113 protein-coding genes, 1 pseudogene and 4 riboswitches (2 of these 118 only partly in view) are annotated in these 115,343 nt (G+C 37.5%); of the genes and pseudogenes, 26 read left to right on the top strand and 88 right to left on the bottom strand.

Features of this window, described 5'->3' with window-relative positions; all coding sequences use genetic code 11:
- From rpsA to prsW, 8 genes are all read right to left on the bottom strand, one after another.
- Positions 1 to 684, bottom strand: partial view of a 30S ribosomal protein S1 gene (gene rpsA, locus LGQ02_RS08425; protein WP_226517738.1) — the 5' portion only. The gene continues 474 nt to the left of window position 1, outside the view; 684 of the gene's 1,158 nt are visible here — the first part of the coding sequence; it begins with the start codon at positions 682 to 684; its stop codon lies off the left edge, out of view.
- Between the two features lie 143 nt (positions 685 to 827).
- A complete protein-coding gene (locus tag LGQ02_RS08420; RefSeq protein WP_226518262.1) occupies positions 828 to 1,370 on the bottom strand; it encodes a lysophospholipid acyltransferase family protein in 543 nt (180 codons plus the stop codon).
- A gap of 58 nt (positions 1,371 to 1,428) precedes the next feature.
- A complete protein-coding gene (gene cmk / locus LGQ02_RS08415) occupies positions 1,429 to 2,100 on the bottom strand; it encodes a (d)CMP kinase (RefSeq protein WP_226517737.1) in 672 nt (223 codons plus the stop codon).
- 138 nt (positions 2,101 to 2,238) lie between these two features.
- Positions 2,239 to 2,895, bottom strand: coding sequence for a flagellar brake protein (locus LGQ02_RS08410; protein WP_226517736.1), 657 nt, complete (start codon positions 2,893 to 2,895; stop codon positions 2,239 to 2,241).
- A 506-nt stretch (positions 2,896 to 3,401) separates the two neighbouring features.
- Complete coding sequence (ypeB, locus tag LGQ02_RS08405; RefSeq protein WP_226517735.1) at positions 3,402 to 4,745, bottom strand: germination protein YpeB; 1,344 nt, start codon at positions 4,743 to 4,745, stop codon at positions 3,402 to 3,404.
- A gap of 18 nt (positions 4,746 to 4,763) precedes the next feature.
- A complete protein-coding gene (locus tag LGQ02_RS08400; RefSeq protein WP_226517734.1) occupies positions 4,764 to 5,885 on the bottom strand; it encodes a cell wall hydrolase in 1,122 nt (373 codons plus the stop codon).
- Positions 5,886 to 6,164: 279 nt separating this feature from the next.
- On the bottom strand, positions 6,165 to 6,332 hold the full coding sequence (locus LGQ02_RS08395; protein ID WP_226517733.1) for a hypothetical protein: 168 nt from the start codon (positions 6,330 to 6,332) through the stop codon (positions 6,165 to 6,167).
- 242 nt (positions 6,333 to 6,574) lie between these two features.
- Positions 6,575 to 7,246, bottom strand: a complete 672-nt coding sequence (gene prsW, locus LGQ02_RS08390; protein ID WP_226517732.1) for a glutamic-type intramembrane protease PrsW — start codon at positions 7,244 to 7,246, stop codon at positions 6,575 to 6,577.
- Positions 7,247 to 7,350: 104 nt separating this feature from the next.
- Between prsW and LGQ02_RS08385 the strand changes: the two genes are divergently transcribed.
- The gene (locus LGQ02_RS08385) at positions 7,351 to 8,319 is read left to right on the top strand and encodes an asparaginase (RefSeq protein ID WP_226517731.1); all 969 of its coding nucleotides are present in this window, start codon (positions 7,351 to 7,353) and stop codon (positions 8,317 to 8,319) included.
- Positions 8,320 to 8,387: 68 nt separating this feature from the next.
- On the opposite strand, the gene LGQ02_RS08380 is transcribed toward LGQ02_RS08385, so the two are convergent.
- From LGQ02_RS08380 to LGQ02_RS08350, 7 genes are all read right to left on the bottom strand, one after another.
- Positions 8,388 to 9,374: a YpdA family putative bacillithiol disulfide reductase gene (locus LGQ02_RS08380; protein WP_226517730.1), complete on the bottom strand. Its 987-nt coding sequence runs from the start codon at positions 9,372 to 9,374 to the stop codon at positions 8,388 to 8,390.
- 568 nt (positions 9,375 to 9,942) lie between these two features.
- Positions 9,943 to 11,058 carry an IS4 family transposase gene (locus LGQ02_RS08375; protein ID WP_226514820.1) on the bottom strand — a complete coding sequence of 372 codons (1,116 nt, stop codon included), beginning with the start codon at positions 11,056 to 11,058 and terminating at the stop codon, positions 9,943 to 9,945.
- Positions 11,059 to 11,399: 341 nt separating this feature from the next.
- Positions 11,400 to 12,683 (bottom strand): Glu/Leu/Phe/Val family dehydrogenase, encoded by a 1,284-nt coding sequence (locus LGQ02_RS08370; protein WP_226517729.1) that lies wholly within the window; start codon positions 12,681 to 12,683, stop codon positions 11,400 to 11,402.
- Between the two features lie 403 nt (positions 12,684 to 13,086).
- The gene (locus LGQ02_RS08365) at positions 13,087 to 13,674 is read right to left on the bottom strand and encodes a genetic competence negative regulator (protein ID WP_226517728.1); all 588 of its coding nucleotides are present in this window, start codon (positions 13,672 to 13,674) and stop codon (positions 13,087 to 13,089) included.
- A 120-nt stretch (positions 13,675 to 13,794) separates the two neighbouring features.
- A complete protein-coding gene (locus tag LGQ02_RS08360) occupies positions 13,795 to 14,691 on the bottom strand; it encodes a MerR family transcriptional regulator (protein ID WP_226517727.1) in 897 nt (298 codons plus the stop codon).
- 232 nt (positions 14,692 to 14,923) lie between these two features.
- Positions 14,924 to 15,295 (bottom strand): hypothetical protein, encoded by a 372-nt coding sequence (locus tag LGQ02_RS08355; protein WP_226517726.1) that lies wholly within the window; start codon positions 15,293 to 15,295, stop codon positions 14,924 to 14,926.
- A gap of 242 nt (positions 15,296 to 15,537) precedes the next feature.
- Complete coding sequence (locus LGQ02_RS08350) at positions 15,538 to 17,172, bottom strand: formate--tetrahydrofolate ligase (RefSeq protein ID WP_264184025.1); 1,635 nt, start codon at positions 17,170 to 17,172, stop codon at positions 15,538 to 15,540.
- Positions 17,173 to 17,733: 561 nt separating this feature from the next.
- Here LGQ02_RS08350 and LGQ02_RS08345 point away from each other — a divergent pair.
- On the top strand, positions 17,734 to 17,937 hold the full coding sequence (locus tag LGQ02_RS08345) for a hypothetical protein (RefSeq protein ID WP_226517725.1): 204 nt from the start codon (positions 17,734 to 17,736) through the stop codon (positions 17,935 to 17,937).
- A gap of 546 nt (positions 17,938 to 18,483) precedes the next feature.
- Here LGQ02_RS08345 and LGQ02_RS08340 read toward each other — a convergent pair.
- The 5 genes from LGQ02_RS08340 to LGQ02_RS08320 form a co-directional block, all read right to left on the bottom strand.
- On the bottom strand, positions 18,484 to 18,921 hold the full coding sequence (locus tag LGQ02_RS08340) for a DUF2663 family protein (RefSeq protein WP_226517724.1): 438 nt from the start codon (positions 18,919 to 18,921) through the stop codon (positions 18,484 to 18,486).
- Positions 18,922 to 18,989: 68 nt separating this feature from the next.
- Positions 18,990 to 19,268, bottom strand: a complete 279-nt coding sequence (locus LGQ02_RS08335; protein WP_226517723.1) for a hypothetical protein — start codon at positions 19,266 to 19,268, stop codon at positions 18,990 to 18,992.
- A 50-nt stretch (positions 19,269 to 19,318) separates the two neighbouring features.
- Positions 19,319 to 19,909: a CPBP family intramembrane glutamic endopeptidase gene (locus LGQ02_RS08330; RefSeq protein WP_226517722.1), complete on the bottom strand. Its 591-nt coding sequence runs from the start codon at positions 19,907 to 19,909 to the stop codon at positions 19,319 to 19,321.
- Between the two features lie 541 nt (positions 19,910 to 20,450).
- Complete coding sequence (locus LGQ02_RS08325; RefSeq protein ID WP_226517721.1) at positions 20,451 to 21,983, bottom strand: RecQ family ATP-dependent DNA helicase; 1,533 nt, start codon at positions 21,981 to 21,983, stop codon at positions 20,451 to 20,453.
- 5 nt (positions 21,984 to 21,988) lie between these two features.
- Entirely contained in the window at positions 21,989 to 23,044 is a 1,056-nt protein-coding gene (locus tag LGQ02_RS08320; RefSeq protein ID WP_226517720.1) for a YpbB family protein, read from the bottom strand.
- A 250-nt stretch (positions 23,045 to 23,294) separates the two neighbouring features.
- Here LGQ02_RS08320 and LGQ02_RS08315 point away from each other — a divergent pair, with 250 nt between their 5' ends.
- Positions 23,295 to 23,543, top strand: coding sequence for a ferredoxin (locus LGQ02_RS08315; RefSeq protein ID WP_226517719.1), 249 nt, complete (start codon positions 23,295 to 23,297; stop codon positions 23,541 to 23,543).
- A 159-nt stretch (positions 23,544 to 23,702) separates the two neighbouring features.
- Here LGQ02_RS08315 and LGQ02_RS08310 read toward each other — a convergent pair whose 3' ends face one another.
- From LGQ02_RS08310 to LGQ02_RS08300, 3 genes are all read right to left on the bottom strand, one after another.
- On the bottom strand, positions 23,703 to 24,350 hold the full coding sequence (locus LGQ02_RS08310; RefSeq protein ID WP_226517718.1) for a Crp/Fnr family transcriptional regulator: 648 nt from the start codon (positions 24,348 to 24,350) through the stop codon (positions 23,703 to 23,705).
- A gap of 64 nt (positions 24,351 to 24,414) precedes the next feature.
- Positions 24,415 to 25,122 carry a FadR/GntR family transcriptional regulator gene (locus LGQ02_RS08305; RefSeq protein ID WP_226517717.1) on the bottom strand — a complete coding sequence of 236 codons (708 nt, stop codon included), beginning with the start codon at positions 25,120 to 25,122 and terminating at the stop codon, positions 24,415 to 24,417.
- Between the two features lie 282 nt (positions 25,123 to 25,404).
- Positions 25,405 to 26,466, bottom strand: a complete 1,062-nt coding sequence (locus LGQ02_RS08300) for a M14 family metallopeptidase (protein WP_226518260.1) — start codon at positions 26,464 to 26,466, stop codon at positions 25,405 to 25,407.
- Positions 26,467 to 26,772: 306 nt separating this feature from the next.
- On the opposite strand from LGQ02_RS08300, the gene LGQ02_RS08295 reads away from it, so the two are divergent.
- On the top strand, positions 26,773 to 27,444 hold the full coding sequence (locus tag LGQ02_RS08295; protein ID WP_226517716.1) for a SurA N-terminal domain-containing protein: 672 nt from the start codon (positions 26,773 to 26,775) through the stop codon (positions 27,442 to 27,444).
- A gap of 88 nt (positions 27,445 to 27,532) precedes the next feature.
- Here the strand turns inward: LGQ02_RS08295 and LGQ02_RS08290 are convergent, their stop codons facing one another.
- The 4 genes from LGQ02_RS08290 to LGQ02_RS08275 all read right to left on the bottom strand — a co-directional run bounded on the left by LGQ02_RS08290 (position 27,533) and on the right by LGQ02_RS08275 (position 31,444).
- Entirely contained in the window at positions 27,533 to 28,093 is a 561-nt protein-coding gene (locus LGQ02_RS08290; RefSeq protein ID WP_226517715.1) for a cob(I)yrinic acid a,c-diamide adenosyltransferase, read from the bottom strand.
- Entirely contained in the window at positions 28,065 to 29,399 is a 1,335-nt protein-coding gene (locus LGQ02_RS08285; protein WP_226517714.1) for an ABC transporter ATP-binding protein, read from the bottom strand. The genes LGQ02_RS08290 and LGQ02_RS08285 overlap by 29 nt, the downstream gene beginning before the upstream one ends.
- Before the next feature lie 70 nt (positions 29,400 to 29,469).
- Positions 29,470 to 30,534, bottom strand: a complete 1,065-nt coding sequence (locus tag LGQ02_RS08280; RefSeq protein ID WP_404802387.1) for a FecCD family ABC transporter permease — start codon at positions 30,532 to 30,534, stop codon at positions 29,470 to 29,472.
- Entirely contained in the window at positions 30,497 to 31,444 is a 948-nt protein-coding gene (locus LGQ02_RS08275) for an ABC transporter substrate-binding protein (protein WP_226517713.1), read from the bottom strand. Before LGQ02_RS08275 ends, LGQ02_RS08280 begins: the two co-directional genes overlap by 38 nt.
- 178 nt (positions 31,445 to 31,622) lie before the next feature.
- A riboswitch (cobalamin riboswitch) is annotated at positions 31,623 to 31,809 on the bottom strand.
- A 137-nt stretch (positions 31,810 to 31,946) separates the two neighbouring features.
- Here LGQ02_RS08275 and LGQ02_RS08270 point away from each other — a divergent pair.
- Positions 31,947 to 32,465, top strand: coding sequence for a MogA/MoaB family molybdenum cofactor biosynthesis protein (locus LGQ02_RS08270; protein WP_226517712.1), 519 nt, complete (start codon positions 31,947 to 31,949; stop codon positions 32,463 to 32,465).
- 392 nt (positions 32,466 to 32,857) lie between these two features.
- Here LGQ02_RS08270 and LGQ02_RS08265 read toward each other — a convergent pair whose 3' ends face one another.
- The 9 genes from LGQ02_RS08265 to LGQ02_RS08225 all read right to left on the bottom strand — a co-directional run bounded on the left by LGQ02_RS08265 (position 32,858) and on the right by LGQ02_RS08225 (position 42,939).
- Positions 32,858 to 34,621, bottom strand: a complete 1,764-nt coding sequence (locus LGQ02_RS08265) for an ATP-binding protein (protein WP_226517711.1) — start codon at positions 34,619 to 34,621, stop codon at positions 32,858 to 32,860.
- Positions 34,618 to 35,337, bottom strand: coding sequence for a response regulator transcription factor (locus LGQ02_RS08260; protein WP_226517710.1), 720 nt, complete (start codon positions 35,335 to 35,337; stop codon positions 34,618 to 34,620). The genes LGQ02_RS08265 and LGQ02_RS08260 overlap by 4 nt, the downstream gene beginning before the upstream one ends.
- 773 nt (positions 35,338 to 36,110) lie before the next feature.
- Positions 36,111 to 37,295, bottom strand: a complete 1,185-nt coding sequence (ccsB, locus tag LGQ02_RS08255) for a c-type cytochrome biogenesis protein CcsB (protein ID WP_226517709.1) — start codon at positions 37,293 to 37,295, stop codon at positions 36,111 to 36,113.
- Positions 37,279 to 38,964 (bottom strand): cytochrome c biogenesis protein ResB, encoded by a 1,686-nt coding sequence (resB, locus tag LGQ02_RS08250; protein WP_226517708.1) that lies wholly within the window; start codon positions 38,962 to 38,964, stop codon positions 37,279 to 37,281. Before resB ends, ccsB begins: the two co-directional genes overlap by 17 nt.
- 12 nt (positions 38,965 to 38,976) lie before the next feature.
- On the bottom strand, positions 38,977 to 39,504 hold the full coding sequence (gene resA / locus LGQ02_RS08245) for a thiol-disulfide oxidoreductase ResA (RefSeq protein WP_226517707.1): 528 nt from the start codon (positions 39,502 to 39,504) through the stop codon (positions 38,977 to 38,979).
- A gap of 88 nt (positions 39,505 to 39,592) precedes the next feature.
- On the bottom strand, positions 39,593 to 40,312 hold the full coding sequence (locus LGQ02_RS08240) for a pseudouridine synthase (protein WP_226517706.1): 720 nt from the start codon (positions 40,310 to 40,312) through the stop codon (positions 39,593 to 39,595).
- Between the two features lie 359 nt (positions 40,313 to 40,671).
- Entirely contained in the window at positions 40,672 to 41,202 is a 531-nt protein-coding gene (locus LGQ02_RS08235) for a spore maturation protein (protein WP_226517705.1), read from the bottom strand.
- A gap of 5 nt (positions 41,203 to 41,207) precedes the next feature.
- Entirely contained in the window at positions 41,208 to 41,798 is a 591-nt protein-coding gene (locus LGQ02_RS08230; protein ID WP_226517704.1) for a nucleoside recognition domain-containing protein, read from the bottom strand.
- On the bottom strand, positions 41,791 to 42,939 hold the full coding sequence (locus LGQ02_RS08225) for a D-alanyl-D-alanine carboxypeptidase family protein (RefSeq protein ID WP_226517703.1): 1,149 nt from the start codon (positions 42,937 to 42,939) through the stop codon (positions 41,791 to 41,793). The genes LGQ02_RS08230 and LGQ02_RS08225 overlap by 8 nt, the downstream gene beginning before the upstream one ends.
- Before the next feature lie 212 nt (positions 42,940 to 43,151).
- Here LGQ02_RS08225 and LGQ02_RS08220 point away from each other — a divergent pair, with 212 nt between their 5' ends.
- Entirely contained in the window at positions 43,152 to 43,871 is a 720-nt protein-coding gene (locus LGQ02_RS08220) for a DUF421 domain-containing protein (protein ID WP_226517702.1), read from the top strand.
- 87 nt (positions 43,872 to 43,958) lie between these two features.
- Here LGQ02_RS08220 and spoVAE read toward each other — a convergent pair whose 3' ends face one another.
- Together spoVAE and LGQ02_RS08210 are read right to left on the bottom strand one after the other, a co-directional pair.
- The gene (gene spoVAE / locus LGQ02_RS08215) at positions 43,959 to 44,309 is read right to left on the bottom strand and encodes a stage V sporulation protein AE (RefSeq protein WP_226517701.1); all 351 of its coding nucleotides are present in this window, start codon (positions 44,307 to 44,309) and stop codon (positions 43,959 to 43,961) included.
- A gap of 12 nt (positions 44,310 to 44,321) precedes the next feature.
- Positions 44,322 to 44,774 (bottom strand): YhcN/YlaJ family sporulation lipoprotein, encoded by a 453-nt coding sequence (locus LGQ02_RS08210; RefSeq protein ID WP_226517700.1) that lies wholly within the window; start codon positions 44,772 to 44,774, stop codon positions 44,322 to 44,324.
- A gap of 127 nt (positions 44,775 to 44,901) precedes the next feature.
- Between LGQ02_RS08210 and LGQ02_RS08205 the strand changes: the two genes are divergently transcribed.
- A complete protein-coding gene (locus tag LGQ02_RS08205; RefSeq protein WP_226517699.1) occupies positions 44,902 to 45,420 on the top strand; it encodes a hypothetical protein in 519 nt (172 codons plus the stop codon).
- 575 nt (positions 45,421 to 45,995) lie between these two features.
- Complete coding sequence (locus tag LGQ02_RS08200) at positions 45,996 to 46,703, top strand: DUF421 domain-containing protein (RefSeq protein ID WP_226517698.1); 708 nt, start codon at positions 45,996 to 45,998, stop codon at positions 46,701 to 46,703.
- Between the two features lie 61 nt (positions 46,704 to 46,764).
- Here LGQ02_RS08200 and LGQ02_RS08195 read toward each other — a convergent pair whose 3' ends face one another.
- The 4 genes from LGQ02_RS08195 to LGQ02_RS08180 form a co-directional block, all read right to left on the bottom strand.
- Positions 46,765 to 47,646, bottom strand: coding sequence for a superoxide dismutase (locus LGQ02_RS08195; protein ID WP_226517697.1), 882 nt, complete (start codon positions 47,644 to 47,646; stop codon positions 46,765 to 46,767).
- Positions 47,647 to 48,380: 734 nt separating this feature from the next.
- A complete protein-coding gene (locus LGQ02_RS08190) occupies positions 48,381 to 48,902 on the bottom strand; it encodes a DUF3907 family protein (protein WP_226517696.1) in 522 nt (173 codons plus the stop codon).
- Positions 48,883 to 49,506, bottom strand: a complete 624-nt coding sequence (gene scpB / locus LGQ02_RS08185; RefSeq protein WP_226517695.1) for an SMC-Scp complex subunit ScpB — start codon at positions 49,504 to 49,506, stop codon at positions 48,883 to 48,885. The genes LGQ02_RS08190 and scpB overlap by 20 nt, the downstream gene beginning before the upstream one ends.
- Positions 49,493 to 50,263 carry a segregation/condensation protein A gene (locus LGQ02_RS08180; protein ID WP_226517694.1) on the bottom strand — a complete coding sequence of 257 codons (771 nt, stop codon included), beginning with the start codon at positions 50,261 to 50,263 and terminating at the stop codon, positions 49,493 to 49,495. Before LGQ02_RS08180 ends, scpB begins: the two co-directional genes overlap by 14 nt.
- 474 nt (positions 50,264 to 50,737) lie before the next feature.
- On the opposite strand from LGQ02_RS08180, the gene LGQ02_RS08175 reads away from it, so the two are divergent.
- Complete coding sequence (locus LGQ02_RS08175; protein WP_226517693.1) at positions 50,738 to 51,259, top strand: DUF309 domain-containing protein; 522 nt, start codon at positions 50,738 to 50,740, stop codon at positions 51,257 to 51,259.
- A gap of 12 nt (positions 51,260 to 51,271) precedes the next feature.
- Here the strand turns inward: LGQ02_RS08175 and LGQ02_RS08170 are convergent, their stop codons facing one another.
- The 25 genes from LGQ02_RS08170 to LGQ02_RS08050 all read right to left on the bottom strand — a co-directional run bounded on the left by LGQ02_RS08170 (position 51,272) and on the right by LGQ02_RS08050 (position 74,179).
- The gene (locus tag LGQ02_RS08170) at positions 51,272 to 51,613 is read right to left on the bottom strand and encodes a GNAT family N-acetyltransferase (protein ID WP_226517692.1); all 342 of its coding nucleotides are present in this window, start codon (positions 51,611 to 51,613) and stop codon (positions 51,272 to 51,274) included.
- A gap of 12 nt (positions 51,614 to 51,625) precedes the next feature.
- Positions 51,626 to 52,093 (bottom strand): 6,7-dimethyl-8-ribityllumazine synthase, encoded by a 468-nt coding sequence (gene ribH / locus LGQ02_RS08165; RefSeq protein ID WP_226517691.1) that lies wholly within the window; start codon positions 52,091 to 52,093, stop codon positions 51,626 to 51,628.
- 19 nt (positions 52,094 to 52,112) lie between these two features.
- Positions 52,113 to 53,306 (bottom strand): bifunctional 3,4-dihydroxy-2-butanone-4-phosphate synthase/GTP cyclohydrolase II, encoded by a 1,194-nt coding sequence (locus tag LGQ02_RS08160; RefSeq protein WP_226517690.1) that lies wholly within the window; start codon positions 53,304 to 53,306, stop codon positions 52,113 to 52,115.
- A gap of 21 nt (positions 53,307 to 53,327) precedes the next feature.
- Complete coding sequence (ribE, locus tag LGQ02_RS08155) at positions 53,328 to 53,981, bottom strand: riboflavin synthase (protein WP_226517689.1); 654 nt, start codon at positions 53,979 to 53,981, stop codon at positions 53,328 to 53,330.
- Positions 53,982 to 55,067, bottom strand: coding sequence for a bifunctional diaminohydroxyphosphoribosylaminopyrimidine deaminase/5-amino-6-(5-phosphoribosylamino)uracil reductase RibD (gene ribD, locus LGQ02_RS08150; protein WP_226517688.1), 1,086 nt, complete (start codon positions 55,065 to 55,067; stop codon positions 53,982 to 53,984).
- 260 nt (positions 55,068 to 55,327) lie between these two features.
- Positions 55,328 to 55,480, bottom strand: a riboswitch (FMN riboswitch).
- 200 nt (positions 55,481 to 55,680) lie between these two features.
- Complete coding sequence (locus LGQ02_RS08145; RefSeq protein WP_226517687.1) at positions 55,681 to 56,118, bottom strand: peptidylprolyl isomerase; 438 nt, start codon at positions 56,116 to 56,118, stop codon at positions 55,681 to 55,683.
- Between the two features lie 553 nt (positions 56,119 to 56,671).
- Complete coding sequence (gene lysA / locus LGQ02_RS08140; protein WP_226518258.1) at positions 56,672 to 58,012, bottom strand: diaminopimelate decarboxylase; 1,341 nt, start codon at positions 58,010 to 58,012, stop codon at positions 56,672 to 56,674.
- 113 nt (positions 58,013 to 58,125) lie between these two features.
- Positions 58,126 to 58,303, bottom strand: a riboswitch (Lysine riboswitch).
- Between the two features lie 123 nt (positions 58,304 to 58,426).
- Positions 58,427 to 59,917 carry a spore germination protein gene (locus tag LGQ02_RS08135; RefSeq protein ID WP_319003519.1) on the bottom strand — a complete coding sequence of 497 codons (1,491 nt, stop codon included), beginning with the start codon at positions 59,915 to 59,917 and terminating at the stop codon, positions 58,427 to 58,429.
- Positions 59,910 to 60,479: a stage V sporulation protein SpoVABEA gene (locus LGQ02_RS08130; protein ID WP_226517686.1), complete on the bottom strand. Its 570-nt coding sequence runs from the start codon at positions 60,477 to 60,479 to the stop codon at positions 59,910 to 59,912. The genes LGQ02_RS08135 and LGQ02_RS08130 overlap by 8 nt, the downstream gene beginning before the upstream one ends.
- 86 nt (positions 60,480 to 60,565) lie before the next feature.
- On the bottom strand, positions 60,566 to 60,982 hold the full coding sequence (locus tag LGQ02_RS08125) for a stage V sporulation protein AB (protein WP_226517685.1): 417 nt from the start codon (positions 60,980 to 60,982) through the stop codon (positions 60,566 to 60,568).
- Positions 60,975 to 61,592 (bottom strand): stage V sporulation protein AA, encoded by a 618-nt coding sequence (locus LGQ02_RS08120; RefSeq protein WP_226517684.1) that lies wholly within the window; start codon positions 61,590 to 61,592, stop codon positions 60,975 to 60,977. The genes LGQ02_RS08125 and LGQ02_RS08120 overlap by 8 nt, the downstream gene beginning before the upstream one ends.
- 439 nt (positions 61,593 to 62,031) lie before the next feature.
- Positions 62,032 to 62,784, bottom strand: a complete 753-nt coding sequence (gene sigF, locus LGQ02_RS08115) for an RNA polymerase sporulation sigma factor SigF (RefSeq protein ID WP_226517683.1) — start codon at positions 62,782 to 62,784, stop codon at positions 62,032 to 62,034.
- A gap of 13 nt (positions 62,785 to 62,797) precedes the next feature.
- Positions 62,798 to 63,238 (bottom strand): anti-sigma F factor, encoded by a 441-nt coding sequence (gene spoIIAB / locus LGQ02_RS08110; protein ID WP_226517682.1) that lies wholly within the window; start codon positions 63,236 to 63,238, stop codon positions 62,798 to 62,800.
- Positions 63,235 to 63,588: an anti-sigma F factor antagonist gene (gene spoIIAA, locus LGQ02_RS08105; RefSeq protein WP_226517681.1), complete on the bottom strand. Its 354-nt coding sequence runs from the start codon at positions 63,586 to 63,588 to the stop codon at positions 63,235 to 63,237. The genes spoIIAB and spoIIAA overlap by 4 nt, the downstream gene beginning before the upstream one ends.
- Before the next feature lie 165 nt (positions 63,589 to 63,753).
- A complete protein-coding gene (locus tag LGQ02_RS08100) occupies positions 63,754 to 64,872 on the bottom strand; it encodes a D-alanyl-D-alanine carboxypeptidase family protein (RefSeq protein ID WP_226518256.1) in 1,119 nt (372 codons plus the stop codon).
- 419 nt (positions 64,873 to 65,291) lie between these two features.
- On the bottom strand, positions 65,292 to 66,593 hold the full coding sequence (locus LGQ02_RS08095) for a pyrimidine-nucleoside phosphorylase (protein WP_226517680.1): 1,302 nt from the start codon (positions 66,591 to 66,593) through the stop codon (positions 65,292 to 65,294).
- A gap of 3 nt (positions 66,594 to 66,596) precedes the next feature.
- Positions 66,597 to 67,448: a purine-nucleoside phosphorylase gene (locus tag LGQ02_RS08090; protein ID WP_226517679.1), complete on the bottom strand. Its 852-nt coding sequence runs from the start codon at positions 67,446 to 67,448 to the stop codon at positions 66,597 to 66,599.
- A gap of 1 nt (position 67,449) precedes the next feature.
- Positions 67,450 to 68,271: a purine-nucleoside phosphorylase gene (locus LGQ02_RS08085; protein WP_404802415.1), complete on the bottom strand. Its 822-nt coding sequence runs from the start codon at positions 68,269 to 68,271 to the stop codon at positions 67,450 to 67,452.
- 21 nt (positions 68,272 to 68,292) lie between these two features.
- The gene (gene deoB, locus LGQ02_RS08080) at positions 68,293 to 69,480 is read right to left on the bottom strand and encodes a phosphopentomutase (protein ID WP_226517677.1); all 1,188 of its coding nucleotides are present in this window, start codon (positions 69,478 to 69,480) and stop codon (positions 68,293 to 68,295) included.
- 134 nt (positions 69,481 to 69,614) lie between these two features.
- On the bottom strand, positions 69,615 to 70,505 hold the full coding sequence (xerD, locus tag LGQ02_RS08075; RefSeq protein WP_226517676.1) for a site-specific tyrosine recombinase XerD: 891 nt from the start codon (positions 70,503 to 70,505) through the stop codon (positions 69,615 to 69,617).
- A 19-nt stretch (positions 70,506 to 70,524) separates the two neighbouring features.
- Entirely contained in the window at positions 70,525 to 70,755 is a 231-nt protein-coding gene (locus LGQ02_RS08070) for a YqzK family protein (RefSeq protein WP_226517675.1), read from the bottom strand.
- A 394-nt stretch (positions 70,756 to 71,149) separates the two neighbouring features.
- The gene (fur, locus tag LGQ02_RS08065) at positions 71,150 to 71,590 is read right to left on the bottom strand and encodes a ferric iron uptake transcriptional regulator (protein WP_226517674.1); all 441 of its coding nucleotides are present in this window, start codon (positions 71,588 to 71,590) and stop codon (positions 71,150 to 71,152) included.
- A 117-nt stretch (positions 71,591 to 71,707) separates the two neighbouring features.
- On the bottom strand, positions 71,708 to 72,346 hold the full coding sequence (spoIIM, locus tag LGQ02_RS08060; protein ID WP_404802414.1) for a stage II sporulation protein M: 639 nt from the start codon (positions 72,344 to 72,346) through the stop codon (positions 71,708 to 71,710).
- 91 nt (positions 72,347 to 72,437) lie between these two features.
- Positions 72,438 to 73,625, bottom strand: coding sequence for an endonuclease Q family protein (locus tag LGQ02_RS08055; protein WP_226517672.1), 1,188 nt, complete (start codon positions 73,623 to 73,625; stop codon positions 72,438 to 72,440).
- 11 nt (positions 73,626 to 73,636) lie between these two features.
- Complete coding sequence (locus tag LGQ02_RS08050) at positions 73,637 to 74,179, bottom strand: NUDIX hydrolase (RefSeq protein ID WP_226517671.1); 543 nt, start codon at positions 74,177 to 74,179, stop codon at positions 73,637 to 73,639.
- Positions 74,180 to 74,311: 132 nt separating this feature from the next.
- On the opposite strand from LGQ02_RS08050, the pseudogene mciZ reads away from it, so the two are divergent.
- Positions 74,312 to 74,384: pseudogene (gene mciZ, locus LGQ02_RS21460) on the top strand (Z-ring formation inhibitor MciZ); the annotation flags it as partial.
- A gap of 16 nt (positions 74,385 to 74,400) precedes the next feature.
- Here mciZ and LGQ02_RS08040 read toward each other — a convergent pair.
- Positions 74,401 to 75,498 carry a DUF3866 family protein gene (locus LGQ02_RS08040; protein ID WP_319003518.1) on the bottom strand — a complete coding sequence of 366 codons (1,098 nt, stop codon included), beginning with the start codon at positions 75,496 to 75,498 and terminating at the stop codon, positions 74,401 to 74,403.
- Positions 75,499 to 76,009: 511 nt separating this feature from the next.
- On the opposite strand from LGQ02_RS08040, the gene LGQ02_RS08035 reads away from it, so the two are divergent.
- Complete coding sequence (locus LGQ02_RS08035) at positions 76,010 to 76,924, top strand: aldo/keto reductase (RefSeq protein WP_226517670.1); 915 nt, start codon at positions 76,010 to 76,012, stop codon at positions 76,922 to 76,924.
- A 41-nt stretch (positions 76,925 to 76,965) separates the two neighbouring features.
- Here the strand turns inward: LGQ02_RS08035 and LGQ02_RS08030 are convergent, their stop codons facing one another.
- Positions 76,966 to 77,622: a TlpA disulfide reductase family protein gene (locus tag LGQ02_RS08030; protein ID WP_226517669.1), complete on the bottom strand. Its 657-nt coding sequence runs from the start codon at positions 77,620 to 77,622 to the stop codon at positions 76,966 to 76,968.
- Between the two features lie 212 nt (positions 77,623 to 77,834).
- Here LGQ02_RS08030 and LGQ02_RS08025 point away from each other — a divergent pair, with 212 nt between their 5' ends.
- The 4 genes from LGQ02_RS08025 (at position 77,835) to LGQ02_RS08010 (ending at position 83,080) form a co-directional block, all read left to right on the top strand.
- Complete coding sequence (locus LGQ02_RS08025; RefSeq protein WP_226517668.1) at positions 77,835 to 78,668, top strand: undecaprenyl-diphosphate phosphatase; 834 nt, start codon at positions 77,835 to 77,837, stop codon at positions 78,666 to 78,668.
- Between the two features lie 111 nt (positions 78,669 to 78,779).
- Complete coding sequence (locus tag LGQ02_RS08020; protein WP_226517667.1) at positions 78,780 to 79,817, top strand: permease; 1,038 nt, start codon at positions 78,780 to 78,782, stop codon at positions 79,815 to 79,817.
- A 15-nt stretch (positions 79,818 to 79,832) separates the two neighbouring features.
- A complete protein-coding gene (locus LGQ02_RS08015; protein WP_226517666.1) occupies positions 79,833 to 80,816 on the top strand; it encodes a TIGR03943 family putative permease subunit in 984 nt (327 codons plus the stop codon).
- Between the two features lie 566 nt (positions 80,817 to 81,382).
- Entirely contained in the window at positions 81,383 to 83,080 is a 1,698-nt protein-coding gene (locus LGQ02_RS08010) for a multicopper oxidase domain-containing protein (protein ID WP_226517665.1), read from the top strand.
- Between the two features lie 126 nt (positions 83,081 to 83,206).
- Here the strand turns inward: LGQ02_RS08010 and LGQ02_RS08005 are convergent, their stop codons facing one another.
- The gene (locus LGQ02_RS08005) at positions 83,207 to 83,734 is read right to left on the bottom strand and encodes a PTS sugar transporter subunit IIA (RefSeq protein WP_404802386.1); all 528 of its coding nucleotides are present in this window, start codon (positions 83,732 to 83,734) and stop codon (positions 83,207 to 83,209) included.
- A gap of 222 nt (positions 83,735 to 83,956) precedes the next feature.
- A riboswitch (purine riboswitch) is annotated at positions 83,957 to 84,058 on the top strand.
- A 163-nt stretch (positions 84,059 to 84,221) separates the two neighbouring features.
- Here LGQ02_RS08005 and LGQ02_RS08000 point away from each other — a divergent pair.
- Both LGQ02_RS08000 and LGQ02_RS07995 read left to right on the top strand, forming a co-directional pair.
- Positions 84,222 to 84,815, top strand: a complete 594-nt coding sequence (locus LGQ02_RS08000; RefSeq protein ID WP_226517664.1) for a xanthine phosphoribosyltransferase — start codon at positions 84,222 to 84,224, stop codon at positions 84,813 to 84,815.
- Positions 84,816 to 84,887: 72 nt separating this feature from the next.
- A complete protein-coding gene (locus LGQ02_RS07995) occupies positions 84,888 to 86,405 on the top strand; it encodes an NCS2 family permease (protein WP_226517663.1) in 1,518 nt (505 codons plus the stop codon).
- A gap of 612 nt (positions 86,406 to 87,017) precedes the next feature.
- Here LGQ02_RS07995 and LGQ02_RS07990 read toward each other — a convergent pair.
- From LGQ02_RS07990 to LGQ02_RS07970, 5 genes are all read right to left on the bottom strand, one after another.
- Positions 87,018 to 87,185 carry a hypothetical protein gene (locus LGQ02_RS07990; protein ID WP_226517662.1) on the bottom strand — a complete coding sequence of 56 codons (168 nt, stop codon included), beginning with the start codon at positions 87,183 to 87,185 and terminating at the stop codon, positions 87,018 to 87,020.
- A gap of 309 nt (positions 87,186 to 87,494) precedes the next feature.
- A complete protein-coding gene (locus LGQ02_RS07985) occupies positions 87,495 to 88,130 on the bottom strand; it encodes an FMN-dependent NADH-azoreductase (protein ID WP_226517661.1) in 636 nt (211 codons plus the stop codon).
- Positions 88,131 to 88,211: 81 nt separating this feature from the next.
- On the bottom strand, positions 88,212 to 88,361 hold the full coding sequence (locus tag LGQ02_RS07980; protein WP_226517660.1) for a hypothetical protein: 150 nt from the start codon (positions 88,359 to 88,361) through the stop codon (positions 88,212 to 88,214).
- A gap of 413 nt (positions 88,362 to 88,774) precedes the next feature.
- On the bottom strand, positions 88,775 to 89,404 hold the full coding sequence (locus LGQ02_RS07975; RefSeq protein WP_226517659.1) for a histidine phosphatase family protein: 630 nt from the start codon (positions 89,402 to 89,404) through the stop codon (positions 88,775 to 88,777).
- 449 nt (positions 89,405 to 89,853) lie between these two features.
- Complete coding sequence (locus tag LGQ02_RS07970) at positions 89,854 to 90,729, bottom strand: Cof-type HAD-IIB family hydrolase (protein WP_226517658.1); 876 nt, start codon at positions 90,727 to 90,729, stop codon at positions 89,854 to 89,856.
- Positions 90,730 to 90,882: 153 nt separating this feature from the next.
- Here LGQ02_RS07970 and LGQ02_RS07965 point away from each other — a divergent pair, with 153 nt between their 5' ends.
- The 3 genes from LGQ02_RS07965 (at position 90,883) to LGQ02_RS07955 (ending at position 94,189) form a co-directional block, all read left to right on the top strand.
- Positions 90,883 to 92,367, top strand: a complete 1,485-nt coding sequence (locus tag LGQ02_RS07965) for a phytoene desaturase family protein (protein ID WP_226517657.1) — start codon at positions 90,883 to 90,885, stop codon at positions 92,365 to 92,367.
- Between the two features lie 1,271 nt (positions 92,368 to 93,638).
- Positions 93,639 to 93,914: a ubiquitin-like small modifier protein 1 gene (locus tag LGQ02_RS07960; RefSeq protein WP_226517656.1), complete on the top strand. Its 276-nt coding sequence runs from the start codon at positions 93,639 to 93,641 to the stop codon at positions 93,912 to 93,914.
- Positions 93,915 to 93,916: 2 nt separating this feature from the next.
- A complete protein-coding gene (locus LGQ02_RS07955; RefSeq protein WP_226517655.1) occupies positions 93,917 to 94,189 on the top strand; it encodes a MoaD-like domain-containing protein in 273 nt (90 codons plus the stop codon).
- A 53-nt stretch (positions 94,190 to 94,242) separates the two neighbouring features.
- Here LGQ02_RS07955 and LGQ02_RS07950 read toward each other — a convergent pair whose 3' ends face one another.
- On the bottom strand, positions 94,243 to 94,770 hold the full coding sequence (locus tag LGQ02_RS07950) for a histidine phosphatase family protein (protein WP_226517654.1): 528 nt from the start codon (positions 94,768 to 94,770) through the stop codon (positions 94,243 to 94,245).
- An 87-nt stretch (positions 94,771 to 94,857) separates the two neighbouring features.
- Positions 94,858 to 95,376, bottom strand: a complete 519-nt coding sequence (locus tag LGQ02_RS07945) for a methyltransferase family protein (protein WP_226517653.1) — start codon at positions 95,374 to 95,376, stop codon at positions 94,858 to 94,860.
- A gap of 147 nt (positions 95,377 to 95,523) precedes the next feature.
- Between LGQ02_RS07945 and LGQ02_RS07940 the strand changes: the two genes are divergently transcribed.
- On the top strand, positions 95,524 to 96,132 hold the full coding sequence (locus LGQ02_RS07940) for a TetR/AcrR family transcriptional regulator (protein ID WP_404802413.1): 609 nt from the start codon (positions 95,524 to 95,526) through the stop codon (positions 96,130 to 96,132).
- Between the two features lie 192 nt (positions 96,133 to 96,324).
- Here the strand turns inward: LGQ02_RS07940 and LGQ02_RS07935 are convergent, their stop codons facing one another.
- The 7 genes from LGQ02_RS07935 to LGQ02_RS07905 all read right to left on the bottom strand — a co-directional run bounded on the left by LGQ02_RS07935 (position 96,325) and on the right by LGQ02_RS07905 (position 105,807).
- Positions 96,325 to 98,148, bottom strand: a complete 1,824-nt coding sequence (locus LGQ02_RS07935) for an aldehyde ferredoxin oxidoreductase family protein (RefSeq protein ID WP_226517651.1) — start codon at positions 98,146 to 98,148, stop codon at positions 96,325 to 96,327.
- Positions 98,149 to 98,387: 239 nt separating this feature from the next.
- On the bottom strand, positions 98,388 to 100,238 hold the full coding sequence (asnB, locus tag LGQ02_RS07930; RefSeq protein WP_226517650.1) for an asparagine synthase (glutamine-hydrolyzing): 1,851 nt from the start codon (positions 100,236 to 100,238) through the stop codon (positions 98,388 to 98,390).
- Positions 100,239 to 100,449: 211 nt separating this feature from the next.
- Positions 100,450 to 101,373, bottom strand: a complete 924-nt coding sequence (gene thrB, locus LGQ02_RS07925; RefSeq protein WP_226517649.1) for a homoserine kinase — start codon at positions 101,371 to 101,373, stop codon at positions 100,450 to 100,452.
- The gene (gene thrC / locus LGQ02_RS07920; protein WP_226517648.1) at positions 101,370 to 102,431 is read right to left on the bottom strand and encodes a threonine synthase; all 1,062 of its coding nucleotides are present in this window, start codon (positions 102,429 to 102,431) and stop codon (positions 101,370 to 101,372) included. The genes thrB and thrC overlap by 4 nt, the downstream gene beginning before the upstream one ends.
- Positions 102,428 to 103,729 (bottom strand): homoserine dehydrogenase, encoded by a 1,302-nt coding sequence (locus LGQ02_RS07915; RefSeq protein ID WP_226517647.1) that lies wholly within the window; start codon positions 103,727 to 103,729, stop codon positions 102,428 to 102,430. The genes thrC and LGQ02_RS07915 overlap by 4 nt, the downstream gene beginning before the upstream one ends.
- 884 nt (positions 103,730 to 104,613) lie before the next feature.
- Positions 104,614 to 105,084: a low molecular weight protein-tyrosine-phosphatase gene (locus tag LGQ02_RS07910; protein WP_226517646.1), complete on the bottom strand. Its 471-nt coding sequence runs from the start codon at positions 105,082 to 105,084 to the stop codon at positions 104,614 to 104,616.
- A 411-nt stretch (positions 105,085 to 105,495) separates the two neighbouring features.
- Entirely contained in the window at positions 105,496 to 105,807 is a 312-nt protein-coding gene (locus LGQ02_RS07905) for a hypothetical protein (RefSeq protein WP_226517645.1), read from the bottom strand.
- Between the two features lie 647 nt (positions 105,808 to 106,454).
- On the opposite strand from LGQ02_RS07905, the gene LGQ02_RS07900 reads away from it, so the two are divergent.
- Complete coding sequence (locus LGQ02_RS07900; RefSeq protein ID WP_226517644.1) at positions 106,455 to 106,784, top strand: YolD-like family protein; 330 nt, start codon at positions 106,455 to 106,457, stop codon at positions 106,782 to 106,784.
- A 36-nt stretch (positions 106,785 to 106,820) separates the two neighbouring features.
- Here LGQ02_RS07900 and LGQ02_RS07895 read toward each other — a convergent pair whose 3' ends face one another.
- The 4 genes from LGQ02_RS07895 to LGQ02_RS07880 form a co-directional block, all read right to left on the bottom strand.
- Positions 106,821 to 108,083, bottom strand: a complete 1,263-nt coding sequence (locus LGQ02_RS07895; RefSeq protein WP_226517643.1) for a Y-family DNA polymerase — start codon at positions 108,081 to 108,083, stop codon at positions 106,821 to 106,823.
- Positions 108,084 to 108,363: 280 nt separating this feature from the next.
- Positions 108,364 to 109,506: an ABC transporter permease gene (locus tag LGQ02_RS07890; RefSeq protein WP_226517642.1), complete on the bottom strand. Its 1,143-nt coding sequence runs from the start codon at positions 109,504 to 109,506 to the stop codon at positions 108,364 to 108,366.
- 13 nt (positions 109,507 to 109,519) lie between these two features.
- Positions 109,520 to 110,428, bottom strand: coding sequence for an ABC transporter ATP-binding protein (locus LGQ02_RS07885; RefSeq protein ID WP_226517641.1), 909 nt, complete (start codon positions 110,426 to 110,428; stop codon positions 109,520 to 109,522).
- Between the two features lie 165 nt (positions 110,429 to 110,593).
- Positions 110,594 to 111,385, bottom strand: coding sequence for an SDR family NAD(P)-dependent oxidoreductase (locus LGQ02_RS07880; RefSeq protein ID WP_226517640.1), 792 nt, complete (start codon positions 111,383 to 111,385; stop codon positions 110,594 to 110,596).
- A gap of 505 nt (positions 111,386 to 111,890) precedes the next feature.
- Between LGQ02_RS07880 and LGQ02_RS07875 the strand changes: the two genes are divergently transcribed.
- From LGQ02_RS07875 to LGQ02_RS07860, 4 genes are all read left to right on the top strand, one after another.
- Complete coding sequence (locus LGQ02_RS07875) at positions 111,891 to 113,204, top strand: phytoene desaturase family protein (protein ID WP_226517639.1); 1,314 nt, start codon at positions 111,891 to 111,893, stop codon at positions 113,202 to 113,204.
- A gap of 166 nt (positions 113,205 to 113,370) precedes the next feature.
- Entirely contained in the window at positions 113,371 to 114,225 is an 855-nt protein-coding gene (locus LGQ02_RS07870) for an ion transporter (protein WP_226517638.1), read from the top strand.
- A 340-nt stretch (positions 114,226 to 114,565) separates the two neighbouring features.
- Positions 114,566 to 114,859, top strand: coding sequence for a MerR family transcriptional regulator (locus LGQ02_RS07865; protein ID WP_226517637.1), 294 nt, complete (start codon positions 114,566 to 114,568; stop codon positions 114,857 to 114,859).
- Positions 114,860 to 115,005: 146 nt separating this feature from the next.
- Positions 115,006 to 115,343, top strand: the beginning of a protein-coding gene (locus LGQ02_RS07860) for a divergent polysaccharide deacetylase family protein (protein ID WP_226517636.1). Its footprint extends 601 nt past the window's final position; 338 of the gene's 939 nt are visible here — the first part of the coding sequence; its start codon is at positions 115,006 to 115,008; the stop codon falls past the right edge of the window.

Raw genomic sequence — 115,343 nt, 5'->3', positions numbered from 1 at the left:
TGGTTTAGCAACATGCTCATGAGCCATTTGTGAAATGTGAACTAAGCCGTCCACACCACCGATATCTACAAATACACCAAAGTCAGTCAAACGTTGTACAGTTCCTTCAATGACTTCACCTTCATGAACAGAAGAGAGTGTCTCACGTTTTTTCGCTGTAAACTCTTCATCAAGAACAGCACGTTGAGATAAAATTAATTTATTCTTCTCACGATCCATCTCAACCACTTTTAAACGTAATGATTTTCCTTTGTAATCTGAAAAGTCTTCTACAAAGTGACGCTCAACTAGCGAAGCAGGAATAAACCCTCTTACTCCTACATCAACTACTAATCCACCTTTAACAACTTCAGCAACCTCTGCCTCAAAAATTTCTCCAGAAGCTAGTTTTTGCTCCATTTCATCCCAAGCTTTTTCAGACGTTACCGCTCTTTTAGAAAGTACTAATTCTTCATCAGTGACTTTAATTACCTTCAGTTCAACCTCATCACCTTCAGAGAGAACATCACTGACTTTCTCCACGTGCAAACTGGACAATTCACTGATAGGGATCACCCCATCTAATTTATTTCCTACGTTTACAAACGCTTGCTTTTCCTCCACTTTTGTAATTGAACCTTTCACAATCTCTCCGACTGAAAGTGTTTTCACTTCAGCCATTTCACTGTTCATCTCTTCTACCATTGACATTACCTCCCTAAATCCCCGAAAAAGTGACGGGCACTTTTTTTACTTTTTATATCTATCATAACCTCTCACTATGAAAGTGAAAGAATAAATAACAAACAAAACAGTAATTTGCCAGGTCGATAGAATTGAAGTGGCATCTAGCTTTTTTTGTCGTGTTTATCTAATAGTGCTTTTATGCCATCCATGATCGCCTCTGTCGCCTCTTCTGCTGAAGCTTTATTTTCTCGCAACTCTTTCATGTTAACCGGTGGACCATAAACAACTTTTATTCGCTTAAATAACTTATATTCATCTACTATTGCACAAGGCACAACATATGAATTGGAGCGAAGTGCGAAAAATCCAACGCCTGTTAAGCCTTTACCTAGCTCACCTGACTTACTACGCGTACCTTCTGGGAAGATACCAACCATTTCCTCTTCTTTTAAAAGACTTAAGCCAGTCCTTAAGGCTTGGCGGTCACTACCACCTCTACGAATTGGGAAAGCCCCTAATTTCGGCAGTAAGCTCTTTAAAACAGGTAATTCAAACAATTCTGCTTTTGCCATGTACCTTACATTTCTCTTTAAAAATGCTCCTACTAATGGTGGATCTAATAAATGAATGTGGTTACTACATAATAGAACGCCACCTTCATTTGGTATATTTTCTCTTCCCACGATTTCAACTCTGTAAAACATTCTGAAGTATGTACGACAAATAAATTTGCCTAGTCGGAATACCGAAACATTCACAAGATCAAACCCTTTCCTTCACAAGCTGTAGAATATGCTCTACAACCTCTGGAATTGTCATTGATGTCGAATCGATTTCAATGGCATCAAGGGCTTTTCGTAAAGGAGCGGTTTCTCTTTCGGAGTCTATCTTATCTCGGTTACGGATTTCTTTGACTAATGTATCGTAATCCGAAGACTGACCTTTTGAAAGGTGTTCTTCATGCCTTCTTCTTGCTCTTTCCTCAACAGAAGCGGTCAAAAATACTTTCACTTCCGCACTTGGTAGTACAGCGGTACCAATATCACGCCCGTCCATTACCGTTCCACCATTTACGGCTAAGGCTTGTTGCTCTGTTACCATTTGTTCACGAATTTGCCGGTGCTTTGCAACATATGAGACACGATTTGTTACGTCTGTTGATCGAATTGCATCACTGATGTCTTTACCATTTAAGAAGATTCGTTGTACACCATCATTATTAGACAATTCAATATTACTTTTATGTAGAAGTTGTAAGACTTCCTCTTCATTATTAATATCCACTGAGGTGTTTAAAGCGGCATATGTTAATGCGCGATACATTGCACCCGTGTCAATATATATAAAATTGAGTTTTTCTGCGACCATTTTTGCTACAGTGCTTTTCCCAGCACCAGCTGGACCATCTATGGCAATATTTATTTGTTTTTCCATGGTGTTAATCCTTCCTATCCAAACTTTTCAATATTTATATTATTCATCGTAAATTAAACGAAACGCTAGGATGAACTTACATTTTATCTTATCATATTTGCTACAGGGTGGTCTATTTTAATAGGGGGAAATACTTATTTATTTTTGGTTACTTTTCCGTCTCATTTCCATTTGTTTTTCAAAACAATAGCGGACAATCATTTGCCTATCATGTTCACTAATATCTACAAATTCAAATGAGCCTCTTTCTCTACTATGCTCACTAATCACTCGCACAAGTCGAGCTTTTGTCTTCATGTAGCTTATTTCACCAGATTGATAAGCTAACGACAACCATGCATCTACTTTATCCTCTGGGTTTAAATTGTGATCATGTGGTAAATGAATAGCCATCCCTCCACCACTTATATCTAATGAGATCGATGTAAAAGTCTCTTTTGACTGTGGCAGTTGAATCGCTACATCGACTGAAGTATCAACCCTCACATATTGCCTACGCTGAATTCGAACATATTTCTTTTTTCCAGGATCATCAAGGATGAGCATTGGTAATTTTCCATCTACTTTTCCTAATACTTCTGTTTGAAAAACGTATATTGCACCATCTTCACCTAGAAACCAAGCGCGAAACTGTGTTCCCTGCAGAAAAAATTTTGGTTTTTTCGTCTGTTCATCAACTGGAAAATCTATATAAATACGTTCTTTCGCGTAGTCAAGAATCTTGCTACGATACCTTTTCTTATCTTCCTCAGAATTGTTCGTTTCTAAAAAAATCATACTCCCTACTTTAACCATAGGACTCTTCCTTCCTTAACTACAATTTAAAAGTACCTTTAATTTTACATTCGCTATGTAATAAAAAAAACCTTCTTTTATGTAAAAAAAATGTCCTTTCTCACTACATATTATATTCTATTTTCGATTAAAAGTCCTGACAATTATTGAGCTTTACATGATTGCCTTATTATTATGGTTTTTATTAAGATAAGCACTCGAATCCGTTTACAGGCGGACGCATTTAGCTCTAGTATCAAGTGCGGCATAAAACACACCATGTTCGTTCGATCAAATGAATAAGTCATTATATCCGTTCAAAAATTCCTTCGCTTTCACTCTTTTAGAACAGAGCCAAGATAAAAGAGATAATTCAGGCGTGAATCACCTCCAAAATGAACGGTTATTTTCGACCGGAACCACTTACAATTATATAACCATTCTTTTTGTTTAATGTACAAAACTTGGTTTATTCGCCAAGTCTCTATAAAAGAAGAGGCCGGTAAAAAATCCGGCCTCTTCTACCTTTAGTTATATGTCACTTCAGTGTTCGCCATTTTTTCGACCCGCTCTTCTCGTCCATTTTCTGCGTTAATAAAAATTCGGAACGTATCATTGTTAATTACACCGTAAAACTCATGGCATAACACTTCTTCTTCTAATTCATTTTCAATAATCGCTAAATGATGCTCCATTACATCTAAATGAGGATTCAAACGGTCTTCCGCTTCTTCCTTCGATAGCTCTGGTTCCTGCTTTTGGCGCTCTTTATTGTTTTCTAAGTAAGAAAACCCTTCATAACCAAGAACCTCTCCATCATCAAGGCCAACTTCTATAACCGTTGCGTCTGAATAAATTCTGACGTTATCGAGCATTTCTACAAAGTTGAAAACCCCGACATTATTGTACTGTTTACTATTGACCAATTGCATATTATCAAAGTCGTTCCGCTCTAAAAATTCCTTTGCATTTTCAGATGCTTCTCCTAGACTTACTTCAGTCTCATTGACATCACGGTCATTGAGCGTCCAAACAGGATTCCCACCTTTTTTGGTAATATCCATTGTAATGTATGAGTTGTGTTCAGGATCGGGAATTGTTAAGCTATATGCTTCATATGCTAAGCCATCACCTGTTTCGGTTATGTCTGCTCCTTCCACTGTATCTAAATCTAAAAACTCTTTTGCTTTTTGTAAAGCTTGTCTTTCGTTAATTTCTTCCCCTTCTAACCTTTCTGCAATTTCCTCATCATTTGGTGATAATGCTGCAGATTCAGCGCCAATATCTACTTCTGAAAAGCCTTCTACCTTTTCATCAATAATTTTAAACCCGTTAACGATAGAATTATCTAAAGGTTCATCTTGAGCAGCTAGCGCCATATCAACATCCATCCATTTTAAATCTTCGTTTAGTACTTTGCTTTGAATTTTCCTTAGTTCTTGCTGAATTTCACCGGATTGTTCATATAATGTTTGTAAAGATTCGTATTCTTCATCTGTAAGTGGATCTTGCTCCAAATCTCTAATGGCATTTTTATAAGAGAAGCTACCTACTTTATATAAAAATTCTTCTGTCTTACTGAATGGCGTAAGTGCCAAAGGTAATTGTCCTATATCATTTTGTGCTTCTGATGTAAGTCTCCAAACCTCTACAAGGGAAGGTGATAACCTTTCTCTTGAATTCATCGCTAAAGTTGAGCCGATCTCATCGTGTAATAAATCTACGTGATACGATAAATCATGAAACGCTCTTTGATAGTTATTTTCTGACTGGATGAGGATTGCATTCTTTTCTTGATGTTCCCGGTACCCCCAAAAACCTGTTGCAAACACTGCAACTGCTAATACACCTATGATGATCGAACGTATCATGCTTAACACCTCCATCCATTATTTCGCAAAAATATGTTTACCGATTTGTTTAATTGTTGGACGTCCAAAAACCCAAGGTGACGTCGATGTAACTGGGTTATAAAAATACAATGCTCCCCCTGAAGGATCTTGTCCATTTATTGCATCTAACGCAGCTCTTCTTGCGCTGTCATTCGGCTCAAGGTTAATTTGACCATCTGCAACTGCAGTAAATGCTCTCGGTTCATATATGACACCTGAAACTGTATTTGGAAATTCAGGGCTTTGTACACGACTAAGAATAACAGCTGCAACAGCTACTTGACCTTCATAAGGTTCACCTCTCGCTTCCCCCATGACAGCTGCAGCAAGCAGTTGAATATCATTATCTGTAAACCCTTCTGGTACATTTATTGCTTTTTCGACATTAGCCTCATTATCCTGTTGTTCAGGCTCTTCTTCTTCTGGCGTTGGCTCAGCTGGAGGCTCCTCGACCGGCTCCTCAGCATCTGGCGTTGGCTGATCAGGAGTCGGAGCTGGCTCTTCAGCTTCTGGTGCTGGATCTTCTGCTTCTGGTGTTGGGGTCGGTTCTTCTCCAGGTGTTGGTTCTTCAGGAGTTTCAGGAGTTTCACCTGGTTGTTCTGGTTGTGGTTCAGCTGGTGCCTCAGGTGTTTCTTGTGCTTCACCAGGTCGTCTCTGTTGACCACCTTTAGGTTTTTCTTCTTGAGCCGGAGCTTTTGAATCGCGGCTTCCTATCGGCCCTTTCTGTATATCTTTCGAAACTCCCCCATAATACGTAAACTCTCTTCCTTCCCGTAGCATTCTATGAACAAATTCTTTATCATATTTCGTAGATCTCTCCAGCATCGCTTTCGTTTTATCACCAACATAACCGTCAACGGTTAATCCAAACTCCTCTTGGTAATTTCGAAGTGCCCAATATGTTCCCCAATCAAACACACCATCAATTTTACCGTCATAAAAACCAATGTACTGTAAACGCGATTGTAACTCTACGACATCATCTCCAGTCGCCCCTTTAATAATGACTTGATCAGAAAAAGCTTCTGAATATTGAGGCGAGACGATAACCGTTGCATACATAAACATAATAAGGATTATGCACAATCGCTTGAATGCTTTCTTGCTGTGGTTTTCCATGTGTCATCCTCCTCTGAGAGCATTTGCTCAATGTTACTCCTTAAAGTTTCGTATGGTTAGTTTTATCAATCATGTTTTTTTTATACAAATTCTCTATAAGACGAGAGAATTTTTAAAGAAAGTCTTGTACGAAACATAGGAATATAGCACGTCAATAATACGGCTTTCCGGCGCTAAAAAGCTAGGTACTGTATCTCGGTGGCCAGATTTGCACAAGAGTAAAGGAAAAACAAAAAAGCCTTACCCTTTTAAGAGTAAGACTTTACAGTACATTGAAAATTATTCAGGTGTTACTTCTATATCTAGTTTCGTTTCATTTCCGCAAACACAACGCTTAAACCCAGTGTCATAACCACCTTGTTCGTTTTGACGTCCGCGCAAAATATATTTTTCACCACATTCCCCACATCGAATGATCACCTTATAACGTGGCTTTGTATCAGGCAACAAAGATCACTCCTTTTTTCACTATCAGAATTTAGATTAGATAATTACTGTAGAAAGTATAAAAGCTCCTGCGATTACTCGTCGCAGTTACTCTGCAACATAGGCTTTCGCAATTTAGTCTTGGCGAAAAGCAAAGTATTGTTTATCTTACATTTATCTTTCCCTAAACCGCCCAAATACATTAATCTTATTTTCCTACTATAAATGAAGTTTACATAGGATTCAACTAACTTACTTTAAGATTAACTAACTTTGCAACGGTTCATTGATTCAAATTGTTTCTTATTTGCTTTTTTTACTTTTCTCAACGCAAAGAACCATAAAAATATCATAAATGGAACTAAATAAACAATCCAAACTTCTTGTCGCAACAAAATCAAATTATATAAGCTATGAAGGGCATAAGGCAAGAAAAATGAATAAAATAAATAACGATATTTCTTTATTGGATAAAACTTTGCCATTCCTAAGTAGTATCCCATAACTACCCCGAAAAGAGCGTGACTGCTCACTGGAAAAACCGCTCGCAAAAATGCTGTCTCAACACCATTTGAAATTAAATATAATACATTTTCTATTGAAGCAAACCCAAGCGCGACTGCTGTTGCATAGACAATCCCATCATACCGTTCATTGAATTGAACATGATGGTATATTGTAATAACAACAATAAACCATTTTAAAAATTCTTCGATTAATGATGAGTAAATAAACGCTTGTTGCCACGTCTGTTGTCCATACCCTTCTTCTATTAATGCATACTGAATAAACAATACAGGGAACACTAGTAAGGCACCAAATATAAAAGAACGAATAACCATCAGAATTGGTTCTTGTTCAAATTCATCTTTCAAATAAAAAAAGCATAACAAGGCCAAAGCTGGTGCTATTCCTACTGCAATTAAAGAAATCATAGGCCCAAGCCTTTCTGTTCTTTTTTTTTAATCCATGATACTTTAATGTTAGGAAATGATAGAGTAAAGTTCAATATGTATTTTTTAAAATGGGGGTATTATTTATGAAAAATATCTTAGTGATTCATACAGGTGGTACAATCGCAATGAGCGAAGATCGAAATACAGGGGCCGTTAAACCAAATTTAGAAAATCCATTACATGAAACTATCATGAATATAGAAGGTGTACAAGTTGACGTGGAAGACTTTCTAAATGTTCCATCACCACACATCACACCATCACATATGATCACACTTTCAAAACGAATCAATTATTGTTTAAATGATGAAGATTATGATGGAGTTGTTGTGACCCACGGAACTGATACTCTAGAGGAAACTGCCTATTTTCTTGATTTAACTGTCAGATCAAATAAACCTATCGTCGTAACTGGTGCAATGCGTTCTAGTAATGAATTAGGGTCAGACGGTCCTCATAACCTTATTTCATCTATACATACAGCAATGAGTGATTCTGCATTAGATAAAGGGGTCTTAGTCGTTTTAAATGACGAAATACATACCGCAAAAAACGTGACGAAAACTCACACAAGTAATATTGCAACTTTCCAAAGTCCGCAATATGGTCCGATTGGAATCGTGACAAAACGTGGTGTACTTTTTCACCACTCCCCAAGCCATCGTGATCAATACAATATTGAGGAAGTTGACCATCAAGTTCTCTTAATAAAGGTAGTTGCAGGAATGGAGAATAGCATTTTTGAAGCGTTATGCTCCATTAAAGTAGATGGTATCGTTATTGAAGCTTTAGGGCAAGGAAACCTTCCTCCAGAGACGATTGAGCCTTTAGTCAAATTAATCGATAAAGGCATACCTGTTGTATTAGTATCTAGATGCTTTAACGGCATTGTCCAAGATATATATGGATACGATGGTGGAGGGAAACAACTAAAAGATTTGGGAGTCATATTCACTAACGGTTTAAACGGACAAAAGGCAAGAATTAAACTAATGGTTGCTTTAGAACAAACTCATGATCCTAAAAAAATACAAGGATTTTTTCAGCAATAATATTCCTTTTATAAATAAACGATCGAGTGAAAATAGTCACTCGATCGTTCCTTCATATATCCAACCTATCATCGATTCTTTTTCTTCTCTATCGATTGCGCAATGAGTTGCCCATGCCATCTACCATTTTCAATAAAAATTTCATTAGCATTATTACCAGCTGCAATAACTCCTGCAATATAGATATTCTCTACATTTGTCTCCATCGTATCTTTGCTAAAATAAGGTCTTCCTGTCGTATAATCAATTTCAACACCCATACTTTCAATAAATGAGTGATCTGGACGGTAACCTGTCATCGCAAACACAAAGTCCACTTCTTTCTCAAACGATTTACCCTTTTGTTCTATTAACATTTTATCCTTTTTGATTTCGATGACATTCGTATCAAAATACATGTTAATGTGTCCCTTTCTAACTAACCCGTCAAATTCAGGAAGGATCCACGGTTTGATACTTTTAGAATATTCACTTCCTCGATAAAAGACTGAAACGTTTGCTCCTACTTTCTCTAACTCTAATGCTGCATCTACAGCTGAATTTTTTCCACCTATAATTGCGACTTCTTGGTTATAAAACGGATGGGCTTCTTTAAAGTAATGAAATACATGTGGAAGCTCTTCACCTTTTATCCCCATCATGTTTGGAGAGTCATAATAGCCAGTAGCAACAATGATATGAGAAGCTTTATACTCTCTCTTTTCTTTCCCCGCTTTTTCCGAAGAAACGACCATAGTACCATCTTCCTGTTTCTTTACACTCGTCACTTTTTCATAAGCATGAATGTTTAAACCTTTTTCTTTTGCTACTTCTCGATAATACACGAGAGCTTCGTTTCTTTTAGGTTTACGCTCAGTACTGTAAAAAGGGACATTGCCAATAGCTAACTTTTCGCTCGTACTAAAAAATTGTTGGTGAGTCGGGTAATGGTAAATAGCATTTACGATATTTCCTTTTTCAATAATTAAAGGGTTTATTCCGTGTTCTTGCAGAAAAATTGCTGCAGATAACCCACAAGGGCCTCCTCCAATAATAATTACTTCTTCCTGTTGCATATTTAACACCTCAATTGTTATATCTGTGAATCAATTTCATAACTCAAAATATGATGCGAAATTCAAAATGTGGGCGTGAACTTCACTTCAGACGGACGCTTTCCCGAGGGCTTGTCTTTAGCTAACTTAGGCTCGGCAACTCTTCGCCTAAGTGGATTTTCAGCTCGTTGCTCCTGCGCCACTACGCTTGCTCGTCGCAGGTAAAGAGTGCTCCTGCGGTTACTCGTCGCAGATAAACAGTGCTCCTGCGGTTACTCGTCGCAGCTCGAAGCAGTTCGAAGAAGTATTGCTCGTCGCTGATCCTCCGGGAGTCGCCGTCTTTTGTTACGTTCACTTTCAAATAAAACGTACATTTAATGAAGTATTTATAATATCATTCGTTTCACTGCGCAAAAAACGTAATTATGAAATTGATTCCTGTCACTAGTGTTGCATAAATAGTGTCGTAATTTTCAGTTTAATTGTATAACCTTCTCAGAGCCAAAAAGGTAAATACCCAATTAAAGGTGGCTCCATCCATTTGGAAATTAATTTACAATTAGACTAGTGCGACAATGACAAAACTCTGTTAAGGGATGGCTTTCCCTTCAATCTTTCGAAGCCAAATATGCGCTGATTTCCACAATGCAGCCCTTAAATAACGGCTAATTTGCAAGGTTTTTATCCTACTATTTGTCTCAATTTGAGCGAGTACATGCAGACAATAAACAATCAGTGCAATAAATATTTGGTTTTGGATTGCCCATTCGCTTTGCCCATAGAACTTCTTGACTCTGAGATGTTGCTTTATCCACTTGAAAAACAATTCGATTGCCCAGCGTGATTTATACATCTCTGAAATTTCTTCGGCGCTTAAATCAAATCGATTGGTGATCAGTTGCAGTTCATTCCCTTTAGAATCAATCACTTTTAAAAGACGAAAGTAATTTTCAGCACGATTTTGCGTTGTTCCAATCAAGACCATTTGATCGGATAAAACAGATGATTCTTTAGGTAGTATAAAGTCGTCAACTACCCGTATCACAGCGTTCTTCCTTAGCCTTGACAGGAAAAAGTAGCCATCGTCAGTCATACGATCGAAGCGTTCATAGTCGAGATAACCACGGTCAAACACGTACATGCACTCTTTGTCATCAACCATGACTTCCAGCTGATTACGATCGTGTTCCTTCGCTGTTGTAATCAAGGCTTTTTCAGGGTATGAAACTCCTTTTTCCATAAAAACTAGTCGCAAATGTAACTTCACACCAGCTTTTGTTTTGCGGAATTTTGCCCATCTATGATTCGTTAAATTCAACGGCATGGTGCTTGAATCAACGATCTTTAATGGCATAATGAGTTTCGTGTAATGTGTTTTGGCATGTATTTGCCCAACTAAATCCAAAAATAGCTGTTGAAATAAATCTGGATTCATGCCGTTCAATCGTCGTGAAAGCTGAGAAATACTGATGGAATCAAGATCAATCCCTTTTTGTAGTTGATCATCAAAGAGACAATCACTCAGTGCATGGAGACTTTCTACCTCTTCTAGCTGTGCGTATAGTAATAATTTCAAGAATGATTCTGTCGTAAGTTTCTTTGTATAAAAATCTAATTTCAATGTTTTCACCTGTTCATTAAATAATCGAAGATTTATTGGTGAAAACCATTGTCCAAATGAAGTTTTTCGTGTAATCTTATCCATGAGTTGGTCCTTTATTATTGGATTTGGACGGGATTACCACCTGACTTATCCATTATAAAGGACTTTTTCTTTGCACAAAATAACTTTATTGAACATTTTGAGTATTTTTAATAGTTAGCCTAAATTAATGCAACACTAGTGGATTCCTGTATGTAATTTTCCGCTCGTGCTGTTCCCGCTGGCGTCGTCACCTTTGCTCATCACAAATTATTGTATTTTAATAGTTGTCTCCACTTTTAAATATCAACACTCAATTTTAACAGAGCCTTAAAAAAAGATTCCCTTTCACCGATAAGGGAAAGGGAACTCTTCATAAAACCTATTTTAACGTTAATTAACTTTTAAATCCAGCCTCTAAATCGGCTAGCTTCTGACATCTTTCTAACACCAACCATATAGGCAGCTAACCTCATATCAACTCCACGTGTAGAGGAAATACGATAAACGTTTTCAAATGCTGTAACCATGACTTTTTCTAGACGTTCCGCGACTTCTTCTTCCGTCCAATAAAAGCCTTGGTTATTTTGTACCCACTCAAAGTAAGAAACCGTAACACCACCGGAACTTGCTAATACGTCTGGTACAAGAAGTACTCCTCGTTCACTTAGCATCTTTGTCGCTTCAATTGTTGTCGGGCCATTTGCCGCTTCAACAATAATTTTTGCTTTAATATCATCTGCATTCTTTTCGGTAATTTGGTTTTCAATCGCAGCTGGTACTAAAATATCACAATCAAGCTCTAATAATTGATCGTTAGAAATGGTATCTTTAAATAATTTCGTTACCGTGCCAAAACTATCTCGACGGTCAAGTAAATAATCAATGTCTAATCCATCTGGGTCATGAAGGCCTCCATAAACATCGGAGATACCAACTACTTTTGCCCCTGCATCATGCATAAATTTCGCTAAGAAGCTACCTGCATTACCGAAGCCTTGAATAACAATCCGTGCGCCTTCTAAGTTAATGCCTTTCTTCTTCGCAGCCTCTCTAATACTAATAGTAACCCCTTTTGCAGTAGCGGATTCCCTTCCATGTGAACCACCTAATACAATCGGTTTACCTGTAATAAAGCCAGGAGAGTCAAATTCTTTCATTCGACTATATTCGTCCATCATCCAAGCCATGATTTGTGAATTTGTGAAAACATCTGGAGCAGGAATATCTTTTGTCGGTCCTACAATTTGGCTAATTGCTCGCACGTATCCTCGACTTAACCTTTCAAGCTCGGGGAAAGACATCTCTCTTGGATCGCAAATGATTCCACCTTTTCCTCCACCATATGGTAAATCGACAATGCCAGCTTTCAAACTCATCCATATTGATAGCGCTTTCACTTCTGTTTCTGTAACATCTGGATGGAAACGAACCCCACCCTTTGTTGGACCTACAGCATCATTATGCTGTGCACGATAACCTGTAAAGATTTTTATAGAACCATCATCCATACGAACTGGAATACGAACGGTCATCATCCTTAATGGATCTTTCATTAATTCATATACTTCGTCGGGATACCCTAGCTTATCTAGAGCACGTTTGATAACTGTTCGCGTTGACGTAAGTACATCTTGTGATTTTGCATTTTCTCTTTGTTCTTGGTCTAACTTTTCATTATCATCCATCGATTTCACCTCAACGTCATGTGTCCATTATTACTTATGTGGAGTGACTATCACCATCTATCTATTACTATAAAGAATATATTGGGAATTTTCCACTATTGTTTTCGTTTTTCCAGAAATTTTTTAATTAATTATTTTTTAAAGGAGGATTATTGAATTTTTTTGAAATAAAAGGAGAGAATTACTCGAATTTCCTTTATTAATTGGCTTGTTAAAAATGAATGTTGATTTCATAAAATTCACCCGCTTGTGCTCTGGAGTGAAAGCGAAGAGTATTTCAACTGCGTCCTTCTGAAACTGGCATTAAATTTAAAGAGATGAATGATGAAATTGGCTCATATGGGTCGAGATTTATAAAGTTCATTTAGCTAAAAACGATAAAAAAACCCCAATATTTGGAGTTTTATAGAAAGTAATCATTTAGTTGTTTTATTGCTTCTCGGTCTATAATCACCTTTCCATACTCTTTTAATAACATTGGCGCAACTGTTGAACTGTTGCCATATTCTAAAATAATGGAAATAAAGTCTTCAAAATCAAGGAAACCTTCGTCATTTTCATTAAACTTTAAGTAATATTGTCCCTTGTAATAATACAATTCTCCACTTGTAATATCTAAACGATTAAAGGAGCCAGCTAGTTGGAGTACATCTTCAATGGATTCAAAGGAAAAAATCAGGTCCTCATTGAAGTCAACGGATACTTGTAGTTCCATAAATGAATCGTCGAACGATTCTTCGACATCATCATCATCGGATTTCGTTACAATAACCACCATTCCTTGAGATGGAAGTGAAAAGACTTCTACCACGACAGGGCCGTCTGCCTCAAAGCCAAGTTCTGTACTTGCTTCTGATATCATATCTCGGAATAAATCATGAACTTTTGGGACGTCCATCCAAATTTCTTCCTTTGAGATTCCTCTTTCCTGGAGGTCTTCAAACGTTAAAAATATTTTTATTTTATCATAAGACAAACGCTCCAAGCGCATAGTCGAACCTCCTCAATTATGTCACAAATTGTACTAATGCCTTTTATTGTGACGGTGTTTATTGTTAACGTATGAGAGAGATGCTTTTTTGGTTCGACCGTATGCCTACATTTCTATTTTTTATTTTTTCACCCACATAACCCAATCTTCCTCATTCTCTCCAACAATATTATGTTGGATGGTCTTTCGATCAGATATAGGCAAGTTCATTATGGCATGTCCTCCTAAGCCGACCTTTACTTTATGATCGCTATTTTCGATAGCTTTCACTAGGCGTAAAGTAGCCGCGAGGTTTTCACTCATCGTACATGACATAAAAAACATATCGGGAGCAAGCTCTTTAATAATTTCTAAATAATCCTTCTCTTCCATCCCGCTCCCTAAATAAATCGTTTCGTACCCTCTTCTTTTAAGAAATAAAGTAAAAGTCAATAAACCTACCTCATGTTGTTCATTGGGGGCACAAACAGTAATTACCTTTTGTAGTGATCCTTCTGATGGGAGGCTTTGAAAGACATTGGTAATTTTTGTTCGGATATATGAAGTGATGTAATGTTCATGAGCTGTGTTAATTTCACTTCTCTCCCACATGTCACCAGCCTCAATTAACGTGTTTTTTAAAACTTGATTGACCACAGTTTCGACAGAGAACATACCAAAAGCTTGATTAAGAATTTGATTACTTTCACTTTCTCTAAAATTTAATAATGATTCGATTAAATCATTTTGTAGCACTTCTAATTGTCCTTGATAAACTTGATCAGTATTTATTTGCCGACCTTTGAATTCAGTTTCCAATAGATCGACTGCTTGTCCAATTGTAAAACCCTGATTTACTTTTTTAATGAGCCACTTTAATATAGACACATGTTTATCAGTATATAATCGGTGACCAGCTTGATTTCTTATCGGTTCAATAATACGATATCTTCGTTCCCAAGCCCTTAGCGTTCCTGCTTGGATGCCTAACATATTAGTGACTGCTTTTATATTATACTTACCTTCACTCGCACTCAACTTCTTCACCTTCTTCTACCCGTTACTCATTCACTTGATTATAATTGAAAGAACTCCTTGTGTAAAAGTATTATATATTCATTATTAGGTGCCTTGAAAATACATTTATTGTTTATAATTCCTACTTATCGCCTTTTATTGCTCGTTTATTGTTTACGGGTCTGAAAGTGACGGAACTCGTCCACGGTAACCCTGCCCAGTTGAAGCAGCAAGGTTACACAAACATATCCCGTCACTTTAACCGTTTCACTTTATAATTGTACTCTTTAACATCTAAGAGGAAGTAAATCAATGAAATGAGTACAATCGCTAAAAATAACCATTGGAATTTTATCAACAAAAAAATAATACCCATAGTATAAAAGATTTGTTCTAGTTTAGAAACCGTTGAAAATGACAAAAGGAAACACAGTTTCGCTAAAGATATGATGCAAATAATATAAAGGAAAACTACGATAAATACTGAAAACGGTTCAAACACAAGTTCATGAAGCCACCTATTGGATGTCATCGATAATAATTCTTTTATTCTTGTATCTAATAAAAATGTACACACTAATGAAAGAAACGCAATGAGTGCCCTCTTTATGATGTCGAGTAACACTACTTCCCACCTATCTCTTTAAGAAGCTCCTTATTCAAATATCCATGTTTTGTTTTTAAATACTTTAAAAATTTGATGATTTCAGCGAAAACCTCTTTTTTTAAAGGAGCATCATATTTTAACAACAATATATGAAGAAGGGTGAGGTTTTGTTAAAACATAAAATAAAGACTGAATGTATTCATACAAAAAGAAGCACTCTATAGCAGATTTGCTATAAGAGTGCTTCTTTTGAATCAATATTAGAATAACCCAACAGCTTTTCCGTTTTCATCAACATCCATCTTCTCAGCGGCTGGTTGCTTAGGTAAGCCTGGCATTGTCATAACGTTACCTGTTAATGCAACAATAAACCCTGCTCCTACAGAAGGTTTAAGCTCACGAACAGTAATCGTAAAGTCAGTTGGCCTTCCTAACTTTGTAGGATCATCTGATAACGAATATTGGGACTTAGCCATACAAACTGGTAAGTTACCCCAACCGTTCTTTTCATACGTAGCAATTTGCTTTTTCGCTTGTGGTGACAATTCAATTCCTTTTGCACCATAAACTTTTGTCGCAATTGCTTCGATTTTTTCTTCAATCGTTGTATCGAGGTCATACATATGTGTAAAGTTTTTCTCAGCAGATTCAATTTCTTGCACAACACGGTTAGCTAAAGCTTCTCCGCCTTCTCCACCTTTTGCCCAAACATCTGCTAATTCAACGTTAATTCCTTGCTCTTCACACCAAGACTTTAATGTTGCAATTTCTTCATCTGAATCGTGGATAAATCGGTTAATTGCAACAACATGCGGTAAACCAAATTGGCGGATTGTTTCCACATGCTTTTCAAGGTTTGCAAGGCCCGCTTTTAATGCTTCTACGTTTTCTTCTTTTAACTGATCTTTCGGAACACCACCATGCATTTTCAGTGCGCGAATTGTTGCTACGATTACAACGAGGTCTGGGTCAATATCGCCCGCACGTGTTTTAATATCAAGGAACTTCTCTGCACCTAAGTCTGCACCGAAACCTGCTTCAGTAACAACGTAATCAGCAAGTTTTGAAGCCATTTTCGTTGCAATAACACTATTACACCCATGTGCAATATTAGCAAATGGACCTCCGTGAATTATGGCAGGAGTATTTTCTAACGTTTGTACGAGATTTGGCTTAATTGCATCTTTTAATAATAAAGTTAAAGCGCCTTCTGCTTTTAAGTCTTTTACAGTTACTGGTTCTTCTTCTGGTGTATATGCGACAACGATTTTAGCTAATCGCTCTTTTAAGTCTGATAGACTTGAAGCAAGGCATAGAATAGCCATGATTTCAGAAGCCACTGTAATATCAAAGCCATCTTGACGTGGAACTCCTTGAAGTGGCCCACCTAAACCTAAGACAACATTTCTTAAAGCGCGGTCGTTCATATCTAACACACGTTTCCAAGAAATACGGCGTACATCAATATTTAATTCATTTCCTCTATGGATATGATTATCTAGCATTGCAGCCAATGCATTATGTGCCGTTGTAATTGCATGAATATCTCCAGTGAAGTGAAGGTTAATGTCTTCCATAGGAACAACTTGCGAATAACCGCCACCTGCTGCTCCACCTTTTATTCCCATTGTTGGACCTAATGAAGGTTCTCTTAGAGCGATCATTGTCTTTTTATTAATTTTATTTAATGCTTGACCAAGTCCAACAGTCATCGTTGATTTTCCTTCACCAGCTGGGGTTGGATTAATAGCGGTTACAAGGACTACTTTTCCGTCTTTATTTTCTTCAAGGCGATCCATAACATCTAAAGAAAGCTTTGCTTTATAATGACCATATGGCTCCCATTCTTCTTGTTGTAACCCCATACTCTCAATGATTTCTTTAATTGGTACCATCTTTGCTTCTTGTGCAATTTCAATGTCTGATTTCACTTTAGCCACGTAGTATCCACTCCTTCAAAGACTATGTTTTCTTAGAGGACAAAAGGTTGCATCTTAAAACATTTCATCTCATAGTTTAAATGATTACAAAACTATGAGTCTTTTTCAAGTATATCAGCTTTTGCAAAGTATGTACGTAATGACATGCAAAGCCCTCAAAAAAGGTCGTTATTCCTAACATGAATACTTTTTTTACAGTAAAAATAGTCATGCTCAGTACGACTTTTTACTGCACCTCCCCTTTTCCTCATATCCTTTATTATATACGAATGTTGAAAACGCTTTCAATCCTTCATTACTATTTTCTTATAATTTTTGATCAAATCTTCACAAATTTTCTCACCGTTGATTCAACGAAATACAGTATATGTTCAAAAATGATTTTTGTTTATAAACGTTTCTCCCTCTTTTTAAACCAAGCCTAATTTATGAAATGTCATTGAAAAGACCATTTTTATCAGTTATAATTAATTCAGATTTTCTAAATTTTCAGTCTATTAGGAAGGGATGATTATTTTGACATTTAAGAAGTGGAAAAATCATTCTTTAGTAACTGATAAGGACATCACTTTTCACGCTAACATGGGATTGCCGATTGAAGTCTTTTGTATGAAGTGTTATAAAACCTTAGCCTTTGGAAAAGTGGAGTTTGTAAACCATAACAAAGTATCTGTAAATGGCCGTTCTTTTGACCGTCAATCCGTTGCATTTTTCGGTTAAAGCCTCTTAGTATTTGATCGTTTCTTCTTAAATAAATCAATCAGAAATAACAAATAAAAAAGGTTGACTCATTGGTGATTCTTCCAAGACTGGGAAGAAACGAACGTGAATCAACCTTTTTTCATTTGAATCAATTTCATAATTACGTTTTTTGCGCAGTGAAACGAATGATATTATAAATATTTCATTAAATGTACGTTTTATTTGAAAGTGAACGTAACAAAAGACGGCGACTCCCGGAGGATCAGCGACGAGCAATACTTCTTCGAACTGCTTCGAGCTGCGACGAGTAATCGCAGGAACACTGTTTATCTGCGACGAGCAACCGCAGGAGCACTGTTTATCTGTGACGAGTAATCGCAGGAACACTCTTTACCTGCGACGAGCAAGCGTAGTGGCGCAGGAGCAACGAGCTGAAGATCCACTTAGGCGAAGAGTGGTCGAGCCAAGTTAGCTGAAGACAAGCCCTCGGGAAAGCGTCCGTCTGAAGTGAAGTTCACACTCATCATTCGGAATTTCACATCATATTTGAGTTATGAAATTGATTCATTTATGAAATAAATTGACATCGTGTTTATCCTTCATTTCATGAAACCTTACTAAGACCTCCTCTTTTTCAGAAGTAGGCCAAATATCAGATAAACGATCAATTGTCTCTTCTAAAAGTTCTTCATAATCTTTCTCTGCTTTATCTAATTTGTCTTTTTTAGTCTTCATATAATAAAAGCTCACTGATAATATTAGAATTAAAAATAATAAGATCTGATCTGATAAAACATGAGTTAAATATGCTTGGACATTTTTTGTATAAATAATTGAATAAGCACCATACAAAATAACTGCAAATAATAAGCTAAAGAACACATACCCTGCTTTCGTTAAGCGGTCTTCAGCCTTTTGTTCTTTTTGCTTCGCTTCAATCAATGCTTGTTCAACAACTTCGTGATACTGGACTATACTTCGTGAATCGGAACTTCCTCGCATATACATACCACCTTTCATTTAAAGATTAGTACATTATATGCAAGGCTAGTATGTTATACGTATTTCTTTTAGAAGATTATTTTATCTGCCCAAAAAGGGTAAGTGAGTACAAATGTTACTATCAAAAAGAACAATACAACTAATACTCTGACTAATGGGTAGTTAACTCGTTTCTTTTTGTTTTTTCTATGCCTATTTTCTTTTTTGCTAACGCGTGATTGATGGACATCTTTACGTGAAGGTAAATTTAAAGCATCAATGGACTCATTGTCAATATGATTACTTTCAGATTGCTCTTTTATCGGTTCAGATGTTTGATGTTCAAAACGCGATGATTTTTTGACCATATTCGTTCACCTCGATATTTCAGTTGGATAACTCCTTAAATCCGAACTTGTTATCCGTTCTTTATAATTTTTTTATATACTCCTGTTCTTATGAATACGCCTAAAATAAAGTCAATGAGGAAATGAGCGATAATCACTGAGATTAAGTTATTCGTATAGTAATAAATTGCACCTAAAACAAAACTTAGGAAAATTGTAAACATAAATAGAAATAATTTGTTCATATAACGAAAATGAATGATTGCAAATATGAATGATGCAATGACGATCCCAAAGTTTGTTTGTAATACACCTCTAAAAAGTAATTCCTCAGAAAAAGCTACAGTAAATGACAGGAAAGCAATATGACCTACAGATATATTCTCAAAAATTCTTTGATTAATTCCCCCATCATCAAACCAGTCTGTAGGCAATATCTTTATACAGATCACCTCGATAATCACAATGACAATTCCTGCAATTACACCAATAGCAACATCTGTTACATTCCAATCAATAAAGTGAAGTGGGGCGAACCATTGACCAAAAAATATTCGGCTTAACCCTAAGCCGATAATAAGTATGATTACTTGTGTTAAATAGAGATTGATAATCAATTCACGATCTGAAAGTTTTTTTACAATTTCAGCTTGTTTATTCACATTTTCCCCCCCCGATATTCGTTAACAAGGTAATCAATTTCATAACTCAAATATGATGCGAAATTCCGAATGATGAGTGTGAACTTCACTTCAGACGGGCGCTTTCCCGAGGGCTTGTCTTCAGCTAACTTAGGCTTGACGACTCTTCGCCTAAGTGGATCTTCAGACTGCGCTGATCCTCCGGGAGTCGCCGCCTTTAGTTACGTTCACCTCTATACAAAACTTTGCTTTTCGCTAAAGAGATTCTTCGTAAGCGAAGTGTGCTTACATAGAAGCTCTTATGCTTTAGTGCAAGTCCTTATAATAAACTTCGGCTAATTTCGATCCACGTCCTGTGATCAACGCCGAAGTCACCAACGAGCGTTTCCCCCACGAGTATTCTTCAAGTTGTCTCGACGGATCATACCACGAAGCAATGCTAGCAGAGGAAGAGACAGGCCTAGTGGAAGTAAACCTTAGTTGACAAATAATACGTACATTTAATGAAAAAGTTATAATATTATTCGTTTCATTACGCATAAAACGTAATTATGAAATTGATTCAAGGTGTTAAAAATATATTTTCAAGTTCTTTTTCCCATATAGAATAATGGAAATCTTGCTTTTCTATTGGTACGTACACGTCACGATCGATGTTTTCATCATTTATAAGCTCTTTTTTTGTATTACAGTTCGAGCAACAAATCTTTTGCTCGGAAGTGCTTTCCCCAAAATAATGCAACAAATACTGCCTGAGACAGCCATCAGTGTTAGTGAAACGTTCATATTGCGCAAGCCGTTCTAGCTTCTCACTTGATCTTTTAGCAAACCTTTCGTTTAAATCAGATAGAACTTCAGTTGTTAAATTGTCAGTGTTAATCATATTGTCCTTCACAATTGATTCCTGTTCTAAATAATATTGTATCATTCGCCATAGCGTATCATCGATTTGAAAGACTTCTTTGATTTCTTCAACATTGACATACTCTCGATCAGCTAATAAGCTGCCATACCCTTTATAGAACCACGTGTTTAGTTCATTTTCAGTAGGAAATTCACGTTCAATAAAACTAATCGGCAAAAAACGGTCCTCGATCGACAAAATAGATACAGCTGTACTGTTTTGTCCCCCTCTTCCTGCACGGCCAATTTCTTGTACATATTGTTCAATCGAAGATGGCATGTACATGTGAATAACCGAACAGACATTGCTTTTATTAATTCCCATACCAAATGCGTTCGTCGCCACAATCCAATCTAATTCATCATTTAAAAACTGTCTTTGAACGAGTAGTCGATCTTCTTTCGTTAAACCTGCGTGATAATAAGCTATTTTTCTCCCATATGAATCCTTAAGTATGTTATTCATTCTTTCTGCTTCATTTCTCGTCCCTACATAGATGATCCCTGGTTTCTTTAAGACATTCACCCAATTCATTAACTTGTTATCTTTTTCTTTTACATTTTCTCCATGGTCCATAATTATGCTAATCTCAGGTCTGTTCACTGAATGTCGATGAATAGCAGGGTTGTTCATTCCTAAATGCTCAATAATATCTACTGCGACCTTTTTAGTGGCAGTTGCCGTTAAAGCAACACATTGCGGGCTGTTAAGCTTTTTTATGACTTCTCTTAGACGTAAATAGTCTGTTCTAAATTCATGCCCCCATTGTGAGATACAGTGTGCTTCATCAATTGCAATGAGACTTATCTTATACCTTGATAAAACTTGAAGGACATATTCATTTGATAACATTTCTGGTGAAATAAAAACTAATGCATCATCTTGTAAGTTATGTAATGTTTCTTTGCGTTCTGCAAAGGATAAAAGGCTGTTTAGTTGAACAACTCTTTTATCTCCAGATGCTCTTAATTGATGAACTTGATCTTCCATCAATGATAGTAATGGCGACACAACTACAGTCATCCCACTTAACAACAACGAAGGAAGTTGGTAACATAACGTTTTCCCTGTTCCTGTTGGTAAAATTCCTAAAACATCTTTTCCACGAAGAATTTCTTTAATTACTGCTTGTTGCCCTTTGCGAAATGACTTATAACCAAACTTTTTATAAAGAATCTCTTCAAGGTTCATTTTGTTCATTCCTTTTCTGCAACAGTGAGGGCTAAGCGAAGTTGAAAATAGGAGTATTGATTTCCAAAATATTCTTTTAACACCCTTAGCTTTTTTGTCTTTAATTTTTCCGCAGCATCATTAATTTGTTCGACTTGTTCGATCTTAATATATGTGTTCACCGGAAAATCAACATCATAAATAGCCAGTTCGATGATATGGTCTTCAATCGTACTTCTTTTTAAATGTCTTATCTTAGCTACTTCATCTATCGAATGTGACATAAGTAAATGATTCGTTATACTCGCAGTCTCCGTTATACTATTTAAACGCTGAGTTTTGGGCAATAATAATTTTAAGGCAGGGGATCGTTGTTCATTGGATTGGACCATTTGTATGATTTTGTGAATAACTCCGAAGAAGGTTAGTTTCGTATGTAATGAATCACCTTTAAAATGGTTAGACAACTGAGTAAATGTCTGGCCAGTTTTGTCCGTAGAAGTTAGACGTTGTACAAACAACCAAGCTTCAAGGTCGGAAACGTTTTTTAAAATTGACCGTAACTCTTTTAAAAGCTGCTCACTATAATCTTTTGGTGATCGTACTTCATTTAACAAGATCGACTTTACATGTAATTGCGTATCTTTGTTATAACTTACAGGTATAAACCGATTGTTTCCTTTTATAAAAAAAGCACATGTTTGTACCATTAAGGAGAGCCTGTCCCAATATTGGACGGCATAGTCATTCCATTCATATTTTGCTCCGTTGTAATCATCGGGTAATTTATATGTTTGACCGTATTCGTTAAGCTTTTTCTTACCATTGTCTGTAAGCCTTGCGTGGTTTGGCTTGTCAAAGTGAAACCAGCCATGTTTCTCGCCTTTAATAATCATTTCGTCAAAAGAAGCTTTTTCAATTAATTTCAAGGTTCCAACATAAGGTGAACAACGAAAAAGGTGGGCATCTTGTATTGTCTGAAAAGATTTTTTACCACTTAATAAATAGTACACTCCAGTAAGTGAGCGTTCACTTCCAATCCGGTCAATTACTTTCAAGCATAGCCATTGCATCATACTCATAAGGTTTCCCCTTTACTGCCAAGTTCTTATCTATATTATAAAAAGGTTTGAACGTGGAATCTAGTTTTATTTAAAAACACAAAGGGATAACTTTTCAACCATATTTTTATTGAAAAGTTATAAAGGAACATTTACAATAAAAGTAGTAAGAACTTTCTTCACAATAAAAATGAGTTCTTTACTGAGCCCTTTATGCATAAATAGAGAGAAGTAAAGGGAATCTATATTTATTATTGGGAGGTTATTTGTTATGGCAAAGTACACAATCGTAGACAAAGACACTTGTATTGCATGTGGCGCGTGTGGAGCTGCAGCACCAGACATTTATGATTATGATGATGATGGTATCGCGTGGGTAATTTTAGACGATAACCAAGGTACAGCAGAAGTTCCAGAAGAATTATATGAAGACATGGAAGATGCTCTTGATGGTTGTCCTACTGACTCCATTAAAATCGCTGATGAGCCATTTGATGGAGACGCACTTAAGTTTGAATAATATTCAAAACTCAGCTTAGCGCTAAGTACTTAATTACCGTTATACTATCGGTCATAAATATTATAAATTTTGATAGTATAAAACATTTAAACCACCGATGTTCTCGGTGGTTTTTCCTTTTTCCTCTAATTACAACTTGGAAAGGATTAACGTATGAACCTAAATCTCCATCATGTCTATATGAAGAATAATTCTATCTTTCTTTATTTCTACATACTCTTCCTTTTCCCATTTCTTCAATTGACGGCTTACTGTTTCCCTAGTCGCACCAATAATGTTCCCGATCTCTTGGTGAGTTAAACGTACTGTGTTGCCTTGCGTTTCTTGTAAATGAGCCATGGCCCCTTTCAACCTTGATTCAACATTTAAAGAAAGAATTTCATTTAATTTCTTTTGTAAATAATGAATCTTTTCGTTCATGACCTTTATGATCTTAATCGATAACTCGGGTTGATCTAGGATTAATTGTTCAAATGCACGCACAGGAATACAAAGCACTGTCACATCTTTCTTTGCAGTTGCAGTGCCAGGGTATGGTGCATTATCGAAAAAACCTGTATGAGGAAACATTTCTCCTTCTCCTAATACATTAATTAAACTTTCTTCACCCGTTTCCGTTAATTTACTGATTAGAATGGTTCCTTTACCAAGCAAATATATGTATTTTCTTGTTTCTCCTTCTAAAAACAACACTTCTTTATCTTTTAACTCTTTCTCGTGACAAAGGTCCATTAATTGTTCAATCTCACTTTGTGTGAAGCCTTCAAAAACCGTTGTTTCAGAAAGGTGCTTTTCCCATTGTCGCAAACTTTTCGCCCTCCTATAATTACGTATGAAAAGCCAGACCATAATGGAGTCTGGCTTTTGACCATTAAGTTTCTATAAATAATTCGTTTTCAACCCCAATAATATGTTCTAACATTTTCTCAGAAGCTAATGAAGAATTCTGCGCTTTAATTGCCATATATATCGCGAAATGTTCTTCATATAATTGGTCCATTTTTGTAGCATTGGAATAGATGAAGAGTTGACGAGCTTCCATCATTGACTCTTTCATTGTCCCTGAAATGGTAGCCATCAGTTTATAAAGCATGTCATTTTTTGTTGCCTTTACAACTGCCATATGAAAATCGATATCGTTTTTTTCTCCGTATTCTCCATGACCATTTGTTTTCTTCATTTCACTTAAAATATTCTCAAGTTGTTTCAAGTCCTCTTCACTGCGGTTTTTAGCGGCTAATGATGCTGCTCCAGATTCATTAAGCTTTCGAATCTCAAAGAGTTGCCTTAGATCATCTTTTTGGAGAACAGCTGGAATCATATCAGAGGTTAAATCAAAGTTCGTTTTTTTTACAAACGTTCCTTCACCTTGTCGTATTTCAATTAATCCCATGGCTTTTAACGCGCTTAGAGCTTCACGAATTGCAGAACGGCCTACATCAAAGTCCTCTGCTAGTTGTTGAACAGAAGAAAGGCGGTCACCTGGTTTATACTTTCCGCTTTTAATCATTTCAGTTAAACTTTCTGCGACGATTTCGTATATTTTTTTCGTTCGGACTTGCTTGATCACATCCGCCACTCCTTTGACCTCGACAAGTACGTATCAGCTACTCACATGCCTTTTCATTGCATCAACTTGTTACGCATTTTCATTGTATTATATATTTAGATTGTACCTTTTAATGATCCAAGTTTCAATTTAATCTTGGATCTTCTAATAAGAGGCATGCGCCACAGAAGATGGATAGGCCCAGTGGGGGGATAAACGACATTACACTATTAATAGAGAAGTTGCGTTCTATTTGTTTCTCCAAGACTATCAACAAAACTACAAAGTAAAAGTATAAGAAATTAAACCATTTTATAATAGTAAACCTTCTATTGCTAAGAGGGTGTTGTTAGACCAAATTTCTCCATAAGCATGAAATGGCAATGGATTTGTTCCTACACCGACTTCAATTGTAAATCCAGGTCGTCCTGTTTCTTGAATAAACCAATCTTTGTAGCCAGCATCACTATCAGCTGTACGAACTGGAAGGTATGAACTTTTTAATGAAAGGCGATGTGCCATTGTTTTACTAACTTCAGGTTCTAATTCTCGATAACCCCAATAGATCAGTTGACCTTGGGAATGAAAGGTTAATACATGTGTGAAGTCATGTTGTTTTGTTAATCGATAAATCGTTTTTGCTTCTGGTTCTGTTAACGGTTTTATCCCACTATAATGACGTGGCCAAGCCTGGCTTGGGCTTTCATCAGCTTCGATCTTCCATCCAGCAGGCCATTGGTGATTTAAGTCCACTCCTCGAATATTTGCAGACCAATGATCGAACGTATTACTTCCTTTATTTATTTCCTTAACCACCCCGTAATAAGGGTGAGCCTGATAATTTCCTTGCTGGACAAGTAATATACCATCAGGATTAACCATTGGAACAATATATAAAGTAATCTTTTCAAATAATTCTTTTACATTTAGGTGTTTATATTTTTTATTGAAAACAAGGGCTTCAATTATGTCATCCGCCCATTCTGTTAAAAACTTACTCGTCATCCATTCATTCGAATGCCATCCTCCTGAGTAGAATATTTCGTTTGCACCTGTTCCAATCTTCACCATTTGAAGTGGAAATTTCATCACACTATAGCCGATATTTTCGCAAACGACGCTGTTATGATTATATTTTTTCCATTTATTCATATACTTCTCTACATCAAGCGGCGAAAACTCTTTTAGGCATTCCCCACGTTTTTCTTTTATTTCCTCTAGCTTATTCGATGTTGGAATATAAAGCGTGTTACCTGGTTGTATATAACTTCTTTCATCAAAAAGTTGAGGGTTCAAATTTAAAAGTTCACGAACTCGTATATTGTGTTGATAGGCAAGGCGATGTAATGTGTCTCCAACTTTAACGTTATACATGTCCAAGCTTTAATCACACCTTTCATTTTTATCTACTATATGAAAAATGATCATCAAACATGTTTTTAGCTATGATAAATATGAAAATTCTCTCGAAAATCATATAGTTCATAATAGTTATTATGTTGTCCTATAAATTAGTGTAAAACATGTATGACATTGACATTTCGTTTTGTTCTCGCGCATTCGTCCATAATTTTTTACAATTACAAAATTGAAATTTAATCTTCTTCTATGTTAAAGTGGTAAGTAATGTTATAAAATTTACATCTTAACATTGGTATATAAGAAAGGTGGATGTTTTGAATGAAACATATCAAGCGGAATTTTCTGCTTGCGATCTCATTGATGACTGTCTTAGCATTAGCTGCATGTGGTGATGGTGAAGACAACGGTGAAGCAAGCAACGGGAGTGCTGATGGAGAAGCAGCAGCAACAGTTAACGGCGAAGATGTTCCAATGAGCGAAATCGACCATCAACTAAATCAACTTCAAGATTTATATGCTCAACAAGGGTTAGACTTTGAAGATGAAGAAAATCAAGAATTACTTAACCAAATGCGCCATGGGATTTTAGAAGAGTTAATTACTCAAAAAATCTTGCTACAAGAAGCTGAAAACCATGACATCGAAGCATCTGAAGAAGAAGTAGACCTTGAGTTCGAACAAATTAAAGGTAGTTTCTCAGAAGAAGAATTTGAACAAGCATTAGAAATGCAAAATTACACAGAAGAGTCTTTAAGAGCTGAAATTCGTGAAATGATGAAAGTACAAGAGCTTCTCTCTTTAGATCATTTAGACGAAACAGAAATTGAAGTTTCTGAAGATGAAATGAGAGATTACTACGACCAATTAGCAATGCAAAATGAAGAGCTCGGTGAATTTGAAGAAGTTCAAGATCAAATCGAAACACAACTTAAACAGTCTAAATATCTTGAAAAATTACGCGAATCAGCAGAAATTGAAATCCACATTTAAGGTTAAAAGCTGACTCTTGATGGATATATACTAAAAAACACGCACAGATGTGCGTGTTTTTATTTTCACCTTACTCTAGTTACTGTTTTTACGAGAAGACATCTTTTCCTCTCTCATATAAAACATCCTTCGTCCCCAAACGATAGTTAATAACTCTCGCTGCAGCAAAAAAATAGTCAGATAATCGATTTACATATTTTACTGCTACTGGAGGCAGTGTCTCATCTTCATCAATTTTTAAAAGGGTCCTTTCAGCTCTTCTAGTTACAGTACGACAAACATGAAGGTGTGCTGCTGCCTGTTGTCCACCTGGTAAAATGAATTTTGTAATATCAGGAGACTCTTGACAATAATGATCAATTTTCTCTTCAAGGTCATTCACATATTCTTCTTTTGTTGCCCAATCTACTTTGCCTGTTACATTTGCCAAATCTCCGCCTAAATCGAATAATTCATGTTGAATTTTTAGTAAATCATTTTTTACATCTTGTAAATCTTTGCGATCGGCGATTTCAGCTACTGCCACACCAATAAAGCTGTTTAATTCATCTATAGACCCATATGCTTCTACTCTTTCATGAGTTTTCTTCACTCGTTTTCCAATAAGCTGTGTTTCCCCTTTATCCCCTTTTTTCGTATAGATCTTCACGCACATTCCCCTTTCTTTCGTTCATATTACAGGTTGCTTTAATTAAGAGATTCTTCACATTCATTAGTAATTCCTCTTCATTGTTATTATCTTTTTTCTTTTGTTGACTAGAAACGATTAAAATGTCTGGCTCTATTTCGCTCTCACCTTGACTTCTTGACAATATTTTTGTAAAGCTCATCAATAAGCGAAAGAATACATAATCCTCAATATACGTGTCTAAAAAAGCAGCTACCATTTGCACACGCTTCTCTTCATCATATAAAACAACCATTTGCGTATCATTATGAAAAGAGATGTCACTATGAAGCGTTTGTTTATCATTATTTGGATAATAGGTATAATAGCCATTTTTCATATTCTTAATATTCAATTCGGTTTTTCTTTTATAAATGGAAAAAACTTTTTTCCACGTCATTCCAGATAAACGTTTATTCGTTGATAAAATTTTCGTATATGTTGAAGACTCGACTCGAATAAGATGATCTTCTTCAATCATTTGATAAATGCTATTTATCGATGGTTGATGATACGATTTGGGTTGAAATGTAATTAATGGCTTCGGAACTGTCGGATGGTCTTGTTTTTTCAATTCGATCCCGTACACTTCTGATAAAACTTCTTCATCTAAAACATGATTCGGGTCATTGACCGTTCTTTCTTCCCCGTCTTTTAAAAGTAAAATTTCATCACAAATCAAACTGGCCATATTTAAATCATGAAGAACTGCTATTACCGTTAACCCCTTCTTTTCAGCTAAATCTTTTATTGAATTCATTAACTCAATTTGATATGAAATGTCTAGATGGTTCGTAGGTTCATCGAGCAGTAAAATCGATGATTCTTGCACTAATGCTCTAGCAAGAAACACTCGTTGTTGTTCACCACCGCTTAAAGAAGGAAGTGGTGTATTCATGTCGCTTTTTAACCCTACTAATTCAATCATCTCTTCTACTTTTTTATTGTCATCTACATCATAGAAATGGAAAATCCCTTTCTTATGAGGGTATCGTCCCATTGCTACAACATCTTTTACAGAATAAGAAAAAGAACTCTCTGGCTGCTGTGGTAATAAGGTCATCTTCCTAGCTAATTCCTTACGCGAGTAATCACTGAGACTCTTCCCATCAATGTCGATCTCACCTTGATGTCTTTCTAGTACACCTGTGATTAACTTTAACAATGTTGTCTTCCCGCAACCATTAGGCCCTAAAATACCAAAAAATTGACCCTTGTTAACTTGAAAAGAGAGATCTTTAATGATTGGCTGGTTGTAACCTCCTGTTAAATTTTGAACCGTTAACATAACGAGTCTCCCTCCGTGACTTCGGGTTTCCCTATGGATTTAGCCGAAGTTCCTTACTTCTAGTGTATTTTTATCTCTGATTCCTTTTTTTATTTAATAAAAGAATACCAAAGACAGGCGCACCTATAATTGCAGTAATAACACCGATTGGTAGTTCAGCTGGTGCTATGACCGTTCTAGCAATAATATCTGTTAATATAAGAAATGAACCTCCAAAAATCGCAGAAAGCGGTAGCAAATGCTTATGATCTGCACCAAACAACAGCCGTACTAGATGTGGTATAACAAGGCCGACAAATCCAATTGTCCCTGATACAGCTACAGCAGATCCTGTTAATAATGAAGCCGCTAAGAGTAAAACAACTTTTTTTCTTTCTACATTAATTCCTAGATGGTGTGCGGATTGTTCACCAAATACAAAAGCATTTAACTCACGCCAGTGAACCATTAAGAGAATAAGTCCAAGTACAAAAAAAGGAAAAATGATATACACATAAGACCAACCACGCATACTTACTGAGCCTAATAACCAATGGATGATTTGTCGAAGCTCATCCCCACTTAATGCGATTAATAATGATAAGAGAGCACCTAAAAATGAGCTAAAGATAATTCCAGTTAAAATAATCGTCTCTACCGCTAATGTGTCTTGAACAGACCTTGCAAATAACAAAACTAACATTAATGTTATGAAACCTGCAATGATCGCTATTACTGGTAATGTTAAAGCTCCTAACAGTGGTAGTGATAATCCAAAATATAAAACAGATACAGCACCGAGAGCAGCCCCCGAAGAGGCACCGAGTGTATAAGGATCAGCAAGTGGGTTTCTTAAAAGGCCTTGAAAAGTAACTCCGGCTAGTGCTAGTGATGCTCCAACCAAAAACGCTAATAGAACTCTAGGTAGCCTTATTTGCAAGACAATATGTGTATTCATTGGAGTTTCTGCCTCTAAGACTCCTCCTAAAGGCAGAATACTTTTTATACTTACCCAAACATCGTAAAACGTAATTGTTGCACTTCCACTCAAAATGCCACCAATAAGGACCAAACATAAAAAGACAAGTGAAAAAACGTATGCGAATATAACTCTTGAATTATTGTTCATATACGTCTGGGTAAATAAGTGACGCAAGTTGTTCGACCCCTTCGATTAACCTCGGTCCTTGACGAGAAATGATATTACTATCAATATCCAAAATTCTTTCATTTTTTACCGCTTCGACCTCTTGCCAAGCAGACCTTTCAAGAATTTCCTCTTTACTATTTTCCATATAATAACCATATGTAGTGACAATCACATCTGGATTAAGCAACACTGCATCTTCTTCTGTATATTGAACCCAACCGTTTTCTTCTACGACATTTTCAGCCCCAATTATCGTCAATATTTCATCAAAAAATGTCCCTTGTCCTGTCGTATAAATTTCAGGCGCAGGTGAAATTTCAACCCAGACACGCTTTACATCATCTTCATTAATTGTTTCTGCTTTCGTTTTAACCGTATCTAGCCTATCCTGCATGTCTGCTACTACTTCTTGCGCGATATCGTGTTGTCCAATTACTTTACCAACATTTTCAATCGTCTCATAAACACCTTGAAAATCATTGGCATCATTTGCAACATAAACAACAATCCCGGCTTCTTCCATTCGGCTTACAGCTTCAAGATCATTAATGGCAGAAGCTAAAACAACATCCGGCTGTAGCGATAATACTTTTTCAATATCAATCGTCATATCACCAACAGTAGGTAAGTCAGTCACTTCAGGTGGGTAATCATCATTTCCTGTTACTGCAATTAACTGATCCCATCCGTCAATTCCATAAATAATTTCTGTATTACTTGGAATAATTGAAATGACTTTTTCTGGCTTTTCATCGATGACGACTAGCTCTCCTCTCGCATCTTCAATTTCAATAGGAAAACTCGTATCTTCTACATCGTTGGTTAATTGCTCATCTTCATTCAAATCCTCTGTTTGACAAGCTGTAAAAATAAGAATACATAATAAGAAACTCAATGGATAAACGTACTTTTTCATCTTTTTTCCCTCTCTTTTATTCATTAATTTCGTAAATCATTTCATAGAACACTTACCAATTGCTATTTACCTCTTAATATAAAGAAAACGCCCCCAATACCTTGGGGGCGCGAGAATCAAGTTAAAAGATACACAAAAACAGAAAAATGTACCTAATAACTGCTTCACCTTTTCCTCGAAGGTATTTCCAATTAAGGCAGGTCTCCTGACTTACGCATGACGATGCCCTCTTCCTTCCCATCAATTAAGACAGTGGCAAATAGAGACATCTAGCGCTTACAGTGGCGGGACCGTGCCGGAATTTCACCGACTTCCCTTTTAACATATCATTCTCAAATGATATGACCTTAATGTAGCAGATAGCTAAACAATATAAATGATTTACATATTCATTATACACAAAAATGGGTATTTGCAACACCATTTTTCTTTTTTCTACAAACCAACAAATATTTGTGAAAGCGCTCAAAGGGTTGTAATATATTATAAAGGAGGCGATCAAATGAGTGTACATGAACATAAGTCAGAAGCTCCAAAGAGTGTTGCGTGCAACGTTTTAACTGTTTCAGATACACGTACGAAAGAAACCGATAAAAGTGGATTATTAATGAAGCAATTTCTTGAAGATGGAGGGCATCAAGTCGTAAATCACACAATCGTAAAAGATGATTACATAGCCATTCAAGAAAAAATTCGTGAGGCAGATCTTGACGAAAATGTACAAGCGATTTTAATTAACGGTGGAACAGGAATTACGTTTAGAGATACAACGTTTGAAGCTACTTCAGCGATGTTAGATAAAGAATTACCTGGATTTGGTGAACTGTTTCGTTATTTAAGTTATGAAAAAGATATTGGATCAGCGGCGATGCTCACAAGAGCAATTGCAGGGGTAAGAGGTACAACAGCTGTCTTTTCAACACCTGGGTCATCTGGAGCTGTGAAATTAGCAATGAAAGAACTAATTATTCCAGAGTTAGCTCATGTCATCCGAGAAATTTATAAGGATATAAGAAAGTAGCAAGCGCCTATGCACACGAGTGACAAGCACTGGAGGCCCGGCAAGAAGAAGTCGCTCTATCAAGACTTCAATTGACGGGGCGAAGTGACCTCGAGCGAAGCTACGGCATTGAGTTTGCTTCCTTGCAGCTTTGCGACGAGTAAAACGAAGTGACGCAGGAGTCAAGTAGGCGCGTAGCTGTCTCTTCCTCTTCTAGCTTCACTTCGAAGCTTGATCCGTCGAGACAACTCGTAGCTTATTCGTGAGGTAGCGCTCGTCGCTGAGCTAGACATCTACCTAGAGCTGAAATGTAATACTTTCTTACTTTTTCAAATAAACAAAGGGGCATTGCCAATTGTGGCAAGCCCCTTTGTTCCTTATGAAACAAGATTATTCTTACTCATCCGTCATAATTATTCAGACTCATGCGGTATGAACACAGAAAATGTCGTACCTTCGTTCACTTTGCTGTGAGCTGACACCTTTCCGTTATGCGCTTCGACAATATTTTTCACTATTGCTAAACCAAGCCCAGTTCCCGATCTCCCTCTTGTTCTCGCTTTATCAGCTTTATAGAAACGTTCGAATACAAATGGTAGATCTTCTTCTGGAATGCCAGAACCGGTATCTTCGACATCAAATTTAATGCCATTATGATAAGGATCAAGCCTTAATGTAACTTTACCACCTTCAGGGGTATGACGAATTGCATTATCAATTAAATTCGTCAACACTTGTTCTAACCGGTCAGAATCTGCAGTGATTGGCTTTTCAATATCTTTAAGTTCTCCAGATAGCTCTATTCGATGTTCTTTAGCAACACCTTGGAACTTTCGTAAAATACGTTGACCAAATTCATTGATTTGTATTTCTTCTGTATTTAATGTAATATGACCTGCTTCCATTCTCGCAAGGTCAAGCAGTTCATTAACTAATCTTCCCATTCGTAACGATTCTTCATAAATAATTTGTGCGAGTTCGATTTTCTCTTCTTCTGAAGCTGCAATACCGTCAATAATTGCTTCACTATATCCTTGAAGCATAGAGATTGGGGTTCTTAATTCATGTGAGACATTTGCAATGAAATCTTTACGTAATTTATCATGCAATCTCTCTTCAGTCATATCTCTTAAAACAGCTACTGCCCCTCGAACATCAATTCGGCCATATAGTGGAGTCATTAGAACAACCCAACTTCGACCTTGAATATCAACTTCTGTCATTTGCTCTTTTTCTTCCTCTACAACCTTTTCGAACAAGTTTTGTAACTCCTCCGGCAAATGTCCAGATTCTTCAACTTCGTATCCTTGTTCATAAAGCCATGCACTAATAAATTCGTTAGCTGGTGGGTTTGTTACCATTACTGAACCACCACGATCTAAAGTAATAACGCCATCAGCCATTGAACTCAAAATACGAGAAAGTTGTTCTTTTTCTTGATTTAATGCTGTTAAGTTCGTATTTAAAGCTCTTGCCATGCGGTTAAAAGCAATCCCTAATAATCCAATTTCATCATTTGTTAAGATTGGCACTTTCGTATTAAAATTTCCTTTTGCGACTTCTAATGATGCTTTTCGCATCTTTCTTAAAGGAGCTGTAATTCTTGTTGTTAGAAAGAAAGCAAAGATTGTCGTTAATACAATCGCGATTCCCGCTGCTAAAAAGATAATATGTTTCGTTCGATTTGTCGCTTGTTCTACTTCATTAAGTGATTGATAAACAAAAATTGCACCCTCATTACCAACAGCAAATGTAACAGGTTCTCCTACGATTAATACATCTTCTGACATCGAGTAATTTCCTTGGGCCACAACCGATTCATTTTCAACGAAAACACGCGAAAGATCTCGATCTTCGAAAAAGACCGAGATTGGTAAGTCGTGGTCAGTTACGTCAGTTGTATTCCAATACTGTTCATCTTCCGTAATAATCACAGCTGTTGTCGAATAAGTTTCTGCAATATTTTCACTCATTGTTTTCGCTGCCTCAGTGGAATCGGCGTTTTCTAATAAAGATCCAATTAAAGTGGCATGATTTTTCAACTGGTCTTCTGCCTGAACGGTATGAAAATACTGGAAATATTGTAAAAGTAATATCATTAATACAGTTAGTACAACTGTTACTAGTAAGAGAATTGTAAGCCACAACTTACCGACCACACTACGCCATAACATCATTTTTCTTTCGCTACCTCAAATTTATAACCGACTCCCCATACGGTTGAAATCATATTCGCGGCCTCTGGTGAAACTTTACTTAACTTTTCTCTCAGTCGTTTTATATGTGTATCGACAGTTCTCAGATCTCCAAAGAACTCATAATTCCAAACATCTTTTAACAATTGCTCTCTTGAAAATACTTTGTCCGGAGCTTGAGCTAAGTAATGTAACAATTCATACTCTTTTGGTGTTAAATTAATAAATTGCTCATCCGCTGTAACACGGTGTGCATCATTGTCAATTGTTAAATGTGGGAACACTAAAACATCTTTCGTTGTTGTCTCTGTTTGTAAGAACTTTGTAGAAGACGAACGACGTAATAACGCTTTTACTCTTAGTACGACTTCTCTTGGGCTAAAAGGCTTTACGATATAGTCGTCAGTACCTGCCTCAAACCCTTGTACTCGGTTTGCTTCTTCCCCTTTAGCAGTAAGCATAATAACGGGTGTAGCTTTTTGCTTTCTCAATTCTTCACAAACTTCAATACCATCCATTCCTGGCATCATCAAATCTAATAAAATAAGATCATAGTCATTTTCAAGAGCTAGCTTTAATGCGATTTCCCCATTTTCAGCATCATCTACTTCATACTCTTCTCTTTCTAAATACATTTTTAAAAGGCGACGAATTCGATCTTCATCATCGACTACTAAAATTTTTGCGTCATTTGACATGTCATTTCCCCCTCAACTATTTTCACTATTAATCTTATCAATTATATTCATTTAATATTATTATTGTATCATGAATAATAAAATGATTGGTATATGAACCAATTTTATAATTCCTCTTATTAAAAATGATTAGAGTCTCAGAATTTATTTATCTTGATTTTTTAATTTGTACACTTTTGAATCAATTTCATATTTAAAAATAAGATGGGAAATTCCGAATGATGAGCGTGAACTTCACTTCAGACGGAAGCTTTCCCGAGGGCTTGCCTTCAGCTAACTTAGGCTCGACAACTCTTCGCCTAAGTGGATCTTCAGCTCGTTGTTCCTGCGATTACTCGTCACAGATAAACAGTGCTCCTGCGCCACTACGCTTGCTCGTCGCAGGTAAAGAGTGCTCCTGCGGTTACTCGTCGCAGATAAACAGTGTTCCTGCGGTTACTCGTCGCAGCTCGAAGCAGTTCGAAGAAGTATTGCTCGTCGCTGATCCTCCGGGAGTCGCCGTCTTTAGTTACGTTCACTTCGAAATAAAACGTACATTTAATGAAAAAATTTATCATATCATTCGTTTCATTGTGCAAAAAACGTAATTATGAAATTGATTTGTACACTTTTATTTGAACCTCAGTAGAGATACACTTCGCTTTCATCTTTAGGTACAAGCGCGACATCCATTCAAGCTTCATCGAGATTTATGAAATTCATTCATATGTTTCACATTTCAAAAAGAAAGCTGTATGACAAAGTATACAACTTTCTTTATTTACACTATTTACTTACGCATATGAATGTAAACCAGCAATAACGAGATTCACAAAAATTAAGTTGAACATAATTAAAGCAAATCCAATAACACATAGCCATGCACTTCTTTCTCCATGCCAACCTTTTGAAAGACGAAGGTGTAAGTAAGCGGCATAGAAAAGGAACGTAATTAATGCCCATACTTCTTTCGGGTCCCATCCCCAGAACCTCGTCCAAGCAATTTGCGCCCAAATCATTGCGAAGATTAGTCCACCGAGAGTGAAAATAGGGAAACCTATCGCAATCGCACGATAACTAATTTCATCAACTGTACGTGGATTAACACTTTTTACCAGTGGCTGCATAGCTCCACCTAGAGGCTTCCTTAATATTAGACGTAATCCATAATATAAGATAAGACCGCCAATGATTGACCAAACAACTGTATTTAAATCATTACTTCGAATGATTGCAGGTGTAGAAACTAAAGGAGAAAAGCGATCTTCTGTTAACAATTCCCCTTCATTTGGTCCAATCAATGCAGGCATAAAATATGTCATTTCAGCTTCAAAGTCATTTTCATTTATATAATGAAATTCCGCCTCATATCCTGCTGCATTAAAGCCAATGCCAATTAATATATACGCCACTGTACTTAAAACGCAAAACAAGATAAATTCGACGCCTTTTACTTTGTTCGATTTCTTCGAAAAATCGATTACGCGAATTAAATATAATAAACCACCCGCAAAACCTAGCGCTAGTATCCCTTGACCAATGGCGGTCGTGATAACATGAATCGTAAGCCAATTCGTTTGAAGTGCAGGGATAAGTGGCTGAACATCTCCTGGAAACATCGAAGCATAAGCAATAATTAACATAACAACAGGCATTGTAAACAATCCGAATAAATTAACTTTGTAAATCGGATATACAATGACAAACGCCAACGACAAGCAAATCCCTAAGAACGTTGTATATTCAAACATATTACTTACCGGAGCGTGTTCAACAGCAATCCACCTTACGATAAAGTATCCAGTTGCTGAGAGTAACCCTAGTACTGCTGTAATATATCCTAGAAGCGCAGCTTTATTTTTCTCTTCACCATGTTTATCTTTGAACTTCTTTCCAGTAATAGACACTGCAAAGAAAATTGTAGAAGCTAAGTAGAAGAAAAAAGCTACTAAAAGTAAGTTACTACTTGCTTGAACCATCCTTATTCACCTCATCTTTTTCACTCTTGCGGTTATCCTCTTCATCGGCTTGATCATCTGGCACTGGAATGAATGTTTCTTTCGAAATCGCTTCGAAGTCATTTTTCAACGCATGCCAGTTCTTATTCGCATGACCTGCTAGCCAAATTTCATTATCTCGATTTTGAAGCCAAATTCTACGGTGGTGCCAATAAGAACCTTGTACTAAACCAATCATAAAAATAACTCCACCAACAATGATAATTGGGATCGTACGGTCTCTACGAACAGTTAATGCTGTCACATTTAACATTTCTAAATCAACCATACGGATACGGTAATCATTGTCTCCATTGAGCTCCTCATTTACTTGAATTCCTATGAAACTAAGCTCACCACTATCTGTTTCTGGGTCGAGTTCAGGCGGGAATACTTCAAATATAAAACGCGGATTATCCGGGATACGATTTAATGTATCCGGCTCACGATCATCATTTATATAAAAATTTGGGAAGTACTCCATAATTTCAATTCGATAACCATTATCAAACTCATAAACATCTTGTGGATCATACAAATTGACATCAAATCGAACTTCTGATAAGTCTACATCTGTATTTCCATCAGTAGGTTCAATCGTAAATGTAAATTGTGATAACTCATTGAGCTTATAATCTACTTGATAGAGACCGAAGCCATCAAAAGTTAATGGGTCATTAACACGGATATCATAATCTTTAATTTCTTCAAGCTCCGTTTCAGCACCAACTGTGCCATTATCTTCCCTTTTTAGTAAAGTTGCCGATGTTTGGTACGTCTTTACAACAGGTTGACCTGTTCTCTCAAAAGCATCACGGTACCTTTCATCATCCTCATCATAATACTCAACGATAAATTCATTGTTTCGAAGAAAGTACTCTCCGTCTGTTCCTTTAACGACGACTTCTTCCCCTTCTCTCACCCAAATGTGCTCATCTATATACATTTCTGGGAAGAACCTTAACATTGCACCAATTAAAAAGATAATTAATCCGACATGGTTCACATACGGACCCCAACGGGAGAAACGCCCTTTTTCTGCAAGAATATTCCCGTTTTCTTCTCTTACTTTATACTTTTTACTTTTAAGTACTTGTACAGCTTTTTTAATTTCTTGATCTGCACCATCTACCTTAGCCGTTTTTTTGAAAAGTCGCTGCCTTTTCAAAAAACCAGTGTGGCGTGTAATTCTTTGTGTTTTTAATGCTCGGTATAATGGTACAACTCGATCAAGGCTACAAATGACTAATGAAACACCTAATGAAGCTATTAAGAGCATGTACCACCATGAGCTATATAAGTTATGAAACCCAAGTTGATAATATAATTTCCCTAAGGTTCCGTACTCTTGTTCGTAATAAATTGTCGCCCTTTCTCCAGGAGGGATATACATTTCTTGCGGGAATACTGTACCTAAGGCTGAAGCTATTAAAAGGATAACAATAATCCATATGCCTACTTTTACCGATGAGAAAAAGTTCCAAATTTTATCTACGATCGAGCGCTTATACGTCTGAGAGCGTCTTGCAACCCCTTCATAACGCATGTTAGCCAAATTACCTTCTTCTTCTATTAAAGGTTTACCACATGATTCACATAAATAAGTTCCATATGGGTTCACATGGCCACATTCACACTTCACATTATCCATCTCAATCCCCCACTAGCTGTTTGGAACAAGTGATTCAAGAGATTCTACAACTTGTTCTTCTGTTTTCGCACCAATTTGCCTTTTAATCACTTCTCCATTTTCATCAATTAAAAATGTCGCTGGCAAACTAACAACCCCATATGCATTACTTACTAGCATGTCGCGATCAATGACTATTGGGTAGTTTAATTCATGCCTATCGGTATGACTTTGAACTTGTAACGTTGCCTCATCGACATTTATTGCGATGATCTCAACACCTTTTTCTTTGAAGTCTTCGTAATGGTCTTTTAAATATTGCATTTTTGAACGGCAAAAAGAGCAATACGTCGCCCAAAAGTTTACATATACACCCTTACCTTGTAAATCAGCGAGCTCAATACGGTTTCCGTCAAGATCATTTAATACAAAGTTCGGTGCAATGTCACCTTGATCGACTAAACCACGTTCTTCTGAAAAATGACTATAAAATGTATAACCTATCGCAATGACCATCACTAATAAAATGACAGACCGGATGACTAACCTTCTTTGTTTCATTCTTCTCCCCCATTTATACATTTCAATAATACTATGTTAACACTATGCCGGTATAGTTTACATATGGATCAAATGGTAAATTTGAAAATTATGTGACACTTAGTTCACGTAATTGTTTCACTTCATGTGGCTTTAATACTCTGTACTCTCCCGCATTCAATCCGTGAAGATTTAAGAAGCCGTACCTTTCTCTTTTTAGCTTCATTACGGGAAATCCGATTGCATCAAACATTCTGCGAACTTGACGATTTCTCCCTTCATGAATCGTTAATTCAATGATAGAAGTCCCTTTCTTACGGTCAGATTTAATCATCTTTGCTTTTGCAGGAGCTGTTTTGCCATCATCTAATTTAATTCCCTTTTCTAACTTTTTAAGTGCTTGACGATCAGGAATTCCTTCAATTTTAGCAATATAGGTTTTCTGTATTTTAAACTTCGGATGCATAAGCAAGTTTGCAAACTCTCCATCATTCGTTAGTAATAGTAAACCAGACGTATCATAATCAAGACGGCCTATCGGATATATTCGTTGATCGGTTTCAATAAAGTCTGTAACCACTTTCCTCCCTTTATCATCATCCACACTAGAGATGACACCTTGTGGTTTATACAGCAAAAAATAAACAGGCTCTTCCTTTTCTAAAGGAACCCCGTTCACAACAACTTCATCATGGTTCGTATCTACTTTTGTCCCTAACTCTGTAACCGTCTTTCCGTTAACTTGTACTTTACCTTCAATGATCAATTGTTCTGCTTTTCTTCTTGATGTAATACCTGCTTGAGCAATAACTTTTTGCAATCGTTCCATGTGTACACCTCTTAAACATACTTTTTTTATACTTTCATTTGAACCCTAAATGGTCAAAATAAGCTGACAATAAATAAGACTTGATTAATACTTAACCTTAATAGCTACCCCTTCAATAGTGTCGACGAACATAATTTGCTTTCAAACGTTAATTTTATCTTTTTTTTTATAATTAAACAATACAAAACCCTCATTCCTTGTCGAAAAGGTGAGAACTGCATACAAAAACGGTCAGAAAACAAAAAAACCAATAAATGGTGGTTGCTGCACCATCTATTAGTTACATTTTTAATACCTATGATATTGTCTGTCATTTCTTCCGCTACAATAATTTTTAGCCTAACAAAACTTTATACTACTTACATAAACACTAAAGTTACAATGACAATTGAACTAATAACCCCAATGATATCAGCTAATAAACCGACCTTTAAAGCGTCTCCCATTTTCTTTATCCCAACAGCGCCAAAGTAAACAGTTAATACATAAAACGTTGTATCAGTGCTCCCTTGCATTGTAGACGCTAACCTTCCAATAAAAGAATCAGGTCCGTGAGTAGCAATTAAATCACTCGTCATTCCTAATGCCCCTGTACCAGATAGAGGCCGAATCATAGCAAGTGGGACGATTTCTGAAGGAACACCTAATGCATGTAAAGCTGGTTTAAATAATGAGATAAAAAATTCCATCGCACCAGATTCTCTAAAAACGGTAATTGCTACTAGCATCCCTACTAAATATGGAATGATAGAAAAAGACATTTGAATCCCTTCTTTTGCTCCATCGACAAACGTTTCATACGTAGGTACTTTTTTTAATGTACCTGCAACTAAGATTAGAGCAATCACTGAAGGGATGATCCATATGGAAATTGTCGTCACCCATTCCATTTATGTCACGTCCTTCTGCGCATTCGGCGGTAATAAAAGTAACGGTCTACAAGAAGAGCACCAATTGTTGAACATGTTGTTGCTAATATGGTTGTCCCAACAATTTCAGTCGGTGAGACAGAACCGTATTGCATTCTGATTGAAATGACAGTAGTAGGAATTAATGTAATACTAGCTGTGTTAATCGCAAGCAAAGTAATCATCGAACGGCTTGCTTCACTTCTCCCACCATTTAGCCGTTTTAACTCTTCCATAGCCTTAATCCCCATTGGTGTGGCAGCATTACCTAAGCCAAACAAATTTGCACTTATGTTCGATAATATATAACCCATTGCTGGATGATCTTTAGGAACCTCTGGAAAAAGCCTTGTAATGATCGGTTGCATCAGTCTACTTAATGCCCGTAATAAGCCTGCTTTTTCAGCAATACGCATTAAACCAAGCCAAAAGGTCAAAACACTGATGAGGCCGATACAAATCATAACGGCCTCTTTTGCTCCCTCAAATATCCCCTCATTCACCTTATCCATCGTTCCATTAATTGCTGCAAAAATAAACCCGATTAAAAATAAAGAAATCCATATAAGGTTAACCATTTGCTTTCACACCGGTTATCATAAATATTTTATCTTTCCACTTTTGAAAAAAAGACTTTTCTTCTGTTTTATCCTCAAGGTATTTTAACGGAACGACTCCTATAACCTCTCCGGAAATCTCAATTTGATATGTGCCTATAGGGTATGGGTGCCCCTCTCGTAACCAACGATCATCTGCAGGTGGTTTATATAGCAAGAGGCGAGTATCAATGTTATCAATTTCTGTTTCTGCAATGGGATATTCAAAACTGTATTCAGCGAGTAGTTTATCCTTATAATAAGCGTCTTTTACACGCTCAACTTTTCCTTCTTTCACGAGCTCGCGAACGTCAAATGTATTAAATCCCCATTCAAATAAATTCATGTGATCATGCCAGTCACTAGGCGCGTTAATTGTTACTGTAATTAAATCCATATCATCTTTCGTCGCAGTAGATACGAGCGTTCTTTTCGCTCTTTTCGTATAACCTGTCTTACCACCGGTTGAGTGTTTATATAGTTGAGTTAGTAATCGGTTTTTGTTATTAAAAACGCGATATCTTCCATCCGCTTCTGATCTATAAGTTTTAGTACCTGATATCTCGCGAAACTGAGGATTTTCCATCGCATACTTTGTTAAAACCGCCATATCATATGCCGTTGAATAATGCTCTTCATGATCATCTAGGCCATGCGGATTTGCAAAGGCTGAGTTTGTCATCCCAAGCTCTCTTCTTTTTTCCTCCATCATAAATACGAAACCTTCTAAGCTGCCTCCAACGTGTTCTGCAATTGCTACTGCTGCATCATTACCTGATCGAAGCATCAATCCGTAAACTAAATCCTCAAGTTTTATTTTTTCACCAGCAGTTAAATAGATCGATGAGCCTTCTGTACCTTCAGCATTTGCAGACACTTTCACCTTTTCATCCATTTCCCCTGATTCTATCGCTAAAATTGCTGTCATGATCTTAGTAATACTAGCTATTCTCATTGGCTGATGTGCGTCTTTTTCATACAACACCCTGCCACTTTCTTGTTCCATCAAAATTGCACCTACCGCAGACACATTACCTGGGTATTCTTCCGCATAAATATTTGTTGTTGTTAATTGGAATAACATAAAACATGTAATTATTATATAAATGCTCTTTCTTCTCATGTCTGCCTCCACTCTTTGTCTTTATTATCGTTTTCTCTGATTGCATTGAAAGCAACCATGTAGTACAAGTCTATGCTCGTCTAATCATGTTATGTCTATTTCATGATTGATAGACGATAGAACAATTAGTACCTTTCTGACAATATGGGATGAATAAGCTGTAAAACATTGTGAATTATAAAGACGAAGGAGTATGGAAAAGGGGATAGCAAATGGAGTTACCACAAGAAATTTTCATTGTAATCTTGCGAGTTGTAACAATACTGCCTTTATTACTTTTCGTTACATTATTCATGGGGAAACGAACGATCGGAGAAATACCTGTCTTTGATTTTTTAATCATTATTACACTGGCCTCTGTTACTGGTGCTGATATTGCAGACCCTAACGTTCAGCATTTTCATACGGTCGTTGCGATTATTGCAATTGCCGTTTTACAACGCCTCATTTCGTATTTAGCTACAAAATACCGAGCATTTGGTAGAAAAGTTACCTTTGAACCAACAGTCGTTATAAAAGATGGGAGTCTTATTTATCATAATCTCCAATCCATACGATTTACGATTGATAACATACTACAGATGCTCCGTGAAAAAGGGTTTTTTAATTTAAGTGAAGTAAAACTAGGGATCGTGGAGGCTAACGGAAAACTGTCCATCCATAAAAAAAATGAAAAGTCCGAAATAACAATTGAAGATTTAATCATTAAGAAAAAATCTTCAAGCTTAGCATATCCTATTATTATTGAAGGGAAAGTTCATTCTGACGTATTAAAGAGGCTTGGTAAAGATGTAAAGTGGCTACACTATGAACTATTAAACAGGAATATTTCAAAAACAGAAGAAGTATTATTCGCAAGCCTTAACGATGCAGGTGAGATTCACCTTTCTTTAAAAAATGAAAAAGAGAGTGGACCTTTGTTTTACCATTAAACGAAAAATCGTTCTCCTTTATTCAGCTAGTCGCCACTTATTTAAGGTAAAACTAATTGCATAAAGCCATCAATTTTATGATGGCTTTTACCCTTTAGGTTTAAATATAAGTGCAGCTAAAAAACTGAATATAATCGCTGCAGAAATACCCGCACTAGTTACTTCAAATATTCCAGTCATTATGCCAATAATACCATGCTGTTCAGCTTCAGCAATCGCACCATGAACTAACGCATTTCCGAAGCTTGTGATCGGTACAGTTGCGCCCGCACCAGCAAAGTCGATAAGTGGCTCATATAAACCGACACCATCTAAGACAGCACCTGACACGACAAGTGCGCTCATCGTATGAGCTGGCGTTAGTTTCATTCCATCCATTAATAGTTGTCCTATGACACAAATTAGTCCCCCTACGACAAATGCCCAAAAGAAACTCATGAGACACCACCTCTACCCTTTCATATCTTCTTCGACCTTATCAAGCTTTTTCCTTAATTGATCTTTACTCATATTCTTTGTATGCAGCTCACGTTCAATATCTTCTAATTCCATTTCAATTTTACGGTCTGTTGATACATGAACGTTCTCTTTTTTATACTTCTTTTTAACCTGATCTTGTGCACTTTTGCGAATATCTTTTAAGAAAAAACGGTCAAAACCACTTACAGCTAACCCGACATAAATATCATTATCAATTGCTACAGCACGAACTCTGTCAACTTGTTCCATCTGTCGTACTTCCCTTTTCGCTCCGTCTGCTTTATTTTTAAAATCTTGAAATTCCTTATTATGTAGAGCGATCATTCCACTACCTTCATATTGCTCTTCATCCACTGTTTGACAGCCTATGAACATCGGTACTATCATCAATAGAAGCAAACATATCTTTAATAAACGAAACATAAAAGTTCGCCTCCTTCTCGTTTAGAGTTAGTATTTAAATACACGGGTTTATTTATACTTAAGAGGCGATGAAAAAAACGAAAAGCAAGCACAAAGAGAATGACGTGCCTTAAAGGAGAATACATGTATGGAATTATACCTTTTACTAGGGATCATTTTTGTATTATTGTCTCAAACTGTCATCATTTTGTATTTGTTTCGTCTGAAAAAAGCGATCCTCTATATTAAAAAGAATCTAAAAGATGAACATCATGATGATAACCATAGCCCAACAGATACAACTAGTTGGCAAGAAGAGGTGCAAAGAACAGTTGAACTTCAATGTATGCAAGTAAGGAATGCCGTACAGAAACAAACTCATCAATTACATAAAAAAGAAATTGAACTATCTCCAAAGAGGTTGTCCGTAACAAACGATGAACTTTTTGTTGTGTACAACGAGAATCAAATACAAGCAATTGATGCGTTCTGGAGAGAGTATCAGTCTTATTTACAGAAATATTGGTTAACAAAGGATGAAAATGTCCGTACTGTTTTTCGTGGCAGTGAAGATGATCCTCAGTCAGAGTCAGCAAAAGTAATTTATGCATCTAAACAACTTACAAAAAGATTAAACGATCATTTACAACACATCTTTGATAATTGAATCAATTTGATAACTCAAAATAAGATGCGAAATACCAAATGATGAGCGTGAACTTCACTTCAGACGGACGCTTTCCTTAGGCTCGACAACTCTTCGCCTAAGTGGATCTTCAGCTCGTTGCTCCTGCGCCACTACGCTTGCTCGTCGCAGGTAAAGAGTGCTCCTGCGGTTACTCGTCGCAGATAAACAGTGTTCCTGCGATTACTCGTCACAGATAAACAGTGCTCCTGCGGTTACTCGTCGCAGCTCGAAGTAGTTCGAAGAAGTATTGCTCGTCGTTGCTCCTGCGGTTACTCGTCGCAGCTCGAAGTAGTTCGAAGAAGTATTGCTCGTCGTTGCTCCTGCGGTTACTCGTCGCAGCTCGAAGCAGTTCGAAGAAGTATTGCTCGTCGCTGATCCTCTGGGAGTCGCCGTCTTTTGTTACGTTCACTCCCAAATAAAACGTATATTGAAATATTTATAATATCATTCGTTTCACTCCGCAAAAAAGTAATTATGAAATTGATTCAATTCATAAACGTATCCAAAAATGTCCATCTTAATATAAGGAAATGTTAACAAAAGGTGGGTTACCTTTGAATACGAATTTTGCAGCCTTATCGATCGAACTTCTAATCGGATTTATTGCCTTACTTATATTGACGAAAATTTTAGGAAAAACACAAATTTCACAGCTAACACCTTTTGACTTTATCTCTGCGTTAGTATTAGGAGAACTTGTCGGTAATGCCATTTACGATAAAGAAATAGGTGTTCATTACGTTTTATACGCCGTTTCTTTATGGGGAACATTAATATCAGTTGTGGAGATCATTACACAAAAGTGGAAAAGAACGCGTAGTTTTTTAGAAGGGAAACCAGCTATTGTGATTCGCAAAGGAAAAATTGATAGGAGTGAGCTGAAAAAGAATCGTTTAGACATCAATCAACTTCAAAATTTACTACGTAATAAAGACGTGTTCTCCTTACAAGAAGTTGAATATGCCATTTTAGAAGCTAATGGAACAATTAATGTTTTAAAAAAGAGTCCTTATCAAAGTACAACAAGAAATGATCTGAACCTTGCACCCGAACAGACTCCATTACCGATGACATTCATTACAGACGGGGAGTGGGTAGAGGATAATCTTCAACAAATGCCTTACCCGAAAGAAAGAATTATCAACCACTTGGAAAGTAACGGAATTCGCGTTGAGTATGTCATCGTTGGTGAATGGACAAAGGATCAACCTTTATATTTACAATTAAACCATGATCCTTTTATTAAGTACTTGCAGTTATAAAAATTTTGGGCTGTTCTTTAATTATTTAAAGACAGCCCTTTTTGGTTTCATATGTTTTAATTTAGACAAGTGGCTCCCATTTGATTGTTTTGGCTTTATTATACCGATCTTGAACAGCACTCCAACAAACGACATTCCACCAATTTTCAATGTAATCTTTCCGTTTGTTTTCATATTGTAAGTAATACGCATGTTCCCAAACATCAAGCGGAAGAAGTGGAATGACATCCCATTGCGATAAGTTTTGATGTTTTTCTGCCGTCAATATTTCTAAACGTCCCGCTCTTGGCGCCCACACTAATATTGCCCAGCCGCTTCCTTCTACTTCTTCGGCAGCTTTTGAAAATTGATTTTTAAAACCATCGAAACTCCCAAAGTCAATGATGATTTGATCGAAAAGTTGACCTGATGGTTTTCCTCCACCTTTAGGTGACATTGTTTCCCAAAAGATCGTATGCAAATAATGACCTGCTCCATTAAAAGCTAATTCCCTTTTCCAGTGCTTAATATTTTCGAAGGAACCTCTTTTACGTTGCGTTTGTAGTTCTTTTTCTGCCTTATTTAACCCATCAACATATGATTGATGATGTTTTTGATGATGAAGCTCCATAATTCTTTCTGCAATATAAGGTTCTAATGCATCATATGAATATGGCAAATCTGGCAATCGGTGTTCACCAATGGGAACACGCTTTATATCTTCTTCCTTCCGTTCATTTACTTGTGATACAAAGTCCTGGTATATCCCATTGACCTCTTTACTTAATTGTTCACGTTCCTCAGATGATAGCTTTGTATCTTCACGATGGAAATGCTCTTCGATAAGTTCATTAATACGAGTTAGTATCGGATGATTCGAATCCTTAAACGCATGATGAACTTGTTCTTCCATCTTCAAAAGCCAACGCTTCACTTCCTCTTCATAGCTATATTCACGTTGCATAGAATCTCCCCCTTCACATTCCATTTATATCCTATGCAACAACATATTCAGATTTGATCACGAATAAAATATTCATTTAAAAATTTTTATACTTGAATCAATTTCATAACTCAAAATATGGTGCGAAATTCCGAATGATGAGTGTGAACTTCACTTCAGACGGACGCTTTCTCGAGGGCTTGTCTTCAGCTAACTTAGGCTCAACAACTCTTCGCCTTAAGTGGATCTTCAGCTCGTTGCTCCTGCGCCACTACGCTTGCTCGTCGCAGGTAAAGAGTGCTCCTGCGGTTACTCGTCGCAGATAAACAGTGTTCCTGCGATTACTCGTCACAGATAAACAGTGCTCCTGCGGTTACTCGTCGCAGTTCGAAGAAGTATTGCTCGTCGCTGTCCTCCGGGAGTCGCCGTCTTTTGTTACGTTCACTTCTAAAGAAAACTCGCCGATTGGCGAGCCTTTAAGGCGAAGACAAAGGCGTAGTTGTAACGCACAGGACGTGCTAACACCGGCGTTCCGACAGGGTGTCGGGTATTTAGCCGGTGAACATAACTATACACATAAAAATTTTCACTACGCCGAAATTGCTTCTTAGCTAAAATTTTATACATTCTTATAGTGTAAACAAAACTTGGCTTTTCATTCGTTTCACTGCGCAAAAAAACGTAATTATGAAATTCATTCACTTTAGACTTAATTAAAACAAAAAAAGGCAAGCATATGCTCACCTTTGTCCTTCCTATTCAACACCACGTTGTCTAACCTTTGTGCGATAATCAGTTTCGTAATACTCTAATTCTTCGCGGATCTCTTGCAGCGGACCTTCGATTGAAGCAATTAACTCTTTCATTGGCTTCGGTACATCTGTGCGAAACTGAATTGCATTTTTACCAGTATAAGCAGCACGGCTATCCTCATACCATACATCTGTTTTCGGCTGAAAAAATTCCTCAATGCATTGGTGGAAAATCCAATACAATGTTTTTTCTGCCGCCCCTTTTCGAAAGCTTCCGCTTCGTAAAATTAAATTTCCCGATTCCCTACCTTCATCAAAAAAAACTAGGAGTCTACGAAATTGATCTAAAATTAACTCATACTCTTGTACGGATGTTTCAACCGCCGTTTCTTCATCATCTTTTCGTAATTGTTTCAACGTAATATTGTTTAAAAAGTACCTTAGCTCATTTGTTACTTCTTCCATTTTTTTTGTCGTGAAACTTAACTGTTGTTGTACTAAATCGTTACCCATTTGATTCGTCATTCCCTTCTTCGTCATTTATATTTGAATTCATTTGTTCTTGGAATTTCGCGAAAAAGAGGTCGACTTCTTCGTCGGCTCCACTTTCTTCAATATTTTCTGGTAGAGGTGGAAGTTCTTCTATGGACTTAAGTCCAAATTGCTCGAGAAACTCTTTCGTTGTCCCATATAATATGGCTCGTCCGGTCCCCTCAGCTCTGCCTGCTTCTTTTATTAATGATTTGGCTGTTAACGTTCGAATCGGTCGTTCAGACTTCACCCCACGTATGTCTTCAATCTCGACACGCGAAATCGGTTGTTTATAAGCGACAATTGCTAATGTTTCAAGAGCTGCCTGAGATAGAGTTGTAGAAGAAGGTGCTTGCACTAAACGTTTAAAAAATGGCGCATGTTCTGCCTTTGTCGTTAATTGATAGCCTCCCGCTACTTCTACTAATTGTATTCCACGCGAATCTGAAGAATACAACTCCTTTAATTCATTCATATAAAACTTCACTGACTTTCGATCTAATTGCAGAACATCCATGATCTGCTTCTCATCGATACCTTCTTCACCTGAAACGAAAAGGAGTCCTTCGATGACTGCTTTAATTTCATGACTTTTCAACAAGGACCGCCTCCTTTTTATATATAATAATATCTTCAAAATTACTTTCTTGTTCACATTTTATTACATTCGATTTCATAAGCTCTAATAGCGCGAGAAAAGTTACAACAATATGATGCTTTTCTTCTGTCTCAAATAAATCAGAAAACCTTCTTCTTCCTTTATGAAGGTGTAAATCTTCCATGATTTGCGTCATTTTATCATCGATTGGTATATCATCACGCTGTATTTTGGAATAAACAGGTTCTTTTACTGTTTTACGTTTTTTCATTTTTTGAAAGGCTTGAAGCATATCATAAATTGTGACATTCATATTCGACGTTTCTTCACGCTCATCTCGCTCTTTAATTAGAGGAGTTAAATCGGTCATTGGTTTCGAAAATAAATCGCTTCTTTCGCGCTCGCGTTCTTTCAATTCATTTGCAGCTTCTTTATATCTTTTATATTCAACGAGTCGTTTCATTAAATATTCTCGAGGATCGTCTTCCTCTTCATAGTAAAATTCTTCTTCATCTAACTCTTCTTCTTGAGCAGGCAATAGCATTTGACTCTTCATATGTAGTAACGTAGAAGCCATTACTAAATATTCACTTGCTATGTCTAAATGAAGAACTTGCATCGCATGAATATAAGCCATGTATTGTTCTGTAATCTCTTTTACAGGAATATCATAAATATCTAAATCATTTTTTTGTATTAAATGTAATAATAAGTCCAAAGGACCTTCAAATGACTGGAGTTTCACACTGTATTGCATCTTCTCACCATTTTCATTATTCTTTCAAGCATTATACCATAAACAAGTTTGACAGTTGATTAATAAGGCGAAATTAAAGATTCTGTGTTATTTTTATGTTACGATTTATAAGAAAAGAGCAAGCGCCTATGCACACGAGCGACAAGCACTGCCTCATCCTCTACTAGCGCTGCTTTGTAGTTTATCCGCCCGTGCAATTCGAAGCTCACTCGTGATGTAAACGCTCTTTGAATAGCCGGAAAGAAGTAGTCGCTCTTCTATGGCTTCAATTGACGGGGCGAAATGACCTTGAGCGAAGCTACGGCATTGAGTTTGCTTCCTTGCTGCTTTGCGACGAGTAAAACGAAGTGACGCAGGAGTCAAGTAGGCGCTGAGCTAGACAACTATCGAGAGACAAGAATTATATAAGTTCTTATTTATAAGAAAAGCGAAAGGCACCGTTGTATCGTCTTTACTTTTAATTAGGGGGATTTTATGAGTTATTATCCTAAAGCATATATTGAATACCTTCTCCACTTTCATGGTACGAGAGATTACTTCGAATGCCATGAAGTTATGGAAGAATATTGGAAAGAATACGGTGGTAAAAAATGGTTAACACTCATTCAACTTGCTGTAGCCGTTTACCACGAGAGACAAAATAATCAAAAAGGCAGTCTACGTTTATATGAAAAAACGCGATACCAATTAACAAATGACCCTAAATTATTTGAATCAATAGGTATTGATCCCAAAGTATTAGCAGAAATTGTTACAAACCGTATCCAACGTGTTAGGGTTAATGGACCTTATCAGCCTTTAAACATTCCAATTACAGATGATGAGTTGATTCGTCTCTGTAAACAACAATGCTCACAAAAGGGTTATCGATGGTGCGGTATTGAAAATATGGATAATAAAAACCTTATATATAAACACAAATTAAGAGATCGCTCAGAAGTCATTCAAGAAAGAGAAGATGCACTCGAAAGAAAACTGAAAGCAAGGAAGAGTTAACTCTTCCTTGCTTTAATCATTACGACACTTATCAAGAAATTCCTTCGTATATTTTGATCCTTGTAATGTAACATTTAATTTCTCTTCTAATGAATCAATCATTTTCGTAGCTATTCCTTCATTACGATAAGATGGGTTAACGGATAAGTCCTTTAAGAAGATCCCTTCTTCACACGTTTCCACTCCGATAACACCGATATACGACTCTTCTTTCCATAAATATAAATGAGCATTTTCAAGTTCTTTATATTGCTCGATCGTTTGTTGTAGATGTTTTACTTTCTTTTCATCTGGCATAAATGAAAGTAAGCCCATCGCAATCTTTTCATATTCTTGTTTATATGGAACGAGCATGATTACCCCTCTTTATGAGAAACTTTTCGTTAAGTTAGCCATTTCAATTGCTGAAACAGCCGCTTCCCAACCTTTATTTCCTGCTTTAGTTCCAGCTCTTTCGACAGCTTGCTCAATCGTATCTGTTGTTAAGACACCGAAAATAACAGGAACACCTGTTGATAAGGAAATCGAAGAAACACCCTTTGCTACTTCAGAACAAACATAGTCAAAGTGCGGAGTAGATCCGCGAATAACTGTTCCTAATGTAACAACTGCATCATACTTCCCTGATTCGGCCATTTTCTTAGCAATAACCGGAATTTCATAAGCACCTGGTACCCAAGCGATGTCAACATCTGCCTCATCAATTCCATGACGTTTAAATGCATCTTGTGCGCCACCTAATAATTTGCTTGTAATAAATTCATTAAACCTACCTGTAACAATTCCTACCTTTAATCCTGATCCTACTAGATGTCCTTCATATACGTTTCCCATAGTTTGCCTCCTCAAAGTGTTAAAAATGTAGTAAATGTCCTAGTTTATCTTTTTTTACTTTTAAATATCGTTCATTTGCTTTTGACGTTGGAAGTTGAAGTGCAACCCTGTCAACAACTTCAAGGTCATATCCTTTTAACCCTGTTATTTTTCTAGGGTTATTTGTAAGTAGCTTCATTTTACGAATACCTAAGTCGCGTAAAATTTGTGCGCCAATCCCATAGTCTCTTAAGTCTGGAGCGAAGCCTAACTTTTCATTCGCTTCAACAGTATCGTATCCCTCTTCTTGTAGTTTATAAGCTCTCATTTTATTTAACAAGCCGATTCCTCGACCTTCTTGGCGCATATACAATAACACACCAGTACCTGCTTTTTCAATTTGTTCTAATGCTGCGTGAAGCTGAGGTCCACAATCACATCTTTGTGAGCCGAATACATCCCCTGTTAAACATTCTGAGTGTACACGTACTAGTGTAGGTGTTTCACTGTTAATTTCACCTTTAACAATCGCTACGTGCTCTTTACCATCAACGATATTAGAATAGCCAATCGCTTTGAAATCACCAAAGTCAGTTGGTAAGTCAATTTCTACTTCTTTTTTTACTAGTTGATCTTTACGGTTACGGTATTGGATCAAATCTTTAATGGTTACCATTTTCAAGTCATGTTCATCGGCAATTTTTCTTAAGTCTGGGACTCTTGCCATAGAACCATCTTCTTTAATAATTTCACAAATGACTCCAGCTGGCTCTGAACCACACATTCTTGCTAAATCAACTGCCGCTTCTGTGTGACCTGCGCGTCGTAGGACACCACCATCTTTTGCGACAAGTGGAAAAATATGTCCTGGTTTTTTGAAATCGGCTACTTTTGCCTCTGGATCAATCAAAGCTTTAACTGTTAAAGAACGTTCATGAGCAGAAATCCCTGTTGTTGTATGCTTATGATCAACACTGACAGTAAACGCTGTACCATGTGGGTCTGTATTATGATCAACCATTGGTAGAAGTTCAAGTTTCTCAGCTCGTTCGCGAGTGATTGGTGCACATACTAAACCACGGCCATGTGTAATCATAAAATTAATGACTTCTGGTGTAGTTTTTTCTGCAAGCGAAACAAAATCACCTTCGTTTTCTCGGTCTTCATCATCACAAACAATGACAACATTCCCTTGGATCAACTCGTATATCGCTTCCTCAATTGGATCAAACATGTAACCTCTCTCCCTTCGGGGTTAAAATCCGTGTTCTTTTAAAAAGCTTTCCGTTAATTTTTCTGATGATGTCTCGTCGTTTGATGTCCTGTAATATAAGAGTTGCTCCATATATTTTGCGAGCATATCACATTCTATATTGACAATGTCTCCTGGTTCTTTCTCTCCAATGATCGTTTCCTGAATCGTATGTGGGATGATCGATATTGTAAATGAATCTTCACTTAATCCAAAGATGGTTAAACTCGTTCCATCTACACATACGCTCCCTTTCATCATCATGTATTTCCTTAGTTCATTAGCAATTTCAATTTCATAATAGACAGCATTATGCTCATGTCGTTTTTGTCTTATCGTACCAACACCATCGACGTGGCCAGATACGAAGTGTCCCCCAAAGCGTCCATTTGCTGCCATTGCGCGCTCTAAGTTTACATATGAACCATTAGATAAGTTACGTAAACTTGTATGACGAACGGTTTCAGGCATTAAATCGACGGTAAAAGCAGAATCATTATAGCTAGTGACGGTTAAACAAACGCCGTTAACAGCAATGCTATCTCCGAGATTCACGTCACTTAGAACCTTTTTAGCGGCGATTTTCATAACGACAGCGTCACCTGTTTGACGCATTTGTAAAATTGTCCCCTTTTCTTCGATGATCCCCGTAAACACTTAATCCTCCCCCTTCTTTAATATAATTTTTAAATCTTTTCCTAATCTTTTCATATCTTCTATTTGTAAATTTGGTGTATCTTTTAATAATGAAAAGCCTTTACCAGAAAACGATGATGGTGCATGATTGCCTCCAATAATCGTAGGCGCTAAATAAACGACAACTTCTTGGTACTCCCCTAACCTTAAAAAGCTATCATTAACGATCCCTCCACCTTCAACTAATAGTGATGTTACTTCTTTTTCACCTAGAAGTTTTAATAAAGAGGGTACTTCGATCTTATCTTCATTGAGCTGGAGAACTTCTGCACCTAGTTGCTTAAGACGCTCCACTTTCGACGGGTCTGCATGCTTTGTCGTAACGATCCATGTTTTTGCTTTTTGATCGGTTAGAAGCTTTGCATCTAAAGGTATTCGCAAATGGTGATCCAACACGATACGAATCGGATTTTTCCCTCCATCCGATAGTCGCGTTGTTAAAGATGGATTGTCAACAAGTACCGTGTTCACACCAACTAATATACTGTCATGTTCGTGACGTAAATTGTGGACATCGTACCTCGCTTCTTCTCCAGTTATCCATTGACTTTCTCCAGTATTTGTCGCTATTTTCCCATCCAAACTTGTTGCTGATTTTAACGTTACAAACGGCTTTTTCGTTTGGATATAGTGGAAAAACACTTTATTAATCGCATCAGCTTCCTCTTTCATCATGTTAGTTTCTACTTCGATATTTGCTTCGCGTAATTTTTGAATCCCACTTCCTGCTACTTTCGGATTTGGGTCAACTGATGCGACAACAACTTTACGAATCCCCGCTTCAATGATGGCATCAGCACACGGAGGAGTGCGCCCATGATGAGAACATGGCTCAAGTGTTACGTATATTGTTGCTCCACGACATTTCTCTTTCGCCATTTCAATCGCATTACGTTCAGCGTGATTTTCGCCAGCCTTTAAATGCGCCCCCATCCCGACGACTTGATGATCATTCACGATCACTGCACCGACAACAGGGTTTGGCGACGTCTGACCAGTCGTGGACTTCGCTAAGTCTATAGCTATTTTCATATAGTGATCTTTCATAAGGCAATCCTCACTTTATAAAGACTGTTCAATAAAAAAGGCACTTACTTCCTTTTGAACATTCCCTTATTTATCCATTTAAAAAAGAAAAGACCTAAAGGATGAACTCCTTCAGGTCTGACAGATTATGGTTATAAACGAAACGCACGCTTAAATAAAGGTTTAAAATATCATTTTTTAAACCTTACAAATGCTTTCACTACAACGAATATTGGATAAAGGTACACTTATCCCTTCGTTCAGTTAAAAACATTTTGCATTCGTTCCTTCTCCCATCCAGACTATACTGTCGGCCCTGGTCTCTCACCAGATCCACCGTCACGATTTCTCATGCCGGGTCACGGGCTTAGCAGTATGAACATTTCATCTGCATCACCGCCGGTTGGGATTTTCACCCTGCCCCGAAGGAAACATGTATAATCCTACCTTCTTAATCATTCACTTGATGAACAATTAATGAAAGTACGATATGGCAGCAAGCCATCTTTTTATATATGTTTATTATATCACAAGTATTTCAAAAAAGGTCACCTTTTGTTTTTAGAATATAAAAAGAGTCCCTCCAATATGTATAGTGAAAATACAGATCGGAAAGACCCTCAATCATTATCTTCTACTCTTCGTCGTAAACACGTACCTCAGACATTACATCCCCAGGACGAATTCGATCGACAGCTTCCATCCCTTCAATCACTTTACCGAACACTGTATGTACACCATCTAAATGTGGCTGTGGTTCAAAAACGATGAAGAACTGACTTCCACCTGTGTCTTTACCGGCATGAGCCATTGATAATGATCCACGCTCATGTTTATGTGGGTTTCCTTCAGTTTCGCATTTAATGGAATAACCAGGGCCTCCTGTACCATTACCTGTAGGACAACCACCTTGTGCAACGAACCCTGGAATGACACGGTGGAACGTTAAACCGTCATAAAACCCTTCTTTTGCTAACTTCTCAAAATTTTCAACAGTTCCTGGTGCTTCTTCTGGGTAAAACTCAATAACAACCTTTTCACCAGTTTCAAAAACAATTTCACCTTTTTTCATTTTCGTTCCTCCATTCATTGAAATAGCTATCCATACTATATTACAACATTTTATAAAGAAAAGAAATTCACACTAGATTTTTGTTAAGTCCAACCTAAAAATTCATGTGAAATGAATAAAGAAACACATTGCGTGTTTGGAAGTACACGCTACATCGGTTTCACTCCAGAGTACAAGTGCGACATCTGTTCATTCTTCACTTCGTTTGAAGTCACAGTGTCTTCTTTGCCGCGGGCACGGCTTCAGCTAAAACTTTGGAAAGAAAACACATTTCCTTCCAAAGTGGATCTTCACCTTGTGGCTCCTGCGATTACTCGTCGCAGCTCGAAGCTCTTCAAAGAAGTAATGCTCGATGCTGTTACCGCTAGAGTCTGCGTGTATTTCTACTGCTTCTAGTATCTATTATTGGAGCTAGACGTAACCACTAGCTAGAAATTTATCCACAAGCACGTATTTTATAATTTCCTAGACCATTACAAAAAAAGTGCCTGCACTTCATACCTTAAAGGTATGAAAAAAGTACAAGACACTAATTTTTTTCACATATATTATTTTAAGAGTTATTTACTATTGGGTCTTTTTTTTCCTTCAAACTATACCCACGTTCATTTTTTATAAGATCGGCGTATGTTTCACGTTCAATGACACATTGCTCTTCTCCGTTTTCTACGAAAACAACTGCAGGCTTTTGAATACGATTGTAATTACTGGCCATTGAATATCCGTAAGCTCCTGTAGATAATACAGCTAACATGTCACCTTGGTTTACCTTTGGCAAGTTAATATCCCAAATAAGCATGTCTCCACTTTCACAGCACTTACCTGCAACTGACACGGTCTCTTCATTCTTTTCATCCATTTTATTCGCTACAACAGCTTCATACTTTGCTTGGTATAAGGCTGGTCTAATATTATCTGTCATTCCACCATCAACAGATAAGTACGTACGAATTCCTGGAATTGTTTTTCTTGCGCCGATAGAGTAAAGTGTTGTTCCTGCTTCACCAACTAAAGCTCTGCCAGGCTCAATCCAAATTTCAGGTATCGGAAATCCAGATTTGAGACTTTCGTTCTTCACACTTTGAACCATCGCTTCTACATAATCACCTAATGGAAGAGGCTCATCCTCTTTAGTATAACGAATCCCAAAACCTCCTCCTAAGTTTAGTACTTCTGGAGTGAAGGAAAATTCGTCATGCCACTTCCGTAAACTCTCATATATCTCGTGAACAGCAGAAACAAAGCCATCTGTTTCAAAAATTTGTGAGCCAATATGAGAATGTACCCCTTTTAATGTTAAGAATTCATCTGATTGAATCATCTCAATTGCTTTTGCTGCTTGACCACTTTGAATATCAAACCCAAATTTTGAATCTTCTTGTCCAGTAGAAATATATTCATGTGTGTGTGCTTCAACACCTGGAGTAATTCGAATAAGAACATCCATTTTGCGTTTCATTGATTGTGTGACACCCATTAATAATGATAACTCGGTAAAATTATCTACGACAAAACAACCAACATTTTCTCGTACGGCCATTTCAATCTCCGGTAATGACTTGTTATTACCATGGAAGTGAATTCGCTCTGCTGGGAAGTTTGCTTCTAACGCTGTATATAACTCTCCACCTGAAACAACGTCTAAACTTAATCCAAGTTCATCAACAAGTTGAAACATTGCTACGCAGCTAAATGCCTTACTTGCATAGGCAACTTGGTAAGACATTCCGTTTCTTTCAAAAGCACCCTTAAATTGATTCGCACGATCACAAATATCCTTCACATCATATACATATAAAGGTGTACCATATTTTTGCACTAATTTTGTTGTATCTACATCACCGATCATTAAGTGACCTTGTTCGTTTACTCTACTTGTACCATATAAATTCATCATTCTACTCTCCTCGTTTTGTCCTTCTCCGCGGTCTCCCAGCTAATAAAAACAAAAAGGATAACGGAGCTCCGTTATCCTTGACACAACAATAAGTTATATTATCACGTGACCAACAGGATAGTGCTCCACTACATTCGTAGTGACAGTGCATTACTTATTCAGTAATACCCCAGTAATTTATAAGTTGGAGACTTATAAATACTTCGGCAAATTGACCTTTCAGTTATCATCGTCGCACTCCTAATACTCCGCTAACTTACTAATTCTCATTGCACCTCTACCTCCCGACGATAATAATCGAGGGATTATAAAACTGTTAGAGTAAACAATAGCACACCTATTTTATTCCTTCAAGTACTAATTCCCACCAGTTACCTACATTATATCAATTTATAAACAAGCTCCTTAACCTTACGAAGAATTGCTTTGTTTTATTGGGTCACCTGGCTGAACAATACTCGGCCTTCTTAGTTTAGAAGGAATCGCTTGACGAATTAATATATCCCAGAATGCTTTCGGATAAAAAGGTAAGAACGGCCACATATACGGAACGTCCAAAGATTTCACGATTACAAGTAGTAAGAATAAGACGGTCGTTGCAACAACAAACCCTGGGGCTTGGAAGAATAACACCGCAAATAGTAAAACAAATCGGTAAATCTTCAAGGCAATTCCCATTTCATAACTTGGAGTTGCAAACATACCAATCGCACCAACTGCAACATACAAAATAACCTCTGCACCAAACATTCCTACCTCAATCGCAATTTCACCAATTAACAACGCCGCAACTAAGCCTAATGCTGTGGCAAGTGGAGATGGTGTATGAATGGCGGCCATTCTTAATAATTCTATCCCAAGCTCTGCTAACAGTATTTGCGCAAAGATAGGAACGTTATAATCATCATCTTCCGGTCCTATAAATTGTAAGTTCTCAGGTAGTAATTCTGGTTGAATGACCATTAAAAACCATAACGGTAAAATAAATAGAGAAAAGATCATTCCCGAAAAACGAACCCAACGTAAAAAAGTGCCTACCATTGGAGCTTGTCTGTATTCTTCAGCATGTTGAACGTGATGGAAAAATGTTGTCGGTAAGATGATGACAGAAGGAGATGCGTCGACAAAAATAATCACGTGTCCTTCCATCAAATGAGTTGCAGCAACATCAGGCCTTTCTGTATACCTTACCATCGGAAAAGGATTGGCACCTTGTTTTACAATAAACTCTTCAACAAATTTATCACCCATCGTTAATGCGTCAATATCAATATTCTCCAACTCTTGTCGAACAATCTCTATTAAGTCAGGATCAGCAAGTCCATCAATGTAACTTATACTAATATCTGTTTTTGACCGACGTCCAACTCGCATAATTTCATTTCGTAGTCGTTCATCACGAATTCGTCGCCTAGTTAAACCGGTATTTTCAATAATATTTTCAGTATAACCATCCCTTGCTCCACGAACAACCTTTTCTGTATCTGGCTCTTCAGGACCACGTCCAGGATAACTACGTACATCAATAACAATGGCGTCACTTTCGCCTTCAATTAAGATGAATATTAGACCAGACAGCATTTGAGTCAATGCATCATCGATCGTTTTTGCATATTCAACTTGTACGTGTGTGAGGCGATTTTCAATTTGATCTCTTACACGCCCCTCCTTTGGTTCATTAGCATCGAGAAACATTAGTTCTTTTAACAGTTCAATGATATATTGAATATCACACAAACCGTTAACAAAGTAAAATTGTACTTCTTTATCTTGTATGTATACCTTCCGAACTCCAACATCAAAACTTTTCCCAATCCCTACACGCTCTTTAATACGTCTTTCATTATCTCGTAAATCGTTTGTAAACGGATGATCAATTTTCGTTTCATCTTTCTTACTCAATATGACCACTCCTTTCCAAAATCAGCTCTATTGCTTGTTTTGTAATTGGTGCTCCTCTCTCTATCACATCATGGCCTCCCATTTTTCCTAAATCACCGACTCCAACGACGATCGGTAAAGATAATTCATCTAATGAATAAACCGTATCGCCTCGAATTCGGCCAATTTCTAGACCATCAATCCCATCTTTATCGACACCATACTCTGTCAAATCACCATTCCGGTTAATAGACACGTCAACTTTTGTCCATTCGTGGGAAAAGGATTGGGAAGCTACTGCCACAGCTCCTAACACTTCAATTTCTGTTGATTCTACAACTCTTTTTAGCGCAATCTCACCAGGACCTGCTTCAGCATGACCGCAATCATCAAACATGACTAAAACTGGTTCTTTTTTCGCTGATAAGATCACTTTTATAATCTCTTCACCACTTAATCTTGTTGGATTTCCACCTGATTCATTAACGACAGAGCAATCCAATTCTTCTGCAGCTAACCTTACAGCGGCCTTTGCTGATTCATCACCGTCTGTGATTAATATAACCCGCTTTTTGGAAATCATGTAATCTCTCCTTTGCATTCTTTCAATAGCAGACATCCAACAACTTTTTGAATTACTTACAATACTCATCTATAAGCCATCTCTTTTTATTTGACGAATACGAGCCAATGATAAAGGGAACCAAAAATTTTGCCAAAAACAATCGCAAGAATAAGCCATGATATTTTTTGTTTCATTCCTATCCGTTTTGCTAGGATCGGAAAAACATTTAACACTTCTGTTAACGCTGCCGCTAACATACCGATAAATAAACCACATGCTAGTCCAACAATCGCTAGAGTAAACTTCGGAAAAGAAAGCATCGGGTCACCGAGACTAAACCATATTCCTACTTGTGAACCTAAAATAATTGCCCATTCATACGCACGTAAATTCTTTGTCGTTCTTGTTAAGTGAGAAAGCCTTGGGATAATGCCTAATACAGTCAAAAAAGCAACAAGTCCACTTCCAACCGCAAGACCACCAGCTAACCCGATAATGATCGACGTCATTTGACTATTCATCTTTCTTGTCTCCCCATGCAGGGTTTTCATACACCGATACATATCGATCGATATTCTCTTCATAATTAAACATTTCCAGTTCCATCGGACTAGGTTCTTCATTAAACTTCTTCTTAAAAATATGGTTAAAAAATAAGATCATCCCTAGTCCTAAACCGATCGAGTAAGGGATTTGTAGCCATAAAGGATGTTCAACACGCTCTCCTACAATTCTTTCATGTAATTTAATATGCACCTCTTGCATACTTACATCCTCATGAAAATTCATGACCGCAAGGCCAGCTCCAATAAATAACAAAAGCCATACGAGTACAAATAATAACGGTTTTATCGGCTTCTTCTCTTCTTTTAATAGAAGAATTGTCTGGGTTGGTCCAATCACTTGTATATCAGCTTCAGGGATTTCCTTTTGAATCACTTTTACAACATTCATTACATCAATGACCTTTACAGTTTTATCTTCAGCACGCAACAGTGTAACCGGAAGCTGGGAAAGCTTATAGAAAGATACTCCTTCCGTTATCAATTGAGCGATATCCTTGATATAAACCATCTGACCCCGCTTTTGCCAATGACGACTTTTCAATCGAAGGTATACTTTTTTTTCCATTGAAAAACCTCATTTCTTAAAACTCTTTTTCACGAGACGTAATTGAACCCTCTAACCGTATACTGACTGTCAAAAAACTCGTCCATTAAAATAAGAAAGGTACATATTTATTTTGTAGTATGTAGTAATCATGGAAAAACAATTCATAAAGAAACTTACGATTACCTAGCCTTGGTAAAATTAATGAAATCTCGCCTATTCGGGTGCACGCACAGGAGGGGCTAGTATAGGCGTTGCTATAGGGCATCACATTTTTAAGCTGGTAAGCCTTTAATATTCTTAAATCCCCTCTACATAGAGCTAATTTTTCACTAAGGTTAATAAATCCTAAACGTGTAAACATGGATGATCACTAAGTCTAAATTACGAAAGCTTCGTTGGCCGTTATACTATTAACTGTCAAATTAAAAATCGAATCACACAAAAAAACAACCCGGCATTAACCGAGCTGTTCTTTTAACTGATGTAATATTTTCTTTTCAAGACGCGACACTTGCACTTGTGATATTCCAAGCCGTTCTGCCACTTGTGACTGTGTTTGGTCTTTGTAATACCTCATGTAGACGATTAATTTTTCCCGTTCGTCTAAACGGTCAATTTCGTCTCTTAACGCAAGTTTGTCAAACCATTTCTTATCCTCGTCATCTGAAATTTGATCAAGTAATGTAATTGGATCGCCATCGTTTTCATAGACAGTTTCATGGATGGAAGTTAATTGTCGGCTTGCTTCTTGAGCAAACACGACCTCTTCAGGAGTCATATCTAGTTTTTCAGCAATCTCATTAATGGTCGGCACACGCCCTAGCGTCTTCGATAATTCATCTTTTAATTTGCGAATTTTATTTGCACTTTCTTTAATTGAACGACTAACTTTCACTGTCCCATCATCTCTTAAAAAGCGCTGTATTTCGCCAATGATCATAGGGACTGCATACGTTGAAAATTTCACATCGTAACTTAGATCAAATTTATCAACAGACTTAATCAGACCGATACAACCGATTTGAAATAAATCATCTGCTTCATACCCTCTATTAAGAAATCTTTGGACGACTGACCATACAAGTCGAGTATTTACATTGACAATACGGTCTCGTGCCTCTTGATCTCCTTCTTGGGCTGCTTTAATTAGCCTTTTTACTTCTTTGTCATTAAGGTACGTTTCTTTGGATTGTTGTACTCCTACGTCCATAAGCACCGCCCCTTCAATTACAAAGAGCTCGTTGCTTAGATAGTCGCTTTACTAGTGTTACTGTCGTACCTATCATCGGTTCTGATTCGATGTTTATCTCATCCATAAAATTCTCCATAATTGTAAAGCCCATTCCACTTCTTTCTAATTCAGGCTTCGATGTATACAATGGTTGTTTTGCCTCATCGACATTGTGGATTCCTACACCCTTATCTACAATTCTCAAACGAACGACATCTTCTTCAAGCTCCACTTCTAAGTAAACCATCCCTTCGGTATCCTCGTGGTAGCCATGAATAATTGCATTTGTTACTGCTTCACTGACAACTGTTTTTAACTCTGTCAGCTCGTCCATTGTCGGGTCGAGTTGCGCCACAAAAGCCCCAACCGTTACACGGGCAAACGATTCATTTTCACTAAGCGCTGAAAATGATAGTTCCATTTTATTTCTCATGACGCCACCCCCAATTTCATTAGTGCATCCATTTCATTCGATTCAAGACGAATGATTTTAAACATTCCCGACAAATCAAATAAACGCTTCACTTGAGGGGAAATTGAACAAACAACCATTTCTCCACCTTGTTCCTTAACAAGTTTATAACGCCCTAATACAACACCTAACCCTGAACTATCCATAAACGTCAACTGTTCCAAATTCAGCAAAACGTGACGTAAATGTTGTTCCTCTAAAGCAAGGTCAACTTTTTCACGTAATTCCATTGCTGTGTGGTGGTCTAATTCACCTTCTAACCTAACACACAATACATTTTCTCGTTGTTCAAGATCAATGAGTAGACTCATTTGTTTCACTCCTCATCGTAAGTTCTTTCCACCAGCACCCTCTCCCAGAGGCTATTGGCGTATTATTTTCACGTACAAAATTCTCGCTTTGTAGATATAACTCCTTCACGTTCGCAAAAGTAGTGTCATTTCGCCAAAAGAACACGATAATTGATGGTGTTTCTTTTAATTTCCGACAAGGATTGACGTTGTACGCTTAAATAACTTCCATAAAGAAGCTTCTGATACATCTTCAGCGACGATCACATCTACTTCAGACAATACATCACCATCTTTTTCAACGTAAAGTTTTCCAGCTACTTGCCCCTTATCTACAGGAGCAGCAATTGGCTCTTCTAACTCAAGACGCTCTGTAATCCCTTCAACATTTTCACCTTTTTTCATAAGTAACGAAACATTTCGATCTGCAAGTACTTGTACTGTAGAATCGGAACCTTTACTTATTTTTACTTCCCCTAACAAATCACCACGTTCGTAACGTCTTTGCAGTTCATATTGACTATAGGCATAATCAAACATTTCAGTGATTTGACGGTTTCGTTCTTTTGGTGATGGTGCTCCCATAACAACGGCAATCATACGCATATCGTTCTTATTTGCACTCGCCGTTAAACAATACTTCGCCTCACTCGTATAACCTGTTTTTAACCCATCAACACCAGGATAAAATTTTACTAACTTATTTGTGTTTACTAACCAAAATTTATCATCTGTATCTTCTCTTAAATAGTCTTCATATAGACTCGTATATTTTGTTATATCTTCGTATTTCAACAACTCTTGAGCCATGACAGCTAAGTCATAGGCAGATGAGTACAGGTTTTCTGCTGGTAGTCCATTTGAGTTAACAAAATGTGTATCTTTTAAACCAAGCTCTTTCGCTTTATCATTCATCATGGAAACAAACTGTTCTTCAGAGCCTGCTAAATGCTCAGCCATTGCTACTGATGCATCGTTTCCTGAAGCAATCGCAATTCCTTTTAACATCTCTTCAACCGTCATTTCTTCGCCTGGTTCTAAAAAGATTTGCGAGCCACCCATAGATGCTGCTCTTTCACTCGTACGGACTGTATCGTCCCACTTGATCTTCCCATCTTCAATCGCTTCCATTATTAAAATCATTGTCATTATTTTCGTCATACTAGCAGGAGGAAGCTGCTCATTACTGTTCTTTTCATAAAGAACAGTCCCCGTATCTCTTTCCATTAAAATCGCTGATGTTGCCTCATTTGCCAGCTCTACTGTTCCCTCTTCTGCAAAGACTGTCGTCACGCTACCAAACATATATAATGCTACTAAAAATGCGACTATTGTCTTTTTCAATGAAATCCCTCCATTCTTTTTCTTTACCATTCTGCCCGAAAAGAATTGAATTATACCATCATTTGACATTGTTCCTATCGCCTAAAAACTTTCTGTTGAAAGGGTAGTTTATTTCATTAATTTGAATGGATTTCATTACGATCATTTAGAATGATTTTAAGTTACGGAGAAATTGTCATTTTTACGGAGAAAATCAAAAAGTTGCGGATAAATCAACATTTTCACGGAGAAAATCAAAAAGTTGCGGATAAATCAACATTTTCACGGACAAACTCCAAAAGTTGCGGATAAACCAACATTCTTACGGACAAACCATTTTTTTGTATAAAAGGGCCTAAATTTTTACGTAAAAAAAGAAGCCGACTCGCGGCTTCTTCCTATTAAGAGATCACATCGTAAATAAGTGGTTGTGCTTCTACACTATCCTCAGATATCGTAAATGATTGTAAAATTTTCGATTTTATATCGTCAATTTGGTCTGTGTTGGCATGAATCGTCGCTAATGAATCACCTTTTGAAACTTTATCTCCAATCTTTTTACGAAGTTCAAGACCAACTGCTAAATCAATTTCTGAAGTTTTAGTCGCTCGTCCTGCTCCAAGCATCATCGCTGCTGTACCAATCTGGTCTGCAACAATTCCTGAAACATATCCATCCGTTTCAGCTGTTACTTCAACAATATTGGATGCTTTTGGAAGCTTCTCTACATCCTCAATGACTGAAGCGTCACCACCTTGAGATTCAGCAAAAACTTTAAAGTGCTCTAACGCCTTTCCATTTTGAATCACTTCTTCTAACATTTGCTTTGCTTCATCAAGTGTATCGGCTTTTCCTGCTAGAACGACCATGTGACTACCTAGTTCTAAACATAAATCGGTTAAATCTTTTGGCCCGTTCCCTTGTAATGTTTCAACAGCTTCTTTCACTTCTAATGCATTACCAATTGCAAAACCAAGTGGCTGGCTCATATCTGAAATAACCGCAGAGGTTTTTCTACCTAAGTCGTTTCCGATCTTCACCATCGCTTTTGCTAACTCTTTCGATTCATCTAACTCTTTCATGAACGCACCGGCACCTGTTTTTACATCCAATACGATTGCGTCAGCACCTGAGGCAATTTTTTTACTCATAATTGAGCTTGCAATTAGCGGAATGGAATTCACTGTTGCTGTAACGTCCCTTAAACCGTAAAGCTTTTTATCAGCTGGAGTTAAGTTTTGCGTTTGGCCAATGACAGCTGCTTTATTTTTATTCACTAAATCAATAAATTGCTGATTCGTAATTTCAACGTTAAAGCCAGGAATTGATTCTAATTTATCAATCGTTCCTCCTGTATGGCCAAGACCACGACCACTCATTTTTGCTACAGGTACACCGACGCTTGCAACAAGCGGAGCTAAAACGAGAGTCGTTGTATCACCGACACCACCAGTACTATGTTTATCAACCTTCACACCTTCAATGTCAGAAAGGTCTATGACATCACCTGATTGAACCATTGCATTCGTTAAGTCGGCACGTTCTTCTTCATTCATGTCTTGGAAGAATATAGCCATCGCCCAAGCACTCATTTGATATTCTGGGATTTCACCATTTGAATAACCTTCAATAATGAAATCAATTTCTTCCTTTGTATGAGAAAAACCATTACGTTTTTTCTCGATTAAGTCGACCATTCTCATTTATTATTCCCCCTCTTTTATCGCCCACAATTGTTCATTTCCATCTTTTAACAATGTGCGGACAAAGTTTTTAAATATAGGTTTTGCTTTTTCAGCTACTTCCATGACTTCCTCATGAGTAATCCCCTCAATTGATTCTCCGATTGCCATGTCTGTAATACATGAAATTCCTAAAACGTTCATATTCATATGTCTTGCAATTGTTGCTTCTGGTACAGTAGACATTCCTACAACATCGCCGCCTAATTTACGAAGCATGATTAATTCTGCCCCTGACATATATGTCGGACCACTTACTGCTGTATAAACACCGCGTTGAAGGTTTAAATCGATTTTTTCAGCAACTTGTAGAGCGTGTTCTCTTAAACTTTCTGTATAGACTTTACTCATATCAGGAAAACGTGGGCCTAGTTCTTCGATATTTGGTCCAATTAATGGATTTGATCCTGTAAAGTTAATATGGTCATCAATAAGCATTAAATCTCCTGGCTTAAAGCTTTCATTCATACCACCACAAGCATTTGTAACGATTAACGTTTCACAACCAAGCTGCTTCATAACACGGACCGGGAATGTTACTTCTTGCATGGAGTACCCTTCGTAATAATGGAAACGACCTTGCATTGCAATAACATTAACACCTTCAAGCTCACCAATTACTAATTGACCTTTATGTCCGGCTACTGTCGATGTTGGAAAGTGAGGGATCGTGTGATATTCCATTTTTACTGCATTTTCAATATCGTCTGCTAATTCACCTAGTCCTGATCCTAAAATCAAACCAATCGTTGGTTTGACTGATATTTTTCCTTCTATTGCTTGTGCCGCTTCTTTAATTTGCTCTAAACCTAGCATATTAGTTCTCCCCCTCCATCTGTTTCACAATCTCTTTAACAAACGTTAAAAATTGTGATCTTACTTGTTCTGTTGTTTCGATCACTTCATCATGTGTTAATGGTTGATCTAAAATCCCTGCTGCCATATTCGAAATACATGATATCCCCATAACCTTCATCTCACTGTGGCGAGCGACAATCACTTCTGGAACTGTAGACATACCAACAGCATCAGCACCTAAAATACGAGCCATTCTTACTTCAGCTGGCGTTTCATAAGCAGGGCCTGTATTCCCTGCATAAATACCTTTTTTAACTTCCAGGGATAAGCCCTCCGCTACTTTTTCTGCTAATGAAAGTAACGCTGGGTCATATGCATTACTCATATCTGGGAAGCGAACGCCTAACTGTTCATCGTTCGGTCCGATCAATGGATTCGTACCAAATAAGTTTAAGTGATCTGAAATTAACATTAAGTCACCTGGGTTAAGGGATTCATTTACACCGCCTGCTGCATTGGTCACAACTACCGATTCAACACCGATCGCTTTCATTACTCGAACTGGAAGCGTGACAAGTTGCATGTCATACCCTTCGTAAAAGTGAAAACGTCCTTGCATAGCAACAACTGTCTTCCCTTCTAGCTTCCCAATGACAAGTTGACCTTTATGGCCTGAGACCGTTGAGGTTGGAAATCCAGGAATTTCTGAGTAAGGAATCTTTACAGCGCTTTCAATTTCGTCTGCTAAGACTCCTAACCCGGAGCCTAAAATTAATCCAATCGTCGGACGATCTTCGATTTTTTCATTAATAAATTGTTTTGCTTCTTCAATCATGTTCATTGTTACCATCTGTTTCTCCCCCTATTTTAACTCGTCTAAAAAGCTTTCTCCGTGTTTTGGCAATTCAACGTTGAAATTATCTGCAACTGTTGCACCAATGTCTGCAAATGTTTTTCGAACGCCTAACGACTGCCCTTCTGCCATTTGTTTGTTATATACAAGTAAAGGAACATATTCTCTTGTGTGGTCTGTTCCATGGTGAATTGGATCATTCCCATGATCTGCTGTAATAATTAGTAAATCATCGTCTTCTAACTGCTCAAATACTTCTGGTAAACGAGCATCATACTCCTCTAACGCTTCCCCGTATCCAATAGGATCTCTTCTGTGACCGAATTTCGCATCAAAATCAACTAAGTTCAAGAAGCTTAATCCAGTAAAGTTCATTTGAAGAGATTGGTTTAATTTATCCATCCCATCCATATTAGAAGAAGTTCTTAACGATTCAGTAATGCCTTCACCATCGTAAATGTCAGAGATTTTTCCAATCGCAATCGAATCATATCCTTGGTCTTTTAATTCATTCATCACTGTTCGACCAAATGGCTTAAGTGCATAATCGTGTCGATTTGCGGTTCTTACCCATTCTCCAGGTTTTCCAAGGAATGGACGAGCAATGACACGGCCAACCATATATTTTTCATCTAATGTTAATTGTCTCGCCATTTTACAAATCTCATGAAGTTCTTCGGGTGGAATAACTTCCTCATGTGCGGCAATTTGTAACACAGAATCAGCAGATGTATAGACAATTAAGTCACCAGTATTTACATGTTGTTCACCTAATTCATCAAGAATTTCTGTTCCTGATGCTGGCTTATTCCCTAACACTTTTCTGCCTGTGCGCTCTTCAATTTCATCAATTAACTCTTTAGGAAACCCTTCAGGAAATGTACGGAAAGGTTGATCAATGTGAAGGCCCATAATTTCCCAATGGCCTGTCATCGTATCTTTCCCCACAGATGATTCTTCCATTTTTCCATAGTAAGCTAAAGCTTTTTCTGGCTTTTGCCCTCCTTCATATTCCTTAATATGAGTTAGACCTAACTGATCCATATGAGGCATCTTTAATCCATTCATTTTTTCAGCGATATGGCCTAACGTATCTGAACCTTCATCTCCAAATTCTTTCGCATCTGGTGCTTCTCCAATCCCAACTGAGTCCATCACAATTAAAAACATTCTCTTATATTTTTTATAGTTGTCCATGTTTATTTCCTCCTACAAAGTATGTATTTATCTTTATATTCCTTATTACTATACCCGAGATTGCTTAATTCAATCGGTAAGAAATATCGTGGTCTGAGGTCAGACCTCTTCATCCGAAAAAATAGAGCTAATGATTATGCTCTAGGATGATATTGAGAATAAACATCTTTCATTCTCGCTTTCGTAACATGTGTATATATTTGTGTTGTAGAAATATCGGCATGACCTAACATCTCTTGAACAGCTCTCAAGTCAGCACCATTCTCTAATAAATGCGTTGCAAATGAATGACGTAACGTATGAGGAGTTAGTTCCTTTTCAATCTTTGCATCTCTTGTTAACTGTTTAATTATCTTCCAAAAACCTTGCCTAGACATTTGTTGTCCGCGGTGATTTACAAACAATATTTCATGACGTTGCTTTTTTGTAAGTTCAGGACGGCTATTTTGTAGATAATCGTCCAATGCCTTTGTAGCAACACTTCCTAAAGGAATGATTCTTTCTTTATTCCCTTTTCCTATACAGCGAATAAATCCCATTTGTAAATGAATATCAGACAGTTTTAATTGGCAAAGCTCAGAAACACGGATTCCCGTAGCATATAACAGTTCCAGCATCGCTTTATTTCGTATGCTTAAGCTTGTACGTTCGATTGGTGACTCAAGGAGCGCCTCAACTTCTTTAGGTGATAATATTTTCGGGAGCTTCTTTTCGGCTTTCGGCATTTCAATATGTACAGATGGGTCAGTTGTTACAGCACCTTCCCTTAATAAAAATTGGTGAAAAGACCGAATAGATGATAACGTTCTCGCAGTTGTTGTCGATGCTCTACCTTGCTCTTTAAGATGATACAAATAATGTAAAACAGATTCTTTCGTAATTTGTGAAACATTTGTTTTCTCTTCTACTTGTTTCATATATTGAATATAACTATTCAAGTCTCTTTTATAGGCTTCTGTTGTATTTTTTGACAAGCCTTTTTCTACAACCAAATAATGAATATAATCTTGAACGGAGTCTTGCAATCTCCCACCACCTTTTCTTCTATTCGCCGTGATTAAGAAAGATTCGTAAGCGCTCCCAAGAATGTAACGAGTCTTCGTCCATTTGCTGATGATGTACCTTCACTGCTCTTCCTTTCGGTTCATCATAACGATGGTAATTTTTATACTCTTCACTTACCCATAGAATACCATAATAAAATACGACTGTGCACCCTATGAACATAAAAAACACCCACAAAGCTTGAAAAATTGAACGGAGTCCTCTCATCATTAACCCTCTCTTTAACATATTATATTAAAGAGTATGACAAGCGGGTCCCATTCTATACTATTTTTCATAGAATTCATGGCAAAAAAGTAGAAAAACAGTCTGTCCGAAAAACAATGTGAACAATTTATGAAACTTTTAAGAAGTGAGCCAATTTCATAATTCGCCTCATTAAATTTGATGACAGCTTCTGAATTTGATTTTTTTTAACATTTGCATTTTCACTTGTATCGCAGTTGAAATACACTTCGCTTTCACCTCTAGGCACAAGTGCGACCTCCGTTCATGCTTCACTTCGTTTGCATTCCCGGTGTCTTCTTTGCACCCCGGGGCACGGCTTCAGCTAACTTTGGAAAAAATAAAAACCTTACTTATTCTTAAAGCAAGGTTTTTACTTTCATTGGCCATTACAACGGTGGCAAACGCCATGAAACGTTAAACGGTGGTCTTTAATCTTGAACTTCCACTGCTTTTCTACAACTCTTTCTACATCTTCTAATAAATCTTCTTGTATTTCATCGACTGATCCACATTCAATACAAACGAGGTGGTGGTGAAAATGGGTTGCCCCTTCTTGACGTAAATCGTACCTCGATACACCATCTCCGAAGTTAATTTTATCGACAACGTTCAGTTCGGTTAGTAATTCTAACGTCCGGTAGACAGTAGCAAGACCAATTTCTGGGGACTTCTCCTTCACGAGCATATAAACATCTTCGGCACTTAAGTGATCCTCTTCATGTTCTAACAATACACGTACAGTAGACTCCCGCTGTGGAGTTAATTTATAGCTCTGCGAATGAAGCTGCTTTTTAATTCTTTCAATTCTTTGTTCCATCTTATGTCCCCCCCAAAAAGCCATATACAACCTATATTATACTCCTTGAGAAAAAACGGTGTCAAATGAGAATCGTTATAAAAAGAATTTTATAAACACTATTAATAAATAATCATTTTAATTAATCCAACTGAAGATGAATTGCATGACAGTCGGGGAAACATATGCTTCATACAAAGAAACGAGAGCAACAGATGCTCCAGTAACCAATAAAAAGATCGAATAAGAAATAAAATATTGAAAAATTGGTTCATACCCTCTTTTTGTGATTTGTTTCCAGATTTTAAGTGAAAATGCCGTTGCAACCGTTGCAACTACCACAAAGATAGGGATTAATATAATGTTTTGCGGAAAAACTGTCGCAAATGATAATAAGAATCCGTCAAATCCCATTTGGTTAACAAGAAAGCCAACTGTAAAGCCGACAACAAGCCCTTTTATAAATAATAAGATAAAAATGACTGGTACACCAATTACTGATAGCCCTAAAAACCACATGAGCCCTAAATATTTCCCATAGTGTGCAAAGCTTTGCGTAAACATTTCCGTTGAACTCGCAAATTCTCCTTGTTCAACTTGTCCAAAAAAAAGGCTCAAATACGCGTACAAATCATTTTTTTGAGCGAAGCTTAAACTATTAACGATTATAGCACCGAAAATAACCCCCATAAATAAGAGGACAATCGTAAATAAATAGATCGCTTTATTCTCTTCCACATGGTTATTTATGGTTCGATAGAAGACATTTCTTTGCATCATACAATCTCCGCCCCTTCATTAAATCATATCTATCACAGTCTATGATTTTAACGAGGGAGCTATGACATGTTTCATAGATTTTACATTTTCACTTTTTTATTTTTCCGTATGTTCCTCCGCCACCCTCTACAAATGCGAGGGTACCTGCTCTTGCATTCAATATATCATTTGCGATTTTTTGAGGGATTACCTCTATTAACTGTTCAATTGGAACTTCGTGGAGAACGGCCATTTCAGAGTGAAAAGCTTGTATCAGCTTATTAACAGTTTTCGGCCCGCAGCCAGGTATAAACTCTAGTGGTACTTGGTGTTTATACGGAGGTCGTTGTATACACTTTTTTAGTTTGGAACTGTCTATACTAAATCGCTGAAGGTCCGAAAGTTCTGTAATCCTTTCAGAAACCCCTTTAATTGTTCCAGATGTATGACCGTTAGGACACTTCTCGTTTTTTAACGGAGTGCTACACACCTTACATGTTGTCGAATAATATTTTCCTAAACGAGGGTTTAACCCAACATTTTTCACTATTCGATGATTTTCTCGACCATCAATTGCTTTTTTTATCGCTTCAAATGAAGAAGATGAGGATCGAATCAGTTGGTGTTCTCTTCCTAACTTTTGCAATGAGTGTGCGTCAGAATTAGATAAATAAGGGAACTGTGTTAACTCTATGAGTTCATCTGCCATATATGTATCAGAACTTAACCCTAATTCCACCGCATCGATCATGGAATGATCAAATACTTCTGTTAAAGATACTTTGACTCCTTTACCGTACATACTCTTAAAAGGAGTAAAGACATGTGCTGGTATGAACCAGCCGTGATGTTCCTTAACTTTTGTTTGTAGTTCAATCCCGCTACAATACAGTCTTTGTGAGCTTAATTGGATATTTTTTAAATACGTTTGACACCACGCTGAAAAGTCAGCCATGTCGTTAACAGTAGGAAAATAGCATAAAACATGGATTGGACCAGAAGAATATTCATCGTAAATCTCCAGTTCAGCTCCTAAAATTAGCGTCACCTGCTCCTTATAGCGAATTCCACCACCAGCAAGCTCATATGCATACCCAGCATCGATTAATTCACTCATTTCTTCAAGGACTTCAGGGGACTGGGCATCAATAATCCCAATAATATCGATCCCTTTTCTAGTGATCGACTCTTCCAAAATATTCGTTAAGGTCAATTTATCCGAAGCTGTTATTTTAACGGCATTCCCATTAAACGTTCTCCCTATATGAACATGAAGATCCATATAATACGTTTTCACTCATACACACCTTATTTCATTTTGTTTTTTAACTGCCAATATTGAACAGCAAACACCGTTTTTGCATCATGTATTTCTTGTTGTTCTACCATTGTTAATGCTTCATCTAACGTGACTTCCATTTTTTCTACGAATTCATCCTCATCAGTTCCGGCAATCCCTTCTGATAGACCTTCAGCTAAAAACAAATGAATGCATTCATCTGCAAATCCTGGACTCGTGTAAAAAGATCCTAAAGATACCCAGTTTTCCGCAATTTCCCCTGTTTCTTCTTCAAGTTCTCTTTTTGCACATTCGAGGGGATCTTCACCTTTTTCAAGTTTCCCTGCTGGAATCTCTGCTATCACTTTTTCCAGCGGTTTTCGGAATTGCTTCACTAATATAAGCTTCCCTTCTTTCGTAAAGGCAATGACTGCCACTGCTCCTGGATGATAAACGACTTCTCTTTTACTTTCTTTTCCATTTGGTAATTTCACATCATGCACTGACAAATCTATGATCCGTCCAGAATAAATCGATTCTTTCCTTATTGTTTCTTCATTTAAATGCTTCATATACATCCTCCAGTTCTGATTTTCTTCTATTTAACATACTCATGAACTATTACAAATGCTGATGAAAGTATATCAGAGAGCACCAATGGTTTCACGTAATGATTCATTTCATCTATTAGAAGGAGGGGTTTAATGAAAATGTACAGAAGACCGAAAGGATTCATCCTTGTCGGAAAAGCATGGGAAGTTCGTGAATATTTAAAGCAAACGTCAAAAACGCACTATTTCGTACACGAACTATCATCTCTATCATTAACAAGCAAATCAACTGCTGCTGCTATACCTAGGAAAAAGAGAGGGTCTTGATCAAGTGTCCGCCCCATCGATTTGATAGGAAATGGTGCATCTTTTTGTACCTTACGTAATAACGGAAATAAGAGTGATTCATCTCTTTTTATCACTGTAATATTCGGTTTATTTTCTATCATCTTCATATCTTTTTCCAACAACTGATTACTATATTCACCATAAGGGAGCGGTAGTAATTGGTTGCCATAAGTAAGTTCCGTTAAAGGGGTTAATGTATGATGACTTATTCCGTGATGCCTCGACCGCTCCTCTACTTCTGATAACCTCGGCACCCAGACTGGGACTCCATGAAATGAGCGAACTAAGTTTGCCCAGTCCGCCTGAGCAATCCCACTAAAGCCATATGTTGAATTTGTCCCTACTACCCCAGGACCTAATGTGATAAGTGTAGCTGCTTTACGGTTCGTTTCCATCACATATTGCAATGCAGTGATAATATTTACTGCCTCCACTTGGCCCCCAAATGCTTGACCTGTCGTAATTGAAAGAAATGACTTTTGCTCATGTAAAAAATGTAGATGATCACTCATCATAAGTGGTAATGAAGCCTCGTCACTAATAATTGTAACGAGCGAGTGATCATAGTTGTATTGACGTAACAACAGCCACACAACAGGAACTATACTATGCAACTCTCCGATTAAAACCTTCTTGCCCTGTAAATCTAATTTCTTTTGAAAAAAGTGGTGGTCATTACTTTCTGGGGCCTCAACGGAATAAATCGAATGTTGGTCACTTAAATAACGGGCTTTCATAATATGTCCTTCTTTATTTTGTTTGATCACACAATGATTTTTCTCCCTTTCGATAGAACGAGTAATGTCCCAGCCACCTGTTCCAAGCTTTAAATTAGTAGCTGTTGTGTTAACAGTGATTTTCTCACCAACATTTACACTGCCGAGTAGTCTTTTGTATATGAGAGCTCTTCCGCATCCACCATCCGTTTTCACTTTAATAACCTCATTGGTCTCATCAATAATACTAATGACTTCAACTTTTTCTTCAGACAACAAAACACTCACCACCTTTATATGACAAACGTATTCAAAGGGAGTAAGTTCATGTCATGATCTTTCTTTGTTTTTAATGCGTCATTACTCTTCTCTGAAAATAGACAATATCTATAAGGGACAACTATTTTAATCAACTACGGTATTTGATATTCATTCGCTACAGTACCTCTCGCTTTCCGCGGACGTGCCGTCGAGCCTCTTCGACTTGTAGCTATTCATGTTGATTCATTCTTGTCTGCGGGGTCTCACCTGGCCCGTTCTTCCGCTGGAGTCTCGCGTACTAGCGCTCACTATAACTCGATTCTTACGCTTACTTCCATCAGCAATGTTGCGAAAATAACTTCTCATGGATGTCTATCCTGAATAAAATCCAGTTATCTTCGGCTAGGCTACTAAAAAACATTTGATAAGAGTCCTTGGCCTCATCTTCGGCACCCCGTTTTGTTTGGAGAGACGAATGAACTTCCTTTATAATCAGTGATAATGAAGAAAAGAGAGGTGGCATAAAATGAAGAAAAATCAATTAGGCAACTCTTCACTATATGTTTCAGAGATTGGTTTCGGGTGTATGTCTCTTGGCGATAATCACGAAGCAAACGAAGCACTCATTCATAAAGCGATTGACAATGGCATTAATTTTTTCGATACAGCAGACTTATATCAATTCGGCTTTAATGAAGAATCTGTTGGTAAGGCAATAAAAGGAAAGCGCGAAGACATCATCCTCGCCTCAAAAGGTGGAAATGAATGGGGAGAAGAAATTGACGGGTGGCGTTGGAACCCCTCGAAACAACACTTGAAAAGTGCAGTGAAAAATTCATTACAACGATTAAACACTGATTACCTAGATTTGTATCAGTTACACGGTGGAACAATTGACGATCCAATTGATGAGACAATTGAAACATTCGAAGAGCTTGTTCAAGAAGGGGTCATCCGTTATTACGGCATCTCATCAATCCGTCCTAATGTGATTAAAACCTTTTTGGAAAAATCGAATATCATAAGTGTGATGATGCAATACAGCCTTCTAGATAGACGTCCTGAAGAATGGTTTGATTTGTTAGATCGCCACAATGTTTCTGTTATTGCACGAGGGCCAATGGCTAAAGGGCTACTTACATCCAACTATAAACAGAAATTAACTGAAAAAGGGTTTTTATCTTACTCAGAAAGTGAATTAACGAAACTTATTCCAAAAATTCAAAGCATCGCTGAAGAACATGGGTATACGGTTGAAGAACTCGCCATCCGTTATACAGTTAAAAACTCAACAATTGCAACAGCAATCCCTGGAGCAAGTAAGTTGAATCAACTAGAAGCAAACATTGCTGCAGCAAATTCCTCTCCACTTGACGAGAGCATTATGAGGCAAATCAATGAAGTTTTAAAATATGACACATATGATAAACACCGAAACTAAAGGTGAAGACACTTGAAAAGCCGCCATTACGGCGGCTTTCCTTATGTTCCTTCTTCATATAGTTGAATCGCTTGTTCATAATAATCTTCTAACATTTCATACGTTAGATGTCCACGGTGTCTTAAAGAGACTCTTCCATCAGGATCAATGATATATGTCATTGGCATGTAGAGAACTTCGTAATCATTTAATACTTTTCCATCAACATCCATTAAATTTTTAAAAGGGATTTGAAAATCTTCTATAAATTGTTCGGCATCTCCTTCATTTCTTTCTGCGGTCGTTATATTGATGCCGACAACATCAACATTACCTTTAGGAGAATAATCTTCATGAAACTTAATTAAATCTGGCATTTCTTCACGACAAGGTGGACACCATGAAGCCCACATGTTTAAAACAACAAATTGGCCTTGAAAGTCAGAGAGCTGAACTTCATCCTCTTCATCAAACAGTTTGAGCGAGAAATTGTTTGCCAACATCCCAGGGGAAACTCCTATTTCATCTTTCTCTACATATTCTGCTTCTTCATACTCTGCCTCTCCAGTACGTTCGTCACCTGCAGTATCGTAGTAATTATTGAGTTGTTCATCAATATTAGGACTCGATGCACGATCTTCGTATATAATATATCCACCGATTGTAATAGCGGATAGAAAAATAATGATCGTTAAGATTTGTTTTAACTTCACTTTCATTCTCCCCCCTCATTAAACGAGTATATATCTTTTCATTTTTAAAGAAAATTGCTTTCACTTTTTATTCACAATATTATTTTATGAAGAATGATCATATTCAGTCATTGTGTTGTCTGTTCTTTTCAACATATTACCACATATCATAGTACTAAGAAGTTTATTTGTAAAACGATTAAACACTTATATCTCTTGACGAAGAAAGGAAGATCCACGTGACACTCATTGAAGCTATTATTTTTGGAATTGTCCAAGGAATCACTGAATTCCTACCTATTTCAAGTACTGCACATATTGTTATTACTCAACTTATTTTTGGTTACACCTTCCCTGGACTAGCCTTCGAAATTATCTTACATCTCGCATCTGTCCTCGCGGTCGTATTATTTTTTTGGCGTGATTTATGGAGGGTAGTTAGTGGGTTTTTCCGATTCATAATAAAACGTCATATAGAGGATCGTACGTCCTTTTATTTTGGAACCTACATTCTTGTTGCTACCGTTATCACTGGTGTCTTAGGTAAAACTTTAAGTGACATGACGGCTGAATCAATCAAAACGCCTCCATTTATTGCAGCATCATTAGCAATTACTGGACTTGCCCTAATTTTTATTGAACGTTTCCATCGTACAGGGTCTAAAACAGAAGAAACAATGACTATTTGGGACTCGGTCATCGTTGGATTCGGACAAACTTTAGCGGTCATTCCAGGCATTTCAAGGTCTGGTTCCACATTAGTCGTCTCATTATTAGCTGGTTTAAATCGTGAAACTGCTGTTCGTTATTCATTCTTATTAGCAATACCTGTTATTTTAGGATCGACTGTTCTAGCTATCGAAGACTTCTCTGCAGAGATGCTTTCATATATTGGTACAACAAATTTAATCGTCGCTTTTTTAGTTACGTTTTTCTTTTCGTTAATTGGAATTATTTGGCTCATACAATTTTTAAAGAAAAGTAAACTCATTTACTTCGCCATCTATTGCTTTGTCGTTGCTATTCTTGTTTATACAATGATCGATCCGAACACGATCATGGATGTCGAATAGGCACTTAATTTGTATTACAAAAACTTAACAATTCCACTTCTCTAATTTACGACTACTATTTATTCTGCTAAAATGTGAAACAGTGAAAAGTCCGTATTAGAGGAGATCATCATGAGTTCAGAAAACCGTAATTTAATAGGAAAAGACTTACTCGGCATAGCCTTGTTATCTTTGTTTTTAATATTATTTTTAATGAGTGACAGGTTAAATGATAGTGAACAATTAAATAATCTACCGAGTGCGTGGATTAACGTAAATACGATATTTTTAAGTATTGTCATTGAAGCGATTCCATTTATTCTACTCGGCGTTTTCGTATCGTCACTTATTCAGATTTACGTTAAAGAAGATACGATTCAACGATTTTTACCAAAGAACGCTATTGCTGCATTATTTCCAGCAGCAATGTTAGGTGCAATTTTACCTTTTTGTGAATGTGCGATCGTTCCAATTGTAAGACGATTAATAAAAAAAGGGATGCCACTTCATGTCGGTGTTGTTTTCTTAGTAGCAGCACCTATTTTAAACCCGATTGTTTTCGCTTCTACGTTTTTCGCGTTTCGAAGTGAGCCAACGAACACGATTTTATATTCACGAATGGGACTTGCCTTTGTCTTATCCATTATTATCGGAGCAATATTATATGCTCTATTTAAAAACAATACCGAACAGTTAAGAGTAAACCCGAGACACGAACATCACGTCCATATTCATACTGAACCAATTAAGAAACCTTCTACACTAACAAAAGTGCGAGATACGTTTTACCACTCGGTAGACGAGTTTTTCTTAATGGGAAAATATTTAATATTAGGTGCTTTTATTGCAGCTTTATTCCAAACATTCTTAGACCGAAACATCTTACTTACAATTGGTTCTAATGAATATTCATCTGTCATTGTGATGATGGTATTTGCTTATTTACTCTCGTTATGTTCTGAAGCAGATGCGTTTGTTGCTTCATCATTTGGTAATCAGTTTACCGATCAGTCACTTGTCGCATTTTTAGTTTACGGACCAATGCTAGATTTAAAGAATACGTTTATGTTATTTGCATTCTTTAAAGCAAGATTTGTTATTGCCTTTATGATTACTGTTACCTTCGTCGTGTTTACCGCCGTTATGGTATTGTTTGGCGTTATTTTGTAACAAGGAGTGTTTTCATTGAAAAAATATGATCATTCATTTCATGCCTATATACAAGGGACAATTTTGATAGGATTTGCACTTTTGATATTAGGTCTGATCATTTCAGGAAATATCGTTTATTATATCGCACCAACGATGATGCCGTTTATCTACTTTGCGCTAGTTGTATTTTTCTTGCTTGGCTTACTTCAAGTGTTCCGCAGTACGAAAAAAGATAGTGGACATGAACACGGTGAAAGTTGTAACTGTGAGCACGACCATCGAATCCCTGGACCATCATGGGTAAAGGTCGTTATTTACAGTGTTTTCATTTTACCTATTCTATCTGGATTTGTTTTGCCTGATAGAATGTTAGATAGTTCTATCGCTGCTAACCGCGGTATCCAGTACGGCTCAGGTTTATTTACGAAGCCTGTCCCTTCTCAACCTGAAGAAACGAGTGAAGCTGATTCGTCCGAGACATCACGTGCTGAAGCGTATTTAGAGGATCCAGATGAATATATTAGTAATTTAGAAGCTAGTGAATCTGGCGCTGATTTTGATGCAGAAGAGCATTATACAATTGAAGACTTTTATGACCAGGAATGGTTTGATGAATATTATATCGAACTAGCAGAAGAACTCGAAGAACAAGATGTAATTACCGTTACAGAAGATAACTACTTAGATATTATGACTGTACTCGATTTGCACCTTGAACAGTTCGAAGGAAAAAAGCTTGAAATTATCGGTTTTGCTTATCGAGAACCAGACTTTGAAGATCATCAACTCGTTGCTGCAAGATTTTCAATGACGTGCTGTACAGCAGATGCTGCAATATATGGAACATTAATTGAATCTGAAGATGCGAAAGAGTTTGAGGAAGATACGTGGTTCTATGCGATGGGAACGATTGAAATCCAAGAGTATAATGGGTACAAGCTTCCAGTATTAGTCGATAGCTATTTACACGAGGTTGAAGAACCGGATACTCCGTATGTATATCCAAGCTTTAGATAAACCCAAATATAAAAAGGCTTTAGAGGACACCCTCTAAAGCTTTTTATATTCACAGCTTGGATATCTCATTTTTACGAAAACGACACCATTCCGTTGACCTCAGTTTCACACTTTGAACATTTAGGTTTTATTTTTAAAACACGTCTCCCTCCAATTAAGCTATTATTCAAATAGTATTTAAACTACTCTCTCACTTCCCCCTAATACAGCCTTAAAACATGCTTCTCAGAACTACACCTTTTCTAACAAAAACAAAGATTTTATCTTGTCAACATACTTAAGAACATGGTGTGAACAAAAGCACTTCAGTGATGTACATCACTATAAGTATAAATACAGTTCTTTATACTTAATTTAACAGAATATTTTTTATAATCGGTATACAGAGTAGGAAGAGTCGTCATTTAGACATTGGACAGTCTGCATCTAGATTTTTCCTCGCAACAACAAAGCTCTGTGAGCACATGCCACCGGTTCTCCAACTTTTTTGAGCATTACTACAAGGCACGTCGTGACTCATGAACACTAAGTTAATGGATCTAAAAGTATGTAAAGGAGGTATTATCGTGTTTTTATTTAAAAAACTATTGATCACGGTAATAACACTTGGGTTGATCTTTGTTTCTGTAACTCCTCTCACACAACCAACTTACGCTAATGACATGGAGGATTATGAAAACCTTGTTAACGATCTAGAAGAAAAGTCTCAAACGCTTGACCCAAATGAGATCATGAAAGCATTTCAAAGTGGCAACATTGATAGTGACATGAATTTACAATCTAGTCCTTTAGTAGCAACGAATAACGAAAACGAAGATGAAGAACAATCGGTTGAAGTCATTCAATCACTCAGTAATGATTCAGAATTACCACCCACTAGTTTTGTTGATCAAAATGTTAAAGTGGATGTAAAGTTCTCATTAACGTTGCAAGAAAGTGATGTTTATTTAGGTGGCAATGTCGTCTACAGTGGGTTTACAATCGACAATAAACTCCCTGGACCTACTCTCATTGTAAATGAAGGGGATATTGTTGAATTAGAAGCAATAAATACGGGAGATGTCCCTCACGGTATGTCCATTCATGCTGCTTATACACAAACGTCAAAATACCTTGGTCAACTAAAACCTGGTGAAACAAAAAGTGCCAAATTTAAAGCATCCTACCCTGGCGTATATATGTACCATTGTGCACCTGGAGGACACGCAATTCCGATGCATACATTGTTCGGACAATACGGTATGATTGTTGTTCTCCCAGATGATGGCTATGAACTTGAAAAGTCAGGGGATGAACCGGACTTAGAGCTCTTTCTAATTCAAAATGAAGTATATGAGACAGGTACGGATTCTGTGAAAGAAGATCCACTGTATGTAATGTTCAACGGGAAAAACTTCCGATATGTTGAAGATCCGATAAAAGTGCATCCTGGCGATAATGTTCGCATTTATTTTCTTAACATTGGCCCAAATATTATGTCTACTCTACATGTAGTTGGAGGGATATGGGACCACGTTTATTGGCAAGGTCACCCTGATAATAAAATGACGGGTGGGCAAACTGTTTTAGCTGGCCCTTCAGACTCTTGGGTCATTGATTGGAGAATACCTGAGGAAGAAGGAACGTATTTGTTTGTTACTCACGCTTTTGGTAGCGCTACCAGAGGGGCAATCGGTGCCTTTGATGCAAGCTGGGATTATACGGAGGATGAACTAGATCGTGAAATTTTAGCGGATGGTCCAGAATACTCAGAAGAAGAAATGGCCCAAAAGCGTGAAAATGCTGTTCGTGTTGTAAACCCATATGCGCCAACCGAACATACTGAACCTATTGTTATTGAACCAGGGCAGAATAAAGTATCGGTTAACATTTTAGGGAACTCATACGATGCCCCCGTTTTAAAAGTCCCTGTTGGAACTGAAGTAGAGTGGACGAATGAAGATGTCTTTCCTTATTTGGATGGAGAATATACAGGAAAGCATGATGTATTTGTCACATCAGGTCCTGAGAGATTCTCTTCTGAAATGTTAGTGCATGCTGAGAAATTTAGCCATACCTTTGAAGAAGTCGGTGAATATGAATATATATGTACAGCGCACCCGTATATGGTCGGTAAAGTCATCGTCTATGAACCTGAATTAGAAGAGGCTGCTGGTGCTTCTCCTTGGCTTTACGCAACGATCCCTCTAGCTATTGCAGGTCTAGTTGCTATCCCATTTGCTCTTAGAAGAAAAAAACCAGAAAATCTGGATCAAGCTAGTTAACAATTAATGATTCAGATAATAGCAGGAGCATGTAGTATTAAACAACTTAAATATTAAATGTCATATAAAAAACGCATGAAATTTTCAGTAAAAAAATTTCATGCGTTTTAGTATTAGTAAAGCATTTTATTTTACAGTTACTGTCATTACTGTCGTTTCACCAGCCGTTGCGTCTGTTCCTTCTTCTTTTTCAACTGATTCTACTGCATCACCATTTGTAATGATGACAGGTGTAATTGTACTTTCTGCTTTCTCTTCTACAAGGCTCATATCAAACTCAATAAGCTTGTCACCTTTTGCCACTTTATCACCTTGTTCAACAAAAGCTTTGAAACCTTCACCTTGCATATTCACTGTTTCAATACCAATATGGATCAAAATTTCCACACCATTAACTGTTTTTAACCCAACCGCATGCTTCGTTGGAAATAGTTGAACAACTTCTGCATGTACAGGTGCGACAACCGTCCCATTCGTTGGTTTTACTGCAATACCGTCTCCCATCATTTTTTCTGCGAATGTTGGGTCAGGTACTTCTGATAAAGGCACGACAGAACCAGTAAGTGGACTCGCTAACACATCTTTACCGTCTGCTTCTGGCATTTGCACTTCTGGTTTTTCTTTCTTATCTAATCCAAATAATTTTTTTAACATATTTATCACCTTTCTTTATCTTGTATGTACAAGTTGACAACGATACATAGTTTATACGAAAATCCTGTACTTGTAAATTCATTTCACTTTTTATCATGAAATTGTAACAAAAGATCATTGGAATAATTTTCTTAATAGCCGAACATTGTTTATAATTTTTATTTTTTTATTCGTAATTATGGTTGCACCTCCTCATTTCTATGTTATAATCAATCCTAAATTAATAATTTGAATTTGCACACTCGTATAACTGTGAGGATATGGCTCACGAGTCTCTACCAAACAACCGTAAATTGTTTGACTACGAGTGAAGGATCTCTCATCAATCATATTTCGTACTGTTATAATTCCACATTCGAGAATTGGATATGTACGTGATATTCCCGTATTGTTTTTATGATTAAACTCGAGATGGTCGTTCACTCATAGTTGAACGGCGGTTTCGAGTTTTTTTGTATTTAAAATGAAGTTATTGGAGGAAAACATCATGAAAGCTTTACAAGAAGAGATCTTACAACGTGGAATTGTTTTATCTGATGGCGTATTAAAAGTCGATAGTTTTTTAAATCATGCCATTGATCCAAACTTAATGACAAAAATCGGTGAAGAGTTCGCCCATCGTTTTAAAGACGAAGGGATTACAAAAATTATCACGATCGAATCATCAGGCATCGCACCCGCTTTAATGACTTCCATACAATTACAAAGCGACCTTGTTTTTGCTAGAAAACGTAAATCACTAACTATGCTTGATCAATTGTATACCGCGAAAGTATATTCATTTACGAAACAACAATATAGTGAAATTTCAATTTCAAAAGAATTTTTACAGCCATCAGATAACGTCTTAATCATTGATGACTTTTTAGCAAATGGCCAGGCTGCCCTAGGATTAATTGATATTGTCAAGCAAGCAGGAGCAACAGTCGCAGGACTTGGCATTGTGATTGAAAAATCATTCCAGCCAGGGCGAGAGATGTTAGAAAAAGAAGGGTACCGTATTGAATCTTTAGCAAGAATTGCATCATTAAGCGATGGAAAAGTCACATTCACTTCTAAAAAAGAGCGGGTGACTCAATAACAACTCAACTCTGACTGGTAAGTAACTCATATTAGAAAATCACAAAATTTCATGTATAAAGGAGCGTACACGATGTCCGAAAAGTCCGTTGTTTATCCACTCTTTAAAAAAGAAGATACTGATGCATTTTTTGCCTTATTTCAAAATAACTTAGCTAACTTTGTCATCATCGCAGTTGCAATGTTAGGTCTTGGCTTTCCTGCCAGCCTAGTATTTGGGAAAGTCATTCCTGGGGCCGCTGTCGCCGTTATTTTTGGGAACTTATATTATGCATATATGGCTAAGCGACTAGCAAAGAAGGAAAATCGCACAAATGTTACTGCTATGTCATACGGGATAAGTACCCCTGTCATGTTCGTCTTTTTATTTGGGGTTTTATTACCTGCTCATACGTTAACTGGTGATCCAGAACTAGCTTGGAAAATTGCTTTAGCTGCAGCGTTCATTAGTGGTTTAATTGAACTATTAGCGAGTTTTACAGGAAACTGGATTCAACGTAACTTACCTCGTGCAGCAATGCTCGGTGCATTAGCTGGGGTCGCGATCACATTTATTGCTGGTGAAATGTTATTTAATACACTCGAAATGCCTGTAGTTGGACTTTTTGTTTTAGCTGTTATTTTAGTCGGGATCGTTGGAAAAGTAGCACTCCCTTTCCGCATTCCTGCTTCTCTTTTTGCAATTATTATCGGTACTGGTCTTGCGTTTACTTTAGGTTATGTCGAAATCGGAGCAATTAGTGAAGGACTTAGTCATTTAGGTTTTTATCCTATTTTGCCGTCGCTTGCTGTGCTTGAAGGGTTCCAATACTTATTTGGTGGTATGATTGCACTCCTTGCAGTCATTTTACCAATTACCATTTATAATGCAGTTGAAACAATGAATAACGTTGAAGCAATGGCAGCAGAGGGCGATTCTTATGATGTACGCGAGTGTCAAGCAGTTGATGGTGTTGGAACGATGCTCGGAGCTGCTTTTGGTGGGTTGTTTCCAACGACCGTTTATATTGCGTCAGTCGGTGCGAAATCCATGGGAGCTGGCCAAGGGTATAGTCTGTTAAACGCAGCGGTTTTCGCCTTCGCTGCAATGACAGGTATTATCGCTGCTTTGTCTGCAATGATTCCAATTGCAGTTGTTGCTCCAATCCTTGTATACGTCGGGATTGCGATGGTCTCTTCTGCCTTTGCGAAAAACGAAAAGAAATACTACCCAGCCGTTGCGATTGCAATGCTTCCATACTTTGCAAATTATTTAATGACTAGGTTTGATGGTGCTGCTCCAGAAGCAGTTGCCGATATCTCTTCTGGAATTGTTCCATTAGGTGAGGGTGCGATGTTTACAGCAATCTTGCTAGGAGCCATCACTGTCTTTATTATTGATCACGAGTTTCATAAAGCTGCGGTTTTCTCTAGTATTGCCGCATTTTTAAGTTTCTTTGGCTTCATGCACGCACCAGAATTAGCATTTGGAGCCGCTGTTGATTTTGCAATTGGTTATGTTCTCATCGGTGGATTTTTCGCTGCCTTTTACTTAAAAGAAGCGAGTGTTCAAGCAAAAGAAAATAAAACAAATGAAGTAACCGCTGCATAAATATTTTAATGTGAAAAATGAGCTTGGATGTTTTCCAAGCTCATTTTTTTTACAATTTAGTCGAAAACAATATGGTATTCTGGAACTTTCAGAGAATCATCCGAAAGTTTTAATACATAACTACAGGAAACGATTCGCTGTAAATTAATTCTTTTTCTAACTCCAACTGAATTGCTCTTAAATAACCTTTCCCTTCATTTACATAACCGTATCTTTCACATGTTGAATAAGGCTATTGAAAATATAGAAGCTACGTTCCATCATAATAATTCTCTTAGTACCTGTATAAATATAGCTTAACTGTTCCGGGTTTAATTGTTCATGAAAAAAGAGAATATCACCCCAAACTTCATTTTCCGTTCACTCTAGGCATCAAATTCGTTCGACGATCGGTTCGGTTTATGGCTCACCAATGATAAATCGGTCCGGACAATTTAAATAAATGGTATTTTCATATTTTTTGAAGTTAAAACTTTATCCTGCAATTCCTACTAACGCTTTCCCTTGAAATTCTAGTAATTTTAATAAGGCCTTTTGCAAGACCCTCCCCCACCTTTTGAACTAGAAATTGCTTGCTCGCTCTATCTATATTCTCTTTCAGCCCAATCACTTTTACGATGATTCTCTTTCATAATCTAGTCGCTTTTGTTCTAATGCGATTTTTTCTCTTTCTAATTTAATTTGTTCTAATTTCACTTCATGTTTCTTTTTCGTTTCATAAAAACCGTAGCCAATAAGACCAATAAAGAGAATCGCCATTAATAAGAAAAATTCTATCATTATTGTCACTTCCTTCAAGAACATCTTTTGTTTTTTAATTTGAATGAATCTCTAACTCAAAATATGATGCCAAATTCCGAATGGTGAGTGTGAACTTCACTTCCAAATAAAACGTACATTTAATGATAAATTTATAATATCATTCGTTTCATTGCGCAAAAAATGAAATTGATTCATTTATATGAATATTTTAACATTATTTCCTTTTTAATAAAGCTTCTGAAGATTATTTAGATCCTGAAATATACTTCAATGTACTTTCACATAAAAAAAGAACAAACCGCGTCGGTTAGTTCTTCAATGTATCAATTAAAATGTATGAGCAAAGTCTTTTGCACGTGCAATTGCATCATCTTTTATTTCTTGTGCTTTATCAGGCATTGCTGCATGTCCTTCTACAAAGATCCCTTCAAACGAAGGCACCCCGAAAAACTGCATGACGATGTCCAAATAACGATGACCCATTTCCAACTGTGCTGCAGGACCTTCTGAGTAAATCCCCCCACGTGCTTGAATATGTAATGCTTTTTTATCTGTTAATAGTCCTACTGGTCCTTCTTCTGTATATTTAAATGTTTTACCAGCAACCGCCACTGAGTCAATGTATGCCTTCATAATTGGTGGGAAAGAGAAATTCCATAACGGGGTAACAAACACATATTTATCTGCTGAGATAAATTGATCGCATAGCTCTGATAGTCTCCCAACTTTTGTTTTTTCCTCGGTTGAAAGGTCTTCAAATCCTTTCCCTGTTTGGAGTTTGCCCCAACCACTAAATACATCCGCATCAATATAAGGGATGTCTTCTTTATAAAGATCAAGGTGGATAACCTCATGAGAAGAATTTACTTCTTTATATTGATCAATAAATGCTTTTCCAACAGCCATACTAAAAGATTCTGTGTCATCATGAGGATGAGCTGTGATGTACAATACTTTTGTCATAACTTTTCTATTCCTTTCAATTAAAATCCCGCTTTAGTTTTTTCCATTTCTGAAAATCTATTGGAAAGACGGTAGATGACTTTAAGATTTCATTTCATCTGCTAAAAAAGGGTTCCCACTAATATTTTTTCTCATGTCATCTGTCAGTTGAACCGTTTCATGGCTTTGGTCATTAATTAACTGTTCACTATTTTGATAACTACCGTCAAAATGCATTGGCTTATTTTCCATATGTACCACCTCCACAAAAATAGTTTAACCATGGGTGTTTGTATATATTTAATGAAATTTAATTTCTCACTTTTATAAATCAATTTCATAACTCAAAATAAGATGGGAAATTTCGAATGATGAGCGTGAACTTCACTTCAGACTGCGCCGATCCTCCGGGAGTCGCCGTCTTTAGTTACGTTCACTTCCAAATAAAACGTACATTTAATGAAAATTTATAGTGTATGTTCAAAAAGAAGGATAAAAAGGACCGTGTCGGTACTTAGTCGAAGATCTCCTTATCGATGTGTCATTTTTACCGGACTTTTTGAACATCCTCTTATAATATCATTCGTTTCATTGCCCAAAAAACGTAATTATGAAATTGATTCTTATAACAACGACTCGAATGTGGAGGATGGTCAATTTCTATTTTAACCAAGCATATTTGTTAAGTTCTCAAAGGATATATTTGCGACAACGTCGAATCCTTGCCCTTGACCATGGGGCTTCACCATGACTGTTCCCATATCAGGGATCGGACCGAATGCTACTCCTGGTGGAAAACTATGCCCAATGATTAACGTATTTGTTCCTTCTGGTGGAGGAGTTTCTAACATCGAACGGAACGTATTTAAGATCCTTTGTTGTTCTTGTGGACTTGGATTATAGCTTAACAAATATAGATCGAATAGAAACGGATTAACTTCATAATTTTCATCGCCAAATGCTAAGGAGGCTGTATCTATATTTCTGCAAAAAGGGCTCGTAATGACTGGATAATTGATTGGAATATCTAATGCTCGAAGAGTCTCTCCGTATGTTTCTGCTTGCCTTCTCCCTTCGTCAGAAAGGTTCCTTTGTGTCTCGCAATCTTGAAAAACCATTTGCTGTTGGTCCTGACCAACTGTTGCTTCAGCATGTCTTGCATATAAAACATATCCGCCTTCTTGAAGTCCATCTTGATCAGTTTGACGCTCTGTTTTATTGGATAATTTCTTATACTGATTTTCTGATACCGCCTGTTGACCGCTGAGCATGTGGTGCATATACAATTCGTGCATTTCCTTCACCTTCCTACTGTAAGTTCATGACCGGCAATATAATGTTATATGTATGTCATTCGCCTTGATGTGTAAAGGATAGGTGCCTATTTTTTGTGAAATTGGAATTCGAGACGGTGTTCTGTTCGGATAATTGGGCGCTTTTCTATCGCGGTGTTTTGGTTTTTACATCACTCTCTATGATTATTCTGCTTTTTCTTTGATTTGTTCGTCACTATCTTTAATTTGTTCATCACTCTCTCGATTTGTTAAACACTTTTCTCTTTTTGTTCGTCACTTTTGGAATTTGTTTTGCTTCACTTACTTGCGACTTTCCTCTTTTACTTGCGATTTCACTCGTTTACTTGCGACTTTTCTCAATATACTTGCGAGTTCCGCGATTTACTTGCGCTATGCTACATGAAAAAACAGCAGTCCATTTTGAACCGCTGTTTCAGATGAAGAAATCATTATTTTGTTTTATTTTCTAATACGCGGTAAATGGCTTTAGCAACCCCGTCGTTTGTATTCTTATCTGTGACTTCATCACATAGCTCTTTTATCTCATCTTCTGCATTTCCCATTGCAACGGAAAGTCCTGCTACTTCCATCATTGACACGTCGTTAAAGTTATCACCTAACACCATCGTTTCAGAAAGATCAACACCATATGTTTCTGCCATGATTTTTAAGCCGTTGCCTTTTGTCGCTTCTTTATGATTAATTTCTAAGTTCTCCTTACCTGAAGCACTCACATCAACATTGACAGCTTCTACAAGTCGCTTTCGAGCACGGTCTCTTTTTCCATGATCTTCTGAAAACGCTAAGATCTTAAAAAGCTCACAATTTTCATCTTGTAATAGGTTGTCATAGCTTGTTGTTTGATTGATTGCCCCTTCTTCAAAACGCCTTTCTGCTAAGCTTCGTACTTGATCGTAAGAACCAAATTCACCTGTACTCATGAGAAGATCGACGATGACGTCTAACCCGCGCTTTGAATCATCTGTATACGCACCTTTTGTTGTATATATTTCATAATATACACCCTCTTCTTCAAGGATTTTCTTCATATCCTTAAATTGATGATAAGTTAGTGTTTGTTGATGAATGACTTCTCCATCTTCTTTTCGTAAATCAGCGCCATTAACATTAATTAACGGTAACCGTAAGCTCGCTTCTTTAAGCGGAGCAATTGCTTCAGTGTAATCTCTACCTGTAGCAACCATCACATGAATGCCTTTATCCATTGCTGCTTGTATTGCTTTTATATTTTCTTCTGATATATTTCGACCATCATTTAATAATGTTCCGTCCATATCTGTTGCAATTAATTTAATGTTTTTCATGACTGAATTCTCCCTTGTTTAATCATTCACAATGTATGTTACTTTAATCAGATTTTCGTTTCAACCAATTAAACCTATAGATAGAGTCACCCCTTTGTGATGAAATGAATCGTTTTTGTGTAGGCTAATAACCAAAAAAGGCAGGATATAAATATGGTGAAGAGCAATAGTCGTGTCATAATCATTGGTGGTGGGCTCGGCGGACTATCGGCAGCGATTCGATTGCAACATGCCGGCTTTCAAACAACACTTTTAGAAAAAAATGAAGTTGTTGGTGGAAAGCTTCATGAAGTCCGCCTTGGTTCTTATCGATTTGATTTTGGCCCGAATATCATAACAATGCCGAACGTTTTCAAATCTGTTATTTCACAATTAGGTGAGAACCCTGACACATATTTTAAATTTATAAAGCTGGAAAAACATACGAAAAATTCGTTTTATGATGGATCACACTTATATTTTTCCTCCAATATTGATGAAATGAAAGAGCATTTATTTACTATTGATCCTTCTTCTGCTGATAACTATGATCAATATTTATTAAAAGTAGGGGAATTTTTTCTCCTTGCGCAAAAACATTTTTTACATCGTTCATTTTCTAGCTGGAAAAAATTCATGAACTTGCCATTAATAAAAGCAATGTCATCTGTCAAACCATTTCAATCGATGGACAAATTTCATCAACAGTTTTTTCGCGACGAACGGGTTAGAATGGCATTTAACAAATACGCTACATATATTGGTTCCTCGCCTTATACAGCACCTGCATCATTCGGTTTAATGGGACATTTGGAGCTAGGTGACGGCGTTTATTTTACAAAAGGAGGAAATTACGAGATTGTAAAAGGATTTGAGCGTGCAGCAAAAAATTTAGGCGTTGAAATTGTCACAAAGTGTGAAGTTAAGCGCGCTATAACAACAGGCGGTGTGATAAAACGAGTTGAAACAGAAAACGGTGACGTATATGAAGGAGATGTTTTCGTTTTAAACGGGGATTTACTTACGCAATACCCGAGACTCGTTGAAGAACGTGACCGAAAGTCATTTACGGATAAGAAAATCAGCAAATTGCCTCCATCTAGTTCAGCATTTGTGATTCTTGCAGGTGTAAAAACACGGTTTGACTTGCATCATCATCAGTTTTTTTTCAGTAAAGATCCGGTCAATGAGTTTCGGAAACTATTTGATGACCATACATACAGTGATGACATAAGCATTTACATTAGTACGTCATCAAAAACTTCTCAAGAGATGTCACCAGATGGCGATAACCTTAATATTCTTGTAAATGCTCCCCCATTAAGCGAACGAGACCCACATATTTCAAAGGAAGTGATGTGTGAACGTGTCTTTCATTTATTAAAAGGGCGTGGCCTTGATATGAAACCATACCTCCAGCAATTAAAAGTGATCGATCCACAGACGATTGAAAAACAGTTTCATGCGTTTCATGGTTCAATCGCAGGTATTGCTGCAAACATTAAGAAAAATAGTCTTTTACGTCCTTACAATCGTTCTCAAGACATTCGTAACTTATATTTCGTAGGTGGTAGTACTTACCCTGGTGCAGGATCTCCAATCGTCGTATTAAGTGGCAATAACGTCGCAGATGACATCATTAGAAACGATAAACGTTAATACCCCTATAAAGCTCACGAACTTCCAATAAAATTCCAGGTGCAACCTGGAATTTTATTGGATATTTATCATTATATATATGAATGAATTTCATAATTACGTTTTTTGCGCAGTGAAACGAATGATATTAAATGTACGTTTTATTTGTACTATCAGAATTTATAAATTTATGGTCGATAGATAAGTGCTTCTGCGCCGCTACGCTTGCTCGTCGCAGCTCGAAGGGATTTCGAGGAAGCCGTTGCTCGTTGCTCCTGCGGTTACTCGTCGCAGACTACGTGCCTCTTCCTCTTCAAGCACTTCTTGGAAGTTGATGCGTCGAGGCAGCTCGAAGAATATTCGGAGAAGCGAATGCTCGTTGCTCCTGCGGTTACTCGTCGCAGACTACGTGCCTCTTCCTCTTCAAGCACTTCTTGGAAGTTGATGCGTCGAGGCAGCTCGAAGAATATTCGGAGAAGCGAATGCTCGTTGCTCCTGCGGTTACTCGTCGCAGACTACGTGCCTCTTCCTCTTCAAGCACTTCTTGGAAGTTGATGCGTCGAGGCAGCTCGAAGAATATTCGGAGAAGCGAATGCTCGTTGCTCCTGCGGTTACTCGTCGCAACTCGACGTTTAATCATAGGAGTTGAGCTTGTGGCAACTAAGGCTTACTTCCACAGGAGGTGGTGACTTCGGCGTTGATCACAGGACGTGATCGATTGTAGTCGAAGTTCCTAATTAATGACTTGCACTAAAGCATAAGAGCTTCTAAGTAAGCACACTTCGCTTACTAAGAATCTCTTTAACGAAAAGCCAAGTTTTGTTTACACTATAAGAATGTATAAAATTTTAGCTAAGAAGCAATTTCGGCGTAGTGAAAATTTCTATGTGTATAGTTATGTTCACCGGCTAAATACCCGACATCCTGTCGGAACGCCGGTGTTAGCACGTCCTGTGCGTTACAACTACGCCTTTGTCTTCGCCTTAAAGGCTCGCCAATCGGCGAGTTTTCTTTAGAAGTGAACTTAACAAAAGACGGCGACTCCCGGAGGATTAGTGCAGTCTGAAGATCCACTTAGGCGAAGAGTTGTTGAACCTAAGTTAGCTGAAGACAAGCCCTCGGGAAAGCGTCCGTCTGAAGTGAAGTTCACACTCATCATTCGGAATTTCACATCATATTTTGAGTTATGAAATTGATTCATATAAATGATTGCGCCTTTTTGAAAATAACCGCATAATAAAAAGAAAAGTCATTATATTCTAATTCTTCCACTGTAAAGGAGTTTGATTGGTATGAAGATGAAAGTCTTTGCGACATTTCGAGAAATTTGTGGCAATAAAACGATTCACGTTCCTTTTGAAGATGGAGACACTATTGGGAAGCTTCTCCAGTCCGTTATTGAGCAGTATCCACCAATGCAGGAGGAGCTTTTCGAAAATGAAGATGAGCTAAAGCCTCACATTCATGTATTTATAAATGGTAAAAACGTCATCCATATGAACGGATTAGAAACGGAAGTCGAAAAATCAGATGAACTCGCTTTATTCCCTCCTGTTGCAGGTGGGTAATAATGATTGAAAAAACGCTTGAGATTCGGGGAATTTATAAAAAACAATTAATTTCGTACCTCCAAGAGCTTGGTGGAGTATGTAAAGAAGTCTCTGGAGATGTGAGTACGGTCATGCATGACAAATGGGCGTGTTCTTTATCGAAACAAATGACGTTTCGTTTTTTTCAATCAGATGTCCCAAAAGTGTTTCTTACCTTTAAAGCAGAAAATGAAGAAACACTAAGTACACTTATCAAATCTTTTCGCAAGAAAACGTTCCGTGCCGGTGGCTAAAATAAAGATAGAATGGCAAAACGTAACGCCATTCTATCACACACACTTCTGTTTTATTCGAGGTTATACACCTTATAGTCTCCGTTATTTGATGAGAACCTTAAAATATTTTGATCCTCTGGGATTCCTTCAAAGTAGGCCCCGATACACCCTGTCGTACACCGATGTCCTGATAATAATATGTTGCATGAAAGTCCACTGTGTTTAGCTTCTATTTCTTTCATAAAGCTGAACACTCTTTTAACAAAAAGATTCGGATCTTCAACACCTTTATAAACGCTAGCATCGGGGATCGTCCCAGCCATTTTCACTTCTTGTTTTCGCAGTGTATCTGCCTCACCTAAATCAAACACATCTAGCCGTCTATCAGTAACAACCTCCTTACCTGTAACGATCACCGCTGTATGAATTGCACGCTCTTGTGGAGATGAAAAAACAAAGTCAAAGTTTACCTTGCGAAGTTGGTCTCCTAGTCGTTCTGCTTGTTTAATCCCAGTTTCATTTAAAGGTAAACCGAAACGACCTTGGAGCCTCTCCTCTTTATTAAAATCTGTTTGTCCATGTCTAACCACATAAATCATCGTCCTTACCTCCACAAATGAAAATGTAATTTTCTTATCTACGATTCTATTTCGTGAAGGTTTCATTTATTTCAAAGACTATTTAACCTATTGTTTCCACGGCGTACGTCTCGGAAATAGTCTCGGGACATTCTTTTTATACTCGACATATTCTTCGCCAAATTTTTTCTCAAGATGTGGTTCCTCACCGATAATAAAGTAGGAATAATTAATCGTTGTAAACATTAGAAACCATATAAGTAACGGTATTGAGCCAAAGATCATCACTTCTCCTATCAAAACTAATACGACGCCACTGATCATTGGGTTACGTGTATACCGATACGGACCTGTAACGACCAACTTTTGTGGAGGGTCCCACGGTGCTAACGTCCCCTTTCCTCTCGTTGCAAATTGGCGAACTGTCAATATGACAAGAGTAAGCCCTAAAAGAAGCGAAATCCCCCCTACCAAATACACAACTAAAGTAATTGGAAAACGAAGTCCCCACCCAAAGTCGAAATGGAAGAACAATAATAATAGTGATGGAATGATCACTGTTACATTAAAAGGCAACAGTAAAATAGATATCAAATGTGATAGGACTGAAGGTTGTTTATTTGTCATGAAATCATCTCCTTGATACTAATGAACACAATGTTGATTAATGTTCTACTTACAATTATAATTAGTCCCTATACGAATTCAATATACAATGTTTGTCTGAATGTTGATTACTCAACACTTCAACAAAGCGTGTTCAATAAATCGGAGGTGAAGGAATTGAGCAGTGAAGACCGTCGGGTTGTACGAACAAAAGAACAGATAAGAAATACTTTTGCTGAACTTATCGAAGAAAAAGGATTAGACCGAGTAACCATTAAAGACCTCACATCTAGAGCAAATATTAACCGAGGAACATTTTACTTACATTATGAGGATAAATATGACCTTTTGGAAAAAAGTGAAGAAGAATTATTGAGTGGAATCCAGCAAATTGCAAAAGAGCTTGAAACGATAGAATTAGAAAATTGGGATGATGAAGAACCACATCCAGCAGCTGAAAAATATTTTGCATACTTAAAAGAACATGCCGTTTTTGTAAAAGCGATTTTAGGACCAAAAGGGGACCCTGCTTTTCAAAATAAAATCAAAGCGTTAATTACGAATCAAATAAAAACTCAATTTGTTCAGGCGGATCAAACATCGTTACCGCTCCCGCAAGAGTATTTAATTGCTTATTTAGTTTCTGCGCATTTAGGTGTCATTCAACATTGGATTGAAAATGGCTTACAAGAATCTCCGAAAGAGATGGGAAAGATCATTGCAAATATGAACTTTTACGGACCATTAGCCGCTGGGGGATTGAAAAAATCCCCTTAAAACGTCAATAAGGATGTTTGTATCGAAATGTTTTCGTCAAAACCATTCTACCGTTATGGAAATAAGCATCGTACAACGACATACCTTCCTCGATAATTTTTGTAAAAACGGGACTGTCAATAAGTTGCCGTCCCGCTTCGCTTTCCTTTATAAAACAAAAGAAGCATGGGATTTACGCCCCATGCTTACAAATTAAGCCCCAACATTTACTTCGATATTTAATTGTTTTAGCTTCTCTTTTGGTACAGTCCCTTCTTCCCAACCGCGCACGTGATAATACTCTTTAAGCATTTCTTCTAGGTGGCTTACTTCACCACTTGAGTTTCCTGTTGCTGGCTCTTTCGTAAAACGATCTGGCAGATTATCTGCATCTTTCAAGAAACCAGCTTTATTATTAAAGTAGCGCTCAATGTTATAGACTCTCTCACCAATTCTCATAATGTCGTCTCCCGTAAGTTCAATACCGACGACTGCTGAATATTGTTCAGCATATAAATCAGCATTTTCAGAGAACGCCGAGAATTTACATAGATCAAGTGAATCAGAGAATGCATGAAGGTCTTGGAATACTTTGAGTAACTCGCCTTTTCCTTGTACAGTGTTACGGTCAACGGGCTCTGGAATCCCAGCAATTTCGGCTGCAACTGTATACCCTCTTAAATGGCAAGCTCCTCGGTTACTTGTTGCATAAGCAAGCCCCATCCCTTGAATGCCGCGAGGGTCATATGCAGGAATGGCTTGATTTTTAACAACCATCGCAAGGCTTCCGTCACCAAACTTCGCTGCAGCTCGACCGGGCCCTTCTGCTAAAATATCTCCAATTCCTTCTCGGAAAACAATTTTATCGATCCATTCGATCATGGTATCGACATCGCCCCAGTCGAGACGTTCCTTCATTAACCCTTTCTCATATGCTTCCATTGCAACTGAAAAGGCATTTCCAAGTTCAATTGTATCAATGCCATATTCATTGCAACGGTCGATCATATAAGCAATCGCTTCTTTATTGTGAGAACCACAGTTTGGACCTAATGCCCAAGCAGATTCATATTCAAAGCTCTCCACTTTTACTTTATATTTTCCGTCACTTACTTCAACTTCTTTTTTACACGCTACTGGACATGCATGGCAAGTTGGTTCACCGACAAGGATCTCTTCACGAACCGCTTCACCACTCACTGCCTCCGCTTCAGCATAATGAGTCACTTGCGAGTTACGGGATGGAAGTGCACCTGACTCATTTATAATATTCATTAACACATTCGTTCCGTATACAGAGAGTCCACCTTTGTTCGGTGCTGTTAAAACACCCTCAGCAATCGCCTTTAACCCGCTTTTTACAGCTTCTGGGTATTTATCAGGCATTGCAGGCTCTGGCATATTCCCTTTTTGAGATCCCTTAATGACGATCGCTTTTAAATTTTTTGATCCAGCAACAGCTCCTGTTCCCCCACGACCTGATGCACGATCATCTTCATTCATCCAACCTGCATATTTGACGAGGTTTTCACCGCCTTGCCCAATCGTCATCACACTTGTACCTTTATCACCATATAAATCTTGAAGTGCTTTAACGGTTGAACGAACACCTTTCCCCCATAAACTAGATGCATCTTTCAGCTCCGCTTGACCATTTTCAACATAGAGGTAAACCGGCTTATCACTTTTTCCTGTAAAAATGAGATTGTCGAAACCAGCCCACTTTAAACGGGCTGCTGTCCATCCGCCCATATGTGAATCCGTCACTGTTCCAGTAAGTGGAGAACGTGTCACTGTACAAAGTCTTCCACTCATATGAATCCGAGTACCTGTTAAAGGTCCTGTCATTACGGCTAACATGTTCTCAGGTGAAAGCGGATCAACGTTGTAGATGCCATGATCTACTAAGTATTTAACTCCTAACCCTCGTGCACCAACATACTTTTTTGCATCCTCTTCGTTCAGTTTACGGTACTCAACCTTCCCCTCAGTCAGATCTACCCACGCTTCCTTGTTCTTGTAGCCTCCTAAGTTCATTTTGATACCTCCCCATATTCGATTTTTTACAATCATCATTCACTTCGCCAACATCTTCTAAAACCCCTCTAATTATAAGGGATTTTCTGTCATTTTGCGCAAATCCCTTTTCGAATCCCTTTTATATTTACGATGTCTTGGCAATAAATAGAAGAGTTTAATTTCAAGAAAATCACTAAAACTTTCTTTTTTTCAGGAGATCAAAATGCACTTAGGAAACATCATATAGGCTCACTTTATTAAAGCTTAATGTTTATGTTCTTCTCTTCTAACCAGAAATGTACTTGGATTAAATGAGCGATAAATTGTGGTCCTGTCATTAACTGGCCGAAATAAGGTGTTGCAAACGAAGCCCCCTTTGTATCTACAAGCTTCTTTAACGCATTCTTATCAAAAAGTTCATAAAGCGGGGAGCGCTGTTTTCTTTCCAAAATTGACTTAAGGCCATTTGTGACAAGCTCTGTATAAACAGGATGATGGGTTTTCGGATATGGGCTCTTTTTTCGATAAAGAACTTCATCAGGTAATATGCCTTCTAATGCTTTTCTTAAAATCCCTTTCTCTCTGCCTTCAAGCATTTTCATCTCCCAAGGGATATTCCACACATATTCAACAAGACGGTGATCCGCAAACGGGACACGTACTTCTAAACTAGCGGCCATACTCATCCGATCTTTACGGTCTAACAACGTCGTCATAAACCAAAGCATATTCATATAAAATAACGCTCTTCGCTTTTTTTCAGTCCCAGTTTCCCCATCGTTATACGGCACTTCACTAAGCGTTTCTTCATAACGCTGTTTGACATAGTTCTGTAAATCAAGACGTTTTTTCCACTCCGGACGAAGAATCGCCTCTCTTTCTTTTAACGAACTCATCCAAGGGAAAATCGGTTGATTCATCATTTTCTCGTCATGAAACCACGGATAACCGCCAAAGATTTCATCAGCACATTCTCCAGAAAGGCCTACGGTGACATCTTTTTTTACTTCCTTACAAAACCATAGTAAAGAAGAATCAATATCAGCCATACCAGGTAAATCTCTAGCCGTTGTCGCTTCCTTTAAATGATCGTATAATGCTTCATTTGAAATAACACATCGCTTATGATCAGTCATAAAAGCGTTGGACATCATCTCAATCCAAGGTTTATCACTATTGGGTTGGAATTTGCTTTCTTTAAAATATTGCTCATTGTCTTCATAGTCGACTGAGTACGTCTGAAGAGTCCCACGACCATGCTTCTCGAAATAGTTGCTTGCAATGGCTGTAATCGCACTCGAATCTACCCCACCTGATAAAAACGTACAAACAGGTACATCTGCAACGAGCTGCCTTTCGACGGCATCAATAAATAAAGAACGCACATTTTCAGCAGTTTCTTTCTCTGAATCTGTATGTTGTTTTGATTGGACTTGCCAGTATCTTCGCTTTTCGATCCCATCATGAGAAATTCGCAACCAATGAGCTGGACGGAGTTCCTCCATTCCTTTATACACACCGTGCCCCGGAGTTCGCGACGGACTTAACCCTAGGACTTCTTGAAGGCTTTCTTCATCTAATGTTGGGGTAACATCTGGATGAGCAAAGATCCCTTTCATTTCTGAAGAAAAGAGTAATCCATCCCCTAACGGATAGAAAAACAATGGTTTTACACCGAGTCGATCTCGCGCTAAAAAGACGGACTGACGTTCTTCATCTGATACAGCAAAAGCGAAAATTCCGTTTAACTTTTCAACACAACCTTCTCGCCAATGAATATAAGCTGTCAATAGTACTTCAGTGTCTGAATGAGATTGGAACGTATAGCCAGCTTGCTTCAATTTTGTTCGTACATCTTCTGTATTGTACAATTCACCGTTGTAACATATTGTATATGTCTTTCCACCAACTATTTTAGACATCGGCTGAGCGCCACCTGTTCGGTCAACAACAATGAGCCTTGTGTGCCCGAACAGGACGTGATCAGTGACATCAATGTTCGTAGCATCCGGCCCTCTCTTCTTTAATGTCTCTGCCATTTTTTCAATGACAGCATCCTTATTCGTTAACTTCCGACTAAAATCAATCCACCCTGAAATGCCGCACATGATGTCTCCCTCATTTCTATACGTATTAAATCACTTATTATATGTATTCATGACAGTTTGTCTCATTGCAATATGAGATGTGAATATGCTTGTTTATTCTCAAAAAGTGAAGGGACAACTCTATAATGAAAGAGGATGACTCATAAGTGCCAGGCTCCCCCCTTCTGTTATGGAGGTGCTTAGCACTTTGAATTTGAGTCATCCTCACTAGTCAAGTTTTTGTTAATAATGATGAATTTAGTTCAACAACCACTCCACGCTTTTCAACATTTAACAATTGGATGGAGTGGGATTTAAATATTGCCGCAAGTTCCTGTTGTAGCTCACTTCCTATACCTTGAGGAACAAAGCACATGATCGACGGGCCTGCACCACTTAACGCAATTCCATACATGTTAAAATTCGAAGAAAGAGATACCACTTCGTTGAATTCCGGTATTACTTTATCTCTATATGGATGATGAAAGAGATCATTTTGCATCATCTTCCCTGCTATGTCCCACCTTTCTTGTAATAGGGCAGCTATGAGAACATTACTTATACTACTTGCTTTCACCGCGTTACAATATGATAATTCACTAGGCAGCAAATCACGTGCTGAAGATGTCTTTAGTTCATATTCTGGTATGACAGCGACGATATCGAATTCAGGGTAAATCCCAAATATAACATCTGTCTCTTTATGGTGATGAGTACCAATTACTAAGCCTCCATAATATGAAGCTGCAACGTTGTCAGGATGGCCTTCAAACTGACTTGCCAAGTGGACCTTTTCTTTAGGATGCATCTGTAAATCGAGCAATTGATCTGCAAGTTCAATACCAGCAACGATTGCCGCTGCACTACTACCAAGCCCTCTTGCAAGAGGTAATTCACTGTTTACTTCGACTTCACAAGCCGGGAGTAAACGGTAGAATTGTTCTGCTACTGAAGAGGCTATTTTATAAATAAAGTTTGTTTTCCCTTGAGGGATGTCATCCAGGTTTTCAGATAATGGAACGAACCGCCACTTATCACTTTCATAGACATTTAATTTTAAATAACGGTTAATTGCCAAGCCAACAGAGTCAAACCCAGGACCAAGATTTGCAGTACTACCGGGTACTGTTACTGAGAATAAGTATTTATTTTTCATTGCACGACAACCTTTGCAATGCGATCGTAAATAAGTTGTTCGTTATTTGGAAGGACAGATGATTTAAAGTTCGCTGCTTCAATGGCACATTGTGGATCTTTTAATCCATTTCCAGTTAAAACCGCAACAACTGACTGTCCTGCTTGAATAGCGCCTGTTTCTACTTGCTTTTGGATGCCTGCAATTGATGCGCAAGAAGCAGGTTCAGCAAATACCCCCTCTTCTTCTGCAAGCATTTTATATGTTGAAAGGATTTCTTCATCCGTTACCGCATCAATGATGCCTCCAGAAGAATTAGCAGCTGTTACAGCATTTTTCCAGCTTGCTGGATTTCCAATACGAATAGCTGTAGCAACGGTTTCAGGCTTTTCTATTATTCTATCTTTTACAATTGCAGCTGCACCTTCAGCTTGAAATCCATACATTTTTGGCAAACTCGTATTTTTATACTGGCAATATTCTTCAAATCCTTTCCAGTATGCAGTTATGTTTCCTGCATTCCCTACTGGTATAGCGAGAACATCGGGTGCATAACCTAGTTGGTCACAAATTTCAAAAGCTGCAGTTTTTTGCCCTTCTATGCGATTTGGATTGACGGAGTTCACCAGGGTGATTGGAAGCCGATGGCTCAAATTGCGTACCATCTTTAACGCTTGGTCAAAGTTGCCTTCAATCGTATAAATCTCAGCTCCATACATGACAGCTTGTGCGAGCTTCCCTAATGCTACCTTCCCATCTGGAATTAAGATGATACAGCGCATCTTTGCCCGAGCAGCATAAGCGGCAGCAGCTGCTGATGTATTACCGGTCGAGGCACAAATAATCGCTTCACTCCCTTCTTCCTTCGCCTTAGCAACCGCCATCACCATTCCTCTATCTTTAAATGAGCCTGTTGGATTTGCACCTTCATATTTCACATAAAGCTCAATCCCCCATTTTTCTGATAAATGTTTGAGTGGAATAAGTGGAGTGTTCCCTTCATTTAACGAAAGTTGTGGTGTATCTTTCTCTATAGGAAGAAAATCTTTATATTCATTTAGCAGCCCTTTCCATCTCATGCCTCCTCATCTCCTTCCACCCGGTAACTGCTTTTTATAAGATTAACAACTTCTAATCCTTCTAATTTGTGTAAAATTTGCTCATAATTCATTTTTGATACTTTATGTGTTGTTAAAATAATTTCTGCTGCATCACTGCCTTGAACTGGGAGCTGTAAGATTTTTTCGAGACTCACTTCATATTGTGCAAATAACGAAGTGAGTGCTGAGAATGTTCCAGGTTTATCGTTAGCTTGTAAGCGAAGGAAATATTTCGCATATATTTCATCTGCCGATTTCAATAACTTCTCAAACTGAGGGGCTACAGCCTTATTTCCATTGACTCCAAGACGTATGTTTTTCACAACTTCTACAAGGTCAGAAACGACTGCCGTTGCTGTTGGGAGCTTTCCTGCACCAGGACCGTAAAACATCGTTTCACCTACTGCTTCTCCGTATACATATACAGCATTAAATTCGTCGTTTACAGATGCGAGTGGATGAGAGTGTGGAAAAAGTGTTGGCTGTACACTCACTTCTACTTTGTTATCTGTTCGCTCAGCTAGCCCAATCAATTTCATGGTGTAACCAAGCTGGTCACAATAATCTAAATCATCCGTCGTCACTTGAGAAATACCTGAAAACGTCACATCATCGAGGTGAACCGGCATAGAGAACCCAAGTGTACCCAGTATTGCTGTCTTCCTTGCAGCGTCAATCCCTTCTACATCTGCTGTTGGATCACTTTCGGCGTATCCAAGTTCTTGTGCCTCACAGAGTACTTCCTCATAATCACGACCTTCTTGTGACATCTTCGTTAAGATATAATTTGTCGTTCCATTTACAATCCCCATCATTTTTGTAATTCGGTCAGACGCTAACCCGTCTGCTAAACTTCGTAATATCGGAACCCCTCCAGCTACACTAGCTTCATAGAATAAATCACATTGGTGATGAGCTGCTAGCTGAAGTAAGTCACTTCCGTAAACGGCCATTAAATCTTTATTAGCCGTCACTACGTGCTTTTTATTTTCTAGTGCTTGAATCATGTAATTTCTCGCATCATCAATACCGCCCATCACCTCAAGTACGACATCAATTTGTGGGTCATTTAATACATCATCCGGGCAGGTTGTTAGCCTCTCTTCTCCAATTGAAATGTCTCTTTCTTTATCGAGTTGTTTTACAAGCACTTTCTTGACTTTTACGTTGCAGCCCACTTGGTGACTTAATTTATCCTGATGCTGATCAATAATATGGACAACACCCGTGCCAACAGTACCTAGACCAAGAATCCCTATATTAATTGTTGTTTCCATTTCTTCCCCACTCCTTATTGTCCTCTTTAAAAATACATTTGTATTTATATAAAGGACATTATAGAGAGTAAGTTGTTTCTTTACAACCCTTTAAAGCAAAAAAGTTCACCTTTTCACTAATAATTTCTTTTTTTCTGACCATAAAACAAAAATTACTTTTCACACAGCTTTCTAAAAAAAGAAGCCGAAAATGATTACCACGGATTTTGAAACGATACTAAAGACGTAATCGTACATAAAAGGAAACAGCCACTAATTTACGAGGAATAGGGAGGTGGAATGTTGTTAATAGATATCTTTATCGTTATTTGCCTTATTTTCTCAACAATTCTCTTCGTGAACTTGCTCGACAAAAGAAAAAAGAAAAAAAATAGAAATACGCCTCACAAGGAAAAAACACAACAAGAAAAAGAAACGGAAAAGCTAATTACCATTGAAAAAGAAAGATCTCATAGAAGCACAGGAAGGTTTTACTAGCCGTTCGTAAAAACAAAAAAGGCATAGAGAATTTTCCCTTTCTCTATGCCTACAGTGTGATTTACTAATCACATGTATTTAAATCAATTTCATAACTCAAAAGATGATGCGAAATTCCGAATGATGAGTGTGAACTTCACTTCAGACGGACGCTTTCCCGAGGGCTTGTCTTCAGCTAACTTAGGCTCTACAATTCTTCACCACATTTCCAAAGTTGATATCCACCGGCACCCCTCCAACTTTCTTCATTTTAATTATTCTGATAATAGCAACCGCTATGATCATTTCATGAATCTTTAAATGAACAACTTTTATCCTTCTAGTATGGCAATGTATATAACCTCCTCACCTACATCCGTTTCAAAAGTAAAAACACATGAGTGCTTTTACCCATGTGTTTGCCTGCTTTAAATATTTTCTTTCTCACGAATGTAAGTTAACAGCCTCTCGCAGCCTTCTTCGACTAATTCATATGTTTCTGTAAAGTTGCCAGTAAAGTACGGGTCTGGTACATCTTCGACTTTATTTTCTGGAATAAAGTCAAGAAGTCTTGCGATCTCTCCACCTTCTGTGAAGCTTTTCATTCGATTTAAGTTTCCGATGTTTGAAGCATCCATTCCAATAATGTAATCAAATGTTTTCAAGTCATCTTTTTTCACTTGTCTTGCTTTTAAACCTTCATGTTCAACTTGATACTTCTTTAACATTTCAATCGTTCCTTCGTGAGGAGGATTGCCAACATGCCAGTCCCCTGTACCAGCTGAATCAATATCAAAATGACCTTCGAGGTTTGCTTTTTTTACTTTATCTCGAAAAATTGCCTCAGCCATCGGAGAACGGCAAATGTTTCCAAGACATACAAATAACACTTTTACCACACATATTCGCCCCTTTGATTTGTCTCTTCATTCTAGTGTTTGTTCAAAAAGGAGGATAAAAAAGACTAAAGTTCGAGGCGGCGTAGCTTTGAGGATCGAGCGTATGCTTTTAGATACGTGAGAACCTTAAAAAGCAAGCCAACTAGCTTCAATAGGATGTGTGACTTCGACGTTCGACACAGGACGTGTCGGTACTTAGTCGAAGTTCTTCTTCTCGGTGTGTCATTTTTACCAGACTTTTTGAACATCCTCTTCTAGTATATCCCACCAGAAAAGACGATAAAAACCTATCCTTTATTTTAGCTTTCTTCCCTGAAAATGAGCAAGGGCTGTTATCTTTATTCCTGAAAGCTTTCAATTCAAAAAAATGCTTAGAGGTTCAAAAGAACCTCTAAGCATTTTAACTTTCTATTATCCAGCAGCAACAAGCTCTTTTCTATTTAATAAGTCCGCATGGTTCGTACGAATATGTTCAACCACTTCATCAACCGTTGTAAATGCATTTCCGACTGTAAATGTTTTTACAGATTTTAGCGATTCAAATGATGAGACGTCCCCTTTCAAAATTTGCACGATTTCTTCTGGATCACACTCAAATTGCTCGAGGTTGACCCCGTCACAGTTGCAATCAACATTTTCAAACCGTTCATAAATTACGGTAACCCCTTCACCTACTTCTTCGCCCAGTAATTCTCTCGTTTCAACTAGATCTTTGACGATCACACTAATCTCCTTCTTTCACGTATAAGTTGAGTTTGTGAAACACATCACTAACCTTCATTACAATTACCACTATACACCTTAAAAACGCTTTTGTTCAATTTAATTATGAAAATTTCTTTACAGTTATTAAGAGAAGCGAACTACTTTATCTTGAAAGCAATCTTTTGTTGTAAAATTCCACTGTTTTGCGTAGAATAAGAACATACGTTCGTTTTTCGTTTTATCTCTATTCGCATAAATTGTTACTTCTCAAAACCGTTACAGGCGCACGCTTTTACCTCAAGGTACAAGTGCGACATCGTTCTAGCTTCGCTTTACTCGCTATCACGGTGTCTTCTTTGCCGCAGACACGGCTTCAGCATCAAGAATTTCCTGTCTCTTCCTCTACAAGCAATGCTTTGAGGATGGGTCCGTCGAGACAACTCGAAGCTTACTCTTGAAGATGACGTTCGTCGCTGGAGTCGCCGCCTTTCACTTCTTTGAGTTTATATACTACTCCTACAATGCAATAGCAACACTCTTTACCTGCGACGAGTAATCGCAGGAGCAATCTTTTAGAAAACAACCATTTTAATAAACAATTCACCCAAGGTAACTATCAAATTTCAGTAAACCATCATTTAAAATAATTTTTAGGAGTGATCAAAATGAATCGAGATCGTGGTGTGATTAAGTGGACATCGATGATGCTTCCTGAACATGTCAAACGATTAAAAGAGTTAACAGAGCAACAAGAAAAAAAGGAAAAACCGGCATTAGATGAACAAGTTTTCGAAGAATGGAGTCGAGTCCTTGGAAAAGCTTATTATGAAAACCATTCAATTAAGCTCACATTATTTGGAGATGGCGATGAAATATTTATTGAAGGAGAAGTTCTTCGCATTGATCAAACGGCAAATAAATTAGTACTTCAAACAAGGGAGGGCAAAGAAAGAGTATCCTTCTCTGATATCATTGACCTTTCAGTGATTGCATAATTTTTAAGGAGAACGGGGCAGACCCCGTTCTCCTCTTTATGCTTTATGGCCTCCGACAAGTGTATTTCGGTGACGGGCAGTTCCTCCTTGTGCATAAGAAACACCTCGTAATAATGCGTTTGACCCATGCTTTCGTCTAATTTCATCCATCGCATAGCCGAGTTCTCGTTGCTTCGGACGAGCTGTATCCAGCAAATTTAACTGGATCGAGTCATCATCACAAATGTTTGCTAAAGCAACGGAAACACGCCGTACCGTGCTACCATCATAATTCTTTGCGAATATTTTTAAACATACGTCGTACATCTCCATCGTTATATTCGTTGGTTCTGCTACCGTCATTTGACGATGAAACCCTCCACTTGTAGCATCTTTACTATAACCGACACCGAGACAAACCGTCTGCCCAGCCCTACGTTCTTCACGCGCACGCGCTGCCACTTCTTCACACATTTCTAAAATAACACGCTTTACTTCTATTGGATCATTATAATCTCTCATTAATATTTGGCTTTTTCCGTAACTAATTTGCCCGTTCAAAATCGGTGCCCCGAGCTCGGAAAGATCAACACCCCAAGCATGGTAATAAAGTTGGTTGCCCATCACGCCAAATGCTTTTTCTAATTTAGGTAATGAATAAGCGGCAAGCTGCTCGACTGAAAAGATCCCCATATGATTAAGTCTTCTCTCCACTCTCGAACCAATCCCCCACATTTTTTGCAGAGGCGAGATCGGCCAAAGTTTTTTCTCGACATCATCATACGTCCACTTCGCAATTCCGCGCTTTTTTGCCTCAATATCTAAACATACTTTTGACATGAGCATGTTCGGACCAATCCCGATTGCACATGAAAGCCCAAATCGCTTATATAAGTCATCGCGAATTTTTTCAGCTAGTTCCCAATCACTCCCCCACAACCGCTCGGTACCACGAATGTCAAGAAAGCTTTCGTCCACACTGTACGTATGGATCGCCTCCATCGGGACATATTGATAAAACAGTTCTGTCACTTGCACTGAAATATTTAAATACGTCGCCATCGTTGCGTTAACGAGTTGAATTCGTGAATCTTTCGGCACTTCAAAAAGCCTGTTTCCGGTTTTAATCCCGAAGTCTCTTTTTAAAGCCGGTGTCGCGGCTAAAATAACACTTCCTTCCCGCTCTGTGTCCCCTACAACCGCTAAATGACATGTTAAAGGATCAAGCCCGAGCGCGACTGCCGCACAACTTGCGTAAAAACTTTTCATATCAATACACATAATCGTCCGCTTTGGTAGTGAATCGTACGCAATATCCATGTTCTCACTCCTTGTAAAAGAACATATGTTCGTGTTCTATTTTTTATTATATGCAATGACCATTTTTATATCAACTGGAAAAATGCCCCGCCCTTTTTTTAAGCCCACTGAAAAAGTCATGATGTCCGTCCAAAAAATCCTTTTATCAAGTGGTTTTTCAGCGGCCTCAACTTTTTAACATCATTATTTGTCAAATAATGAAAAAAGCTTAGAGAAATGTTTATCTTGTAAACATCAGCCTCTAAGCTTGTGTAAAAAATGATTTTTATTTGTGACTTCCCTAGCTTTTCGCCCCATTTAAAAATTTATTGAAATGTTTTGCTGCAAAAAGCAGGCCTATAATCGCAACGATAAGTAATACGGCTATTGATGCCCCAATATCTGTTACACCTGCGCCGCGAAGCATAATATCTTGAAATCCTGCTTGTGCCCAATATTGTGGAACAAATAAAGCGATTCGTTGCATGAGTTCTGGTAAAAACTCGATCGGAACCCAAAGGCCACCTAGCATTGCGCCACCTAAAGCTAACACTTGTGTAATTGCAATCCCAAAGTTTTCACTTTTCGCAAAAAGTGCGATGGCAAGGCCTAAACCAGTTGTTGTGAGTGATAGAACGATCGATAAAATGAAAATCGCAAATAAATTACCGAGATAAAGATCGTAAACAAGGTAACCAAAGCCAAGTAACACCCAAACTTGTACAAAGACGATAATGATAAAAGGGACCCACTTTCCTAATAAATATTGGTACTTATTTAATGGTGTGCTTGCTAGCCTCGCTAGCATTCCGCCTTCTCGATCTTTCAAAAATGAGTTGACCATTGAAATGATGATGAAAAAGGTGAACATAACCGTATAACCTGGTACGATTTGCGTAATCGCATTTTGTTCCTCAGACTGCTGAGCGACTTCATTAATAGAGAATGGTGGCTCTAATAACGCCGTTAACTCTTCTTCGTTTGAAACTCGCTCTCTTAATATCTGTTCCACTTTTTCTTGTTGAAAAGAATAAGCGATGTTTTCAACAAGGTTTTGAACCGGACGAACCGAGTCTTGTTTTAGTGAATCGAAATGAAAGTCAATGGCATTTTGTTTCCCTTCATAAAGGCGGTTTTCAAATCCTTCTGGGATGATAATAAGGGTAGATATATTACCGCCCTCCAACTCCTCTATAGCCGCTTGTTCACTTGACTTCTCGATCAGATCAAAAACTTCTGCTTCCTCGATAATCATAAGAAATTGTTCTGACATTTCTGTTGCATCTTCATTGATATAATGGACGGTAAAAGTGACCTCATCAACCGCACCGAAAATGAACGAGAATAAGACGATGAAAAGAATCGGCATCCCAAGTAACCAAAAGAAAAAGCCTTTATCTGTCAATTGTTTTTTCAATTCTGTTTTGATCATACTAAAAATCATCGCACTGTACCTCTCAATCCCTTAAAGATGATCCTGTCAGTGACAGGAAGATATCTTCTAAACTTTGTTTCGTAATCTCAAGACGCTCGACTTGCGCTTCTTTTTTTAAAAGCAGGTCTGCGATATCATCGATCACCTGTAAGGGTTCATTCGTATCAATTTTATATCCTTCTTTCACATCGGAAACTTCGCCGAACTGTTTTAAATCTTCTTTTTTTACACCTGTTCCTTGAACAAATATAGAAGGCGTTGCATACTTCACAAGGATTTCTCTTACTGTTCCACTTTCTACAATCTGCCCTTGGTCAATGAGCGCAATTTTGTCACACAAGTTTTCTACTTCTTCCATGTAATGGCTTGAATAGAGCACCGTCTTCCCTTCTGACTTCAAATCATTAATAATGTCAAAAATATGATTTCTTGATTGGGGGTCAACACCAACTGTCGGTTCGTCTAAAATGATTAAATCCGGGTCATGGAGTAAAGCACATGAAATATTCATACGTCTTTTCATCCCTCCAGAAAAATTCGTCACCGGATCCTTCCTTCGATCAAATAGACCGACTTTCTTTAAAACTTCATCCATCCGTTTTTTTAGTTGCTTGCCTTTCAATCCATAAATACGTCCAAAAAACGAAAGGTTATCAATCGCTGTCAACTTCTCCTCAAGACAAATATCTTGAGGGACATATCCAATTCGCCTTTGTATCGCAGTCTTATCCTTTCTTAGCGGCTGGTTGAAAAGAGACACATCTCCTTCAAAGTCTTCTAGAATACTAGAAAGGATTTTCATAAGTGTCGACTTCCCCGCCCCATTCGGACCGATCAGACCGAAACAAATTCCTTCATCAATATGTAAATCGATATTCTCTAATGCTCTTCGATCCCCATACCGCTTATTTACATTCAAGAGCTCAATCATAATCTCCCTCCTAAAATTTATTAACCATTATTTATTGTAAGCGAACAGTAGAGAACATTCCATATTTTTCTAACGATCATCCAAGATTAACCAGGTGCCAGGCACCTGGTTAATTTTGGATAAGAAAAGCATCACCCTTTTAATGAATGATGCAATACTTCATGTTTATTTTTTTCGAAATTGTTTTCCTGCAACCGCTTCTACTAAGGTTGGATACACTTGATAAAGCTTTGATGCTGCACTCATCCATCGCGGTAAGTTTAGCTCTCGTTTCGGTTTTTCAATTAAGTCAACGGTTTTAATAGCTACTTTTTCTGAGTCAAGCATGTAGCGTTCAACGTTCTTTTGATATTCGCCACTTTTATCAGCCATATCAAAAAACTTCGTTCGTACTGGACCAGGATTGACAACGCTAACGTTCACATTTTCATCAGCAACTTCCATGCGTAAACTGTTCGCAAACCCTAAAATGGCATGCTTTGATGCGGAATAGCCACTCGACTTTGGCGTCGCTAACTTCCCTGCTTGTGACGCAATAAAAATAATATGCCCTTCGTTTTTCTCGATCATCGAAGGTAAAACGGACTTGGTACTTGAAATCGCCCCAAAAACATTCACTTGAAACATCGCTTCAATATCCTCGATTGACGCTTCTTGAACGGAATCGAACAAGCCAAACCCTGCATTATTAACTAATACAGTAACATGACCGATCGTCTGTTTAATATTTAAAAAGACGTCATGAATATCTTCTTTATTTGAAATGTCGACTTCGAAAACATAAGGAGCGACACCTGTTTCTTCCTTAATTTCAGAAGCGATATTTAAAAGTTTTCCATAGGAGCGAGCCATCAAAATCGGCACTCCACCTCGCCTTGCTACTTCCCTAGCCACCTCTTCCCCAATTCCACTTGACGCTCCAGTAATGACTACTCGCTGTTTACTCCAATCAATCATCCGTATCGTATCCTCTCATAATTATCAATGCATTCATTATAAACGGTTCTTTAATAACTTGTCTTTTATTGAACGAAAAATATAACAAACCTACTAATTATTTTTTCATTATGAAATATCAATACCTGTTATCACGGCTTCACGTTCATATAAACATCATACAAAATATGTAGTTTTTAATTGCGCAGTATAAACGTAAGGTCCATTTGCTTCGTACCATAGACCTTCTTCCTATTCATGATGTTTAACAATCATTCATCGCGTATATTGTCGTAACACATGTATAATGATAAGACATTAATGAAACGAACAAAATGTTTTTAATGTTGAAAGTGCTAGAGTTAGAAAATTCTGAATATAATAAACTGTACCTTTTCAAATGAGTACCTCTAAGTTATACTATACAATATGCAAATAGTGTTATCTTACATTTAATTTATTTTGAACTCATTTATACGTGTTACGAATGAACCATCGTTTTTTTCCTATATTAGGAGGTATCTTCATGAAAACAAGCCAATACGACGTTGTGATCGTCGGCGGTGGCTTAGCAGGATTATCATCCGCTGCTTATTTAGCCAACTCTGGTAAAAAAGTAGCCTTAATTGAAAGTGGAAAACTTGGAGGCCGTGCAACGGTCATGAATTTAAAAGGTTTCCAATTTAATTATGGAGCTCATGCAATTTACGGGCGGGACCAATCCTACTTAACCACTCTTGAGAAAGAACTTAAACTCAACTTATATTGGGCAGATTTTACACAATTGAAAGCTAAATACGACTTAGGTGAAGAAGTGTCAGTTGTCCCAACAAACATCGGCGGTCTCATTCAAACCAAACTTTTAAAGGGCATGGACAAATTCCGTTTTGCCTATCATATCCTTTTTACGATGCTCGGTTTTGAAAAAGGCGACCCTAAAGTATCGATACAAGATTGGATTGATGAAAGGAAAATTAGTCCTTCTGTAAAAGAAATGATGCTAAATTTAGCTGCATCAAATTTCTTCACCGGGGAACCTGAAAAAATCCCTTCTGACGTGTTCTTTTCTTACTATCGCCGTTTATTTAAAACAAACATTCCAGTTAGCTATATTCAAGGTGGCTGGGAAGAGTTAATTAAACAGTTTATCGATATCATCGAAGATAATAATGGGAAAGTGTTTACAAAAACGAAAATTACAAATGTTAAGACGGAAAACGATGTGGTGAAAGAAGCTTTCTCCAAAAAGGAAAGCTTTAAAGCAGATCATTTTGTCTTTGCAATCCCGCCGGATCAACTACGTACTGTTTTTGAGCATACACCCGTTGAGCACGACTTAAAGCGCTATTCTGAGTACGAACCAACATACGTCATGTTTTACGATATTGGTTTAAAAAAGCGGATCGACTCTCCCTACACATATATTTTTGACCGTGACCGACAAATCTTTATTACCGATATTTCTTACTATGATATGGAAGCGGCACCCCCTGGAGGGCAACTACTCCAAGCGATTGCTTACTTAAAAGAACACGAAGTCGATGACCCAGCCGCTTACGAACGGATAAAGAGCCGAATCGAAGATTTCTACGATAAACATTTTGAAGGATGGCGAAAGCAATTAGTTGTTCCGCGTGTCTCCAACAAAGCCGTCGTTCAAGCGATCAAATGGACGATGACACAACGCGGATTACCTACTCACTTCTCAAGTCTCTCAAACTTATACTTTGCCGGAGATTGGTGTGAAGGAGAAGGACAATTATCAGAGCTTTCATTTTCAAGTGCATACCGCGTTTCTCAAGAAATCATCAAAAAGCAAACTGAACAAAAAGGAGCCTAACCTTTAATCATGCAGAGCAGTTATTAGTGAACTGCTCTGTTTTTATTGTCCATACACTTATTTTTATAGATTTGCTTTCATTATCTATTTATTCTTCCTTCCCTTTTTAGTAGAATAGTAGACGGCTAACATGCAATCCATCGTATTTTTTTGGAGGCTAAACAAAATGACAACTGAACAAACAACACCAAAGTGGAAACAGCATTTACAAAACCTTGTAGAACATAAATACTTTCATACCGCCATTATCTTACTGATCTTATTTAACGCAATCATTGTTGGAATAGAAACATACCCTACAATTTATGCAGATTATAAATCACTCTTTTTCACATTAGACTTTATCCTTTTATGGATCTTTACAATTGAAATTGCATTACGATTACTTGCAGCACCTTCATTTAAAGGTTTCTTTAAAAGTGGCTGGAACTGGTTTGACTTTTTAATCGTTACAGCTGGACATGTTTTTGCAGGTGCTCATTTTGTCACAGTGCTACGTATATTACGTGTGCTCCGTGTTTTCCGTGCGATTTCGGTTATTCCATCGTTACGAAAACTTGTTGATGCACTCGTTATGACGATTCCATCTTTAGGAAATATTTTATTGCTCATGAGCATCATCTTTTACATCTTTGCAGTAACTGGGACGATGTTATTTCAAACAGTGGCGCCAGAGTACTTTGGTACATTGGAATTATCACTACTCACTTTATTCCAAGTGGTCACATTGGAGTCTTGGGCAAGTGAAGTAATGCGACCAATCTTTCATGAGTTACCTTGGTCTTGGGTTTACTTTGTATCGTTCGTACTCGTTGGAACATTTGTCATCTTCAACCTCTTTATTGGTGTCATCGTCAACAATGTCGAAAAATCGGAAACAGCTGACGAAGAAGACGTAAAAGAAACGCAAGAAGATGTTAAAGATACTCACGAGGAAGTAATGGCATTACGAGAAGAGGTTAGAGAATTAAAGGAACTAATGAAGCAGCAAATTGATGAGAATAACAATCATCCAGGTTAAAGAAACTTTGGTCGCCAATATCTCGATTGGTGACCTTTCTTTTTCAACACGGGCCCCATGAACGCTTCATGACACTCCATCTTTCCTTCCTCATGAATATGAACACTTCATGGTACTTTTCCTCTAAGGACCGCTTGCATCAGCACCAGTACAGCTAAATTCTTCCCAACACTCCTACCTTGACTTTGTACCACCTACAAAAATGGCACTTTTCTACAACACCACCTCAAATATAAATCCCCTTGTAAGGTTTTCTTACATCTTTTACATTCAGTTATCATTTTTTATGATATAGTATGAAAAAGATGAACTAGAAACGTGATGGAGGAAGGGATCGGCATTGTCCTATAAAGAACGTAAAGTAATTACAATCGGGGTGGTCAGTGAGCTTACTGGACTTTCAGAACGCCAAATTCGTTATTATGAAGAACGTAAACTGATCTTTCCTGAACGCAGTAATGGAGGTACGAGGAAATATTCTTTTAATGATGTAGAACGCCTCGTTGATATTGCAAATAAAATGGAAGATGGGATGCAAACATTTGAAATCCGCAGAGAAATGAAAAGAAAGGCAGGTCTTAGAGAAAAAATGCTGCGTGGACAGTTAAATGCTGCATTTAAAATACGTAAATAACGCCTCCTTTAAGCATTTTGAGCACCTTCTCCTCCCCCTTTTTCCTTTATAAAACAAAAAAATCCATTTTATCTCCCCCACTTCTTCATGAACATCCATACAGTTGGCATACTAAAGACAAAATGATGTTCATGAGGTGAATAAAGATGAATCCATTAGTAAAACTCCTAAAAGAAACAAAAAGTATCTTGACTTGTCTATTAGGCAAAAATATTCCGAATCCTACAAATTTTTCTCCTGACAAACTTTCCTCTTTACAATTGATAAAATTGTTGGTTATAATTTTTTCGCTCACTTCCATCTCTGTCTTTAGTACGACAAGTATAAGTTATGCCCAAGAACCTAGCTTAGACTCTCCTAAAGCTGCGATTATTATCGATGACTTCGGAGGAGAGACTGGCGGAGTTAAGGACTTTTTTGACTCAGATATTCCGATCACCTTCGCGATTATGCCATTTTTAGAGCATTCGACCGAACAAGCGAA

The organism is Bacillus shivajii (assembly GCF_020519665.1).
In the GTDB taxonomy this organism is placed as follows: domain Bacteria; phylum Bacillota; class Bacilli; order Bacillales; family Salisediminibacteriaceae; genus Bacillus_CA; species Bacillus_CA shivajii.
The sequence above is the reverse complement of the archived record's forward strand: the minus strand, read 5'-3'. Positions and strand labels throughout refer to the sequence as shown.

Coding starts and splice junctions, on each gene's coding strand:
- LGQ02_RS08420 (WP_226518262.1), bottom strand. CDS start 1,370: ATGTTTTACAGAGTTGAAATCGTGGGAAGAGAAAATATACCAAATGAA.
- cmk (WP_226517737.1), bottom strand. CDS start 2,100: ATGGAAAAACAAATAAATATTGCCATAGATGGTCCAGCTGGTGCTGGG.
- LGQ02_RS08410 (WP_226517736.1), bottom strand. CDS start 2,895: ATGGTTAAAGTAGGGAGTATGATTTTTTTAGAAACGAACAATTCTGAG.
- ypeB (WP_226517735.1), bottom strand. CDS start 4,745: ATGATACGTTCGATCATCATAGGTGTATTAGCAGTTGCAGTGTTTGCA.
- LGQ02_RS08400 (WP_226517734.1), bottom strand. CDS start 5,885: ATGGAAAACCACAGCAAGAAAGCATTCAAGCGATTGTGCATAATCCTT.
- prsW (WP_226517732.1), bottom strand. CDS start 7,246: ATGATTTCTTTAATTGCAGTAGGAATAGCACCAGCTTTGGCCTTGTTA.
- LGQ02_RS08385 (WP_226517731.1), top strand. CDS start 7,351: ATGAAAAATATCTTAGTGATTCATACAGGTGGTACAATCGCAATGAGC.
- LGQ02_RS08380 (WP_226517730.1), bottom strand. CDS start 9,374: ATGCAACAGGAAGAAGTAATTATTATTGGAGGAGGCCCTTGTGGGTTA.
- LGQ02_RS08375 (WP_226514820.1), bottom strand. CDS start 11,058: ATGGATAAGATTACACGAAAAACTTCATTTGGACAATGGTTTTCACCA.
- LGQ02_RS08370 (WP_226517729.1), bottom strand. CDS start 12,683: ATGGATGATAATGAAAAGTTAGACCAAGAACAAAGAGAAAATGCAAAA.
- LGQ02_RS08365 (WP_226517728.1), bottom strand. CDS start 13,674: ATGCGCTTGGAGCGTTTGTCTTATGATAAAATAAAAATATTTTTAACG.
- LGQ02_RS08350 (WP_264184025.1), bottom strand. CDS start 17,172: ATGGTACCAATTAAAGAAATCATTGAGAGTATGGGGTTACAACAAGAA.
- LGQ02_RS08340 (WP_226517724.1), bottom strand. CDS start 18,921: ATGCGAGGAAGTTCCGATTCACGAAGTATAGTCCAGTATCACGAAGTT.
- LGQ02_RS08335 (WP_226517723.1), bottom strand. CDS start 19,268: ATGGTCAAAAAATCATCGCGTTTTGAACATCAAACATCTGAACCGATA.
- LGQ02_RS08325 (WP_226517721.1), bottom strand. CDS start 21,983: ATGAACCTTGAAGAGATTCTTTATAAAAAGTTTGGTTATAAGTCATTT.
- LGQ02_RS08320 (WP_226517720.1), bottom strand. CDS start 23,044: ATGAGTATGATGCAATGGCTATGCTTGAAAGTAATTGACCGGATTGGA.
- LGQ02_RS08315 (WP_226517719.1), top strand. CDS start 23,295: ATGGCAAAGTACACAATCGTAGACAAAGACACTTGTATTGCATGTGGC.
- LGQ02_RS08300 (WP_226518260.1), bottom strand. CDS start 26,466: ATGTATAACGTTAAAGTTGGAGACACATTACATCGCCTTGCCTATCAA.
- LGQ02_RS08295 (WP_226517716.1), top strand. CDS start 26,773: ATGAAACATATCAAGCGGAATTTTCTGCTTGCGATCTCATTGATGACT.
- LGQ02_RS08285 (WP_226517714.1), bottom strand. CDS start 29,399: ATGTTAACGGTTCAAAATTTAACAGGAGGTTACAACCAGCCAATCATT.
- LGQ02_RS08275 (WP_226517713.1), bottom strand. CDS start 31,444: ATGAAAAAGTACGTTTATCCATTGAGTTTCTTATTATGTATTCTTATT.
- LGQ02_RS08270 (WP_226517712.1), top strand. CDS start 31,947: ATGAGTGTACATGAACATAAGTCAGAAGCTCCAAAGAGTGTTGCGTGC.
- LGQ02_RS08265 (WP_226517711.1), bottom strand. CDS start 34,621: ATGATGTTATGGCGTAGTGTGGTCGGTAAGTTGTGGCTTACAATTCTC.
- LGQ02_RS08260 (WP_226517710.1), bottom strand. CDS start 35,337: ATGTCAAATGACGCAAAAATTTTAGTAGTCGATGATGAAGATCGAATT.
- ccsB (WP_226517709.1), bottom strand. CDS start 37,295: ATGGTTCAAGCAAGTAGTAACTTACTTTTAGTAGCTTTTTTCTTCTAC.
- resB (WP_226517708.1), bottom strand. CDS start 38,964: ATGGATAATGTGAAGTGTGAATGTGGCCATGTGAACCCATATGGAACT.
- resA (WP_226517707.1), bottom strand. CDS start 39,504: ATGAAACAAAGAAGGTTAGTCATCCGGTCTGTCATTTTATTAGTGATG.
- LGQ02_RS08240 (WP_226517706.1), bottom strand. CDS start 40,312: ATGGAACGATTGCAAAAAGTTATTGCTCAAGCAGGTATTACATCAAGA.
- LGQ02_RS08235 (WP_226517705.1), bottom strand. CDS start 41,202: ATGGAATGGGTGACGACAATTTCCATATGGATCATCCCTTCAGTGATT.
- LGQ02_RS08230 (WP_226517704.1), bottom strand. CDS start 41,798: ATGGTTAACCTTATATGGATTTCTTTATTTTTAATCGGGTTTATTTTT.
- LGQ02_RS08225 (WP_226517703.1), bottom strand. CDS start 42,939: ATGAGAAGAAAGAGCATTTATATAATAATTACATGTTTTATGTTATTC.
- LGQ02_RS08220 (WP_226517702.1), top strand. CDS start 43,152: ATGGAGTTACCACAAGAAATTTTCATTGTAATCTTGCGAGTTGTAACA.
- spoVAE (WP_226517701.1), bottom strand. CDS start 44,309: ATGAGTTTCTTTTGGGCATTTGTCGTAGGGGGACTAATTTGTGTCATA.
- LGQ02_RS08210 (WP_226517700.1), bottom strand. CDS start 44,774: ATGTTTCGTTTATTAAAGATATGTTTGCTTCTATTGATGATAGTACCG.
- LGQ02_RS08205 (WP_226517699.1), top strand. CDS start 44,902: ATGGAATTATACCTTTTACTAGGGATCATTTTTGTATTATTGTCTCAA.
- LGQ02_RS08195 (WP_226517697.1), bottom strand. CDS start 47,646: ATGCAACGTGAATATAGCTATGAAGAGGAAGTGAAGCGTTGGCTTTTG.
- LGQ02_RS08190 (WP_226517696.1), bottom strand. CDS start 48,902: ATGACGAATCAAATGGGTAACGATTTAGTACAACAACAGTTAAGTTTC.
- LGQ02_RS08180 (WP_226517694.1), bottom strand. CDS start 50,263: ATGCAATACAGTGTGAAACTCCAGTCATTTGAAGGTCCTTTGGACTTA.
- LGQ02_RS08175 (WP_226517693.1), top strand. CDS start 50,738: ATGAGTTATTATCCTAAAGCATATATTGAATACCTTCTCCACTTTCAT.
- LGQ02_RS08170 (WP_226517692.1), bottom strand. CDS start 51,613: ATGCTCGTTCCATATAAACAAGAATATGAAAAGATTGCGATGGGCTTA.
- ribH (WP_226517691.1), bottom strand. CDS start 52,093: ATGGGAAACGTATATGAAGGACATCTAGTAGGATCAGGATTAAAGGTA.
- LGQ02_RS08160 (WP_226517690.1), bottom strand. CDS start 53,306: ATGTTTGATCCAATTGAGGAAGCGATATACGAGTTGATCCAAGGGAAT.
- ribD (WP_226517688.1), bottom strand. CDS start 55,067: ATGAAAGATCACTATATGAAAATAGCTATAGACTTAGCGAAGTCCACG.
- LGQ02_RS08145 (WP_226517687.1), bottom strand. CDS start 56,118: ATGAAAAAAGGTGAAATTGTTTTTGAAACTGGTGAAAAGGTTGTTATT.
- lysA (WP_226518258.1), bottom strand. CDS start 58,012: ATGAATTTATATGGTACAAGTAGAGTAAACGAACAAGGTCACTTAATG.
- LGQ02_RS08130 (WP_226517686.1), bottom strand. CDS start 60,479: ATGATTTCCAAAAAGCGGGTTATATTAATCACAGACGGTGATGAATCA.
- LGQ02_RS08125 (WP_226517685.1), bottom strand. CDS start 60,982: ATGAATAGTCAAATGACGTCGATCATTATCGGGTTAGCTGGTGGTCTT.
- LGQ02_RS08120 (WP_226517684.1), bottom strand. CDS start 61,592: ATGGAAAAAAAAGTATACCTTCGATTGAAAAGTCGTCATTGGCAAAAG.
- sigF (WP_226517683.1), bottom strand. CDS start 62,784: ATGGACGTAGGAGTACAACAATCCAAAGAAACGTACCTTAATGACAAA.
- spoIIAB (WP_226517682.1), bottom strand. CDS start 63,238: ATGAGAAATAAAATGGAACTATCATTTTCAGCGCTTAGTGAAAATGAA.
- spoIIAA (WP_226517681.1), bottom strand. CDS start 63,588: ATGAGTCTACTCATTGATCTTGAACAACGAGAAAATGTATTGTGTGTT.
- LGQ02_RS08100 (WP_226518256.1), bottom strand. CDS start 64,872: ATGTTTGGTAGCGTGACGACAGTCTTTGCAGAAGAGGGAACAGTAGAG.
- LGQ02_RS08095 (WP_226517680.1), bottom strand. CDS start 66,593: ATGAGAATGGTCGACTTAATCGAGAAAAAACGTAATGGTTTTTCTCAT.
- LGQ02_RS08090 (WP_226517679.1), bottom strand. CDS start 67,448: ATGCTAGGTTTAGAGCAAATTAAAGAAGCGGCACAAGCAATAGAAGGA.
- LGQ02_RS08085 (WP_404802415.1), bottom strand. CDS start 68,271: ATGAACATGATTGAAGAAGCAAAACAATTTATTAATGAAAAAATCGAA.
- deoB (WP_226517677.1), bottom strand. CDS start 69,480: ATGGACAACTATAAAAAATATAAGAGAATGTTTTTAATTGTGATGGAC.
- LGQ02_RS08070 (WP_226517675.1), bottom strand. CDS start 70,755: ATGATGAGAGGACTCCGTTCAATTTTTCAAGCTTTGTGGGTGTTTTTT.
- fur (WP_226517674.1), bottom strand. CDS start 71,590: ATGGAACAAAGAATTGAAAGAATTAAAAAGCAGCTTCATTCGCAGAGC.
- spoIIM (WP_404802414.1), bottom strand. CDS start 72,346: ATGCAAAGAAATGTCTTCTATCGAACCATAAATAACCATGTGGAAGAG.
- LGQ02_RS08050 (WP_226517671.1), bottom strand. CDS start 74,179: ATGAAGCATTTAAATGAAGAAACAATAAGGAAAGAATCGATTTATTCT.
- LGQ02_RS08035 (WP_226517670.1), top strand. CDS start 76,010: ATGAAGAAAAATCAATTAGGCAACTCTTCACTATATGTTTCAGAGATT.
- LGQ02_RS08030 (WP_226517669.1), bottom strand. CDS start 77,622: ATGAAAGTGAAGTTAAAACAAATCTTAACGATCATTATTTTTCTATCC.
- LGQ02_RS08020 (WP_226517667.1), top strand. CDS start 78,780: ATGAGTTCAGAAAACCGTAATTTAATAGGAAAAGACTTACTCGGCATA.
- LGQ02_RS08005 (WP_404802386.1), bottom strand. CDS start 83,734: ATGTTAAAAAAATTATTTGGATTAGATAAGAAAGAAAAACCAGAAGTG.
- LGQ02_RS08000 (WP_226517664.1), top strand. CDS start 84,222: ATGAAAGCTTTACAAGAAGAGATCTTACAACGTGGAATTGTTTTATCT.
- LGQ02_RS07995 (WP_226517663.1), top strand. CDS start 84,888: ATGTCCGAAAAGTCCGTTGTTTATCCACTCTTTAAAAAAGAAGATACT.
- LGQ02_RS07990 (WP_226517662.1), bottom strand. CDS start 87,185: ATGATAGAATTTTTCTTATTAATGGCGATTCTCTTTATTGGTCTTATT.
- LGQ02_RS07985 (WP_226517661.1), bottom strand. CDS start 88,130: ATGACAAAAGTATTGTACATCACAGCTCATCCTCATGATGACACAGAA.
- LGQ02_RS07980 (WP_226517660.1), bottom strand. CDS start 88,361: ATGGAAAATAAGCCAATGCATTTTGACGGTAGTTATCAAAATAGTGAA.
- LGQ02_RS07975 (WP_226517659.1), bottom strand. CDS start 89,404: ATGCACGAATTGTATATGCACCACATGCTCAGCGGTCAACAGGCGGTA.
- LGQ02_RS07970 (WP_226517658.1), bottom strand. CDS start 90,729: ATGAAAAACATTAAATTAATTGCAACAGATATGGACGGAACATTATTA.
- LGQ02_RS07965 (WP_226517657.1), top strand. CDS start 90,883: ATGGTGAAGAGCAATAGTCGTGTCATAATCATTGGTGGTGGGCTCGGC.
- LGQ02_RS07960 (WP_226517656.1), top strand. CDS start 93,639: ATGAAGATGAAAGTCTTTGCGACATTTCGAGAAATTTGTGGCAATAAA.
- LGQ02_RS07955 (WP_226517655.1), top strand. CDS start 93,917: ATGATTGAAAAAACGCTTGAGATTCGGGGAATTTATAAAAAACAATTA.
- LGQ02_RS07950 (WP_226517654.1), bottom strand. CDS start 94,770: ATGATTTATGTGGTTAGACATGGACAAACAGATTTTAATAAAGAGGAG.
- LGQ02_RS07945 (WP_226517653.1), bottom strand. CDS start 95,376: ATGACAAATAAACAACCTTCAGTCCTATCACATTTGATATCTATTTTA.
- LGQ02_RS07935 (WP_226517651.1), bottom strand. CDS start 98,148: ATGAACTTAGGAGGCTACAAGAACAAGGAAGCGTGGGTAGATCTGACT.
- asnB (WP_226517650.1), bottom strand. CDS start 100,238: ATGTGCGGCATTTCAGGGTGGATTGATTTTAGTCGGAAGTTAACGAAT.
- thrB (WP_226517649.1), bottom strand. CDS start 101,373: ATGAAAAATAAATACTTATTCTCAGTAACAGTACCCGGTAGTACTGCA.
- thrC (WP_226517648.1), bottom strand. CDS start 102,431: ATGAGATGGAAAGGGCTGCTAAATGAATATAAAGATTTTCTTCCTATA.
- LGQ02_RS07915 (WP_226517647.1), bottom strand. CDS start 103,729: ATGGAAACAACAATTAATATAGGGATTCTTGGTCTAGGTACTGTTGGC.
- LGQ02_RS07900 (WP_226517644.1), top strand. CDS start 106,455: ATGAATCGAGATCGTGGTGTGATTAAGTGGACATCGATGATGCTTCCT.
- LGQ02_RS07895 (WP_226517643.1), bottom strand. CDS start 108,083: ATGGATATTGCGTACGATTCACTACCAAAGCGGACGATTATGTGTATT.
- LGQ02_RS07890 (WP_226517642.1), bottom strand. CDS start 109,506: ATGATTTTTAGTATGATCAAAACAGAATTGAAAAAACAATTGACAGAT.
- LGQ02_RS07885 (WP_226517641.1), bottom strand. CDS start 110,428: ATGATTGAGCTCTTGAATGTAAATAAGCGGTATGGGGATCGAAGAGCA.
- LGQ02_RS07880 (WP_226517640.1), bottom strand. CDS start 111,385: ATGATTGATTGGAGTAAACAGCGAGTAGTCATTACTGGAGCGTCAAGT.
- LGQ02_RS07875 (WP_226517639.1), top strand. CDS start 111,891: ATGAAAACAAGCCAATACGACGTTGTGATCGTCGGCGGTGGCTTAGCA.
- LGQ02_RS07870 (WP_226517638.1), top strand. CDS start 113,371: ATGACAACTGAACAAACAACACCAAAGTGGAAACAGCATTTACAAAAC.